The sequence below is a fragment of the Flavobacterium sp. 38 genome, from assembly GCF_057799715.1.
In genome coordinates this window covers 1-115343 of the sequence record NZ_JBYNWZ010000005.1, presented here as the reverse complement: position 1 = coordinate 115343, position 115343 = coordinate 1, and the positions used below count along the sequence as shown (strand labels likewise).

Here is a 115343-nt window from a genome sequence, read left to right as displayed (position 1 = left end):
GTATTTAATTGCGCAATTAGATTGCTTGTGTTCGTTTACTCAAATGGCTGTTGAAAACCAATATGTATGTCCTGAAATCGACGATACTTTCGAATTGGATATCAAAAACGGAAGACACCCTGTAATCGAAAAACAATTGCCTGTTGGAACGCCTTATATTGCCAACGATGTCTTTTTAGATCGCGAAACACAGCAGATTATTATGATTACTGGACCTAATATGTCGGGTAAGTCTGCAATTTTAAGACAAACCGCTTTAATTGTGCTTTTGGCTCAAATGGGAAGTTTTGTCCCTGCTGATAGTGTTAGAATGGGAATTGTAGATAAGATATTTACTAGAGTTGGGGCTTCAGACAACATCTCGATGGGTGAATCTACATTTATGGTTGAAATGAACGAAACGGCTTCTATTTTGAATAATATTTCAGATAGGAGTTTGGTATTGCTTGATGAGATCGGAAGAGGAACAAGTACCTACGACGGAATCTCGATTGCTTGGGCGATTGCTGAATTCTTGCACGAACATCCGGGAAGAGCAAAAACGCTTTTTGCAACGCATTATCATGAGCTGAATGAAATGACAGAATCGATGCCGAGAATCCAAAATTTCAATGTGGCGGTAAAAGAGCTAAAAGATACCGTTCTGTTTGTTAGAAAACTGGTAAAAGGAGGAAGTGCGCACAGTTTCGGAATTCACGTGGCTAAAATGGCGGGAATGCCACAATTGGTTATTTCGAAAGCGCAAAAGCTGTTGAAGAAATTAGAAAAGAATCATTCGAGCGATGCTCTAAACGGAATAAAATCGGCAAACGAAGAAATGCAGATGAGTTTCTTTAATTTGGATGATCCATTGTTGGAAGAGATAAAAGAAGAAATTCTGAATCTCGATATTAATGCAATTACACCTGTAGAAGCGTTAATGAAACTGAATGAGATTAAAAGAATGCTGGTTAAAAAATAATTTTAAATAATTTTCAAATTTAAAGTTTAGGTTATCAGAAAGTTATAAAATAAGTCGATTTTTTTTTGAAAAAACGCTTGTGTAATTGAATAAATGTCCTAAATTTGCACTCGCAATACGAAACAAATCAAGTGTTGCAGTTCTTAGTAAAATTTGAAAAATGCGAAAATAGCTCAGTTGGTAGAGCGCGACCTTGCCAAGGTCGAGGTCGCGGGTTCGAGCCCCGTTTTTCGCTCAAAAACCATACAATGCTCGGATGGTGAAATTGGTAGACACGCTGGACTTAAAATCCAGTGAACAGCAATGTTCGTGCGGGTTCAAGTCCCGCTCTGAGTACTAAAGCCTCTTCTTTTGAAGAGGCTTTTTTGTTTCTAGGCTGTGCTGAGGGTTCTGAGGTGCTAAGATTCTGAGGTTCTGAGAATTTTTGGTGCTAGGTAGAGGCTTAGTGGCTTAGTGGCTCAGTATCTTAAAAAAAAATCAACAATCTAAAATTTATAAATGGGTGCTTTTGTAATTAGCAAGCGATTTAATGATGAATATAAATTTACGTTTACTTCGAGAAGAGGGAAAGTAATTTTTACGAGCCTGAGTTATGAGTTGAGGTTTGAATGTGAGGAAGATATTGAAAAGTTTAAGGCGAATGTCGATCAGGCTAAGTTTTTAAAATTTAAAGGTTCTGGAGGAAAGTATTTTTTCAAATTGATGTTGGGAGAGGTGCACTTTGCTACGAGCCGTAAATATAGTACGGAATTGCTTTTGCAGAAAGGAATAAAAGAAATTGTAACCTATTCTTCTAGGTCGGAAATTTTAGATTTCTCTTCAAGTGAATCAATTTTTGGAGATGAAGAGTCTGAAGAAGAAGAGGAAGAGGCTGCTGAATAATAATAAAAAAAAGCGTCTGCAAATTGCGGACGCTTTTTTTTGTGTTTAATAGTGATTATCGAAAAATTAATCACAAAAAAAAACCATCTAAAAAGATGGTTTTAAAATCGTTAGAACTTAGGTTCTAATTATTTTTTTACTTCTTCTACTTTAGCAGCAGCAGAATCAACTTTAGCAGCAGCAGAATCAACAGTTGCAGCAGCAGAATCAACAACAGCAGCAGCTGAATCAACAGCAACAGCAGTAGAATCTACAGCAGGAGCTTCAGCAGCAGCGTCAGCTTTTTTACAAGATACAACAGTTAATACAGCAACAACAGCTAAACTTAAAAATACTTTTTTCATCTTACTTTATTATAAAAGGTTAATTATTAATTCGTGGCAAAGATATAAATTTTTTAATATGTAAAATATTTTTTCACTTTTTTTTTAAAATATTTTCCTTACTCACGATTATCTTATTTATCAAAGAATATGCCAAAATTATAAAAATTTCTTAAATTATTTAATTTATCGCGTAAATAATTTTTTATTAAATATTCTTTATAAAAACAGGTGGTTTTATTTTCTGGCTTATGGTTTGTTTTGTTTTTTAAGAGTATTTATTCAAGTGCGCTTGCTTAAAAATAGCGCTGTTTTTACTCTTTTTCTGAAATAAATGGCTCTTATAAGTCTCCAAGGCTACGAAACGAGCTTTATAATCGTATCGGTTGCTCCTTTATTATCTTGAATAAATGATCTGCAGATTTCACTTTTTTCTTTTAGAAAGCTTGGGTCGTTTAATAATAGGTCCAGAATTTCTTTTAATTCTGTGCTTGTTGTTATTGGTGTGCAGCCGCCAATTTCAACTAAAGCAATTGCTTCTGCAAAATTGGAATAGTTAGGGCCAATTACAATCGGAATTCCAAATGTGGCCGGTTCCAGAATATTGTGTATTCCAGGATTTCCAAATCCGCCGCCTACATAAGCGATCGTTCCATAACTATAAATCTTAGTCAAGATTCCGACAATATCAATTATAAAGACATTATAAACAGATAAATCTTTGTTTTCTTTCTCTGAAAATAAAACGGTCGATTTGGTAATTTTTGATTGAAGATCTGAAATCTGATCTGGTTTAATGTTGTGCGGAGCAATAATGAACTTAACATTTTCAGGCGCCTGATTGATGTATTCTGCGATTAAAACTTCGTCTTTTGGCCATGAGCTTCCGATAACAATTGTAGGCTGATTGTTTTTGAAATTTTCAATATAATCCAAACGGTTGTTTCTTTCTAAAATGGCGTCTACACGATCAAAACGGGTATCGCCCGAAACAATTACATTTTTAAAGCCAAGGCTTTCTACTTTCTGTTTCGATTTTTCATTCTGAACAAAGAAATAAGTGAAAGCATTTAAAGCTTTTCTATAAAATCCGCCGTACCATTTAAAGAACATTTGGTTGTCTCTAAAAATTCCAGAAATTAAATAAGTTGGAGTCTTATGGTTTTCAAGTTCTTTTAAATAATTCAACCAAAATTCATATTTGATGAAAAAAGCTTTTTCAGGATGAACTATTTTAATGAATTTTTTTGCATTGTTTTTAGTATCCAAAGGAAGGTAAACAGTGGCGTCTGCGACTGTGTTATTTTTACGCACTTCGTATCCAGAAGGTGAAAAAAAGGTAACAACAATTTTGTGAGCCGGATATTTTTCTTTGATTTTTTCTATAACAGGAAGTCCTTGCTCGTATTCGCCCAACGATGCAGAATGAAACCAAATGGTCTTATCTTCAGGTTTTATTTTTTCTTGTAGTGTATCAAAAACATTTTTTCGCCCCTCTACAAAAAGCTTAATTTTCGGACTAAACAAGGCTATGATTCTTAAGAAAAATCCTGCGAGGTGGATGGCTAAATTGTATAAAAAAAGCATGTAATTTTTTTTGCAGCTAAATTACATTTCTTTCGACTATTTTCATTGGTTTGAAGCTATTAATAACTATTTTTGTTCCTCCTTTTAGAGATTTCTGTCTAAAAACAGTGTCTTTAATTTTTTAAATACATTCAAAATGAAAAAAATACAAATGGTTGACTTGAAGAGTCAATACGAAAAAATAAAATCTACTGTCGATGCTTCAATTCAGGAAGTTTTAGATACAAATACTTATATTAACGGTCCTTTAGTTCATCAGTTTCAAAAGAATCTTGAAGATTATTTAGGAGCAAAACACGTTATTCCATGCGCAAACGGAACAGATGCTTTGCAGATTGCCATGATGGGATTAGGTCTTCAGCCAGGAGACGAAGTGATTACTGCCGATTTTACTTTTGCGGCAACTGTTGAGGTTATTGCTTTGTTGCAATTAACTCCAGTTTTGGTAGATGTTGATATGGTAAATATGAATATTGATATCGATGCGCTTAAAAAAGCAATTACGCCAAAAACAAAAGCAATTGTTCCAGTTCATTTATTTGGACGCGCTGCCAATATGGATGCGATTATGGAAATTGCAACTCAGTATAATTTATATGTAATCGAAGACAATGCTCAAGCAATTGGAGCAGACTATGTTTCTAAATCGGGTTCTAAAGCTAAGGTTGGAACAATCGGTCAAGTTGCAGCGACTTCTTTCTTTCCATCTAAAAACTTAGGATGTTACGGAGATGGAGGAGCAATTTTTACAAACGATGATAAATTAGCACACATCATCCGTGGAATCGTAAATCACGGAATGTACGAGCGTTACCATCACGATGTTGTGGGAGTAAATTCTCGTTTAGACAGTATTCAGGCAGGAGTTTTAAATGCAAAATTGCCTCTTTTAGATGAGTACAACAAAGCGCGCCGTTTAGCAGCGACAAAATACAATGCGGCTTTTGCTGGAAATGCAAAAATTATAACTCCAGAATTTGATGCAAACGAAAATGATCACGTTTTTCATCAGTATGTTTTAAGAATTATCGATGCAGATCGTAATGCTTTAATGCAACATTTATTAGATAAAGGAATTCCATGTGCAATTTATTATCCAATTCCGCTTCACTCTCAAAAAGCATATTTAGATCCTCGTTATAAAGAAGAGCAGTTTCCTGTAACAAATCAGTTGGTTCAGGAAGTAATTGCGCTTCCAATGCATACAGAATTAGATGACGAGCAGATTAAATTTATTACAGACAGCGTAATTGAGTTTTTAAAATAATACAGCTTAAATATTAGCCAAATATAACCACAAACAACCACAAAATGAAAGTATTAGTAACGGGAGGATTAGGATTTATCGGATCGCATACTGTAGTCGAATTGCAAAATGAAGGCTTTGAAGTCGTGATTATTGATAATCTTTCCAATTCTTCAGAAGATGTTTTAAAAGGAATTACAGCCATTACAGGTAAAACGCCTTTATTCGAAAAATTAGATTTAAGAGAAAAAAGTGCTGTTCGGGATTTCTTTAAAAAACACGATGATGTTACAGGTGTAATTCATTTTGCAGCTTCAAAAGCAGTTGGAGAAAGTGTTGAGCAGCCATTGTTGTACTATGAAAACAACATTAGCAGTTTAATTTATCTTTTACAGGAATTACAGCAAAAACCAGAGGCAAGTTTTATTTTCAGCTCTTCTTGTACGGTTTACGGTCAAGCCGAAAAAATGCCAATTACAGAAGATGCTCCAGTCCAAACAGCAATGTCTCCTTACGGAAACACCAAACAAATTGGAGAAGAAATCATTACCGATACTGCAAAGGTTACCAATATCAGCGCTATTTTATTGCGTTATTTTAATCCAATTGGGGCGCATGAATCAGTAGAAATTGGAGAATTGCCATTAGGAGTTCCTCAGAATTTGGTTCCATTTATTACACAGACTGGAGTAGGTTTACGTCAGGAATTATCGGTTTTCGGAAACGATTATCCAACACCAGACGGAACTGCAGTTCGCGATTATATTCACGTTGTTGATTTAGCAAAAGCGCACGTAATTGCATTACAGCGTTTGTTGAATAAAAAGAATTTAGCAAAAGTGGAAACTTTCAATTTAGGAACAGGAAAAGGAAGCTCTGTTTTGGAAGTCATTCATAGTTTTGAAAAAGTCAGCGATAAAAAGCTGCCTTACAAAATGATGCCTCGCCGTGAAGGAGATATTACTGAAGCGTATGCAAATACAGATAAGGCGAATAATGTGCTAGGATGGAAGGCTGAATTGAGTTTAGACGAAGCTATGGCAAGCGCTTGGAAATGGGAACAAAAAGTGAGGAATAAATAAATTTCTTATCAATTAAAATTATAAAATTTTAAGATCCCAAATTATAGCAGTATAATTTGGGATTTTTTTTAGCTGACTGATTATCATGAAACAAAGTTTAGATTATAAATTAATATTTGCCTTAATGGCCGTTGGAATTATCTGGGGAACTACTTTCTTAGGAATCAGGGTTGCGGTCGAAACTATTCCGCCATGGTTTGTAACATCAATTCGTCAAGGATTGGCAGGAATAATTATGATGGTTATTTTGCTGTTTAAAAAAGAATTAAAATGGATTGGTTGGGAAAATTTAAAACATCAGCTTGTTGCATCGGTTTGCATGCTTGTTATTGCGAATGGTTTTACCACAATTGCAGAACAGACTTTGCCAAGCGGATTAGCTTCTGTTATTAGTGCTTTGGCTCCGATACTTATTTTTCTAGGAAGTATTTTGTTCGGATTGCAAAAAATGAGTTTCAAAGGATTTATGGGAGTAGTTATCGGTTTCTCTGGGGTTGTTTTAATATTCAAAGACGGACTCGGCTCTTTTTTGGATGAAGATTATAGAACCGGAATGATATTCATGGGATTTGCAATCACAGCGTGGGCAGCAGGAACCATTTATACCAAAATTCACGGAAGTAAATCCAAGAATATTATCTTGAATTTATTTTACCAATTTTCAATGGCTTCTTGCATTCAATTGGTTTTGGCTTCTATTTTTTCTCCAAATCCAGATATCAGTTCGTGGAGTCTGACCAGTATAGGTGCAGCTTTGTACTTGTCAATTTTCGGATCGGTAATTGCTTTTTTTAGTTATAATTATGCCTTGAAACATGTTACGCCGGTACAGGTTTCTATTCTGGCCTATATCAACACCATTATTGCAGTGTTTTTAGGCTGGCTTCTTTTGAATGAAAAGATAACTGTTGAGTTTATAATTGCAACAATTTTGATTATTTTAGGAGTTTTTATTATTAATTATAAAAAGAAAGAAAAATCTCTCAATTAAATTTTTGACTCAATCTTTTATTGTAAATTTGACAAATTAAAAGTGATTATGGATGCAAAGAAAGAAAACGAGAAAAACAATAAGGTTGGAGAGACTGCTGTTGGATATCAGCCGATAAGACCAAAATTTAAAGGAATAGATCACGAGACTTTTGATTTTGATGCTGAGTTTGCAAACGGATTGACTTTAGAAGAGGCTAAAGCAGAATCAATTAAAAGAATAAGAAAGTGGTGGGGACAAAGAGAGCACAAAGGAATTGATCACGAAACTTTCGATTTTGATACTGAGTTTGCAAGAGGATTGACTTCTGAAGAATTTAAAGCTGAAATGCATAAAAGGATACAAGCCTATCCTTGGAAAAATAAACATTAAGTATTCGTAGAGATGCACCGCAGTGCATCTAACATAAAGTAAAAAATCCCGAATTCAAAATTTAATGAATTCGGGATTTTAAATTTATATTTTAACTGATCACTAAAAAAAAAACTGACCACTGATCACTTTAAAAATTAAGCATTAGCAGTAGCAGCTTCTTTATCAATTTTGTTAATTAATCCAGCTAAAACTTTTCCAGGACCAACTTCAGTAAATAAAGTTGCGCCGTCAGCGATCATTTGTTGTACAGATTGTGTCCATTTTACAGGAGCTGTTAATTGAATGATTAAGTTCTTTTTAATTTCGTTTGCATCAGAAACTGCATTTGCAGTAACATTTTGATACACTGGACAAATTGGAGTAGAGAAAGTAGTAGCTTCAATTGCAGCAGCCAATTCTTCTCTTGCAGGTTCCATCATTGGCGAGTGGAAAGCGCCTCCAACAGGCAAAATCAAAGCACGTTTTGCTCCAGCAGCTTTCATCGCTTCACAAGCTTTTTCAACAGCAGTAGTTTCTCCAGAAATTACCAATTGACCAGGGCAGTTATAGTTTGCAGCAACCACAACACCATCAATAGAAGCGCAAACTTCTTCAACAACATTATCAGCTAAACCTAAAACCGCGGCCATTGTAGACGGAGTGATTTCGCAAGCTTTCTGCATTGCTTGAGCGCGCTGAGAAACTAATTTAAGACCGTCTTCAAAAGACAAAGTTCCGTTTGCTACTAAAGCTGAAAATTCTCCTAAAGAATGCCCCGCAACCATTTCCGGTTTAAAATCTTCCAAAGTTTTAGCTAAAATAACAGAGTGTAAAAATACAGCTGGTTGTGTAACTTTAGTTTCTTTTAGTTCTTCGGCAGTACCTTCGAACATGATATCTGTAATTCTGAAACCTAGAATTTCATTTGCTTTTTCGAATAATTCTTTGGCTAAAGCCGAATTTTCATAAAGGTCTTTACCCATTCCTGTGAACTGTGCACCTTGACCCGGAAATACGTATGCTTTCATTTGTCTAATTTAATTTTTTATTTTTTTTTAAAATTGAAAATTAGTTTCAATTGGAAGGCAAAAGTACTATTTTTTTAACTTGTATAACCCTTAAACATGTAAATCCATGCTAATCTTGAAAATCGGAGATTGAAAGGAGTGAGCAAAGTAATGACAACAGCAATGATTGGAAGGATTCTCAAATCGAAGTTGGTTTCAAAAAAATACTGCGCAATACAATACGTCGCAATTCCTTGAGCCACCGTTAATCCATAATTTACGTACATCGCGCCAAAGAAATAACCAGGCTCTTTTTGGAATTTATAATGGCAATGACTGCAATATTCGTTCATTTTTGGAAAACTGAAGTTCAGAAAAATATTCTTGTCTGTAAAAACTTTTCCTTTGTGACAAACAGGACATTCGTTTTTTAAAATATGAGTTAATGCGCTTGACATGATTTTATTGATTTTTGTTTATACAAAGGTAATTTGTAATGACTTAAAAGTCTTTTTTATATCTTCGCTTATTATAGCACAAAAAAGACATTTTTAACTAAATTTTCAAAATCTAAATTCCAAATTCCAAATCGATCAATAGTATTCTGTAATCAGAAATCAATAAAAATTTTTTGTGTATGAAAAGATATCCTATTTACAGCGTTCAGAATTTCAGCTGTAACGACATTCACCGTGATTTTTATGTCAATACTTTTAAAGAACATTTAAAAAGCCACAGTTTTGTCGAAGAACCGCATCGTCATGATTCCTATTTAATGGTTTTTTTTACGAAAGGTTCAGGATTGCATGAAGTGGATTTTGATCAGTTTGAAATCAAAAGAGGGAGTCTTTTTGTTTTACAGCCTGGACAAATGCATCATTGGAATTTGTCTGAAGACATAGAAGGTTTCGTAATCATCTTTTCTCAGGAATTGTACAATTTGTATTTTGGACAAAAAAAAATCAACGATTATAATTTTTATCATTCCATTCATAACAGACCAGAAATGGTTTTTGAAGAAAATGAAATTCCTAAAATCCTGCCTTATTTCAATTTATTGATTCAGGAAAACACTCAAAACAACAAATATCAATTAGATAAATTACTGAATTTATTAGATTGCATTCATATCGAAGTGTCTAGAAAATATAGCGAAACCTATTCGCATCAAACGCATTCGTACAATATCAAAATCAATACTTTCGAATCTCTTTTAGAAGAATATTTCAGAACCGAAAAACTGCCTTCTTTCTATGCAGAAAAATTAAATATTACTTTAAAACATCTAAACCGAATCTGCAACGAAATCCTTCAAAAAACAGCAACAGAAGTTATTACAGATCGGGTAATCCTAGAAATCAAAAGAATGCTGATCGATAAACAATTAGCCGTAAACGAAGTCGCTTTTAAAGTTGGCTACGAAGATTACTCGTATTTTTCCCGCTTCTTCAAAAAACGAACCGGAATGTCCCCAACAGAATTTAGAAATACAGTGCGATAGTTTTTTCCGCCACGAATTCACGAATTATTTTTTGCCACAGATTAAAAGAATTATTTGGATTTTTTAATCTGTGAAAATCTTTTTAATCTGTGGCAAAAAAACTTAGTGCCTTAGTGTCTTCGTGGCAAACAAAAAAGCCCTGCACTTCATAGCACAGAGCTTTTAACCAACCAATTTTAATCTAAAACCAAAAGATTAAGCTTGTTTTACAAATTGTAATTCGATATTTAATTTTACTTCTTCACCAACTAAAACCCCTCCAGTTTCAAGAGCAGAGTTCCAGTTTAAGCCCCAATCTTTACGATTGATTTTTCCTTCTATGCTTAAACCAACTTTAGTATTTCCCCAAGGATCAGTCAGGATTCCGCTGTATTCAACTGGAAATGTTACTGATTTTGAAACACCTTTAATGTTTAAATCTCCAGTAATTTCGTAGCTTCCTTCATTGATTTTTTTGAAAGCAGAAGATTTGAAAGTTAATTTTGGATGATTCTCAGCGTCAAAGAAATCACCGCTTCTTAAATGCCCGTCACGATCTGCATTTGCAGTGTCAACAGAAGCGATATCAGCAGAAAAGCTGAAATCTGCATTGTCAAAACTTTCACCTTCTGTAATTGCAGAAGCATCATAAGTTCCAAATTTTCCTGAAACATTAGTAAACATCATGTGTTTAACTTTAAAACCAATTTCTGAGTGAGTTGGGTCAATTGACCATTTTGTAGTTGCCATAATTTTATTTTTTAAATAATTAATTTGTTTCATTTTGATAGGACAAAGTTACGGTGACAGTTGTCCTGAAGCACTTAACCTAGATTAAGAAATGAAAAATGTGATTTATTTTAGTTAAGCTACAGATTTTTTGTTTGCCACGAATTACACGAATCCTCACGAATTTTATTTGTTTTTAATTTGTGTAATTAGTGAAATTCGTGGCTTAAACTTTAGTAAATTACAAAAAAAAGAAACGGCAACAATCTGATTTGTAGATTTATTGCCGTTTCCAAGTACAGGTATTTAATTGTTTTTGTTTGAATTAATAATTCATCGGAACATCCATTAATAAAAATTCAGCATCTGTGTTGGCTTGAATCTTAAGAGTGTTAGTTCCTGAAATTCCAACGGCATCACGGCTGTTCAATTCCTGACCGTTGATGGTTACATTTCCTTTCAAAACGAAAGCGTAAACTCCGTTTCCTTCTTTTTTGATTTTATATTCCGCAGAAACTCCAGAATCGAAATTCCCCATATTGAACCAAGCGTCTTGGTGAATCCAAACCCCTTCATCGTCTGCATTTGGAGATAAAACCTGAGACAATTTATTATGTCTGTCGGCAACATCTAAAGTAATTTGTTGGTAACGAGGCGTTACATTTCTTTTGTTTGGAAACAACCAAATCTGCAATAATTTAGTCTGCTGATCTGCATTTGGGTTAAACTCGCTGTGCTGAATTCCAGTTCCCGCACTCATCACCTGAATGTCTCCGTTTTTGATCACTTCAGTGTTTCCCATACTGTCTTTGTGAGCCAAATCTCCTTCAAGCGGAATTGTGATAATTTCCATATTATCATGCGGATGCGTTCCAAAACCCATTCCGGCAGCAATCGTATCATCGTTTAAAACTCTCAAAGCTCCAAACTGAATTTTATCTGGGTTGTACCAGCTCGCAAAACTGAAACTGTGATAAGCATTTAACCAACCATGATTTGCATTTCCTCTTGATTCTGCTTTATGTAATACTATATTTTCCATGACTTTGTCGTTTTGTTATTTTTATAGTACAAAGATACCACCATGGTAAAGGAAAAGCACTTAATCTAGGTTAAGAAAGATTCTGAGTTATTCTTTCTGTAGTTTTAAAGATTTAGTAAAATTATCTAATTGACACATTTCCAAATTATCTAATTGATTTTTTGAAGCAGAAATTTTATTTTTCAAAAGAAGTCTAGTCCCGCTATCCGTTTCAATCTTTTGTGTCGAACCCCGTCACAAAAGGATTTCCACTTCTATCGGGGCTAATTTAGAAGTTTTTGTTTTCAAAAGTAGAAACGTAAAGAAACCACAATCTTGTCATTTCGACGAAGGAGAAATCTTCGTTAGAAACTCGACAAAGATTAATGATATTGTATGATTTTGTTAGTTGGTAACTAATTTGCCATCAGGATATTTGTAGAACTCAAGGTCTAATTTGTACAAGCTTTTGTTTATTTCTTCATTATCAAGTTCTTCAACTTCTCGATTTCGTAGTTTTGATATAAGATCTTTCTCTGATAATTTTTTAGGATTTATTAAAGCAATTGCTTTCTCAAGAATTTTTGCGGTTTTATCTTTGCCATTTCTCTTTAATATTTTTAATGTTTCAAAACAATTTTGACCACTATTAAAAAAGTATTGATTAAAACCACCATTATTAACTTCCATTTCTAATTCTTGAATGTTAGCCATTGGCTTGGAATTTTTGTCAAATGAATTTTGACTAAAACTGATATGGAATGTCATCAGAAGAAAAAATAGAATAAATAGCTTTGCTTTCATTTAATTTAGTTTGCTTAATGCTTTATAGATTTGTGGGATTGTAAATAAAACTATTTTATCTTAATCAATCTCCCTTTTCCAGTCACTTCTTCAAGATAATTCGTAGCAGAACTATTCTTATCATGCATATAAAATTCAATAGTATCTTTTTCGATTTGATCTTTTGGAATAGTAATAACTAAGCTAGTATTTATGAAGTTTTCCAACAATATTGCATTGCCATAAGAAACCTTTCCTTTTGGCATGTATTTATTATCAAAAACGAACACACTATCCTTAAAAGTAATTTTATCTTTTTGGATATAGGAATTATCGTCTTCAATTAAATAATTATAACGACCAATAAGTTTGTCTGTTTTCTGGTTTAAGTTGATGAAAAACAGTGCAATTAGTAATGTAAAATATTTCATTAAATTCTAGCTGTATTGATTAATAAATTGCTGCACAACCGAATCCGTATTCTCATGACGTTTCTTTTTCTCCAAAACAATTGGAGGCGCAGCTCTTTCTAGGCAATCTTGTACCGCGCAAGTTTCGCAAGTTACTCCTACAATTCGTTTTACCAAAGGTTTTCCATCTATGAATTTGAATTTCTTTTTCATGGTCGGATTAATTAAAATCCCAACTGATATACTTCTAATATAATTTTCTGCAAAAGGATCTTTTGTAGCCGATGAAAAAACCAAATATTCATTTCCGCTATTGGCATAACTCGAAATCTGTGCATCAAAAAAATGAGGTTTATTTTGACGAATTGCTTCATCAATAGTTTTAACCGAAACCCATCTTCTGCAATAATGCTCGTTGGTTTCGTTGGCGTGCGGTTCCTGCTGGTGCGTAATGTGTAATTCTTTGTTGATCTGATAAAAATCAGAATCTATCCTATGTGATAATCTCAGAAAGAAAAGGTTCTTCAGTTGAAAATCTTTTGGCAACAAATTTGTCAATCGCTGATAAAATGATTCGGGTGAAACCTGAAAACTTTCAATTAGAGAAACAAATTCTTCTGGTTTTGGATTTTCATTTTCCAGAAAAAGATTGATTTTATCTACAATCAGTTTTCTCGGCAAAAGCAAAGCACCGGCAAAATAAGAAGCGTAGAAATTATTCAGAACCTGATCAAAATTTTCAAACTTAATCCAGCTGAACGTCAATAAACGATCAGATATTTTGAGATAATTATAAGCAATTTCTTTGGCTAAAATAAAAGCTTTTTGTGGATCATCCAATTCGGTTGAAAGCAATAATGTTCTGCTCTTCGGAACATAAATCGAACGCAAATCGCCCAAAGCTTCCTGATCGGTAAAAGCGATTTCTTCAATTTTATACTCGTATTCTTCTTTGAGAATCGCTTCCAATTCTTCAACACTAATTTTAGAATCTAAATTAATCTGAAAAGACTTCGAAAAAGCAATTACTTTTTCTTCCAGATCTTCAAAATAATTGCTATGCGCTTCCTGATACGAGCGTAAAGCAGCAAGAAAAAAACTTTCGCGGCTCAAATTATAATGCTGTGCAATTTCGATAATCGTACTAATAAACGCATTGACTTTTGCTGGAGCATTTGCAATAATATCAATTAAATCCGCTTCTTGAATTCCAAAAAGTTCCAGTGGAATCTCTTTTAAAATTCCAGATTTAAGGATTTCGCCAATCGGAGCGAGGTTATTATCGAGTTTTAAAGACACCATTTGGTCATAAGGCACGTCCAAATGTTCGCATAAAAGCAAAATTTTATCTGTTTTGGGATATTTTTTTCCCTTTTCAATCTCGTTTAAATACGATTTTGAAAGATTGGTCAGTTTGGCCAAACCAAAAAGGGAGAGATTCTTTTGTGTGCGAACCTGCTTCATTTTTAGCCCAAAAATCAGCTTTATATAGTCTTTTTCGATATCCATAAATCAAATGTAAACAATCTAAAAATAATCGCCAAAAAAATATTTTTTAAATTTAGCGAACGTTCGCTTGTTTTGTAAAAAACTTTTTTATAACATTGTATCGTTGAAACTTGTTAATTATGAATTAGTTATGATTTAGTGATTTTCGGCAAAACCAAAATATTGAAGAGACAATCTCTTTAATGACTTAAAATTAAAATCTGCAGCTATGAAAAACCAATTAGAGATTACTGAAATGGCTTTAGAAATTCTGGCCGACAAAAAGCTTGCTTATCCAAAAATCTGGACAGAAGAAGCAACTGCTTTTATTATCGAATTACACAAAAGATTCGATTCGCAGCGAAAATTGTTATTGTTACAGCGTGAGCAAAAACAAACTGCTTTTGATAATGGAGTCATGCCGACTTTTATTCCAGAAACAAAAAGCGTCAGAGAAGGCAATTGGACAGCTGGAGAAACTCCGAAAGATTTATTGGATCGCCGAGTTGAAATTACGGGGCCAGTTGACCGCAAAATGATTATCAATGCGTTGAATTCAGGAGCGAAAACTTTTATGGCCGATTTTGAAGACAGCACTTCACCGACTTGGCAAAATTTGATGGACGGTCAAATAAATTTAATCGATGCGGTAAACAAAACCATTACCTACACCGATTTGGTGAAACAGAAATCGTATCATTTAAAAGAGAAAACGGCTGTTTTGATTGTTCGTCCTAGAGGTCTGCATCTTCCAGAAAAACATATTCTGATCGAAGGAAATGAAGCTTCGGGATCTTTGATCGATTTTGGTTTGTACGTTTTTCACAATCATAAAAGGCTTTTAGAAAATCATTCGGGACCATATTTCTACATTCCTAAATTAGAACATTACTTAGAAGCACGCTGGTGGAATTCGGTAATTGATTTTACAGAAGATTATCTAAAACTGAAAAGAGGGACGATAAAAGTGACGGTTTTAATTGAAACTATTACGGCAAGTTTTCAGCTCGACGAAATTATTTATGAATTGAAAGAACATATCGTTGGCTTAAACTGCGGGCGTTGGGATTATATTTTCTCTTACATTAAAAAGTTCAGAAAAAATCCAAAATTCATTGTTCCAGATCGCGATCAGGTAACTATGACTTCGCCTTTTATGAATGCGTATTCTAATTTGGTTATTCAGAGATGTCACAAACGGGGCATTCATGCGATTGGCGGAATGGCAGCGCAGATTCCGATTAGAAATAATGAAGAAGCTAATGCCATCGCTTTCGCGAAAGTGAGAGCCGATAAAGAGCGTGAAGTTCGAAATGGGCACGATGGAACCTGGGTAGCTCATCCGGATTTGGTTTCGATTGCCAAAGAAATTTTTGATAAAGGAATGCCAAGTCCAAACCAGATTAATATTAAAAGAGAAAATCGAAGAATTACAGAAGAAGATTTAATCGAACCGCCAATTGGATTAATTACGGAAAACGGTGTTCGAAAAAACATCAACGTTGGAGTTTTGTATCTGGCTTCGTGGTTAAATGGACAAGGGGCAGCGGCGCTTCATAATTTGATGGAAGATGCTGCAACCGCAGAAATCTCAAGATCGCAATTGTGGCAATGGCTTCAAAACAAAGTGATTTTGGATAATGGCCGAAAATTAGATTTGGCGTATTATCACGAATTGGCTTTAGATGAATTCCAAAAAATCAAAACCGAATTGGGAGAAGAAAAACACGAAGAACAGCAATTTCCGTTAGCTGAAAAAGTTTTGGAACGCTTAGTTGTAAATCCAGATTTTGTGGATTTCCTAACGATTCCGTGTTACAAATATTTATAATTTTTTTAATATAATAATTTTAAAAAAAAATCTCCTTAATCTGCTAAATCTGCGGGAGAATAATTTTTTTCACGCAGATTTAGCAGATCAAGCAGATTAAAATGAGAATAAATAGATTTTCGCAGATTTTCTCTCAGTTTAAAACTGAACACTCAAAAACTGAGAACTGAACACTATATACTAACCACTCTTAACTATAACATTTATGAAAACAACAGAAGACAGAATTCAGGAATTGATTAACGATTGGATTACGAACCCGAGATGGAAAGGCGTTGAGCGTCCTTATACCGCAGCAGAAGTAGTGACGCTACAAGGGTCGTATCAAATTGAGCATTCTATTGCCAAAATAGGAGCGCAGAAATTATGGAGAAAGTTAAAAAGTCAGGATTATGTTGCCGGGTTGGGCGCTTTAACTGGAAATCAGGCGATTCAGGAAGTCGATGCTGGTTTAGAAGCGATTTATTTGAGTGGATGGCAGGTAGCAGCCGACGCGAATCTGGCGGGCGAAATGTATCCGGACCAATCACTATATCCTGTAAACAGCGTTCCGATGGTAGTTAAAAAAATTAATAATGCCTTATTGCGCGCTGATCAGATTCAGACCGTGAATAATATTGAAGATAAAAAAGATTATTTGGTTCCGATTGTAGCTGATGCCGAAGCTGGTTTTGGAGGAAATTTAAATGCTTTCGAATTAATGAAATCGATGATTGAAGCTGGAGCTTCTGGAGTTCATTTTGAGGATCAATTAAGTTCAGCTAAAAAATGCGGACACTTAGGCGGGAAAGTTTTGGTGCCGACACAAGAAGCAATTAATAAACTGATTGCAGCGCGTTTAGCATCTGACGTTATGGGAGTTCCTACTTTAATCGTTGCGAGAACCGATGCTGATGCAGCTAATTTATTAACCAGCGATGCAGATCCACGAGACCGAAAATTTATTACAGGCGAAAAAACCAGCGAAGGTTTCTTCTACGTAAACAACGGAATCGAGCAGGGAATTGCCCGCGGATTAAGCTACGCACCATACGCTGATTTGATTTGGATGGAAACCAGTAATCCTGATTTAGATTATGCAAGAAAGTTTGCAAAAGCCATGAAAAAGGAATTCCCAGATAAAATGTTGGCGTATAATTGTTCGCCTTCTTTCAACTGGGCTGCGAAATTATCGGTTGCCGAAATGGAAACGTTCAGAGAAGATTTGGCTGCGATGGGTTATGCTTTTCAATTCATCACTTTGGCAGGTTTCCATGCTTTGAATACGAGTATGTTTGAATTGTCAAAAGCGTATAAAGAACGTGGAATGGCAGGTTATTCTGAATTGCAGGAAAGAGAATTCGCTTTACAAAAAAACGGCTTCAGAGCTGTAAAACATCAAGCTTTTGTGGGAACTTCTTATTTTGATGCTGTTCAAAATACGGTTATGCTTGGGAAATCAACTATAACAGCAATGGAACATTCTACAGAGGTGGAGCAATTTTAATTGCTTTTTTACCATTAAGATATTAAGAAAATTAAGTTTCGATGCTTAATGAACCTTAATATCTTAATGGTTTATTTTTACTTTTTCAAAAGACGTGCTTTCATTTTGCTAAAGAATTCTGGTGTTACGCCAATAAAAGAAGCGATTTGTTTTTGAGGAACTTTATGAACCAGCGTTCCATATTTTTTAGTGAATTTTTCAAAACGTTCTTCAGCAGGTAAACTTAAGTTGTCCATTAATCTTTGCTGATTCGCAACTAATGAATTTTCAATCAAAATCCTGAAAAAGCGTTCCAATTTTGGAATCTCTAAATATAGTTGTTCCTGATTTTCTTTGGATAACGAAACCACTTCAGCTTCTTCTAAAACTTCAATAAAAAGCTGTCCGGGTTTTTGCGAAAAATAACTGTACATATCGCTCATCCACCAGCCTTCACACGCAAAAGAAAGAACGTGCTCTACAATATTATCGTTGATATTAAAGCTTCTTAAAATTCCGGAATTCACAAAATACGAATGTTTACAAACTTCGCCAGCATTCAATAAAAGCGTTTTGGCTTTGTAAGTGTTTGTTTCTAATTTAGATAAAAAAAGTGCCTGTTCTTCTGGAGTCAGCGAAACGTGTTTGGCAATGTTTTCAAGAATTAATGCCATTATTTTTTATCGTCTATTAAAGTGAATGAAGTCGCTTTAAAACGATTTCCTTTTATTTCTCCTGTTACTAAAGCTTTGCTGATGGCATTGCAAAATCCTTTTTCAGAATGTGCATCACCATGATCGTGAATGGTTGTTCCGTCAACAAAATAGCTTTTTCCGTCAATGCGAACGGCTAAATCACAGCTATTGCCTTTCATTCCAAATTGGCATTCTCCGCATGAAGCTTCTACGATTGTTGGTTTGTCAAATTTCTTTTTGTCTTGTGCGTTTACAGCAATTCCGATAAATAAAAATGCTGCTAAGATTATATTTTTCATAATTAAGAATTTACAGTTATTAATTTTGCCGTTGCTTTGGCGCGTTCCGTTACTTCTTCAATAGGAGCTGCTAAAGAATCAGAACTCAAAACAACGCCCATTCTGCGGTACGGTCTAGAAGTTGGTTTTCCAAAAATCCTGAAATCGGTTTTGGGTAAGGCTGCCACTTTTTCGATTCCGGTAAAAGTTGGATTGGTTGAATCTTCAGATGCTAAAATTACAGCACTTGCTCCCGCTTTTTCTAAAGTAATTTCGAAAATTGGAAGACTTAAAATGGCTCTTAAATGCAATTCGAATTCGTTGAAATTCTGCGTTCCCGCCAAAGTAACCATTCCAGTATCGTGCGGGCGAGGCGAAAGTTCAGAGAAATAAACGCCTTCATTTGTCAGGAAAAATTCAACACCAAAAAGCCCGGCACCACCAAGAGCTTCAGTAATTTTTTCGGCCATATCCTGCGCCTCGTATAAATCTTTATCACAAACCAAAGCCGGCTGCCAGCTTTCCTGATAATCGCCTCGTTCTTGTCGGTGGCCAATTGGTGCGCAAAACAACGTTGGATTATTATTTTGAGTAATCGTTAAAAGTGTGATTTCTGAATTGAAAGCAACAAAAGCTTCTACAATCACTTCGATAACATCGCCACGCGAGCCTGCAACAGCATATTCCCAAGCTTTTAAAATATCACTTTCGGTTTTAATTGTCGATTGTCCTTTTCCGGAAGAAGACATTAAAGGTTTTACCACACACGGAATTCCAACTTCTGTAACGGCTTTTTGCAATTCTTCTGCCGATGTTGCGTATTGATATTTGGCAGTTTTTAAGCCTAATTCTTTTGCTGCTAAATCACGAATAGCTTTACGATTCATAGTAAAGTTTGCCGCTTTCGCTGAAGGAACAACGGTAATACCTTGTTTTTCGTAATCGTAAAAGCGTTCGGTGCGAATGGCTTCTATTTCGGGAACAATAAAGTCTGGTTTATGTTTAGCTACGATTTGGTCAAGTGCTTCGCCGTCAAGCATATTGATAACTTCAAAGCCGTGTGCGACTTGCATGGCGGGAGCATTTTCGTAACTGTCAACTGCTATTATGGTTTGTCCGATTCGTTGTGCGGCGATAGTGAATTCTTTGCCTAATTCGCCTGAACCTAGGAGTAGTATTTTCATTTTGGAGTGTTGTAATGTTGGAGTAGTAAAAGTAACGAAAAATGTTTTTAACCGCAAAGTTCGCAAAGAATTACGCTAAGAACGCGAAGTTTTTGTTTTTAATTAGTATGTAGAAGTGTTTCACGCAGATTTTGCAGATAGAGCAGATTTTGTTTGATTTACACATCAAGTAACCGCATTTTTTGTCATTTCGACGAAGGAGAAATCTCCACGAGTAGCTCGACAAAGATTGGTTTATCGGAGCGGAGTTACTTGCGGAGATTTCTCCTTCGTCGAAATGACAAGATTGTGGAAAGACCAGAATAAAAAAAGGTTCGCAAAGCTTAAAAAAAACTTTGCGAACCTTTGCGTAATTCCTTGCGCTCTTTGCGGTTAAATAACTACAGCGGTTAAGTGATAATTAATGATATTGATCTTCTTCAATCTCAAATTCAGCATCTTTTTCCCAGATTTCCATTTCGCAGGGTTTGCAGTTGAATTTCAGTTTGTATTCTAATTCGCCCTGTTTTAAAACTAATGGTTCTTTTACTTTAACACCTACAATATCTTTTTGGTGAATTGGGCATTTTTTTAATTCGTATTTGATGCAATATTTTGTCGTCATTACACGAGATTTTCCTGGATCCCATTGTAATTCGAATGCTTTTTCGATTTCGGTAACACCGTGGCGTTCATAGAATTTACGAGCGGTTTTGTTCGAAACGTTGTACATGAAATCCAATTTTGTTTCCGGATAAGGATGCGACGTTTTTACCAATTGATGTTCTTCACGTTTGTAATTTGCCAAACGAATTTCAGACAACTGATCGAAAACATTTCTTCTCATTTCGTTGATTTTTGAAATAGGAAGGAACCAGTTTTGCGAAAATACAACATCAATTTCATCAGCGCTGTAAGGTGTAAAACCTGTTTTTGCCAATTGTGTTTTAATATTTTCTGCAATAGATTCACCGGTTTTTGTTTGCTCTTTAGCATGTTCTAAAGTTACTGTACTTATGTTTCCGTCTTCGTCGGTTGCGATTAATTCGAAACCTTTTTCGTTTTCAGTAAACAATAGAGTAGTTCCGATTTTACGGATGGCACTATCTTCTCTTTCAACAATTTTGATGAAAGCAATATCATTATTACGGTAAATAAAAGTTCCGTCTTTTATTTCTTTTAAAACGTTTGGATATACTTTTCCGTTTTCGGCTTTGTTTACATAAATTCCGTCGGCTTCATTGTTTTCGTTGATAAAACAAAGTCCATCGCCGTTATTTAGCAATTCACCGTTTTCAATTTCATAAGCGTCTCCGATAGTTCGGATTAATTTACCAATATATTGTCCTTTTGATTTTGGACTTTCCCAAGAACCAATGCTTTTATCTCTGTCGTTAACGAAATAATCGGTATAACCGCGATTGAAAGTTCTGCTTAAAGAAGAATCAAAAGTATAAGTGCATTTTCCAGAAGAAGCTTTAACGTATTTATCGCTTCCTTCTAAATAACTGTCTAATTTCTGACGAAGATAAGATACGTTATTTTTAACGTAAGCCACATCTTTAAGACGGCCTTCGATTTTAAAAGAAACAATTCCAGCTTCGATCAAATTCGGAATCTGGTCTGAAACATCTAAATCTTTTATAGAAAGCAAGTGACTGTTTTTGATTAAAGTATCTCCGTTTCCGTCGATTAAGTTATACGGTAAACGACAGTTTTGCGCACAAGAACCACGGTTGGCGCTTCTTTCTCCGTTTGCCACACTCATATAACAGTTTCCGCTGAAAGAAACACAAAGTGCTCCCGTTACGAAGAATTCTAATTCTACATCGGCATGGTCGTAGATTGTTTTAATTTGATGCAAGTTCAATTCACGCGCTAAAACCACACGTTTGATTCCGGCATCTTTTAAGAATTTGATTTTATCAGCGTCACGATTGTTGGCTTGTGTACTGGCGTGAAGAACGATAGGAGGCAAGTCCATTTCCATAATCGCCATGTCCTGAATAATCAAGGCATCAACACCAATGCCGTATAGTTCCCAAATCATAGCACGACACGTATCTAATTCGTTGTCGTACAAAATGGTATTCATTACTACAAAAACCTGAGCGTTAAATAAGTGTGCATATTTTACCAATGCCGCAACATCTTCAATAGAATTGTTGGCATTTGAACGTGCTCCAAATTGTGGCGCACCAATATATACAGCATCGGCACCGCTGTTTATGGCAGCCATTCCGCCAATTAAATCTCTAGCTGGAGCTAATATTTCAATTTTCTTCTTCATTTCTAAAACTTTAGCCTTTTGTGGTATTCACGGAAAAAAGTGTGCAAAGGTCTAATAAATTATTTGAGTTTGCTAGAGATGAGACGATTTTTTTGAAATTGTTAACTTAAAATGGAATGATGCTAGTAAAAAATTTTAGTTTAAATTAATCTAAAGGGAAAGAATAACCGAGAGCAAATACTGCGGTGGATTGTTTTGCAGCTGGATGAAAATAGCCTGAAATGCCTATTTCTAGATTGTTTTTTCTTCCAATTGCCAATCCAAGACTAAATGGAATATGCAATAAAACATCACTCTTATCAAAATTAACACCAGGTGTAATGGTTTCGAATTTACCTATAGAAGTTCCGATTCCGCCTTCTATAAATGGAGCAACCCACGGAATTGGTGCACAAAGACGAACTTTTCCACCCATTAAAAAAGCATTTGTTGTTACTTTATATTGTGGTTGATTCTGAATATTTTGGTTTTTATCAACAGATTCAAAAATGGCACCAGCGTAAGGCCTTATACTAAACCATGATTTTATTCCAATAATATATTCACCTTGAAGATAAAGCCCGCCGCCCATAACATCAACTTCTTCTTGCATTCCATAATCTTCAATATAATAAGAAGCGCTTGAACCATAACCTATAGAGCCTTTGATAAATCTTCCTGTCTGTTGCGCATTTGCAAATGATGAAAATAGTATAGTAAACACTAAAGCAATAAAAGAGCGTAAATTTAATTTCATTATGAGTTTGTTTTATTGTAAGAATTAATCGCGGACGAATGTAGGAATTTTGTTTAATTAAAACAAAAAAACCACCCGATCCGAAGACCGAGCAGTTTCAAAAAAAAGCATGAATCGATCGATTAATTTGCTCTCATTTTAATTTGTGATAAAGTATTTTGAATACTATTCAATTGTTTTGAAACGATGTAAATCTGATCGTGTTCCAAATGGTTTTCTTCGAGTGCCATTTTGTATTTTTCAATTGCGGCCTCTTCACCGCTAATACAAGCGTTTATAATAGCTTCGGTGTCGCCTCCTGTGAAAGCTGATTTGATATCAATCCAAGTTCTGTGCAAAGCTCCAAGCGGTCCTCCGCCTGAGTTGTCTGTCGATTTTCCTAGTTTATTGATTTGATTTTGAAGTTCTACAATAAATAAGGCTCTTTCGCGGGCATATTCAAGAAAATCACTTTTCATTGCAGCGTTTTCTACGTGTTCTGCCGCATTTGTATATCCTAGTTTTCCATCTTCAAGAATAGAAATTAATCCTTCTAATGTTTTAATTGTTTCTGTTGTGGTTTCATCTGCATGTATCATAACATATAATTTTTTGAAATTAATATGTTACAAAGTTTACAATTATAAAACGCTTTGTTTTACAGGATTACACTTGAAATTTTACAATATTGTAGAATGGGAATTTTGAAAGATGGTTGCTTAGCCACGACTCGAGCGATAGCGAACTGGCGAAGCAAATTCACGAATTATGCAAATTATTGGATTGAGAGTTTAAAAAGCAAATTGCACTAATTTAGATGCTTATAGTTTTTTGAAAATGATACTTCTAATCTACCGTTTTGCGTGAGGGATAGGAGCGATATCCTTTTATGGCGGGGTTCGCCATAAAAGATATAGCGGATAGCCCGGCCCTTGGGACACGCCCATAAAAAAACAGCTTAAAGTATAAAAGTGATGAAACTTTTGAACCTTAAGCCGTTTTAGTAAAACTTAGAATATTGTTATGCAGTCAAAGCTTCTTTGATTCTGCGTAATGCTTCTTTTAAAATATCGTTGCTTGTTGCGTAAGAGAAACGAATACAGTTTGGATTTCCAAAAGCGTCTCCTGTTACAGTTGCTACGTTTGCTTCTGCTAAAAGATACATCGAAACGTCGTTTGCATCTTTAATTTCGTGTCCTTTTAATGTTTTTCCGAAGAAAGAAGAAACGTCTGGGAATACGTAGAAAGCTCCTTCTGGAACGTTGATTTTTACGCCTGGAATTTCTTTTAATAGTCCAACAACTAAATCTCTACGTCCGTGGAAAGCTTGAACCATTTCGTTTAATACGCTTGGATCTGCATCTACAGCTGTAATAGTAGCTCTTTGTGCAACTGAGTTTGCTCCAGATGTTACTTGTCCTTGAATTTTTGTACACGCTTTAGCGATAAATTCTGGAGCTCCGATATAACCGATTCTGTATCCTGTCATAGCAAATGCTTTTGCCACTCCGTTTACAGTGATTGTTTTTTCTAACATTCCTGGGATAGAACCAATACTGCAGAAAGTTCCAGAGAAATTAATGTGCTCATAGATTTCGTCTGCAACTACGTAAATGTTTGGGTGTTTTTCTAACACTTTAGCCAAAGCTGTTAATTCTTCTCTGCTGTAAACAGATCCAGATGGATTGCATGGAGAAGAGAACCACATCATTTTTGTTTTTGGCGTGATTGCCGCTTCTAATTGCTCTGGAGTAATTTTAAAATCTGTTTCTACAGAAGTCGGAACTTCAACAGGAACTCCGCCTGAAAGTTTTACGATTTCGAAATAAGAAACCCAGTATGGTGCTGGTAAAATAACCTCGTCACCATCGTTTAACATTACTTGCGCAATGTTGTATAAAGATTGTTTTGCTCCTGTAGAAACTACGATTTGAGATGGTTTGTACTCTAAATCATTGTCTCTTTTGAATTTTCTGCAGATAGCCTCTTTTAAATCTTGGTATCCGTCAACAGGAGAATATGTACTGTAGTTATCGTCGATTGCTTTTTTTGCCGCTTCTTTGATAAAGTCTGGTGTATTGAAATCTGGCTCACCTAAACTTAAGCTGATAATGTCTTTTCCTTGTGCTTTCAATTCGCGTGCTAAAGCCGCCATTGCTAATGTTTGCGAAGTCGCTAAGTTGTTGATTCTGTCCGAAAGAATATGATTCATTATAAAATTTTTGAATGTCCTTAAATTGCTGTGTTGTTTTAAGGAAGGTTAATTATTAATAGATTTTCTTTTAGTTTTTAGACTGATAATTCTGGTTTCATGCCCAAATCACGTAAATGCTTAAAGTGAGCAATAACAGCACTTCGCATTGTTTTGTATTCGTAGTAAGGCAAATTGCATTCTTTTGCAGTTTCTTTTACAATTTTTGCAATTTTACCATAATGAATGTGACTGATATTTGGGAAAATATGATGCTCGATCTGATGGTTTAATCCGCCTGTGTACCAGTTTACGATTGCATTTTTTGGTGCAAAATTAGTTGTTGTATACAATTGGTGAATAGCCCATGTATTGTCCATTTCTCCTAATTCATTTGGAGTTGGATTTGTAGTATGATCTACAACGTGTGCTAATTGAAATACTACACTTAAGATTAATCCTGCAGTATAATGCATTACAAAAAATCCTAAAAGTACTTTCCACCATGTAATTCCAATCGCCATTGGTAAAACAATCCAAATCGAAAGATAAATGATTTTTGTAATTACTAAAGTTGTCCAAAGAATTTTCGGGCTTTTTGGTTCTCCGTAAGATAATTTTCTTTTCAGGTAATTACGCATCTGTTTAAAATCGGTAGTAATAGCCCAGTTGAAAGTTAATAAACCGTATAAGAAAACAGAGTAGTAATGCTGAAAACGGTGAAAACGGTGCCATTCAGCATGTTCTGTAAAACGAATAATTCTTCCTGCATCAAGATCTTCGTCGTGACCAGGAATATTGGTATAAGTATGGTGCAAAACATTATGCTGTACTTGCCAGTTGTAAACATTTCCTGCTAGAACGTAAATTGTTCCGCCCATGAATTTGTTGATCCAGTTTTTAGTTGAATAGGATCCGTGATTTCCGTCGTGCATCACATTCATTCCTACACCCGCCATTCCAATTCCGATTACGATTGATAAAAGGAGCATTACCCAAAACGGCATCTCAAGCGTAAGGATTAAAAAGTATGGAGTTAAAAAAACAGCAAAAAGAATAACAGCTTTTAAATGCAACTGCCAATTTCCGGTTTTCTTTATATTATTTTCTTTAAAGTAATTGTTAACGCGAGAGTTAAGCGTTCTAAAAAACTTTAAATTGTCTTGCCTTGCAAAAGTTGGAGCAGTGTTATTCATAATTAATTTAAATAGTTTTCAAAGGTAATTATTATAAATTTTCAATTTGCAAAATTGAGTTAAATATTTCAATCGTAAAGTAGTACTTTTGTTAAAAAATTAGAGCAATGGATGAGATATTGAAATATTTTCCAAATTTGACCGATCTTCAAATAGAACAATTTCAAAAATTAGACTTTTTATACCACGATTGGAATGAAAAAATCAATGTTATTTCGCGTAAAGACATCGATTCATTATATACAAAACACATTTTGCATTCATTAGGAATTGCTAAGGTTATGAAATTCGAACCTGGAACAACAGTTTTAGATGTTGGAACAGGGGGAGGTTTTCCTGGAATTCCGTTAGCGATTCTTTTTCCCGAAACTCGTTTTTATTTGATTGATGTTATTGCAAAAAAAATAAAAGTAGTTCAAGGTGTTGTTGATGCATTGGAATTAAAGAACGTAAAAGCAGAGCAAAAGCGTGCCGAATTGGTAAAAGGCGATTTCGATTTTATTGTAAGCCGTGCTGTAACAAATATGCCAGATTTTGTTTCTTGGATAAAAGATAAAATTAAGAAACAGCACAAGCACAAACTTAAAAATGGAATTCTATATTTAAAAGGCGGTGATTTGGCGGAAGAATTAAAAGATTTTCCAAATGCCACACTATATGATCTAGCTGATTTTTTTGAGGATGAATTTTTTGAAACAAAAAAAGTGGTTCATCTTCCTTTAAAATTTAAGCCTTAAATCAAATAACCCGATTAGATTTTTAATCGGGTTATTTTTTTGAACTAAAAACCAACCGTTAAATTAGGAAGCCTTTTTTGTGAAATCTAAAAAGCTATTCGCTTTAAGGTTTAAATTGTCAATGAAACCATGAATTGCATCTTCTGCAGCTTCGACTGAATATTCGAAATTCTCATCAAAGAAAAATTCTCTGCAAATTAAAGGTTCGTGTGATGAATCGTAAACAGCCTCATCGCTTTCGTCTAAGTTGTCATTTCTGTACGGGTTAGGGTGAGAATGAGTTAAATTGACAACAGTCTGTGCAAACCAATTGTCGAATTTTTTCTTTTTTGGTGTGATGTGACGCGCTAACAATACCAATCCGATAAGGTCATTTTGTAAAAAATAAGAACCTTTTCGATATCTTACATCTATCATTCTAACGTTCATTAGTGCAATCCATAATGCACCGTTTACGCAGCCAGCAGCAGGCACTTCAAAATCGGTATCAAATAATAGCGGATTAGTCTGTTCGCGATTATTTATAGAACACCAAAGAGCCTCAATGCGTTTTTGTGTGTCATTTACGACTTGGCTGTAACCTGTAAAACGCCAGTAAATCCATTCTAATAAGGCAGCGGTCAAACCAATTGAGCCTTTATGATTGATCTGCATTAAGGTATATTCAAGATCTTCGTTTCCTTCAATAGGATCCAAAAGGTTATTGATTTTCTTTTTCGTCCATTTATAATCAATAGCATGGCCGATACTCTTGCATTCCATTATGATTTTAGGAACATTATTTAAATTTCTCATACGTATGTAGTTAGTTTTTATTAAATCTTTTAATGTTGTTTAATATTGAAACAAATTTATACGGATGAGTTTTTTTTGAAAGCAACAAGAAGTTTTTAAAATATCAGAATAAGGTATTTGCGGCTTTTAAAGTATTGATTCTCAAAAGAATAAGAAAAGTATTACAAATAGTATATTTGAAATATTCTTGTAAGATTATATATTTTTATGCAATTAAAAATTTTTCTTATTTAAGAATCTTATTTATAGTGTTTTAGGTTTTTAAATGTTATTCTATTACTTATTAATTTTTCATTCAATAAAAAGGTCTTACCATTATTTTAAAAAACAAAAAAGCAAAAGCCGAAATCTTCAATAGAAGTTCCGGCTTTTTTATATAATTTAAAATCTGAATTCTAAAATCTAAAATCAGAATATTAACCTAAGAAAGGGTATCTGTAATCTTCTGGAGTTACAAAAGTTTCTTTAATAGTTCTTGGAGAAGCCCAACGCAATAAGTTCAATGCAGAGCCCGCTTTATCGTTAGTTCCAGAAGCTCTTGCTCCACCAAATGGTTGCATTCCTACAACCGCTCCAGTTGGTTTGTCATTAATATAGAAGTTACCAGCTGAATTTTGCAATTTAGTAGTCGCTACTTCAATAGCATAACGGTCTTGGCTAAACACAGCTCCTGTTAAAGCGTACTCAGAAGTAGTATCAACTAGTTCAAGAGTTTCTTCCCATTTTGCATCTTCATAAACATAAATAGTGATAACTGGTCCGAACAACTCAGTTTCCATTGTAGTATATTTTGGGTTTGTAGTTACAATAACGGTTGGCTCAATAAAGTAACCTACAGATTTATCGTAATTTCCTCCAATGATGATTTCAGCATCAGCATCTTTTTTAGCTTGGTCGATATAACTTGCTAATTTGTCAAAAGAACCTTCGTGAATAACTGCTGTAATAAAGTTTCCAAAATCTTCTGGAGAACCCATTTTCATAGATTTTACATCAGCAATTAATTGCTCTTTTACAGCTGGCCATAAACTTTGAGGAATATAAGCTCTAGAAGCTGCAGAACATTTTTGTCCTTGGAATTCAAATGCTCCACGAGTGATTCCTGTAACCACTTGTTTTACGTTTGCGCTTGAGTGAGCAATGATAAAATCTTTACCTCCAGTTTCACCAACGATTCTTGGGTACGTTTTATAATTGTGAATGTTTGCTCCAATTTTAGCCCAAATATCTTTAAATACATGAGTTGATCCAGTAAAGTGAACACCAGCAAAATCACGGCTAGCTAAAACAGTATCTGTAATCATTAAAGCATCTCCGAAAACTACGTTGATAACTCCGTCTGGAACTCCAGCTTCTTTGAAAACGTCAAGAATAATTTTTGTTGAAAACACTTGGCTATCACTTGGTTTCCAGATTACAACGTTACCCATCATAGCAGCACTGGCAGGAAGATTTGCAGCGATAGCAGTAAAGTTGAATGGAGTAATTGCGTAAACAAAACCTTCTAAAGGTCTGTATTCAACACGGTTCCAAACTGTAGAATCTGATTTTGGCTGATCGTTGTAGATTTGAGTCATAAACTCAACATTGTAACGTAAAAAGTCGATTAACTCGCAAGAAGCATCGATTTCTGCCTGGTGGATATTTTTAGACTGACCAATCATAGTAGCTGCATTAATACGAGCTCTGTATGGTCCTGCGATAAGTTCAGCAGCTTTTAAGAAAATAGCAGCACGCTGTTCCCATGCCATGTTTGCCCATGCTTTTCTTGATTCAAGTGCATTAGCAATTGCTTTTTCAATATGTTGTTTTTCAGCTAAATGATATTTTCCAACAACGTGTTGGTGATCATGAGGAGCTGTAATGTTTCTTGTGTTTCCAGTTCTAATTTCTTCGCTTCCAATATGTAAAGGAACGTCAATTTGAGAATTCCACATTGTGGTATAAGCAGCCTGAACAGCAGCTTTTTCTGGTGAGTTTGGTGCGTAGCTTTTTACAGGCTCGTTTACCGCTTTTGGTACATGAAAAAATCCTTTAAACATGTTATTTAAAATTTGTGAATTAGACAATTTAAAGTCAGACGATTTGTTTTGTTACGAATAATCTAACGTTGCACAAAAGTACAAAGGATAAATTAATAAATTGACAAATTTATGATTAAGATAACGATAAAAGCTATAGATGTAAACTATATCTTAATTTAATGCAAAAGGAGCGCACATTCTAAAAGTAGGAACAATAACTTTGAATGTTTTTGTTGTAGTAAAATTGATCATATTAAAATGACCTTTCATGGCTCCGTAAGGAGATGATAATAAGCAGCCAGAACTGTAAGTGTGGTTTTCTCCAGGTTTTAAAACTGGTTTTTTACCAATTACGCCTTCACCATCTACAACTTCTAAATCATTTAAAGAATCAAAAATTTCCCAGTGGCGAGAAGTCAACTGAACAGAATCTTTACTGTGATTTTCGATGGTAACTACGTAGCTAAAAGCAAAATGAATCTTGTAGTTTTTGAAGTATGTACCTTCAAAACTAGTCAAAACAGATATTTTTATGCCTCGTGTAATTTGAGAAACCATACTAACGCCGTATATATGTGAGTGTTATAGTGGCAAAGCTACAAAAAAAAATCGTTTAAACTAAAACCTTAACATTGTTTTAATTGACTATATTGATAGAGTTTGCATTTCCTTTTCCAATTACACGCTGATAACGGTCGGTTGCTTCTTTATAATAAACCAAGATGGTGTACTCGTTTTCAGTTTGATAAAAGTTTCCGTCAATAGCATTTTCAAAATCAATAGCTCCTTTTTTGTCTGCAACCGTGTATTGGAAATTGGTAAAACCTTGCTTGATCATAATGGCTTTTTCAAAAACACCTTTATCATTGTTATAGTCCATTTTATATTCTGGCGAAAGACTGTAATTATTAAACATTCCAGTAATATAAATGTCTTTATTTATTCTAAAAGCAGGAGCAGAAAGACTAAAGTAAACCCAAGCATAATCGGCTTCGATATCATTATTAGAACCGTTAATATTTTTCACAACAAAGTTTCCGTTTACATCTTCATACAACGTATAAATCTGGTTTCCTCTTGCTGCATTAGTATATAAAAAGGCATTATAAATATCATTGTTAGATCCTATTTTGGCAACATTATTACTCGCAGCCCGAATGTCTTTGTTTTCAAAATACAAAAACTCGTTTCCGCCCCAAAACTGTGTTTCTTTATCATATTTATAAATCAGCTGATTGCCGATTGTATATTGAGGAACAATATTTTTTATTTCGGTATGAAAGTTTCCGTTTTGAAGCAAAAGCACTTTTACATTCTGCAATGGAGTTTGAAAAGCAATATCATTAGACAAAATTGTAAAATCAAGATTCTGTTTGTAATCGATGTTGCTAAGGTTTCGGCTTCTTTTTACCTGTGCGCCAACAGTACAATGATTTTCAAACAAAATAAATTTTCTCGAAAAAACAACTTCTCTGTCTTCGTTCAGAATTTTAAGCATGTAATTTCCTGAAAGACGTAATTGCTGCGTAAACTGATTAGGAAAAGAAAGTCGGTAATGCGTATAGACCTGCAAGGTGTTAAATGAATTAGAAAAATCAGTAATTCTCTGATTGTCCATACCTAATACATAATCTGTTTTTGGAATCTCTGTCGGAATCCAGTTGTAATCGCAATGAACAATTTCGAAATAATAATTGGCTTCGTTACCAAACAAATCATCAAATTGAAATGTAAATGAAGAACCTACTTCGAAAATTGGAGTAACATTGCTGCCATTCTGAATAAAAGAAACGGTCTTAATATTATATGGAGGATCGATTTCTTTTTCTTGAGCTTTCGCTAAAGTGAAAATAAAAAGGAAAATAAAGCTTGTATATAAAAATTTTGGCATCGCATTTCGTTGTAAGATTTGTAAATATAACAATTTTATACAACGAAAAAGATGCCAATCTATTGGGTTTAACAATTAAGAGCCCAAAATATACTCTAGGTTTCCTTCTATTTCATCATTAATATAACTTTCTTCTAAAAGAGAATCAGAAAGCAGTTTTTTGTTTTCCTGCAATTTGATGATTTTTTCCTCAACAGTATTTTTAGAAATAAATCGGATTACGTTTACTTTGTTCATTTGCCCAATTCTATGCGCACGCCCAACACCTTGTTTTTCTGCGAAAGGATTCCACCAAGGGTCCAAGAATAAAACGTAGGAAGCTTTTGTAATATTCAGTCCAACACCACCCGCTTTTAAAGAAATGAAAAATAACAACGGATTTTCTTTCTGTTGAAATACTTTTACCTGCTGTTCTCTTTTGTCTGAAGGTGTTTCACCAGTGATTTCGCAAAAATCTATTTTATTTTCCTTGCACCAATCGGTATAGAAATTCAAATTGGTCACAAACGAACTGAAAATGATTACTTTTTGTTTTGCTTTTACTAGATTTTCCAAATAATTAGTAACCGCGATAAATTTTCCAGAATCAATTTCAGATTCCTGATCGACCATTTTCGGGTGATTACTCAATTGGCGCAACTTCATCAAAGTGTTGATAATGCTGATTTTATCTGGAGATCCATCGGTTTTAAGCAAGAAATTACGAGCTTTAGATTTTTCTTTCTCATACAATTTTTCCTGTTCCGGATCCATATCGCAATAATAAATCTGCTCTGTCAATTCTGGCAAATCTTTAAGAACCTGTTCTTTGGTTCGTCGCAAAATATAAGGCTGGATGAGGTTTTTTAATTCGGCTAAAACTTCTTCGTTTTGCTTTTTCTCAATCGGATTTTTGAAATTTTCCATAAAGAAAGCATAACTACCCAAAATATCTGGATTGATAAACTGCATCTGCGACCATAAATCGTCAAGCGAATTTTCGATCGGTGTTCCACTCAAAGCAATTTTATGCCCAGTGCTGATTTTGTTTATGGCTTTAAAAATCTTAGAGTTTTTGTTTTTGATGTATTGGCTTTCGTCCAAAATCAAATAACGGAAATCGTATTTCTCTAAAATTGAAATATCGCGATGAATGATGCTGTAGCTCGTAAAAATCAAATCGGTCGAATTGATTCTGCTTGCCAATGATTTTCTATCGTTGCCCACATATTGCATTTTAGAAAAATGTGGCGTAAACTTTCCAGCTTCATTAAACCAGTTAAAAACCAGCGAAGAAGGCAAAACGATTAAAGCTTTTAATGGTTCTCTTTCAATAGTGGTTTCGTTGGCAAACAAATCAAAATTGGTTGTTTTGGTGGTAAAACCCAATTGTTCCTGAACCGATACTAAAACCGATAAAGTCTGCAAGGTTTTTCCAAGTCCCATATCGTCGGCAAGACACGCGCCCATATTGGAGTTAAAATGCCCTAAAAGCCATTTTACGCCATCAATTTGGTACGGTCTTAGAGTTGCTTTTATCAAATCTGAAGCAGTAAATTCAGCTTGATGGATTTGATCTAAATCATTATCGATTTCTGAAATTCCGTCTAAAGCGGTAAAGTTGCTTTTTCGCAAAAGCAAAAAACCATTTTCTGTTTTGGCCAGTTTTGCCAAAGAACCATATTTGCTAAACCATTCTAACGGAATCAAAAAGTAATTTCCGTCTGGTAAAGGAAAAAGTCTTTCTTTACTTTTTATGTTTGGAATAATTTCGCTGAAATTGATTTTATAATTACCAATCGTAATAATTATTTTGATATCAAACCAGTCTCCAGTTGTTTCTTTTGAGGCAGAAATAGTGTGGTTTCCGGTGATGATTTCTTTGCTTTCCAGTTTTAGATTTTCAATTGTAAAACCTAAGTCTTTCAGCTTTTCTTTATTATCAATAAGCAATTGAATATTGATGTAAGGATCTGAATTTTCAGTTTCAGAATTCAATCCAAACAATTCATTTTTGATTTTTTCTAAACCAATTTCGGATAGTTTTTCGATATATAGATTTTCGTCAGCGCTTCGTTTAAACTGAATAATTCGAGGTTCATTGGCAACGCTGAAATCTACAAAAGAATGTGTTTTTTTTGTTTTGCTTCCGTCAAAAACATAGCCATTATAATCAAAATAAAGATTGAGATAATAACAGTTTTTAAAGAAATCAAATATTGGCTGAATCGTGCAGGAATGGATTTGATCGCGAAGCTCTATTTCAAAACCATTCGCTTCAATGTCAATTTTTTTAGCAATTTCGGGAATGAAATTTTTAAAATAATCATCAACCAATTTAGAAGGAATTTCGATTGATTTTTTCTTTAAAAAAGGAGTTAGTTTTTTGCCGTTCAACTCTTTTAATTGTCCTAGTTTTTTATTGACAATCAGCCAGCCTGGCTCATCAGAAAGAATATCAACTTTATTGTCCATTGGCAAAAATGTAATTTCATTTTCTTTTAATGAAAGGGTATAGGTGATGCCTTCTGAATGTTTATCAAATTGAATTTGCGGTTCAAAATCCAGTGGATCGATGCTGACTCTCGAACGATAAAAATCTTTTTCTGGCCCTAGGTCTATGGACAACGGATATTGCTCTTTTACAATCAAATCGTAAAAAGGACTTAAATTGATTTTTAAATGCTGGCGAATAGCAAAATCAATTTTAGAATCTTTCTGTAAATCGGCAATTGTTTTGGCTGATTTTACTTTTGCGCTGAATTTTTTAAATACAAATTCAGGTTTCAAGGATTCGCAGATTGTAAGAATCTTTTTTGAATTGTGATCTAAATTTTCATAATCGATACCAAAACTTTCCAGCACACCTTTGGTTGCTTTTTTGTCCAGATATTTGATTTCGCTGGTGTTTTCAACAATATATGCTGTAGGAATATAGGCATTCAGATTTTTTTCAAAACTGATGTCAAAACAGAACTGAAATGGTTTTGTAGGTTCCAAAGATTTAGGTTTTTGGTTAGGCTTATAGTTTGGGATTGGGCAAAAAAAGAAAGAGTTTTCAAAATATCAATAATTTGAAAACTCTTTTTAATGAACTTATATCACTTATCTGTGAAAAATTAGTTTTCCTGTTTAAAGCAAAGCGGAATAATTTCGCCTTTTGCCAAACAGTATTTTTCTACCAATTCTGGTGCAATTTTGTTTGTATAATCTTCTTCGATAACAATAAAACCAATGCTTCTTAATTTATCGAAATAATCGCGTCCGTAAATGCGAACGTGATCGTACTGGCCAAATATTCTCGCACGCTCTTTTTGATCTGTAATAGAGTCGTCTGCAAAAGTAACGTCGCGGTTCAAATCTTGCGGTATTTGCAGAACAGCCATTCCACCTGGTTTTAAAACACGATACAATTCCTGCATCGCTTTTGTGTCGTCTGGAATGTGCTCTAAAACGTGATTACATAAAATAACGTCATATTCGTTGTCTTTAAAAGGCAAATTACAGATATCTGCTTTTACATCGGCCAAAGGCGAAAGTAAATCGGTTGTGGTGTAATCAAGGTTTTTTTGCTTGCGGAATCTTTTATAAAAAGCTTGTTCCGGAGCAAAATGCAATACTTTTTTAGGCGCTGTAAAAAAATCAGTCTGATCGTTTAAATACAGCCAAAGCAAACGGTGTCTTTCTAACGAAAGTGTACTTGGCGAAAGCACATTGTTACGCTGTTTTCCGTATCCGTAAGGCAGAAACGATTTAAAACTTTTGCCATCAATAGGATCTGTAAATTTATCTCCTCTTAAAGAGAATGCTAAAATAGGACGAGCCACATAACTCAAACGAATTAATAATGGTCTTGGGATTGTATTTAAAACTAATTTGAAAAGTTTCTTCATGGGGTTGTTTCGCAGAGCTGCACAAAGTGAGCACAGAGTTTCGCTAAGTGTTTATAAATCTTTTTATATTGTTTTTTAAAATTTTTGAATGAAAATTAATAAGCAAACCCAAAGGGTATTCACCAAGTTTTAGATAAGTTAATATCTGTGCAAAATGTACATCTGTAAAAGCTTCTACAGTTTTTAGTTCGATTACAATTTTGTTTTCAATTAACAGATCAATTCTATAGCCATGATCCAGTTTAACATCCTTGTAAATTATAGGCAAAACTTTCTGTCTTTCTACAGCTAATCCGGCATTTACAATTTCATAATATAAACATTCTTGGTACGCAGATTCTAGTAACCCAGGTCCTAGTTGTTTATGAACTTCAATTGCTAAACCTATAATTTTATATGAGATAGTATTTAATTCGTCTTGCGATACTTCATTTTCCAAATACATTTTTCAAAAGGCGTATAAAATAAATTTTGTGTATCTCGGCGTATATCTTTGTGAATCTCTGTGGAATACTCTTAAAGAACTAAAGGCACTTTTCTGAATTCATCTTCTTCATTGCTTTCGATTCCTAGAGCTTTGTAGATATATTGGAAAGTAGATAATAATTCTGGTTTTCCATCAATCAAAGCCACGTCGTGTTCGAAATGCGCACTAGGTTTTCCGTCTGCCGTTAATATTGTCCAGCCGTCTTTAAGTTGTTTAATGTTTCTAGTTCCCATGTTGATCATAGGTTCGATTGCTACAACCATTCCTTCAACAAAAAGCTTTCCACGTCCGCGTTTTCCGTAGTTTGGCATTTCTGGTTCTTCGTGCATTTTTTGTCCAACACCATGTCCGACCAATTCACGAACAACTCCGTAACCGTGAGCTTCAGTATATTTTTGAATCGCATTTCCAACATCTTCTACGCGATTTCCAGCTTTAAATTCTCTAATTCCAACGTAAAGAGATTCTTTAGTAACTCTCAAAAGTTTTTTCACTTCTGGCGCAACTTCACCAATTTCGAAACTGTATGCGTGATCTCCATGATAGCCATTTTTGAAAGCGCCACAGTCAACCGAAATTACGTCACCACTTTTAAGAGGCACATTGTTAGGAATACCGTGAACAACCTGAGCATTTGGACTCATGCAAAGCGAATTCGGGAAATCGTACAATCCAAGAAAACTTGGAACCGCACCGTGATCACGAATAAATTCTTCGGCTAATCTGTCAAGATATAATGTTGTTACTCCTTCTTTAATTTCAGAAGCAATCATTCCTAATGTTTTTGATACGATTAAAGCACTTTCGCGCATTAATTCGATTTCCTCTCTAGTTTTTTGGATGATCATATTTTTTCCATTTTTCAGTTCGCAAAAGTACAACTTTTCATGTGATTTTCATGCGATTTTTTTTGCCACGAATTACACTAATTTACACTAATTAATATTTTAGAATTTAAAAAGAAAAAATTTGTGCAATTCGTGTAATTCGTGGCGACTCATTTTTTTAACTTAATTTCCAGCAAAAAGCCTTAAATTAGTAGTAGAAACGCTTATAATTATGGAAACTATTACAGATCGAGATATAGAAAAGGTAAAGGCTCTTAAAAGAATGAAGAATAACGCTTTGGGACTTTTGGGTATTGCTGTACTGTTATTTTTAATCGCCATTTATTTTAAAATCCCAATACTTCAAGCTTTTAGCGAAGCAGCTATGGTTGGTGGAATCGCTGATTGGTTTGCCGTTGTGGCTTTGTTCCGCCATCCGATGGGGATTCCGATTTGGCATACGGCTATTATTCCGACCAAGAAAAATGAGATCGGAGAAAATCTAGGAAATTTTGTTTCAGAGGAATTTCTGGATCGCGAAAAAATGGAGGTTAAGTTGGATGAATTTAATTTTGCTGTTAAAGCTTCAGAGTGGATTTCTGACGAAGAAAACGCTAATAAAATTGCTGATGTTGTCGCTGTAAATATTATTCCTGGAATTTTACGAACTATTAAAGATGAAGATGTCAAAAGATTTATTCAGGTTCAGTTTAGGGAAAAAATAGAAGGAATTAATTTTGGAGATTGGGTGGCTGTGGCATTAGAACCGCTTCAAAAAGGAGATTTAAAAAATCAGATGCTGACGAATCTTCTTGAAGTTATGAGTAGCGAATTGACTAATAATAAAGATTTAATCAGGCAGAAAGTAAAAGCTTCGACTCCGCTTCTAAGTTTCGGATTGGCAGATAAAAGCATTACAGAAGGCGTATTTAATGGTTTGCAGGATTTTTTAAACGAAGCTAAAAAACCGGAAAGCGCCGTTCGTTTAAAAATTGACGAATATATTTTCAACTTCTTGGAAAAAGTAAAAAACTCCGAAGAAATGCGAATTAAAATCAATGATATGATTTTAGGTTTCGTTGGAAAAAAAGAAGTGCAGGATTATATTAATGGAATTTGGGACGAAATAAAATTATCCATAACAAACGATTTAGATAAAGGTGATGATTCTTCTATTAAAAATAGTATTGCTGGTTTGATCCAGACTTTTGGAAACGGAATTAAAGAAGATCGGATCATGATTGATAAAATCAACAATTTCATTAAAAATGATCTACTTTCCGTTCTTTTAAATAACAAAAAAGTAATCGGAGATTTAATTTCGTCAACCGTAAAAAGTTGGGACGGAAAAGAGGTTTCAGAAAAATTAGAATTAGAAATTGGAAAAGATCTTCAATACATAAGAATCAACGGAACATTGGTCGGCGGTTTTATTGGACTTGTGATTTACGGTGTGGAACAGCTGTATCATTTTGTGTTTTAAACCATATAAGTTATATAAGTAAATGTAAAAAGCTTTGTCTATAATGAAGGTCATTTAAGTAGAATATTTAATTATTTTAAAATGAAGTTGCATCACTTGTATGGTTTAAAACAAAAAAAAGAATCTCGCAAAGTCACAAAGACGCAAAGTTTAAAATTCTTAGCGACTTCGCGTCTTTGCGAGATTTTATTTAAATGAACTTATATGTTCTTTATTTTAGATACAGCTTTTAATTTTCTTATATCACTTATATGGTAAAAAAAACTACAACAACGAATGACAAGTCATTGCGTTTGGCTGTTGAACGCCCATCAATTCTAAAATAGTAGGAGCAATATCACCTAAAACACCATCTTGAATGCTTTTTAGCTCTTTGTCAACTAAAATAATCGGCACTGGGTTTGTTGTGTGAGCCGTATTTGGACTTCCATCAGGATTAATCATCGTTTCGCAGTTTCCGTGATCGGCAATTACGATTGTCGTGTAATCGTTAGCAAGAGCAGCTTCGATAACTTGTTTCGCACAAGCATCAACAGCCTCACAAGCTTTAATTGCAGCTTCCATAATTCCCGTGTGACCAACCATGTCTCCGTTTGCGAAGTTTAAACAAACGAAATCAACTTCACCTTTGTTCAATTCAGGAACAAGAGCATCTGTCAATTCATAAGCACTCATTTCTGGTTTTAAATCGTAAGTTGCTACTTTTGGAGAATTTCTCAAGATTCTTGTTTCTCCTTCAAAAGGAACTTCTCTACCACCAGAGAAGAAGAAAGTAACGTGCGGATATTTCTCCGTTTCAGCAATTCTAATCTGTTTTTTGCCCGCTTTTTCTAAAACTTCACCAAGAGTTTCTGTAATATTATCTTTATTGTAAACCACTTTTACGTTTTGGTACGTTTCGTCGTAGTTAGTCAATGTTACATAATAAAGGTTTAGTTTGTGCATGTTTTGTTCGTGGAAATCTTGCTGAGAAAGCGCTTCAGTAAGTTCACGTCCTCTATCTGTTCTAAAGTTAAAGAAGATCACAACATCACCTTCTACAATTGTAGCAAGCGGTTTTGCATTTTCATCCACAATAACAACAGGCTCGATAAACTCATCAGTAACGTCTTTTGCATAGCTGTCTAAAACACTTGCAACAGCATTTGTAGATGGAGTTCCAACTCCGTTCACTACAAGATCGTAAGCTAATTTTACACGCTCCCAACGTTTGTCACGGTCCATTGCGTAGTAACGCCCAATGATAGAAGCAATTTTTACTGGAGTATCTTTAATATAATCTTCTAAATCGTGAATGTATTTTCCACCAGATTTAGGATCAACGTCACGTCCGTCTGTAAAAGCGTGAACATAAACCTGATCTAAACCGTATTCTTGAGAAGCATCGATTAATCCGCGAAGGTGTGAAGTATGTGAGTGAACACCACCATCTGAAACTAATCCTAAAAAGTGTACTTTTTTATTGTTGTTTTTAGCATAAGTAAAAGCGTCAATTAAAACCTGCTCTTTTGCTAAAGTTTTGTGTTCTACAGCTAAATTTATTTTGGCTAAATCTTGATATACAATTCTTCCTGCACCAAGATTCATGTGTCCAACTTCGCTATTTCCCATTTGGCCTTCAGGCAAACCAACATTTAATCCGTCAGTTCTAAGTTGTGCGCTTGGGTAATTTTGGTATAGACTGTTTATAAAAGGAACATTTGCATTGTCTATTGCAGATACTTTAGGGTCAGGAGATTTTCCCCAACCATCTAAAATCATAAGGATAACTTTTTTGTTCATTACTTTTTGTTTTCTACAAAGATAAGTCATTTCTAAAATTAGCAAGAAAGCTTTGTTGCATTTTATATTTAATAAAAAGAAGGCAGACAAAAAATATTAATTTAATTACAGAAGCCTTTATTTTTTAAAATTAATTCACGCTAAGCTCTCTTTCTGACTTTATTTTTGACTGCATTATAGTCAATAAAATATTTCACACTGATAGAAAAGATGTGGTTTAATGCGTCATTGTTTAGTAATTCTGTAACATTGTGCTTGAAATCTTTATGGATAATGCGTTCAAAATTAGAAGCATTATTTCGGTATAAAGCAGAAAGTTGGCTTCCAGGAGCAAACCACCAAGAATAAGACAAATCGGCATTCCAAGAATAAAAACTCGAATTTTTGTTCTCCGTATATTGCGGATATGGATCTAAAGTCCCATCTGAATCAAGTTTAAGAATGTCTTTGTTTTCTGCCGAAGACCAATATTGGCGTATAGCTAAATTTAAAGTCATAGCACTATTGATTGCATATTTCCCGCTAATAGTGTTTGCGTAAGTAATAACATCGCGATTAGCAAATACAATAGTTTCAGCTGTGTTTTCATTGTCGTCGTCGTCAAAACTATCTATAAAACCTTTGTTATTGTTTCTTTTGAGAAAGCTAAAAGTATAAGTCAGCAGTAATTTATCGCTAAATCGGTATCGAGGCCCAATGTCTACGCCGTATGCCGCGCGGCCGCGTTCGTCTGCAATTGATACGGACGGATTCAAGTCTAAAGCAAACTTATGATTGTAATTGGTAGAAATACTTCCCCAAAAATCTATTTTGCGTGGTATAATTACATAACGGTTTGCTGCTCTTGGTTCATAATAATCGTGAGATTCTAATGGAGAAGCAGTAAAACCAGCTCCATAATAATTATTTCTGACGGTACTAAGATTTACTTCAGCTGCAATTTTATTGTCCTGTACTTTTCCCGATTCGTTATTAAACTCAGCATACATTTCATAGTCAATTCTAAAGCTATTGAAACGCTTAGTCGGATTTAAGATGCGGTAATTTGCGTTCCCGTAAATATTATAGTAATTCGTATAAAAATTAATTCCCAAATCATTTGGATCAAAATCTTTAGACACAAAATCGGTGCCTACGCTGTATCTATAGTTTCCACTTGTTTCTGCCAAACTTACTGTCGAAAAAACACCATTTTTGTCTTTACTGTCATTTATCGAACTGTATTTTACGTTTCCAAATAAACTATACGTATTGGCTTTTGTGTTTAAATCCCAAGCCAGACCCGTTACGTTTGCATCTCTAAAATGCCCGTTGCGAGTAACGTTGGTATTAATAAAAGTAACCGACGAATTTTTTCTGAAACGCTGATCTAAAACCAACACATTATAATTTGTCAAAGGTTCAACAACAGTGCGCCTAGTTCCTCCAGAGATTGTATCTTTTATGGTAGCAAAAGTTTTTTCTGTAACGGCATTTAAAATACCAATTCCGAGTCCGTCTTTTGTTCTTCCTGATAATTTTAAAGCATTAACAAGATTTACGGCAGCGGGCAGTTCTGTAATTTCTTCATTTTCATTTAAAGAAGGATCGACTGATGGCGCGCCACCAATTCTTCGCGAATAAAATATATTTCCTTTACTGAACAAATCCGTTCCTTCTGTAAAAAAAGCTCTATTTTCGTTAAATTGCTGTTCGAAAGGCCCAAGATTTAAAATCTGATCGTCATATTTGGTCTGTCCAAAGTCTGGTACTAAAATGGCATCAATCGTAAAAGCATCCGTTATGCCATATTTAATATCCATTCCGCCTTTGATAGTTCCGTATGTTTTTTGTCCGTCTGAGGCATTTAAATAATACGAGGCATAAGGCATGAAAAACAATCGAGTAGGAGGTTTTATGTTTTCAATTCCTTCTAGAGTTCCTGCCTGTTGCGTAAAAGTACCGATCTTTCTGTCAACAAAATTCCAAGTATATTTAAAGCGTTCGCGTTTAATTTCTCTAAAGAAATTGATTCCCCATGTTTGTTTGTTTTCTGCGGAAAATCGCAAAGCAGAATATGGAATTTTCATCTCAACAATCCATCCATTTTCTGCCAAAGACGCTTTGCTAATCCAAACGGCATCCCAAGAATAATCTTCGCCATTGGCATCGGTCATAATACAATCGCCCTGCACATCGGCAGCAGAAACATAAAACATAAAATCCTGTTGTCCGTCATTAAAACCATTTATAAAAACACCAAAAAGATCTGCGGTTCCAAAATTATCACGCTGCGAAATTTCCTTTAAAATTTTAGAAGGCTCATTATCGTACATCATTGCGCCAATATAAATCGCATCATTATTATATACGACTTTAACTTCAGTGCGTTTTTCGTGTGGAATAGCTTTACCGTTGTCTGGTTCCAGCATAATGAAGTCTGTTGCAATTGGTACATTTTCCCACGCAGTTTCATCGAGTTTTCCATCAATAGTAATAGCAAGTGGAGTTACTTGCGCCTGAATAGATTTTTTCTGATTCTGGCCGTAACTGCTTAAAACGGATAAAAGAAAGCCGAAAAAAAAGATTTTTTTCATTGAATTTTTGTGGGAATTGATAAGCAAAAGTACTTTAATATAGGGATAATAGACTTCATTTTGTTTCACTTGTTACAGTTTAAGTTTCAAAATTTTCATTTTGTTCGCATTTTTTTAAGAAAATAGAGCAAAATGTTAGGATTTTTAGCGTAAGATAAAATCTTACAGAAATAGCATTTTTATGTTAATAATGTTAAAGTTTAAGCAAAAAAAGCCTGAAAATCAGGCTCGTATTTTGCAAGGAGTGATTTTTTTATACTTTTGCCATACCCAAATTTTTTGTTTAACCTAAAGAAATTCAATGATTTACAAAATTTATCCGTTATTTGTGTTTTTGCTATTGTCTTTTGGAAAAGATTCAAAGAACACAGCCGATCTTAAAAAAATTGCCACTGTAAAGACGATTGCTAAAGTCGAAAAAGTTACAGTAGATTCTAAAATCGAGAGCGTTTATAACTCGTTAAATTCCAACAATTTTAAAATGCCTGAACTTAAAACTTTTTCGGAAGCTTTAAAGGGATTTTATTTGCTGAAAGAAAAAGGAGTGATCAAGAAAAATATTCTAACACTAATTGATTTTAGTTTGTCATCAAACACTAAACGTTTGTGGGTTATTGATTTAACTAGCAATACAATCTTGTTTAACTCGCTTGTTGCTCACGGAAGAAATACTGGAGAAGAATTTGCTTCAGCATTTTCAAATCTTAATTCGTCATTTAAAAGCAGTTTAGGATTTTATGCAACCGGTGAAATTTATCAAGGAAAACACGGCGCTTCTTTACGTTTAGACGGTTTAGAAAATGGTGTAAATGACAATGCCCGCGAAAGAGGTGTTGTAATGCACGGCGCAGATTACGTTTCGGAATCTTTCATTAGAAATCATAAAAGATTAGGCAGAAGCCAAGGCTGTCCTGCAGTTCCAGTTGAAATGACTAATGATATTATTCAATTAATAAAAGACAAATCGTGTTTATATATCTATCATCCATCAAGAAGCTTTGAGATGGAAGAGAGGCTAATTTCTTAATTGCGCATATAAATCCGAATCTAAATCATAAATATCAGCTCTGAATAGGAGCTGATTTTTTTTGCTCCAAGCCGTCCAATACCATTGGTATAAAGCATACTTTTTGGTAATCTTAAAGCTCATTGTTATTTTACGTGCAATAATAGTATCGATTCTGTCTTGAGGCCAGTTTCCGTCGACATCTAATATATGTTGAGCCAATTCTAACGGATTTTCAACACGCACGCATCCAGAACTCATGGAGCGGTTATTTCGTCCAAAAACATTACGGTGATTTGTATCGTGCAGGTATACGCTGTGATGGTTTGGGAACAAGATCTTCATTAATCCTAATGAATTATCAGAGCCAGGACTTTGTACGTAACGATAGTTGTTCGGTTTGTTTTCATTCCATGCGACAGGAGACACAACATTTCCAGAAGTGTCATAAATCGTGATGTTTTTCTTGGTCAGATAATTTCGGTTTCTTTTCATAGCAGGAACCACATCTTCTTTTAAAATAGTAGGAGGAACAGTCCACGTCGGATTAAAAACAACCGTTTTTAAATACGAAGTAATAATAGGTGTTCTTCTTTTGCTGGTTCCGACAACAACATTCCTAACTAAAGTAGTGTCCTGATTTTCGACAACATTTAAGCTGTAATCAGGAATATTAATAATAAAGTAATTTTCTGCCAATTCTGACGGATACCATCTCCAACGCTCCAAATTGGCGATTATCTGTTTTTTTCTGCTTTCTTTAGAATAATTTAAAGCACGAATAGTTCCAACTCCGATAACTCCATCTGCAGCTAAGCCGTGTCTCTCTTGAAATTTCTTAACCGATTCGAAAGTCTTTTTATCGTAAATTTTAGTAAGACTGTCTTTTCCAGTCATATCGTTCCAGTACAAAAGCTTTTTTTTGATGTTAATTAAAGCAGGATTGGTGTCGTTCAAAACAATTTTATCGGCAGATTCAATCGTGCTTATATTCTCATCTGGAAATGTATTGATGATTTCAAGTGCTTTTAGAAGCTCTTTGTAGGTTTGTGTTTTAGGCTGAATGTTTTCAACTATGCTATCTAGTTTGTTGTTGTTGAAACCTTTAACAAGAACAGAATTTACATCAAATGTTTTTTCGTTGAGGTCCCAATTCGTGTATAGTTTTTTAGGATCCAATTTTCCTTTATAAAGATGATTAAGGTATTTTTCAAAATTATAAGTCAATAAAATATCATACGTAGCCAAGTCACGATCGTTTAACGAACCGATTTTGCTTTCAAATTTTTTCAGTTGCGATATTTTATAATCTTCTGGTTCTAAGCCTAATTCGTCTGATTTTTCTAATTGCGATAAAACAAAAGTTCTTTTCTTAAGATTTCCCCATACCGTTTGGTTTTCAGATGCAATGTAAAATTGTTTTAAGGTTTCACTTTTAAAAGTGCCTATTATTGCGGTGTCAATTTCAACTTTTCTTTCGTCAGTAAGTATAATGGCTGGTACCTTTTTTTTGACAATAGGTGTAGGTTTTGGATCTTCTTTTTTACAGCCAATAAAAATGCATATTACTATTAGAGAGTAAAGTTTTTTCATATTATAATTTTTTAAACATCAAATAATGTTCGCCAACATCTTTAATATCAAATGATTCACCTAGGGGTTGGTAATTCAGTTTTTGATAAAAGCCAACGGCAGCTGTTCGGGCATTAAACCAAATCAAATCAACTTTGTTTTTATTGCAGTAGGTTTCACAATGTTTAACTAAAGCTTCGCCAAATCCTTTCTTTTGATGGGTTTCTAAAACAGCCATCCCTCGAATTTGCGCTTGATTTTGTGCCGCAAATATAGTGTTGATTTTATTAAATAAGGAAATAATTCCTATTAAATTTTCATCATCAAATAATCCAAAATGATGTGTAGACTCTAAATCGTCGCCTTCAAACACACAGCTTTCTATAGGTTTTCCTTTTCTTAAAACAGGTTGGCGAACAGCATAAGTCTCTTGTGACGAAATTTCTTTGATTGTAATCATGATTTTTTTTAAAAATATTGCATTTATAACTTTTTAATTTTAAATAAGTTATAAATAATTGTTGTTTTTTATTAAATTTTTTTGCCAAAAAGCTTGTTTTTAACTGAACTTTCTTTCTATCTTTGCCGAACCAATGCGAAAGTAGCTCAGTTGGTAGAGCTCCAGCCTTCCAAGCTGGTTGTCGCGAGTTCGAGCCTCGTCTTTCGCTCTAGAAAACAAACTTTTTAGTTTTGTTTTTGTGAAAATAAAATTTTTAATTTTTATTTGTTTTTAAAATTAAACTTTTTAAATTTGCACCCGGTTAATGCGAAAGTAGCTCAGTTGGTAGAGCTCCAGCCTTCCAAGCTGGTTGTCGCGAGTTCGAGCCTCGTCTTTCGCTCTTCAAAAGCCTCAAACATTGTTTGAGGCTTTTTTGTTTTTGTTTGTTTTTTAAACCATATAAGTAATATAAGAAATTTAAGTTTAGCTTTTAAAATTAAACTTATATAACTTATATGGTTTAAAAATTAAAAATTATTTCAGGTGGCTCAAGTCGCTTTCTGTTTCTAATTCTGTCGGATCTTGATTTTGTCTGAACAAGCGAGCTTTCAAGTCTCCTTTCAAGGTGATTTTTTCTCCTTTTACTTCTAACCAGCTTCCTTCTCTTAAACCTAAAACTGGAATTGCGTTGAATGCGTGAAATTCTTTGATTCTTGTTTCACGAGTTTCTCCCATGTGTTTCGATTGTAAATCGGCATCCAAATAATGCGGATTCAGGTTGAATGGAATTAATCCTAAAGTTTGAAAACTCGGAGGATAAACAATAGGCATGTCGTTTGTAGTCTGCATTGATAAACCGCAGATATTGCTTCCTGCGCTTGACCCAAGATATGGCGTTCCATTTTTTACAGTTTCAGAAAGTAACTGCATAACGTTGTTTTTGTAAAGCTGTGTAACTAGCAAAAAAGTATTTCCTCCGCCAGTGAAAATTCCTTCCGCATTTTTTACCGCGTCCTGCGGATTTTCAAATTCGTGAATTCCTTTGACAGCAATGTTGATTGTAGCAAATGCTTCAGCGGCTTTTTTGGTGTACTCCTCGTGCGAAATTCCACCAGGGCGCGCATAAGGAATAAATAATATCGTTTGACAGTTTTTGAAATGTGTTTTTAAAGTAGGTAAAATATATTCTAAGTAGTTGCCTCCGTGCAAGGTAGAAGTACTTGCAATAATAATGCTTTTCATGATTTTTAAACTCAAATTTTTGTTTGTTAAAGGTATTAAAAACTCTGATTTTGTTTAAGTTTTTAAGATTTTAATTAACATATTTTTACCAACTCATTAGTATTAAATTTGGAACTACTTGAGATATTTTTACCGTTTTAAGAATATTTTTAATTTATTTCATTTTGCTGCATAAAATTGCTTGTTTTTTAATTGTTATGGCGGGACAGGTTGGCTGGTCTCAGAGTCAGGATCGTTCTGTTTTTAATGGTTCGGTAGTTTCCAATGCATCAGATTTGGAAGGTATTTATGTAATTAATGCGCAAACCGAAGAAACTGTAACTACAAATGCCTCTGGATCTTTTTCGATTTTGGCAAAAGCAGACGATGTTCTGGTTTTTTCTTCGATAAGTTTTAAAGAAAAAAGGGTTTTACTAAAACAAGAAGATTTCTCCAGTCTCAATTTTACTGTCAATCTTACTATGATTATGTATCAGTTGCAAGAAGTTGTGGTAAAGCGATATGATAATATTAACGCCGAAAGTTTGGGCGTAATTCCGTCAGGGCAAAAAAAATACACTGCAGCAGAACGCAAACTGCAAACAGCGACAGCACTGAATGCAACAGCAAACGGAGGAACAATGGCAGGAGGTTCTGTTTCTGCAGATCCATTGTTTAATTTTTTCTCAGGACGAACAGCGATGCTTAAAAAAGAAGTTGCCGTTGAGAAAAAGGAATTTTTTATGAGGCTTCTGGAAAATATGTTTAGTCTGGATCATTTTATTGACCGATTAAAAATTCCGGCAGATTATGTAAAAGGTTTTGAATATTATGCAATAGAAAATGATAAGTTTACTGCAATTTTGAATTCTAAAAATAAAACTTCTACAGAATTTCTTTTAGGAGAATTAGCTGTAAAATATAAAGAAATGATTGCTGGTGAAAAAAAATAAAATCATATCAATTTTTGTTTTTTTGTTTTTCGTTCAAATTAGTTTTGGGCAAAAAAACGATGCCAAACAATTAGTCGGAAAAGTGTTGGAACATTCTACTCCAATTGAAGGAGTGAATATCATTAATAATAATACTCAAGTAGCGACAGTTTCAGATTCTGAGGGTAATTTTTTAATCACGGCCAAAGAAGGAGATGTTTTGGTTTTTTCTGCTGTCAATTTGGAGCCTTTAAAAAGGAGAGTCGTGCCTGAAGATTTGTATCCGAATACTTTAGTGGTGAAAATGACCGCAAAAGAAGTAGAATTGAAAGAGGTTATTGTAAATGAAAACGCGAATATAACGGCTGAAAATTTAGGAATTATTCCGTACGGACAGAAAAAATACACACCCGCAGAACGAAAAGTTTATACGGCTACTTCAACATCAATTGATAAGCTTTTAAATGGTATTTCGGGGCGAACTGCGATGCTGAAAAAAGAAGTGAATGTAGAGAAAAAGGAAGCTCTTTTTAGAAAGCTGGAATATCTTTTTGAGGAGAATTATTATACTGAAAGATTGAAAATACCTGTAGATTATATAAAAGGATTTCAATTATTTTGTGTGGATGATGCTGAATTTGCTGTATCTTTGAATACAAAGAACAAAACAATGAGTATGTTTTTGATCACAGATTTAGCAAGGAAATATCTAACAATTCTCGAAAATGAAAAATAAATTAGGAGTACTCGTTGTATGCTTATTTTGTCAATTTGTATTAGGGCAAAACGGTTTTAGGAAACCATTACACGGTCAGGTTATAAATGATTTTTTAGCCATAGAAAGTGGTTATGTAATGAATATTAATGCCAATGTCAGAACATTTATTGGTTCTGGCGGTTTATTTGATATCATGGCACAGCCAAAAGATACTTTACTTTTTTCTGGCCTTACATTTCAATCAAAAAAAATAGTTTTAACTGAAAAAGACTGTGCTGAGGTTTTGTTAAAAGTAAAGCTGGATTTGGTAAATAATCAGCTTAAAGAAGTTGTGGTTAAGAAAGATTTGAAGGTTAAATCGCTGGAGGGCGGTTCTCAGAAATTTGTAGACATGCAATTTGAAGATGATAATCAGTCTACAGCAAAAAATACTGCAATGCTCTCAGATCAAACTATAAAATATGGAACCGATTTTGTTCGAATCTTTAAAGATGTCAAAAAGCTTTTAAGTAAAAAAGAAGACGTAAAAGAGGAAGAAGTTACCGATATCGCTTTTGTAGAATATGCTAAAGATAATTTTACGAAAGATTTTTACACCAAGACACTGAATCTTAAGCCCGATGAAATAGAGCTTTTCTTGATGTACTGCTCTAACGATCCGCATTCTAAGCAAATGGTAGATCCAGATCAGAAGTTTCAGCTGATGGATTTCATGATTAATAAGAATAAAGAATTTAAGAAAGCTTCTGCTGTTCAAAAATGAAAAAAAAGTTAGTTTATCCTTTGTTGGGTATTTTATTTGTATTGTCTTCAGCATTTGCTTTTCATAAATTTTATGTTGGTGTTTTTCAGGTAAATTATGCGGCAGAAAAGAAAATGTTGCAGATTACTTCCCGCATTTTTATTGATGATTTGAATAATGCAATGGAGAAGAAGTATCACAAAAAAACATTTGTGGGCACAAGCAAAGAAACTCCAGCAGATGTTGAATTGCTAAAAAAATACCTTTCTGAACATTTTTTAATCAAAGTAAATGGACAGTCAAAAGCAATAACTTTTTTATCTAAAGAAGTTGAAGCTGATGATGTTCTAGTCTGTTATTCGAGAATTAAGGATGTGGATAAATTTAAAACTCTTGAAATTTCTAATACTATTTTGGTAGATTGGAACTCTGAACAACAAAACATTACACATATTTCAGCATTTGATACAAAAAGAAGTATCCTTTTTACAGAATCTTCAAGGAAAGAATTGTTAAAATATTAATGTATTGGTAATATTAATGTTATAATTACTATTTTCACAGCCTAAAGAAATTACCATTAAATTTTTATGAAAAACCTTTCATTATTATTACTTTTTCCTGCAATGTTAATGGCGCAGGATAAAGCAACAACCGCACCTGCTAGGCAACAAGGAAAGTACGATACGAATAAGTTTAGCCAAATGTATGATCTTCTGGCAACACCAAATATGTTTCGTACAGCTTCTGGAGCTCCAGGGCCAGCTTATTACCAGCAGCAGGCAGATTACAAAATTGATGTTGAATTGGATGATAAAAATTCAAGATTAAGCGGATCTGAAACTATTACCTACACTAATAATTCGCCAGATGTTTTGGAATATTTATGGGTACAGTTAGATCAGAATCAGGCAAAAGCAAATACGCAGACTTCATTAGCTGAAAGTGATAAAATTAGTCAGGTTTTGCCGCTTGATGGTTTTTCTTCTAAATATTTGAAAAAAGATTTAGAGCGCGGTTTTAATATCGAACAAGTTAAAGATGCTAAAGGAAGCGCAATGTCATATACCATCAACGAAACTATGATGCGTATTAATTTGACTTCGCCTTTAAAACCAGGAGAAAAAATTTCCTTCTCAATCAAATGGTGGTACAATATCAATAATTATAGAAAAGAAGGCGGTCGTTCTGGATATGAATTATTCGAAAAAGACGGCAATAAATTGTATGTAATTGCTCAGTTCTATCCAAGAATGGCAGTTTACAACGATGTTGAAGGATGGCAAAACATGCAGTTCTGGGGGAGCGGAGAGTTTGCTCTTCCTTTCGGAAATTTTGATGTAAACATTACAGTTCCTGCAGATCACGTGATTGATGCAACTGGGGAATTAATAAATAGAAGCGAAGTCTTTACAGCAGAACAAGTAAAAAGATACGAACAGGCTCAAAAATCATTTGATAAACCTGTAGTTATTGTGACGCAAGCGGAAGCTGAAGCGGCTGAAAAAGGTTTCTCTGAAAAGAAAAAAACGTGGAAATTCAGCGCTAAAAATGTGCGTGATTTCGGAATTGCTTCTTCAAGAAAATTCATTTACGATGCAATGGCTGTTAAGATGGGTAACAGAACTGTTATGGCAGAATCTGTGTATCCAAAAGAAGCAAATCCGCTTTGGGGAGAAACTTCTACAATGGTTGTAGCACATACTTTAAAAAGCTATTCTTCTCATACATTCGAATATCCATATCCAAAAGCAGTTTCAGTTTCTGCAGAAGATCAAGGAATGGAATATCCTATGATTTGCTGGAATTACGGTCGTCCAGATGAAAATGGAGTGACTAGCAAAGAAGTTAAAAACGGAATGATTGGTGTAATTATTCACGAAGTTGGACATACTTTCTTTCCAATGATCGTAAATTCAGATGAACGCCAATGGACTTGGATGGATGAAGGTTTGAATTCATTTTTAGAATATTTAGCTGAGCAGGAATTAGATCCAAATTTCCCTTCAAGAAGAGGACCTGCAAAAAATATTGTTCCGTACATGAGCGGTGACCAAAAGTTCTTAGAGCCAATTATGTCGAATTCAGAAACGATTCACCAGTTTGGAAATAACGCTTACGGAAAACCAGCTACAGGTCTTAATATTTTGAGAGAAGTAGTTATGGGAAGAGAATTATTCGATCATGCTTTCAGAACTTATGCAAACAGATGGAAGTTTAAGCATCCAACTCCAGAAGATTTCTTTAGAACTATGGAAGATGCTTCTGCAGTAGATTTGGATTGGTTCTGGAGAGGATGGTTCTACTCAACAGATTTTGTTGATATCGGAATTAACGATGTAAAACAATATTATGTTTCAGATACTCCAACGACTGATCTTAAGAATGTTAAAGTTAGAAAAGGGCGTTTTGGATTTGAAAAAGGACCTTTTGTTTACTTGGTTTCTGGAGATAACGCAGAAGTAAGCGATTCTAAGAAAAAAGCTTTAAAAGTTGAAGATTTCAAGCCTTTGGCAGATTATGTAGATCAGACATTTACGGCTGAAGAAAAAGCAAGCATTAAATCTCCTAAATATTTCTACGAAGTAGAATTTAATAAGCCAGGCGGAATGATCATGCCTATTTTAGTTGAGATCACTTACGAGGACGGTTCTAAAGACAATTACAAATATCCAGCACAAATCTGGAGAAAAAGTAATGAAACTGCTAGAAAAGTTTACGCTACAACAAAAGCAATTAAGAGTATTCAGATTGATCCGCAATTGCTGACAGCAGATATTGATGTGACCAATAACTCTTGGCCAAAAGTAGAAACAAAGTCAAAATTTGACTAAATAAATAAAATTTAGGATAAAAAGTTCATCAGGTTGAAAAGCTTGATGGACTTTTTTCTTTTTTGAAATGTATTTTAAAGGACTTTTTAAGTTAATTTTAAAACACTAAGCGTTCAAAATTTAATATCTTTGCGACAACAAAAATAAAAGTTATGTTTGGTATAGGAGGAGGAGAATTAGTTTTCATACTGTTTATCGTGTTAATGCTTTTTGGTTCAGACAAAGTGCCGGAAATTGCGCGTACAATGGGGAAAGCAATGGCTCAATTAAAAAATGCAACTAATGATATTAAAAGTGAAATCCAGAAAGGAGCAGAGGCTAATGGTCTTGATTCAAAATCCTTAAGTGATATTACAGGAAATATCAATGCAGAAATTAATAGTGCAAAATCTAATTTACTTGGAGATACAGGAAATCTTTTAGGAGATACTGCTAATGAAATCGAAAAAGTAAAAGAAGATATTGATGCTGTTTCTGGACCTATAAAACGCCAAAGATAATGCTTGAAAAAATACAGGAATTAGATAAAGATCTTTTAATCTACCTAAACGGATTAGGTTCTGAAACATACGATAACTTATGGCTTATTATTACCAGCCAATTAAACTGGACGCCATTTTTCTTATTATTGTTCTATCTTATTTATAAAAAAATAGGAGGAAAGCAAACCCTGTATATTTTACTTTTTATAGCAATTCTGCTTGCTTTTACAGATCAAACTTGCAATTTATTCAAACATACTTTTCAGCGCTTACGACCATGTAATGATCCTGAAGTGAACTCAATCATCAGAGTGGTTCAGGTTAGAAAATCGTTTAGCTTTTTCTCTGGACATGCAGCCAATACAATGGCAGTTGCAACTTTCTTATTTTGGGTTTTAAGACGTTATTTTAAATACATAGGATTCTTATTTTTATGGCCTTTAATATTCGCTTATAGCCGAATTTATTTAGGTTTGCATTTCCCAGGAGATATCCTAGCAGGCTATTTCTTCGGAGCGCTTTTCGGATCACTTTTATATTTGGTTTATAGAAAGCTGAAACCGCAATATTTTCCGGGATAGGTTTTTTTTAAAGCTTCTAAGGGGTTGAGGTGCTGAGCTTCTAAGTTTACCTAAAAAAATAAACGTATTTTTTTAAAAATTTATCAATAGCCTTCAGCTTTAGCTGAAGGTTTTTTTGTGCTCAAAAAGAAAAGGCTTTAGCCAAACATTTAATGTTTTGGCTAAAGCCTTTCTCTTTATTTTTAGCCCACCAGCTAAAGCTGGAGGCAATTCATGTTTTTTTAATCTTAGAGACTTAGCACCTTTAAAAAAACTAATTCAAAACCATTTTCTCACTCCATTCCAATCCGCTTGGAAGTTGTTGTTTGCTAAATTCAATATGAATAACTCTTCTGCGTTCGTTGTTTGTGGTTTTATTTGAGGCATGAAACAATAAAGGTTTCATAATCATGATTCCACCTTTTTCGACTTCGCAAATTGTTTCCTTTTCTTTTTCGAAATCAAGGTTTTCAATTCTCAAAATTCCTTTCGAATGCGAGTTATTTATCACTTTTAAAGCGCCATTGTCTTTAGTGGTTTTATCAATATGAATTCTGATTGTGAAATTGTTTTCTAATATTTCTGCTGGAGGCTGTACAGCAAATTGATTTTGTTTTACAGTCCAGTTTTCAAAATTTTCAACCTCAATTTTTTGATCAACCGAAATTGTTAAATCTTGATGATAAGCCACAAACCAATTCGATTTTTCTGGTTTGTCAAAATAAATGGACTTCGTTATAAAAAAGCCTTCGCCAAAAGTGTCTTCTATAATTTCCTGAAGTTTTTTATTAAAAATAACAGGAAGAGTTTCTGGAACTTCTTTGTGAAATTGTCTGATCGCAAATAAATCTTGTGACTTTCTAAAAGTAGCACTTTCTTGATTATCTGTAGTTTTGTTTTCAATCAAAGAAATTATATTTTCAATTTCATTTTCTGAAAAAACATTATTTATTATTAAAAAGCCTTCGCTATTTACCTGATTGGAGTAAGTCATTGGATTGTTTTTAAAAATAGAAGAAAACCTTAGAGTCTTAGCGGCTTAGTGGCTCAGCAACTCAGCAACTCAGAATTTTAAAGAACTCTCGATACCGTCAATCCATCACGAATTGGCAATAAAACCGTTTCTACTCTTGGATCGTCTTTTAAAAGCTGATTGTATTCTAAAAGTACTTTTGTGCTTACGTCATTTGGGTGAACAGGATCCAGAATTTTTCCGCTCCATAAAACATTATCAGACAAAATGATGCCGCCTTTATTCATTTTTGGGACAATCATTTCCCAGTAATTCAGATAGTTTTCTTTATCAGCATCAATAAAAACCAAATCAAATTTTAGATCTAAATCAGGAATGATGTTTACAGCTTCACCTAAATGCTGAAAAATTTGGTTTCCCCAAGGTGACATATCAAAGTATTTTCGCTGAAAATCGACCAATTCTTCTTTAATATCTATAGTGTGCAATTGTCCATTTTCCTGCATTCCTTCACATAAACACAAAGCCGCATAACCAGTATAAGTTCCAATTTCTAGAATATTAACAGGTCGAATCAGTTTAGAAAGCATGCTTAAAACACGACCTTGAAAATGACCGCTCAGCATTCTTGGCAAAAGTATTTTCTGGTAGGTTTCTTTATTGAGTTTCGCCAACAATTCTGGTTCTTTTTCAGAATGCTGTTCGATATAATCTTCTAATTCTTGAGAGATAAAATGCATGTTGTAGTATCTTGTAATTTAGCGACAAAAATACAAAATTATACACTTAGTATCGGGCATAAAAAAACCATTCGTTTTGCGAATGGTTTCTGTTTAGGATTTAGATGAATTTTATTTTTTCAAAGCTTCATTTACATCTTTAGCTGTTTTTACAGTTCCGTCTTTAGCAGCTTTAGCGGCATTTTCCACTTTTTCAGCGCCTTTTTTAGTAGCGTCTTTTACATCATTTGCTGTTTTCTTAGCTGCATTTTCAACGTCATTTGCTGCTTTTTTAGTAGCGTCTTTAACATCGTTTGCTGCATTTTCAGTAGCATCTTTAGCTTTTGCAGCAGCATTTTCGGCTTTGATTACAGCACTGTCTTTTACTTCTTCGATATCTGTTGTAAGAGAATCAACTTTGTTTCCAAGAGTTAATTCATCTTCTGCAGTTTTTTCTTTTTTCTCGCATGATTGAACAGCGAAAGCTAATAAAGCAATTACAGCTAAACTCAAAATTTGTTTTTTCATAATTTAATTTTTTTTTAGGTTGATAAAACTTAAAGGTTAAATGGCTGAAAAATAAAAGTACAAATTTTAAAATGATTGAGCTCTTTGTAAGATTATTTTTCTTTTAAGAGCAAAACAATTCTTGTGCCAAATTTTGGATTTTTTTGTAATAGCGTTTTAAATTTTAATGCGAAAAAATTATTTTTTGTATAAGCTGAAATTAATCACAATGTCATCTTTGACTTTAATCAATCCGGCCATCTTTACGGGGGCTTCCAATTCAATATCAGAGAATTTTAAATTAAGAGTTCCTTGAATTTTATCGTCGGTATTGTATAAGATAAAATCTTTGTATTTCAATGTTTTATCGGTAATGAAAAAGTTTAATCTGCATTTATAATTTTTTCCGACAGGTTTTATGTCGCTAATGGAAACAGTGCTGTTCGGAAATTTTTTAGCCTTTACAGTTCCTTGTAAATCTTTGGTCATTATCTTATTGCCACAATCAAATTCTGACATTTTGATCTCCGTATTAAAAGTGTTCTTTTTAACTGAATTTACAAAAACAGTATCTTTTATAGTAAAGGTGTTAGAGCAATTGTATTTACCAACAGTTGATAATCCTGTGATTTCTATTTTAATTTTATTTATTACCACAGCAGTATCTTCTGGGAAAAAAGTGGGTTTAGCACTTCCTAAGAAAAAGAAAGCTACTAAACCCATAATTAAGATTAAAAATCTTGTTTTCATTTTTTTTTTTAGAATGAAATTGTAGCTTCGAATACTAAACCATCAAATTTACCTCCGTAAAAGTTGTTTAAATTTCCAGTAGCTGGATCTCCTGTAAATTGAGCGTAATTTTTATAGTTTTGATTAACGTAGTTTAATTTAGCCAAAATGTTTTTAGTCATAAACCAACCTGCACTTGCTTCAAATTTATCTACAGTAACCTTTTGAGCATCAGCATTAGATAATTTTCCAGATACAGTATTGTATTTTCCTCCTATATAGAATTGTTCTGTTTTTCCAAATCTGTAAATAAGCTCTGATGCATATTGATTAGCCGTACGTTTGTCGTCAGTTCCTGCTTTGTCTCCTCCAGAAGCCAATTCGATTGTTCCAAAGAATTCAAGTCCTTTATATTTTACAAAAGGGTTAATCATGTAAGTAGTAGCCCAATTTTTGAAATTTGGGTTGAACGTTGCCTCTGGAGTAGATGTTTTACTGAAACTTGTAGGAACATCGGTAGTGGTTGTAGAAATAACAGTACCATTTGCATCTGTTTTAGTAATGGTATTTTTATAAGCGTTATTATTCAATATACCCCAATAACCAAATCCTGATCTATTAGCAGAATATATGTTTGCGTTACCCAAATTTGCATTGTGGTAATATGAACCCGTTAATCTTACTCTTAAATCTTTATTAAGCTGTTTATCATAACCAAATTTAGCTAAGATTGAAGGACTATGTGTCGTGTTAGCGTTCGGACCAGCGGGATAAAACACTTCTTCATTACTTTGATTTAAATTACCATTTGTAACACCTAACATGCTTACCAATCCGTTTCTGTTGTAGTAAACCTCCATACCCATTTCTGTAGTAAAAGAATACATGATGTTGTTGCCAACAAATGCATTTCTGATGGTGTTACCATTATCTGAACCTCTGAAATGAGCATCACCAAAATTATTTTCCATTTGTCCAATTTTAATGGTAGCATATTTCATTACATCAGCCAAGAAATCTTTTTTGATAAAGTCTAATTTGTCAATTTGCAAGTATCCGCCTTTTACATAAGAATCATTGTGGTGTCTTGAAGCCAAATAAATATCTAAATTTACTCGTACTCCGTCAAACAATTGAGCACCAAGATACATATCGGCTCCAGGAAGCGTAAAATTGTTTTCGGTATTCATTAAGCGGTATCCGGTAATTGTTCTAACAGTGGTCCCGGTAGCTGTAGTAGTCGTAGTTGTAACAGTGTTAGGTTGATCGTTGAATGAATTTGTAGCTTGAAAATCCATGTTGAAAGCACCGCCAAGATCAATACTGAGGCCTTTAAATTCTCGATCGTCTTTTTGAACGTCAAAAACGTTTATACCGTTCTTATCTCTAGAAATTTGGTTTTGCATGTTTCCAAAACTAACTTGTGCATTTACAGCAAGCGTACTTATTAATGTAATAAATAGTATATAAATCTTCTTCATGACGCTTATAAATTAAAGGTTAAATTAAATTTTAGGGTTAAGTCTTGTCCTGTTTTTATGGTTCCAAGCATTGCCGTTGGAGATTTCATACCGAATTCTGTGAAAGTGATTTTATTAGATCCCTGAAGGTTTAAACCATCTTTTGTAACCGCTGTTTTTACAGATGTTTTGTAAACTTTACTAACTCCAGCAATGGTGTAAGTTCCTGTTAGTTCCCAAGTATTCTCATTAACTTTTTCAGCAGATTTCAGAACATATTTTATGGTTTTGTTTTTATCTGTTTTTAAAGTTTCGTATGCTACTTTGTCCATGCTTTTTTTCTCGCTTTTAATACTTTCGGCTAAAAGAGTAACTGTCAAAGCTTCTATATCCGTTAATTTTCCATTAGCAATATTTAAAGAGGCTGTTCCAGTTCCAGAAGCTGATTTCATTTCCCAGTCGTGAAGTGTAGAGGTTCCCGCAACAGAAAAAGTAGATTTGTTATCCAAAGTGTAAGATTTCTGCGCTGTTGCGAATGATGTCATTCCGAAGAATGTAATTACAAGTGCAATTAATTTTATTGAATTGGTTTTCATCTTGTCATGTTTATTAAGTTGATAATTAATTTTTTTTAGTACTAAAATAAGGGTGCGATTTACCTCAAACACTCGGCAAAAAGCCTGTTTGTTAAGTAATAAATCAGAATAAAAATTGTTGTGAATCCCTAATTGATCACCAGGGTATTATCGTTTTTTGCGTAGTCGGTTAGCGTGATATTAAAAAGAATAGTCAAGTCCTTTCCAGCTTTAACAACACCAAGAGCCGCTTTTGGAGGAGCCATTTCAAAATCGGCAAAAGTGACTTGATTTGCACCCTGTAAAATAAAATTTCCGTTGCTGGCTATTATATTTACTTGTGTTTTGTATTCTTTACTCACACCAGCGATAGTATACGATCCAGTAAATTCCCAAGAAGTTTCGCTTAGTTTTTGTGCCGATTTTAAAAGGTATTCGATAGTTTTATTATTCTTGGTGTCCAAAGCTTCATAAGCAACGTTGTCCATGCTAGTTTTGCTGCTTTTTAGGCTTTCTGCTGGCAGTATAACAGTAAGACTGTTTATTGCATTGAGCTTGTTGTCTTTTATGTTAAAAACAGCAGTGCCATTTCCTTCAGTAGATCTCATAACCCAATCATGAACTGTAGAAGTTCCTGCTACTTCAAAAGTTGATTTTGAGTCTACGCTATATTTTTTTTGTGCATTTAGTTGTAAAGTGAAAAAAGTAACTGCAACGATCAGAAAAATTGATTTGAGAGTTTTCATGAGAATGTAGTATTTTGGGTTATTCATTTTAGTCTCGAAGTTCTTTACTAAAGAAACTAACCGACTAGTATATTTTTCTTGTATCAAATGTATTATGTATGCATAGAATCGCACATGATAAAAATCATTGTTAAAATTTTATTAAAAACCTATAATAAAAAGAGCGCTGATTTTTAGGATAGTAAAACAGTTCTGTTTTGAAAAACGAAATAGGTTTAAATAGTTGTAAATCAGAAGTTTGTTTTGGTTTTGATTGGGAAAAATCAAAAGAGAGCCACTCCTGTATTTGATCAAAAAAATGGCGTAAAATATTATTTTAGTACAAAAAAACAGAAAGTGAGTGTTTACAGCCTTTAAGCTTTAATAAAACGTTTGAAATTTTGAAGAAATTTTTTTCCAGTTTTTTGAATTTTAAATAAGAATGACATCAAAAAACAAAAAAAAATAACAAAAGTGCTTAACTTTGCAGCATGCAAATGGAGAAAAAAGACATACGAGCCTTATCAAAAGAACAGCTTCGCGATTTTTTTGTTGAAAATGGAGACAAAGCTTTTCGCGGAAATCAGGTTTACGAATGGTTGTGGAGTAAAGGAGCACATAGTTTTGATGACATGACAAACGTGGCAAAAGCTACGAGATCAATGCTTGAAAACAGCTTTGTAATCAACCACATCAAAGTTGATACGATGCAGAAAAGCAGTGACGGAACAGTAAAAAATGCCGTACGCCTTCATGACGGTCTTGTCGTAGAATCTGTTTTAATTCCGACTGATACTAGAACTACAGCTTGTGTTTCTAGTCAGGTAGGTTGCAGTTTAGATTGTAATTTTTGTGCTACAGCAAGATTAAAAAGAATGCGTAATCTAGAACCTGGCGAAATTTACGATCAGGTTCTGGCTATTGATAAAGAAAGCCGTCTGTATTACAATCATCCGCTTTCGAATATCGTTTTCATGGGAATGGGCGAACCTTTAATGAATTATAACAATGTCATTAAAGCCATCGATATGATTACTTCAGAAGAAGGATTAGGAATGTCTCCAAAAAGAATCATGGTTTCGACTTCGGGAATTCCGAAAATGATCAAAAAAATGGCAGACGATGATGTAAAGTTTAAGCTGGCAGTTTCTCTGCATTCAGCAATAGACGAAACTCGCGCGCGCATTATGCCATTCAGCAAAAACTTTCCTTTAAAAGATTTAAGAGAAGCTTTAGAATATTGGTACAGAAAAACAAAAAGCAAAGTTTCTTACGAATATGTAGTTTGGAAAGGAATCAACGATGACAAAGCTTCGGTTGATGCTTTAGTAAAATTCTGTAAATATGTGCCTTGCAAAGTCAATTTAATTGAATATAATCCAATTGATGATGGCGAATTCCAGCAAGCTTCAGAAGAATCGATTATGGCATACATAAAAGCGTTAGAGAATATCGGCGTAGTGGTAAAGGTGAGACGCAGTAGAGGAAAAGACATCGACGCCGCGTGTGGACAGTTAGCCAATAAAGAAGCAGAAGCATAATCCGCAAGGATTATCCGCTCACTAAAAAAATAAGCTATTCCAAAATATAATCCGCTAGGATTATTTCATCGGTATTAAAAAGAGCATTAAAAACGAGAAATTTCCCGTTCTTAATGCTTCTTTTTTTGGACAAAAAGGATGCTTTATTTTTTCAAATCTACTTCTTCTGTAACTCCGTCTTTTGTTACTGTTGCAAGTGTATCGCATTCTCCGTTTCCATAATCTATAGTTGCTGTAGCGCCATTTTTAGTTATAGAAACAATTCCTTTAACTGCAAAAGATTTTCGGCAGCTTGCATTAAACTCTAAAGGAGTAGTAATTTCTGCCGAAAAAGTATCTCCGTTAGGAAAAGTTGTAGAACCACTTCCGGTAACTACAAATACATTATCCTCCCAATCAAACCAGGTGTCATAACCAGAAGTCATTTCTTTTATCAATGTTCCTTTTCTAGTATACACTTTTCCATCATCAAAAGTAATAGTCAAATCTATAGAAGCTGTAGAAACTGGGTGTGGTGTTACCAATAGGCTGGTTTCTTTAATCGTTCTTACAATGCTTTTGCTTCCCTGAAGTTTTTTGCCATTATGATAAAACCCTTCAAAAGTGTAGCTGATCGTTTGTGTAGAAGAAGTAAAATCGTTAGAAAAAGAAACAACCATTTTTCCTTTAACTGTATTTCCATTGTTAAGAGTACAGCCTTCAGCGCCAAAATCTACTGTTTTTGTCCAAGTATTATTGGTTAAAACGGTCGTAATTGTGGCGCAGCTCGGAAGATAATTTTTTATTGGTCCGCTTGGTTTTGCATTCACATTAAGCTGAGAACTAAATTGGTCTTCAGCAATATTAGTAACATCCTCAACAGAGGCATCGATTTTAGAATTAGTTATAATTTCTTCGTTGGTAATCGCTGCGGCTGTTCCGTCATTTGTTTTTTCATCAGAATTACAGCTGATAAAAAAAGACATTGTAATACAAGTGCTAATTAATAAAAATTTTGTTTTCATAAATAAATAGTTTTTTGTTCTTCTTTTAGTTAATGAATTCAAATCAGTATTAGTTAGATCTATTTTTGGTGTTTTTTTTCAGGTTAGTGCATAAATTATTTAAATCCTAACCTAAAATACACAACGTATTTTTATTTAAAATAGTATATTTGGAGTCTAAATGAATATCACGTCTCAAATAAAGCAGCCTATTTTTAACGAGATGGAACTTTTCGAAAAAAAGTTTCATGAGTCGATGTCCTCTAAGGTTGCCTTACTAAACAGAATCACTTATTATATTGTAAACCGTAAGGGGAAACAAATGCGTCCGATGTTTGTTTTTCTTACTGCAAAAATGGTTTCTGGCGGTACGGTAAATGAAAGAACGTACCGTGGAGCTTCGGTTATCGAATTAATTCATACCGCAACTTTAGTACACGACGATGTGGTTGACGACAGTAATCGTCGCCGCGGATTTTTCTCTATCAATGCGCTTTGGAAAAATAAAATTGCCGTTCTGGTGGGAGATTATTTATTGTCTAAAGGTTTATTGCTTTCAATTGACAATGGCGATTTCGATTTATTGAGAATTATTTCCGTTGCCGTTCGCGAAATGAGCGAAGGAGAATTGCTTCAAATCGAAAAAGCAAGAAGATTGGATATTACCGAGGATGTGTATTACGAAATCATTCGTAAAAAAACCGCAACGCTTATTGCTGCTTGTTGTGCGCTTGGCGCGAAAGCCGTAATCGAAGACGATATTCAGGTAGAAAACATGCGTAAATTCGGCGAACTGATCGGAATGGCTTTTCAAATCAAAGACGATTTATTCGACTACAGCGAAGAAGCAATCGGAAAACCAACCGGAATCGATATTAAAGAGCAAAAAATGACTTTGCCTTTAATTCATGTTTTAAATACTTGTACTCCGCAAGAAAAAAAGTGGCTGATAAACTCCATCAAAAACCACAACAAAGACAAAAAACGCGTAAAAGAAGTGATTGCCTTTGTAAAAAACAATAATGGTTTGGCTTACGCCGAAAATAAAATGGTCGAATTCCAGCAAGAAGCACTTGCATTACTTCAAAACTTCGAAGATTCAGAATACAAAGATGCTTTGACTTTGATGGTGAACTACGTTATTGAAAGAAAAAAATAGTCTCTTTAAATTAGATAATTAGAAAATTTGTCAATTAGATAATTGTTTTACTTTATTGTAAATCAGTTGTCTATTTTTGTTTTATTGGGATTTGGAATTTTTTTATTGAAATTTTTAATACTTCATGCAACCATTTCAAATCGACAATCGTCTATGCTAATAGAAGTCTGTTTCTAAAACCAAAACCGAACCGCTTATTAATGAAAATTATAGCATTACATCAAGAAGAAGCTAAAATCATAAAGCTCGCTGTCGAAAACAATCGTCAGGCGCAACAGCAGATTTATAGTAAGTTTTCTTCAAAAATGTTAAGCGTATGCCGACAATATATAAAAGACATTCAGCTGGCTGAAGATGTAATGATTACGGCTTTCATGAAAGTGTTTACGAATTTAAAAAACTTCGAGCACAAAGGCAGTTTTGAAGGTTGGATTCGCCGAATTATGGTTAACGAATGCATTTCGTATTTACGAGTTCAGAAAAAAGTAAAATTTGCCGAAGATGAATTTTTTGTAGAAGAAAGCTTTAACGAAATCGACAGCCAGTTTACTGTAGAACAGATTCAGTATTTAATTGATGCTTTGCCTGATGGGTATAAAATGGTTTTCAATTTATATGCTATAGAAGGGTACAAACACAATGAAATTGCCAAGATGTTAGGAATAAATGAAGGAACGTCAAAATCGCAATTATCGCACGCTAGAAAAATGCTCCAAACACAAATTACTATTTTAAAAAAACAAGATAATGGAACCGAATAATTTTGAAAAGGATTTCCGTGACAAACTAAACCAACGCAAGATTGAACCAAGCAATAAAGCCTGGGATCGATTGGATGCGATGCTGACTGTGGCAGAAGAAAAAGAGCCAATTAAACTTCATTCGAAAAAATCAAAAAGAAAATGGCTGTATATCGCGGCCAGCTTCATCGGGTTTTTATTGGTTGGGACACTGTTTTTCAATCATAATAAAAATACAGTTAAAACACCAGAAACGGTAGTTGTGGAAAAAGAAAAGGAAACTGAAACTCAAAAAGAATCAGTAACAGAGCCTATTTTAAATACTATTGATTCAGCGAAAACAGAAACTGCAATTGCTGAAAAAACTTCGGAAGAAAGAGCAAACAAAAATGAAAAAAACAATTCCGAAGCTTCCGGACAAATTTCAAATAAAAACATTCAAAAGGAATCAAATCAAATAGCGGAGTCTTCAATCATCAATCAAATCAATCAAGAAAAACAATCAACAACCAATCAAGCTTTAGTAGCAGAAACTTCAAAAAAAGAAAACATTGATCAATTATTAGAAACGGCAGAAAATAAAATTCTGGCAGAAAATGCGCCTAAATCAAAATCTAAAGTAAAAATCAATTCTAACGATCTATTGGATCAGGTAGATGGGGAATTGGAGCTTTCTTTTAGAGAAAAACTGATTACCAAAATAAATAGAAGTTATCACACGGTTAAAGTTGCGGTAGAAAATCGAAACGTTAAAAAATAAGTATAATCATCAATCAATTAATCATATCAATCAAAAAAGTAATCATGAAAAATTTTACCATTTATTTATTTCTCTTAGTTTTCCTATTTGTTACTAAAATGGTCGGACAAGAAACTTTTGAGAACAAAGCAAAAGAGATCGCAATTTCAATCGAGAAAATTACAAAAGAAGAAAAAGCAGAACTTAAAAAAGAAGTTGACGATGTGAACACACAATTAGTCGAAGGAACAATTTCTAAGGAAGAAGCAGACAAAAGAAAAAAGGAATTTGCAGAAAAGAGAGCGCGTAATATCGAAAACAGAGTTGCCGTTGAACAAGAGAAATTACAGGAACTTGTTCAGGAAAAAGTGGACGGAAAGTTAAATTATGAGAAAGCGAAAGGCGGAACAATATTAGTAATTGGCGGAAACAATGACTCCATCAGAGCGAATCAAACAGAAATAAAAATTCCTGCAATGAAAGTATACGACGGTAAGGATGATAAAATTAAAAGGGAATCTAAAAGAACAACTTCTCAGTTTGTATTTGCAATGGGGTTGAATAATACTATGGTGGATGGTAAACTTCAAGATTCTAATTACGACTTTATTGGGTCACATTTTTACGAATGGGGTTTGACATTTAATTCTAGAATTCTAAACGACAATAATTTATTGCATGCCAAATACGGACTTTCATTGATGTACAATAATCTTCGTCCGACAGACAATCGCAGTTTTGTAGTAAATGGCCAGCAAACAGACTTAGTTACCAATCCGATACATTTAAAAGAATCTCGTTTTAGAAATGTGTATTTAGTGGCTCCAGTTCATTTGGAATTTGATTTTTCGAAAGATGGAAATCATGACGGGAAAACCTATTTTAGAACACACAAAGGATTCAGGATGGGATTTGGAGGATATGCTGGAATCAATGTAAAATCGAAACAGATTTTAAAATTTGAAGACAATGACTATAAAACAACGCAAAAAACAAAAGGCGATTATAATGTCAATAATTTCATCTATGGGTTGAGTTCTTACATTGGCTACAAAGAAATAAGCTTGTATTTGAAATATGATTTAAATCCAATATTTAAAAATAATACTGTTGATGAGAATAATATTTCTTTGGGTATTCGCTTCGATTTCAATTAAGAAAATTAAGTTTAGTTAGTAAAGAGCATCTCTATTTGGAGGTGCTTTTTTTGTTTGAAAATCATTTAAAATTCCACTAAGATTTACGTATTTTTGCTAGCTATCCACTTAAAAAAATAATTTAGATTTTGATTTCACAAAGCACCATAGATTCTGTTTTTGAAACTGCTCGAGTAGAGGAGGTTATCGGCGATTTTGTGAATTTGAAACGCGCAGGAAGTAACTTTAAAGGATTGAGTCCGTTCTCAGATGAGCGTTCGCCTTCGTTCATGGTATCGCCCGCAAAAGGAATCTGGAAAGACTTTAGTACTGGAAAAGGCGGAAATTCTGTTAAGTTTTTAATGGAACATTCGCAGTTTACCTATCCCGAAGCTATTCGATATTTAGCAAAAAAATATAATATCGAAATCGAAGAAACCGAACAAACGGAAGCGGAAAAAGCAAATACAGATCTTCGCGAAAGTATGTATCTGGTTTCGGAGTTTGCTTCTAAATATTTTCATGATGTCTTATTGAATTCTGAAGAAGGAAAAGCCATTGGTTTATCGTATTTTAAAGAAAGAGGTTTTACTAACGAAACCATTAAAAAATTTAATTTAGGATATTCTCCAGAAACTTGGGATGCTTTGACAAAAGAAGCCTTAGGGAAAGGGTATAAGTTAGAATTTCTAGAAAGTACGGGTTTAACAATTCCAAGAGAAGATCGTCCATTTGACCGATTTAAAGGACGCGTAATGTTCCCGATTCAAAGTATGTCGGGACGTGTTTTAGGTTTTGGAGGACGTATTTTAACCAATGATAAAAAAGCAGCAAAATACCTGAATTCGCCAGAAAGTGATATTTACCATAAAAGTAAAGTTCTTTACGGAATTTATCACGCCAAACAATCCATCGCCAAACAAAACAATTGTTATTTGGTAGAAGGATATACCGATGTAATTCAGTTTAATCAGGCCGGAATAGAAAATGTTGTGGCTTCTTCTGGAACCGCTTTAACGCCAGATCAGATTCGTTTAATCAATCGTCTGACGCGAAATATCACCGTTCTTTTTGATGGTGACGCGGCAGGTCTGCGAGCAGCAATTCGAGGAATCGATTTGATTCTGGAAGAAGGAATGAATGTTCGTGTTTGTTCTTTTCCACAGGGAGAAGATCCAGACAGTTTTGCCCGCGCCAATTCACACGACGAGTTAGTTGCTTATCTAGAAAACAACAGTAAAGATTTTATACAGTTTAAAGCTTCGATCTTAATGGATGAAGCCAAAAACGATCCGATAAAAAAAGCCGATCTGATTCGCGATATGGTTACGAGTATTTCTAAAATTCCAGATCGTATTCAGCGTGAGGTATACATTCAGGAATGTGCTCGAATTATGGATATTTCGGAGCAGGTTCTAACGAGTACTTTGGCGCAGCTGATTCAGAAAGATATCGCTGACGCGAATAAAAAGCAGAAACAGGAACAAAAACCTTTTGAAGTAGTTAGAAATCAGCCTCCACAAGGGGGCACATTTTCAGGAGGAGATCCAGAAGATCCAAGAACAGGACCGCCAGATGATTATCCAGGCGATCCAGGATATTATACGCAAGAACAGGCTCAAAAAGTAGATATTTTATACAATTTTGAAAAGAAAGTCATTGAAATTTTACTATTGTACGGAAGTGTGGTAGAAAGTTTTGAAGATGTTTACTTGAAAGCCGATGAAGAAGGAAATGTCAAAGAAGTTTCGGAAAGGAGAGAATATAAAGTATTTCAAAAAATATATTTAAGTCTGCAGGAAGATGAAATAGAATTGTCAAATACCTTGTTTCAAAATATTTACAATAACATTATTGATTTCTATAATCAGAATGAAACTTTTAGTCTCGATAAATATTTAATGCATCTAGAGCCCGATTTTGCTCAGGAAGTAACCAATATTTTAATGGAAGACGAAAGATTAACCATTCACAATTGGGAAGGGCAGAATATTTTTCCAAAACAGAAAAGCGAAACTATTGAGCAGAATGTTTCGGAGACCATATTTGCTATGAGATGGTATTTGGTGTCTGGAATTATCGCAGAATTAAAGAATTCGCTTTTAACCAATCCGCAGGAAGACAATTCAGAAGTTTTGGGTATGGTGATCGATTATTCTAAATTACTGAATAACTTTTCAAAAAAATTAGGACGAGTAGTTGTTCCTTATCATAGTTAAAAAGAAAAAACTCTATCTATTTTGATTTATCAAAATAGATAGAGTTTTATAATTTTTTTCGATTCTCTTAAAAGGTTAAGATTTTCGACTTGTGATTAAATAATTTCTAAAGTCTTAGCTTTGTTTACTAAGTCAACTAAATTAGTAACATTCAATTTAGTCAATAATCTTAGTTTGTAAGTACTGATCGTTTTTTCGTTCAGATTTAAGATTTTAGAGATTTCGTTGTTTTTCTTACCATCACTTAAATAACGTAAAACCTCGATCTCACGGTTAGAAAGTTTTCTGTACAGACGCTCACTTTTACTTTGTTTAGCAATAAGTGCCATGTTTTTACGTACTGTTTCGTTGATGATAATTTTTCCTTCGTGTACTTTAATAATAGAATGACCTAATGTTTCAAGTTTTTCTGTTTTGTGCACATACCCAGAAACTCCTGCCTTAATTGCATTTGGAGCGTACATTTGCTCAGCAAGATCACTGAAAATAACAATTTTTGTTTTTGGGAAATTTTTCAAGATAGATTTAATCTCAAAGATACTTGAAAGTCCTTCTAACTCTAAATCTAAGATTAGAATATCGATTTCCTTCGTTTGAAGGATATCTCTAACCATTGAAAAATTGCCTACGTTGGCAACAATTGAAATTTGATCGTGGTCTTTGAAATAAGACTTAACGCCAAAGTGCGTCACAGGATGATTGTCTGCTAGACATACTTTAATCATAATTTTTACCTTTTTTAGAATTGTTCATGTTTTTGGAACGGTAAAATTAATAAATAAATTCTGTAATAACTCGCAGAGAATGTTAAAATGTATTATTTTAACGTTTTTGGGATCAAACAAACCGGAATTGGATCCATTTTATGCTTGTTGCTGGTGTTTAATCGTTTATAAATTTCAAAGACAGATTTTTCTCTCCCTTCGAAGTCAGATGCCGTCTTTCCTGACTCCGCGGCCAACATCGCCCATTCTAGTTCGTCATAACTTGCCCCTAATTGGTCTTCATCGGTACGATTGTCTCCAAATAATCCATCTGTAGGAGCGGCTGTTAAAATTGACTGCGGAATCTGTAAAAATTCTCCTAAAGCATATACATCAGATTTCATTAAATCAGCAATTGGACTTAAATCGACTCCGCCGTCTCCATATTTAGTGTAAAAACCTACACCAAAATCTTCTACTTTGTTTCCAGTTCCGGCAACAAGCAGACCATGGATTCCTGCTAAATAATATAAAGAAGTCATTCTGATGCGGGCACGGGTGTTAGCCAAAGCTAAATTTACTTTCGCTGCATCTTCAGTTGAAGGTACGGCACTTTTAAAAGATTCAAAAGTTTCTGTCAGATCAGTCTTAACATCAGAAACATTTGGGAAACGTTTTTTAAGCTGGTCAATATGTTCTCTTCCTCTAGAAACTTGGCTTTCTGCCTGATGAATTGGCATTTCTACACATAAAACTTTCAGTCCTGTCTGTGCGCATAAAGTTGAAGTTACTGCAGAATCTACACCTCCTGAGATTCCAATTACAAAACCGTTTACTTTTGCATTAGTAGCGTAATTTTTTAACCACTCTACAATGTGCGTATTTACTTTTTCTGTCTGAATTGTGCTTTTTTTAGCCATAATAGTTTAAGTTTTAAGATGCAGGGATGTATATTTGCAGAATTATTTTGAGTATGCAACTGCTTAAAATTCTGATAACACAAATCTAATTAAAATAAAATGAAAATTTATCGCTTTGCAGTGGTTCTATGCCTGTTTTTTTTGTCTTGCAACCAAAAGAGTAAGGTTGAAAAAGAAGTAGAAGAAATCCCTGTTGATATTAAAGTAGAACGATTTGATAAAGTGTTTTTTGAAACTAAACCGCAAGATCTGGCAAAAGTAAAAAAACAATATCCTTTTTTCTTTCCTGGTAACGACGATAATGTCTGGATTCAGAAAATGAATGATCCGATCTGGAGAGAAGTTTATGAAGAAGTTCAGAAAAAATACAGTAATTTCGAGCCTGTTCGCAAAGAGTTTAATGAACTTTTTCAGCATATAAAGTATTATTTTCCTAAAACTAAAATCCCGAAGGTAATTACGGTTATTGGAGAAATGGACTATAATGCAAAATCAATTTATGCTGATAGTCTTGTTGTAGTTGCTTTAGAATTGTATTTAGGAAAAGAGCATAAGTTTTATGAATTTCCAAACTATTTAAAAGAGAATTTTGAAGAAAGACAAATTATGCCAGACGTGGTTTCTAGTTTTTCTTATCGAAATATTCAGAATTCTATAGACAAGAGTTTAGTGTCTCAAATGGTTTTTGAAGGAAAACAGCTTTATGCAAAAGATTTACTGCTTCCTGAATATACAGATGCTGAAAAAATGGGATATACGCCTGAGCAGATAAAATGGTGTCAAGAAAACGAAGCTTATATGTGGCGTTATTTTATAGAAAATGAAATGCTCTACAGTGATGATCCGAAATTGAATGCACGATTTATAGCTCCGGCACCTTTTTCTAAATTCTTTTTAGAAATAGATAACGATTCTCCAGGGCGAGTGGGAGCTTGGATTGGCTGGCAGATGGTACGTTCTTACATGAAAAATAATAGTGATGTTTCTTTGGCCGAATTATTTAAGTTACAGCCAAAAGAAATCTTCGAAAAATCAAAATATAAACCTAAGAAATAATGGCAAATATAAACTCAGAGATTAGATTTAATATAGAATTGGACGAAAACCGCGTTCCAGAAAAATTGACATGGAGTGCGCAAGACGGTGGTGTTCAAGCCGAAGAAGCAAAAGCAATAATGCTGTCAATTTGGGACAGTAAAGCAAAAGAAACGATGCGTATTGATTTGTGGACCAAAGATATGCCGGTAGACGAAATGAAGATTTTCTTCCACCAGACTTTAGTAGCAATGTCAGATACTTTCAAACGTGCAACAGACGACGAAAAGATGTCTGATACCATGAAAGATTTTTGTGATTACTTCGCAGAAAAACTAGAACTTACGAAATAAACTTAGGTTTAAATTTCAATACAAAAATTCCAAATTCCAATTAATATTGGGTTTGGGATTTTTTATTTTGTAAATTGTCTGAGCAAATCCAATTATATGCTGTTTCCTTTTCTAGTAAGTCTTATCGGATTGTTTTTTTTACTGGTAAACAGTATTTTATTTTGCAAGACGCGAAAAAACAAAAATGCACATTATTATATACTAATAGTATATTTGATTGGTTTGTTTGTCAATGAATTGCTTTGTAACATTATTGGGTTTTATGCTCCAGGCTCTAATTTTTTTCTTTCGCATTATTACTTCATTTTTCAATTTATTATTTTAAGCATCTTTTTTCGAGGCTTATTTTCAAATGCTGTTTTAAAGAAAGCAATTCTTATTTTACTGGTATTGGTTTTGATTCTGTTAGCAATTCAGTATTCTAGAACGCCGGAGCTTTATTGGCAATTTAACTTATTTGAAATTGGCGTAACTTCGGCTTTATTGGTTTTATATGCTTTAATTTACTTGACACAAAATTTTGAGAACGTTAAATCCAATTACATGTATTTCTCTAACGGATTGATTATATATTTAGTCAGCAGTTCGACTATTTTTTTGAGTGGCAATTCCGATTCGGTTATTTTTACAGAACCATTTTTACTGGACTTTTGGTTTTTTAACTCTTTATTTTATATCCTATATCAGTTTTTGATATTTAGAGAATGGAAAATTTTAAATAAGAAGTTTCGATAAAATAAAAATTCCAAACTCCATTTGATATTGGAATTTGGAATTGAATTTTGAATTATTTTAATTCACAGATCTTTTCTCTAGATCTTTAAGAATACGTTTCAAAGCACCAATCATTAAAGCGTTCGAATTTTTGTACAATGTTACATTATCTAAAAGTTTATCCGATTTTTCGGTTTCCCACATTGACTGTTTATTTGCTTTGTTGGTAATGCCGACAACATTTTGTGAATAAATGATCTGCTGTAAATTCAAATCATAAATCTCTAAAATGACCGAGGCTTCATTTTTTCCTGAAGAATAATCATCTTCATAAAGTTCGATAGAGCCTAAATCACTTTTGCTTTTATGTGTTGAGATATTAATGAAAAAGTCAAAACCAGTTCCTTCTTTTAGTTCTTTTAATTTTACGCTGTTCGGATTTAAATTGATTTTTCTTGGAACAAGTAATCCATTAACATCCTGTATGTAAAATACTCGATCGCCTAAATTTTTTCTAAAGAACTTTAAAGTCTCGTCGGTTAATTTTTGTTTGGAGTTTTTTGGGAAATCTAATTCATTTAAGAGCCATCTTCCAGAAGAGAAATCAACTCCGGTGCGTTGTCCAGTCATTAGCATATAATGGGAAGACTGACAAGAGAAGAAAAGGAACAGAAAGGAAATGTAAAGAATAAAACGAATGGATTTAAAATTGTTCATTGATTGTTTTTGGTTTGCGCCAAATATAACATAAAAACATATTCCTTAAGATTTTTCTGTAAAATAAAAAATTCTAATCGGTATGATTGGAGTTTTTATATTGTAGAAAAAAGATTTAAGGTTTTAATTCGACCCCATCGGGGTCGTACTGCATCAGGAAATATTTTTGCTATAAACATTTGAATCCTTCGGATTCTGATTTTATCAATTGTTAAAGCATAAAAAATCCCAAACTCCATTTTAAAATTGGAATTTGGGATTTTCAATATTGTATATTTTAATTTTAAAATTCAGAATTGTTTTTAAAAACTTCCTGATTCACTTCGTCAATATAAGAAAGCAATTCTTCTTTTCCAATTGATTCTGTAGATGAGGTTACAAAATACTGTGGCATTTCGACCCAATTGTTGGCAAACATTTGTTTTTTGTAAGCCGCGATATGCGAATCTATTTTTCCTTTACTAATTTTATCTGCTTTTGTAAAAATTATGCAGAACGGAATTTCGCTTTCGCCCATATAAGACATAAACTCGATGTCTATATTTTGCGCTTCGTGGCGAATATCAATTAAAACAAAAGCACAAACCAATTGCTCTCTCGTTTCAAAATAATCGGTAATAAATTGCTGAAAAACAGATTTTGTTTTCTTTGAAACTTTAGCATAACCATAACCAGGTAAATCGACCAAAAACCAATTGTTGTTAATCTTAAAATGATTAATTAACTGTGTTTTTCCCGGTTTTCCAGAAGTTTTGGCTAAGTTTTTATTATTGGTAAGCATGTTAATCAACGATGACTTACCTACGTTTGATCTTCCAATAAAAGCATATTCTGGCAAAAAGTCTTTCGGACATTTTGATGCGTCAGAATTGCTGACAATAAATTCGGCGGTATTAATTTTCATATTCCTTCGCGTTTTAAAACCTCCTAAAAAAATAATTTTCTGATGGCTATAATTTCTTTTCAGTAAGCCATTTTTCAAGAACTTCGTTAAATTCCTGAGGGTGTTCCATCATTGCTGCGTGTCCGCATTTGTCAATCCAGTACAAATCAGAATTCGGCAATAATTTATGAAATTCTTCTGCCACATTTGGAGGTGTTACAGAGTCATTTTTACCCCAAATAATACAAGTTTCAACAGTCATTTTTGGCAAATCTTTAGCCATATTATGACGAATTGCGCTCTTTGCAATAGTTAGAGTTTTAATTAATTTGATGCGGTCGTTAGCAGTAGCGTACACTTCATCAATCAATTCTGGGGTTGCAATTTTTGGGTCATAAAATACATCTTCAGCTTTCTTTTTAATGTATTCATAATCTCCTCTTCTTGGGTAACTGTCTCCCATTGCGCTTTCGTAAAGACCAGAACTTCCAGTAATTACAAGGCCTGCAACTTTTTCAGGATACAGTTTTGTGTGATATAAAGCAATATGTCCTCCTAGAGAATTTCCTAGAAGAATAACTTTGTCAAACCCTTTAAAAGTGATAAAATCTTTTACGTATTTCGCAAAACTTTTTACGTTCGTTTTTAAAATGCTTTGGGTGTATATTGGCAAATCTGGGATAACAACTTTATATCCTTTTGTTGGGAAATATTGTGCTACACCATCAAAGTTACTTAGACCTCCCATTAAACCATGCAGAATAACGATCGGAGTTCCTTCTCCAGCTTCAAAATAGCTGTATTTGCCTTCTTTTTTATAGTGTTTGTCCATCTAATCTAATGCCAATTTCAATTTCGACAAATATAGGGTTAATTACACAAAAATGAATTTTTGACGCCATTTTTTAACTAGATAATTTGAGTAGAATATGTAAAACATTAAAAATCAGTAATTAAACCTGTTTTTGCTAAAATCTTCAAATGTTAAGAAAAGTGCATAATAATCAATTTTTTAAGAAAATTAGTCCATTATTTTTTCGAATGAATAACAGAATTAAAAATCTGTTAATTAATAGTTAAGGTATTGATTGAATGAGAATTATAGAAAGTGGTAGCAAAGTGGTTAAACTTATTAACAAAGTGGTATAAAGTGGTAAAATGTGGTAAAATTTTTTATATTTTTGCTGTATAACATGTTAACTATTTTTTTTTGAACACAATTGTTGGAACATATGAATGTAAAGTCGATGCTAAAGGAAGGCTAATGATGCCTGCACCTTTAAAAAAGCAATTGACTGCTTCTCTTCAAGACGGATTCGTTTTGAAGCGTTCTGTTTTTCAGCCGTGTTTAGAGTTGTATCCGATGGTAGAGTGGGATGCGATGATGAAAAAAATCAACAAGCTTAATCGCTTTGTAAAAAAGAACAACGATTTCATTAGAAGGTTTACTGCTGGTGTTAAAGTGGTTGAGGTTGATGCATTGGGGAGATTGCTTGTTCCAAAAGATTTGGTAACGTTTGCAAGTATTTCTAAAGATGTGGTTTTTTCATCTGCGGTTAATATTGTGGAGATTTGGGATAAAGATTTATACGAAAAATCAATAAGCGGCGAAGATATGGATTTTGCAGATTTAGCCGAAGAAGTAATGGGAAATATTAATGACGACGAAGATGGAATATCATAATCCGGTTTTGCTTCATCCAACAGTTGATGGTTTAGATATTAAACCAGACGGAGTGTATGTAGATGTTACGTTTGGAGGCGGTGGTCATTCAAAAGAGATTTTAAGAAGATTAGGGCCAAACGGAAAGCTGTTTGCATTTGACCAAGACGAAGATGCGCTTGCCAACGCACTGCCAGACGAAAGGTTTACCTTGATTAATGAAAACTTTAGATTCATAAAAAGGTTTCTACGTTTTCACGGAGTAAAACAAGTTGACGGGATTTTAGCCGACTTAGGAGTTTCATCACATCAGTTTGATGTTCCAGAAAGAGGTTTCTCAACAAGATTTGATGCCGAGTTAGATATGCGGATGAGTCAAAAAAATGATTTAAATGCTTATCGGGTGGTTAACGAATATGAAGAACAGGATTTACGTCGTGTTTTTTTTGATTATGGGGAGTTGAAAAACGCACCAGTTTTGGCAAGAACAATTGTGGAAGCGAGAAAAGATTATCCGATCAAAACTACAGACGAATTAAAAGAGGTTCTGAAAAAGTATTTGCCAGAGAAAGTTCGAAACAAAATTCTGGCTCAGATTTATCAAGCGATAAGAATCGAGGTAAATCAGGAAATGGATGTTTTAAAAGAATTTATTGAGCAGTCATTGGAGATTTTAAAACCAGGCGGAAGATTTTCAGTAATCTCATATCATTCCTTAGAAGATCGATTGGTCAAAAGATTCATCAAAAATGGAATGTTTGAAGGAGAGCCAGAAAGAGATTTTTACGGAAACTTTTCAGTCCCGTTTAAAACTATCGGAAAACTGATTGTTCCAGACGACGAAGAAATTAAAATTAATAATAGAGCTAGAAGTGCCAAATTAAGAATTGCTGAAAAGATATAATATATATAGGTAGAAAATGAAAGGTGGAGTATTTAGCATATTAAAAGCAAGATTTCTGATTCATGAAGATGCAGTAAAAAACTGGAGATTCATTGTTTTCATAATTCTGCTGGCTATTTTGATGATTGCCAATACACAGCGATACGAGCAGAAGGTTTTTGAAATTGCAAAATTAAATAATGAAGTAAAAGAATTGAGATCGGAATTTGTAGATCGACGTTCAGAATTGATGAAATTAAAAATGGAGTCAACTATTTCGGATAAAATGTTAGAAAAACAAATTTTTCCGTCGACAGTTCCTCCAGTAAAAATAGAAGTTAAAAAAGAAGAAGAAAAAAGTTTCTTTAAAAGAATATGGCAGTAGACGATAAACATATATCCTACAGAATTTACCTCGTAGCAGTTTTCATCTTTGTGATGGCAATTGCTATTGTCGTTAAATTAACCAATATTCAGTGGGTTGATGGAGATTATTACAGAAAACTGGCTAAACAGCGTACAGTAAGAAACTTTGTAATTCCTGCCAACAAAGGAAATATTTATTCTGCTGACGGAAGTTTATTGGCAACATCGATCCCGAATTATGAAATTCGTTTTGATGCAAAAGCGCCAAAAACAGAAACGTTTGAGAAATATGTAAAACAATTGTCAGATTCTCTTGATACTGTTTTAGATAAACCAAGCGGTTATTTTCAGAAAGAATTGCGAAAAGCACGTGAGAATAAAAATCGTTATTATTTGATTGCCCGTAATTTAAGTTATACCGAATATGTGAAAATTAAAGGTTTTCCATTATTCAATTTAGGCGCTTTCAAAGGCGGAATTATTGTAGAACAGGAAACGGTTAGAAAACATCCAATCGGAAAAATTGCAGAAAGAACAATTGGTTACGACCGTATTGATCCTGCAACTGGAATTGAAGTAGGAAAAGGAATTGAATGGGCTTTTAAAAGTTACTTGAACGGAAAAGACGGTAAAATTTTAAAACAAAAAATTGCAAAAGGCCAATGGAAACCTATTCGTGATGTTAACGAAGTAGATCCAATTGACGGTTACGATGTGATTTCCACTATAGATGTTTTCATTCAAGATATCGCTCATCATGCTTTATTGAAGCAGCTAGAAGATTATGAGGCAGATCACGGTTGTGTGGTAGTAATGGAAACAGAAACGGGGCATGTAAAAGCAATTTCAAATTTAGGAAGAGCAGAAGACGGATCGTATTATGAGACAACCAATTACGCAATTGCAGAATCTCACGAGCCAGGATCAACTTTTAAATTGGTCGATTTAATGGCGATTCTAGAAGATAAAGTAGCCGATACGAGTACAGTTTATGACAGTCATAAGGGAGTGGTAAAATATTACGGGCGCTCTGTTCGTGATTCGCACAATGGAGGTTATGGAAAAGTGTCTTTGGCCCGTGGATTTGAGCTTTCATCAAACACAGTAATGGTTCAGGCAGTTTATGATAATTACAAAAGTAATCCGTCAAAATTTGTAAATCATATCAAAATTTGGGGATTAGATAAGACTTTAGGCTTGCATTTTAAAGGAGAGGGAAGACCTTATATTCCGCAGCCCGGAGATAAACATTGGTCAGGAACTACGCTTCCGTGGATGGCTTTCGGCTATAATGTTTCGATAACACCAATGCAAACACTTGCGTTTTACAATTCAGTTGCGAATAATGGTGTGATGGTAAAACCACAGTTTGTATCAGAAATTAAAGAATGGAATAAAACGATTAAAAAGTTTGATGTTGAAGTTCTTAATCCGAAGGTTTGTTCTCCTGAAACGCTAAAAAAAATAAGAGCAGTTTTATTGAATGTGGTTAAAAAAGGTACAGGTTCTAAATTGTATTCGAAAGATTTTTCGATGGCAGGAAAAACGGGAACCGCTCAGATGAATTATGGAGGAAAAGAAGGAAAGTCAGCTTTGTATTATGCTTCCTCTTTTGTGGGATATTTTCCAGCAGATCACCCCAAATATTCTTGTATTGTAGTGGTTCATAAACCGAATACATCTAAGAATAATTATTACGGAGCAGACGTTGCAGGACCAGTTTTTAAAAGAATTGCGCAAAAGATTTTTACAGATGCACCTTCGACAAATAAAATAAAAAAATTAGATACTAGAATTCCTAAACAGGATGCTAGTTATGATAAATACACTGCAGAAGCAAATAAAAAAATCAATCAGATTCCGAATTTAAAAGGAATGCCTGGGATGGACGCAATTGCTTTACTCGAAAATTTAGGTTTGAAAGTAAAAGTAAATGGAATGGGGAAAGTCAAAAATCAATCGATTCAGGCTGGAACCAGTATTAGCAGAAACACAACAATTGTATTAGAATTATCGTGAAAGTATTAAAAGACATATTATATAAAGTAGCCATTGAATCTGTAAAAGGTTCGACAGATGTTGCTATTCAGAAAATTGAATTTGATTCACGTAAAGTAGAAGCAAATGATGTTTTTGTAGCAATTCGCGGTTCGCTTTCAGACGGGCATGATTATATCGAAAAAGCAGTTCAGCTTGGAGCAAAAGCGATAATTTGTGATACGCTTCCGGCAAATACTGCAGCTGATGTAACGTATATTCAGGTAAAAGACACCAATACGGCTTTAGCTTTTATGGCAGCTAATTATTTTGAAGATCCGTCTTCAAAACTAAAATTAGTTGGTGTAACAGGTACAAATGGTAAAACTACAATTGCTTCCTTATTGTTTCAGCTTTTTCAAAAAGCAGGTTTTAAAGTTGGATTGTTATCAACAGTAAAAATCGTAGTTGACGAAACTGAATATCCTGCAACGCATACAACACCAGATTCTTTGACAATTAATCATTATTTAAATGAAATGGTCGAAGCTGGAGTTACACATTGTTTTATGGAAGTGAGTTCTCATGGTATTCACCAGAAACGTACAGAAGCTTTGCATTTTGTAGGTGGAATTTTTACCAATCTTTCTCACGATCATTTAGATTACCATCCAACATTTGCGGAATACAGAGATGTGAAAAAATCATTTTTTGATTCACTTCCAAAATCAGCTTTTGTTTTAACAAATATTGATGATAAGAATGGAGCTGTTATGCTTCAAAATACAGTTGCAAAAAAACTGACTTACGCTTTAAAATCTTATGCAGATTATAGAGCGCAGATTTTAGAAAGTCAATTGTCTGGTTTATTGTTGAAAGTAAATGACAATGAAGTTTGGGTAAAGCTGATTGGTACTTTCAACGCATACAATGTTTTAGCGATTTACGGAACGGCAGTAGAGCTCGGAATTGATAGTCTTGAAGCGTTGCGTTTACTGTCTGATTTAGAAAGTGTTTCGGGTCGTTTTCAATATATTGTGTCCAACGAAAAGATTACCGCAGTAGTAGATTATGCACACACGCCAGATGCATTGGAAAATGTTTTGAAAACGATAAATGACATTCGCACCAAAAATGAACAGTTAATTACTGTTGTGGGCTGTGGAGGAAATCGCGATAAAACAAAACGTCCGATAATGGCAAAGATAGCTTCAGATTTAAGTGATAAAGCAGTTTTGACTTCAGATAATCCAAGAAACGAAGATCCAGAAGTTATTTTGGACGAAATGGAGCAAGGAGTTGGGCCTCAGAATTATAAAAAAATGTTGCGAATTACAGATAGAAAACAGGCAATTAAAACAGCTTGTCAGCTGGCTCAGCCTAACGATATCATCCTAATTGCAGGAAAAGGACACGAAACGTATCAGGAAGTAAATGGTGTTCGCCATCATTTTGATGATATGGAAACCGTAAAAGAGATTTTAGAGCAACTGAATAAATAATAAAAAGGAAATTCCAAAATTTAAAATCCAACTCACATTGGAATTTGGAATTTAAAATTTGGAATTTAAAAAAAAACAGAAAAATATGCTGTACTACTTATTCGAATATTTTGATAAAACATTGGACATTCCTGGAACAGGAGTTTTCCAGTACATCACATTTAGGTCAGCTTTGGCATTTATGCTTTCGTTGCTTTTGTCTACTATCTATGGTAAAAGAGTAATTAACTTTTTACGCCGTCAGCAAGTTGGAGAAACAGTGCGTGAGCTAGGTCTTGCGGGTCAGAACGAGAAAGCGGGTACGCCAACAATGGGTGGGCTTATCATCATTTTTGCGACTCTTTTGCCTGTTTTATTATTTGCTAGACTGCACAACATCTACATTGTTTTGCTGATTGTAACGACCTTATGGATGGGAACAATTGGTTTTGTTGACGATTATATCAAAATATTCAAAAAAGATAAGCAAGGTTTAAAAGGAATTTTTAAAGTTATTGGTCAAGTTGGTCTTGGAATCATCGTTGGTGCAGTGCTTTATTTTAATCCTGCAGTTACAGTAAGAACTGATACTGGTCGTGCAGATATTTTTAAGACCGCTACAAATTCAACAGTGATTATGCCCGCAGGTGTTGAAGAAAAATCTACGGCAACAACAATTCCTTTCGTAAAAAACAACGAATTTGATTATGCTGAAGTATTGTCTTTTATGGGCGATGGATATGAGAAATGGGCGTGGTTAATATTTATTCCAGTTGTAATTTTCATTATTACAGCAGTGTCAAATGGAGCGAATCTAACAGACGGAATTGATGGTCTCGCAGCCGGAACCTCTGCGATATCCGTCCTCGCGCTCGGAATATTTACGTTCGTTTCTGGTAATATCATTTTTTCGAACTATCTGAATATTATGTATATCCCAAATTCGGGAGAAATGACGGTCTTTATTTCTGCTTTTGTTGGAGCGCTTATCGGATTTCTTTGGTACAATTCTTATCCCGCATCGGTTTTTATGGGAGATACTGGAAGTTTGACTATTGGTGGAATTATCGCAGTATTGGCAATTGCAGTTCGTAAAGAAATATTAATTGTTTTGTTCTGCGGAATTTTCTTAGCAGAAAGTGCTTCAGTAATTATTCAGGTGACTTATTTTAAATATACGAAAAAGCGTTTTGGCGAAGGTCGAAGGATTTTCCTGATGTCGCCTTTGCATCATCATTATCAGAAAAAGGGATATCACGAAAGTAAAATCGTAACCCGTTTCTGGATTGTTGCCGTAATGTTAGCGATTTTATCAATCATAACCTTAAAATTAAGATAGAGCTCAATTAAAAATTAGAAATTAAAAATTAAAAATTAGAAATTAAAAATTAAAAATTTTTAAGAATGAAGGAGAATGTTATTCAGGATAAATCATTTCAATTTGCAGTTAGAATTGTGAATTTATACAAATATTTATCTGAGAATAAAAAGGAGTTTGTGTTGAGTAAACAGGTTTTGAGATCTGGAACTTCAATTGGAGCAAATATCGAAGAATCAATTGGAGGGCGATCAGATAAAGAGTTCTTATTTAAGCTTGAGATTTCTTATAAAGAAGCAAGAGAAACTATTTATTGGTTGAAATTATTAAAAGCTACAGATTATATTTCTGTAAGTGAATTTGAAAGTATACATATTGAAGCAGAAGAAATCTGTAAAATATTGGCGAAAATTATAATAACCTTAAAAGGGAAAGTCAATTAAGGTCTAATGTTAGATTTTTAATTTTTAATTCTCAATTTTTAATTGTGTAAAGTATGAGGTTAGTAGTTTTAGGTGGAGGAGAAAGCGGAGTAGGAACCGCGATCCTCGGTAAGAAACAAGGATATGAAGTTTTTGTTTCTGATTTCGGAAAAATAAAAGAGAGTTACAAAGAAGTTCTTATCATTAATAAAATTGCTTGGGAAGAAGAACAGCATACAGAAGATTTGATTCTGAATGCGGATGTGGTAATGAAGAGCCCAGGAATTCCAGAAAAGTCTCCGATAGTAAAAAAGTTGATTGCGGCGGGAGTAAAAGTGATTTCGGAAATTGAATTTGCGATTCCTTATACAGATGCAATGACGATTGGGATTACGGGAAGCAACGGTAAAACTACTACCACAATGCTGACACATCATTTGCTGAAATATGCAGGGTTGAATGTCGGATTGGGAGGGAATATCGGAAAGAGTTTCGCCTGGCAGGTAGCAGAAAATAAATATGATGCTTACGTTTTGGAATTGAGCAGTTTTCAATTGGACGGAATTATAGATTACAGGCCAGATATTGCAATTATAACCAATATAAGTCCGGATCACTTAGATCGATATGAATATAAATATGAAAATTATATTAATTCGAAGTTCCGAATAACAATGAACCAGACTGAAAATGACTATCTCATTTACGATGCAGATGATGAAGCAAGTACAGAATGGTTAAAAAAGAACAAAACAAAAGCGAAATTAATTCCTTTTTCATTGACGAAAAAATTTGATGAAGGGGCTTCTATAAATAACAACAAAATGGAAATAAAGATCAACCAAGAAGAGTTTACAATGGATACAGAACACATTGCGTTAGAAGGAAAACATAATATGAAAAATGCAATGGCAGCAAGCTCTGTGGCGAAATTGATGCAAATTAGAAATGCAACAATCCGCGAAAGTTTATCTAATTTCCAAGGTGTTGAGCACCGTTTAGAAAAAGTATTAAAAATACAAAACGTTCAATATATCAATGATTCAAAAGCTACAAATGTAAATGCGACTTTCTTTGCTTTAGACAGTATGAATGTTCCAACCGTTTGGATTGTAGGAGGTGTAGACAAAGGAAATGATTACAACGAATTGATGTCATTAGTTCGCGAAAAAGTAAAAGCAATTATTTGTCTTGGTGTAGATAATCGTAAAATTATCGATGCTTTCGGAAACGTTGTGGATATCATGGTTGAAGTAAATAATATGAACGATGCAGTAAAAACTGCTCAAAGATTAACAGAAAAAGGTGATGCCGTTTTATTGTCTCCAGCTTGCGCAAGTTTCGATTTATTCGAAAACTACGAAGATCGTGGAAAACAATTTAAACAAGCGGTGCATAATTTATAATTTTAGATTTCTGATTTTAGATTTTAGATTGATTGCTAGACTTTAAGATCACAAACAAGTTCTTTTGGGTATGACGACGAATGAAATGAAGATGAGAACTAAGAAGTTTTCTTTGATAATAATTGATTTAGCTGAAAAGCTTCCGAATACAAATGTAATCAGATCAATTACAAGTCAAATAGTAAGAAGCGGAACATCAGTCGGAGCAAATTATCGGGCAGTATGCAGAGCGAGAAGTGATAAAGAATTTGTTGCTAAAATGAATATAGTTTTGGAAGAAGCTGACGAAACTTTATTCTGGATTGAAATTATAAAAGAAAAAATGTGGCTTGCCAAAGAAGAATTGGAAATCGCTTTGAAAGAAGCAAACGAATTAACAGCAATTTTTGTAAGCAGTCTAAAGACAGTAAACAACAGAATCAATAAATAAAAAAATCAAAACCGAAGGTTTTAAAATAATCTAAAATCTAAAATCAGAAATCTAAAATATGAAAGAACTAGTAAACAAATTAAAAGGAGATAGAGTAATATGGTCATTCGTGGCTTTATTGGCTTTGTTTTCGTTTATGCCTGTTTTTAGTGCGAGTAGTAATTTGGCTTATATCGGGCATGGAACTGGGAATACATTAGGATATTTGGTAAAGCACCTGGCACATATCTGTATTGGTTTTCTAATCATTTATTGGGTGCACCGAGTGCCATATCATTATTTTAGAGCGATTTCAAAAATTGCGCTTCCAGTGGTTTGGATTTTATTGGTCTATACACTTTTAAAAGGAACCGTCATTGCAGGAGCAAATGCGAGCCGTTGGATTCAGGTTCCTTTTATCGGAATCACATTCCAGACTTCGACATTGGCATCTATCGTTTTGTTTATTTATGTGGCACGTTATTTATCCAAAACTAAAGAAGAAAATGAGCCTTTTCAGACTTCATTGATTCAGCTTTGGGTTCCCGTATTTATAACATTGGCGTTGATATTGCCAGCGAACTTTTCGACCACAGCGTTGATTTTTTCAATGGTTTTGATGCTGACATTTATTGGAAAATATCCATTAAAATATCTTGCTTTTATTGTGGGTTCAGGAATTGCGATGTTGGCATTTTTCCTTTTGGTGGCAAAAGCTTTTCCAGATTCAAGATTTTTCAGCAGGGTTTCAACTTGGGAAAGTCGTATTATGAACTTTACTACAGACAAACCAGATGAAGATGATTATCAGATTGAAAAAGCAAAAATTGCCATTGCCTCTGGAAAATTAGGAGGATTGGGACCAGGAAAAAGTGTACAGAAGAATTTTTTACCGCAATCTTCTTCCGATTTTATTTATGCCATTATTGTAGAAGAATATGGTTTGGTTGGTGGTGTAGCGATAGTGGTTTTGTATTTGTTGCTTTTATTCCGATTTGTAGTTGCTTCTCATAAAGCGCCTACTTTATTCGGGAAATTAGTCGTCGTCGGGGTCGGGTTTCCGATGATATTCCAAGCAATGATTAATATGGCGGTTGCAGTAGAGTTATTGCCCGTTACAGGACAAACGCTTCCATTGATAAGTAGTGGAGGAAGTTCCATCTGGATGACTTGCCTTGGACTTGGAATTATCATTAGCGTGACTAAAAAAGAGGATGAAATCGCTGAAGAAAAATTAGAAAAAGAAAAGCGAAAAGAAGCTTTACAGCGATTGATTGATAAAGAATTGGCAGAAGATGATGTGATTCCTCAAGAGATATATGATGAAGAACCAGCTTATTCGATAGAAGATAATTCAAGAAACCCAATGAATGCGGTTTTAAACAAATAATTAAAAAGAGAATAAATTTTAAAACGTTGTAATTTTTGAAAGAGATGACAAAGTATAAATTCATACTTAGCGGAGGAGGAACAGGAGGGCATATCTATCCTGCGATTGCAATTGCAAACGAATTAAAATTACAATTTCCTGATGCGGAATTTCTTTTTGTAGGCGCCAAAGATAAAATGGAAATGCAGAAAGTGCCACAAGCAGGTTATGAAATAAAAGGTCTTTGGATTGCAGGTTTACAGCGAAAACTGACTTTACAGAATATGATGTTTCCTCTTAAACTGGCAAGCAGTTTATTGGAATCAAAAAGAATAATTAAAAAGTTTAAGCCAAATGTAGTAATCGGAACGGGAGGTTTTGCTAGCGGACCTTTGTTGCAAGCGGCTGGTTCTGCAGGAATTCCCACAGTGGTTCAAGAGCAGAATTCTTATCCAGGAATTACAAACAAATTGTTGAGCAAAAAAGCAAATGCAATTTGTGTGGCGTATCAAAATTTAGAGCGCTTTTTTCCAAAAGAGAAAATCGTTTTGACGGGAAATCCAGTGCGTCAGGATTTAATTGACATTGAAAGCAAACGTGAAGAAGCGATTGCATTCTACGGTTTAGATCCGAATAAGAAAACGCTATTGGTTCTTGGAGGAAGTTTAGGAGCGAGAAGAATCAATCAGCTAATAGAAAAAGAACTGCAAAATTTTCTTTCTCAAGACGTACAGGTAATCTGGCAATGTGGGAAACTATATTTTGAAGATTATAAAAAGCACAATCAGCCAAATGTAAAAGTGGTCGATTTTATTGAAAGAATGGATTTTGTTTACGCAGCGGCAGATGTCATAATTTCACGCGCAGGAGCTTCTTCAGTGTCAGAATTGTGCATTGTTGGAAAACCAGTGATTTTTATTCCGTCGCCTAATGTAGCTGAGGATCACCAGACTAAAAATGCGCAAGCAATTGTTGATGAAAAAGGCGCGATTTTGTTGAAAGAATCTGAGCTTGATAGTCAGTTTAGCATTGTTTTTGAAGCGTTGCTGAAAGATTTTGGAAAACAGAAACAATTAAGCGATAATATAAAAAAACTAGCTCGTCCAGATGCTACAAAGCAAATTGTAGAGCAGATAAAAAAGTTGTTATAATATAATTTTTAAGGAAAATTATACAACATCAAAAATAAATTTGAACGCTATTTTAGGCAATTTAGGTCTTTTGGTAGCGAAAAAACATAAAGGTTTAATAGCTAGTTTTTTACTAAAACAAAGAATTGGTAAAGATCTGAAAAACAGTAATTAAAAATGAATTTAAATCAAATACAAAACGTTTATTTTATTGGTATCGGAGGAATCGGAATGAGTGCTCTGGCTCGTTATTTCAAGTTTATTGGAAAACAAGTTTCAGGCTACGATAAAACACCTTCGATGCTGACTAATGAATTGATTGAAAGTGGTATAGATATTCATTTTGAAGATAATATCAATTTAATTCCAACTGATTATTATGTGGAGAATACATTGGTGATTTACACGCCAGCGGTTCCGAAAACACATTCAGAGTGGAATTATTTTATTGAAAGACATTACGAGGTTAAAAAACGTGCAGAAGTTCTTGGAATTATAAGTAAAGATACTTTCTGTTTTGCAGTTGCAGGAACGCACGGAAAAACGACAACATCAAGTATTTTGGGACATATTCTGTTCCAAAGTGGTGCAGATGTTACGGCTTTTATTGGCGGAATTGTAGAAAATTACAATTCAAATCTTATCGGAAGCGGTAAAACGGTAACGGTTGTAGAAGCAGATGAATTTGACAGATCGTTTCTGCATTTGCGTCCAGATATTGCTTGTGTAACTTCTATGGATGCCGATCATTTGGATATCTACGGAACTAGCGATGCAATTCAAGATTCATTTAGAGAATTTGCTTCTAAAGTTGAAGATAAAAATAATCTTTTTATAACCAAAGAATTGCCTTTAGATGGAGTTCAATGTGCTATAAATGAAGATGCTGTATATAAGGCGTATAATGTTCGAATAGAAGATGGGGCTTATGTTTTTGATGTTCAAACGCCATCAGAAATTATAAAAGATCTGCGTTTTGGATTGCCCGGCAAACACAATTTAATGAATGGATTGATGGCTATTGCAATGGCTAAAACCTATGGCACCCCAACCGATTCTATTGCAAAAGCCATTGCTTCATTCAGCGGGATCAGAAGACGTTTTTCGTATCAGATTAAGACTGAAAAATTAGTATATATTGATGATTATGCACATCATCCAACAGAAATAAATGCTGTTCATCAAGCAGTTAGAGAGTTATATCGAGGGCGTAAAGTTTTGGCGATTTTCCAACCGCATTTGTTTAGCAGAACGAGAGATTTTGTGGACGGGTTTGCTGAAAGCTTATCGCAGTTTGATGAAGTGTTTTTGATGGATATTTACCCTGCAAGAGAGCTTCCGATGGAAGGTGTTACTTCTGAATGGCTTTTGGGTAAAATGACCAATACGAACAAAAAAATTGTTGCAAAAGAAGATTTATTAGGTGCAATTAAAGCCAGTGATGCACCTATTATTGTAACAATTGGAGCTGGTGATCTGGGAGAGATGGTTCCGTCAATTAAAAAGATTTTAAATGAAAGTATTTAATTGGGCAAATATTAGATTAGTACTTATTTTCGGACTGGTTTTGTTTCTATATTCTTTCGCTCAACATCGAAATGGAGATCGAAAACTGAAAAAATCTATGGTCGTTTTTGTAGGAGAAAATACGCTTTTTGTGAAGCCAGAAACGGTTAATAAATTGTTGATAGAAAATAAAAGAGACGCTTCCAGTATTAGAAAAGATGAACTAGATTTGAATAAGATAGAGAAAACCCTTGATACGCAAGACATGATTGAGAAGTCAAATGTTTTTGTAAGTATCGATGGAGTTCTAAAAGCAGTAGTAAAACAGAAGACGCCCATAGCAAGAGTTTATGACGGCGGCGCTTCTTTTTATATTGACTATGAGGGTGATAAAATGCCTTTGTCAGACAATTTCACTGCACGAGTTCCTCTTGTTTCAGGGGCAATAAATGAAAAAAATAACGAAGATTTAGCAGCTTTATTTCGCACAATTTATGACGATGCGTTTTTGAAAAAAAACATCATTGCTATAGAGATTATGCCGAATGGAAGCTTAAAAATGTTTAATCGTAACTATGATTACTTCATAGATTTTGGAAGAACGATGAATGTTGATAAGAAATTTAGAAACTATAAAGCGTTTTTTCAAAAAGCAGTTTTAGATAGTTCGTTATACAAATACAAAAAAATTGACCTTAGGTTTACGGAACAAGTAGTTTGCACTAAATAATAGAAAATGGAAAAAGATAACATTGCAGTAGGTCTAGATATTGGAACAACCAAAATCGTTGCCATGATCGGCAAAAAAAATGAATATGGTAAGTTGGAGATTTTGGGCATTGGTAAATCCAAAAGTTTGGGTGTTGCCAGAGGAGTAGTAAACAACATTACGCAGACGATTCAGTCTATACAGCAGGCTATAATCGAAGCAGAAAATAATTCTGGATATAAAATTAAAGATGTGGTTGTGGGTATTGCCGGACAGCACATCAGAAGTATTCAGCATACAGATTACATCAGCAGAAATAATCCGGAAGAAGTAATCGGCGAAAAAGATATTCAGCTTTTAATCGATCAGGTTAATAAACTGGCTATGCTTCCAGGAGAAGAAATTATTCACGTTTTACCGCAAGAATTTAAAATTGACGGACAATCTGAAATCAAAGAACCAATTGGTATGTATGGTGGAAGATTGGAGTCTAGTTTTCACGTGGTAGTTGGACAAGCTTCTTCAATAAGAAATGTGGGAAGATGTATTCAGAGTTCAGGAATTGAATTGTCTGGATTAACGTTAGAACCATTAGCTTCTGCAGATGCTGTTTTAAGTCAGGAAGAAAAAGAAGCTGGTGTTGCGCTTATTGATATTGGAGGCGGAACAACAGATTTGGCTATTTTCAAAGATGGTATTATTCGCCATACTGCCGTAATTCCGTTTGGAGGAAATGTAATTACAGACGATATTAAGGAAGGCTGTTCGATTATCGAAAAACAGGCAGAGCTTTTAAAAGTAAAATTCGGATCGGCTTGGCCAGGAGAAAATAAAGATAACGAGATTGTTTCGATTCCAGGTTTAAGAGGAAGAGAACCAAAAGAAATTTCGCTTAAAAACTTATCTAAAATTATCCATGCGAGAGTAGTGGAAATTGTAGAACAGGTTTTTGCAGAAATCAAAGCATACGGACACGAAGATCCTCGTAAAAAACTAATCGCAGGAATTGTTTTAACAGGTGGTGGCGCACAGCTGCAGCACATTAAACAATTGGTCGAATATATTACAGGAATGGATACTAGAATTGGTTATCCAAACGAGCATTTGGCAGGTAACTCTAGTGAAGAAATCTCTAGTCCGTTATTTGCAACTGCAGTAGGATTAGTAATGAACAGTATCGAAAATAGTTCGCAAAGTGCCGTTAGAATGGAATTGGTTCAAGAACAGCCAAAAGTGGTTTATAGAACGGCTCCGCCAGTGCAGCGATACGAAGTTGAAGAAAACTACGTTGAGAAAGTAGAAACTATTGAAGATACTAGAGAAGCGGTAAGCCAAAAGGTATCTAACGAATCTACAGAAACAAAAATAAGAAGATCATTTTTTGATCGATATGTCGACAAAATCAAAGAATTTTTAGACAACGCAGAATAAATTAGAATAAAAAGAGAAGGATTACTTTCTGGCCCCAAGTCATGAAGTAAAAAATGTACTTAATAAGAATTTCAAAAAACCAAAAAGATGATGAGCAACTCAGAATTTGGAAGTATTTCATTTGATTTACCAAAAAATCAATCAAATGTAATCAAAGTAATAGGTGTAGGTGGAGGCGGAAGTAACGCAATTAACCACATGTTCAAACAAGGTATTAAAGGCGTAGATTTTATCGTTTGTAATACCGATTCGCAAGCGCTTCAAAATAGTTCAGTACCTAATAAGATTCAGTTAGGAGTTAATTTAACAGAAGGACTAGGAGCGGGAGCAAACCCAGACGTAGGACAGCAGTCAGCTATCGAAAGTATTTCAGATATTGAAAAAATGTTGGATAGAAATACTAAGATGGTATTTATTACAGCTGGTATGGGTGGAGGAACTGGAACTGGTGCAGCTCCGGTAATTGCTCAATTGGCTAAAGAAAGAGAAATATTAACAGTTGGTATCGTGACCATTCCGTTTCAATTTGAAGGGAAAGTGCGTCAGGAGCAGGCAATTCTTGGAATCGAAAAATTGCGTAAGCAAGTCGATTCTTTAATTGTAATCAACAACAATAAATTAAGAGAAGTATACGGAAATCTTGGTTTTAAAGCAGGATTCTCTAAAGCGGATGAAGTTTTGGCAACAGCCTCTAGAGGTATTGCCGAAGTAATTACGCACCACTATACTCAAAATATCGATTTACGTGATGCAAAAACTGTTTTGTCAAACAGTGGAACTGCGATCATGGGATCTTCTGTAGCAGAAGGTGAAAACAGAGCAAAAGAAGCGATTGTTTCGGCTTTAGATTCTCCGTTGCTAAACGACAATAAAATTACGGGTGCCAAAAACGTATTGTTGCTTATCGTTTCTGGAGCTCACGAGATTACTCTTGACGAAATTGGAGAAATCAACGATCACATTCAAGCAGAAGCAGGTTACAATGCCAATATCATCATGGGGGTTGGTGAAGACGAAACTTTAGGTGAAGCTATTGCTGTAACTATTATTGCTACAGGTTTTGATGTAGAACAGCAAAACGAAATTGTAAATACAGAACCAAAGAAAATCATTCATACGTTAGAGGATGAGCAGAGAAGTGTTCATAATTTAACAAACAGACCACTTACATCTTTTGATTTAACAACGGATACTCCTACGGCAAAAGTAGAAGATAAAGTTGTTTTCGAATTGGTAGATGAAGATGAAACATTTACACCGACTCCAACTCCTGTACAGGCTGTTGCTCCAGCTATCAATCAGGAAGAGTTAGTGGTAATGTCTGAGTTTATCAAAAACTTAGATGTAACTTTCGAAATTGTTTCGCCAATTACAGATATTGATTTTACAATTTCAGCTCCTGAAACACCAATTCAGCAAATACAGCAGCCGCCAGTTCAGCAGCAAAGAGTTTTTGAAAGAGAAGAACAAACAACTTTCTCTTTTGATCTTCCTTTGTTCAAACAAGAGCCTGTAAAAAGAGAGCCAGTTGTTGAAGATAATAGAGTGTTGTTTGAATTGACAAATGAAACTCGCGAAATTAAAGTAAACGATCCAGTACAATTTGTGCCAGTAACTGAAGTTTCTGACAACGGCATAATCAAATATTCTCTAGAAGAATATATGGAAGTTGAAAATGATTTATTGGCTTCTAAACCAGTTGAAAAAGTAGTTGAAGATACTATTCCAGAGGAATTAAACATCACATTGAAGCCAAGAGTTGATTTTGCTAGCCAGCCAGATTTCTCTACAACTTCTGAAGTTTCTCCTTTAGAATTGACTATCGAAGAAACATTGCGTTTAAGAGCTGAAGAAAGAAGAAAGAAACTAAAAGAATTTAACTATAAATTCCATAATAATGTTTCTAGAATTGACGAGTTAGAAAAAGAACCTGCTTACAAAAGATTAGGAATAGATTTGTCTAATTCGCAATCTAACAATACAAATTCTAGAATTTCTGTTGGAACAGACAGTAACAACGATTTGCAATTACGTTCAAACAATTCATTTTTGCACGACAACGTAGATTAATTTTAGAATCATAATATTGGGTAACCCGAAAATTGGATTTAATTTTCGGGTTATTTTTTTTATCTTCGCACAGAATTTCAAAATTTGACTTATTTACTAAACTTTTTAAGTTAATTCTTTTGTCAGTTCGAGCCCTTCGGCTTCGCTCAGGATAAACAAGTCGAGAACAAATTTCAAATTAACATATCAATTAATGGGCTTTGGCTTATTTTAAATAAAACATAAACATGAGTTTACAAACACAAATCATGGACGAAATTAAAAACGCCATGAAAGCAAAAGATACTGTAGCTTTAGAAGCATTAAGAGCTGTGAAATCAGAATTATTATTGGCTTCGACTGCTTCAGGATCTAAAGAAGATTTATCTGAAGAAGACGAAATTAAATTACTTCAGAGATTGGTTAAAACTCGTAAAGAGAGCGCAAGAATCTTTACAGAGCAAAACCGTCCAGATTTAGCTGAACCAGAATTGGCTCAAGTTGCTGTAATCGAGAAGTTTTTACCGGCTCAATTAAGCGAAGAAGAAGTAGAAGCTGTAATCGCAAAAATCATTGCTGAAACAGGAGCTTCTGGAATTGCTTCAATGGGTAAAGTAATGGGATTAGCATCTGCTCAATTAGGTGGAACTGCTGAAGGAAAAACCATTTCGACAATTGTGAAAAAACTGTTGTCTTAAAAATTCCAATAAATAAATTCCAAATTCCAAATTTGGATCACTCAATATAAAACTCCAAATTCCAAGCTTAAAATTGGAATTTGGAATTTAAAAAATTGAAGATTTAAAAATCTTGACCTCGTAGTTCAACTGGATAGAATATCAGATTTCGGCTCTGAGGGTTGGGGGTTCGAACCCCTCCGGGGTCACTATAAAAAATTAAAGCCTGAGAATGTAAATTCTCAGGCTTTTTTTTAGCTGTTATGAGTAGGTAGTTTTTATTCTAGATTTTTCCAACCTGAAACATTTTTAGATCTTAATTGAAGTAAAGCATATAAAAGTATTACTCCTGCTAATCCAAAAAGAGATGTAATTATTTCTACCCCAACATATAAATTAAGCAGAAAGGTTAAAATACTAATTGTGAAAGTTCCCCAAAAAGCCCATTTTTTCCATTTAAAAAGGAAAAATGTAAACAACAAATCTAGTATTGTAAAGATGATATAAAAATAATTTAATTTTTCGCTAAGATCGATTAAATCATTATTCGGGTTTGAATCTAAAATTGTTTTCAAAGTATAGAAATCGGCTATTAGAAATATTGAGAGTAAAATGGTAAGTATTATATTTCTTGTTTTAGAATTTTCTATATCGTTTTGATTTATAGTAATCATTTATTTCTGTTTTCTGTTTGATTATTCCTCAAAGTATAAGTTACTAGATTTTTTATATTCTCATGCTTATTATTATACTTTTCATTCTCCAATTCAAAGTTCAATTTTTTCAATATTGATACAGAATTAATATTGTCAGAAGACGGAAAAGCAGTTATCATTTTGGCTTTTATTTGTTCAAAGGTATATTCTATAATTTTTTTGATTGCTTCGGTCATTATGCCTTTACCTTGAAATTCGCTCAACATTTCATATCCTATTTCTACAATTTCATTTTCAATATCAAAATTCCATAAACAGATTGAACCAATTAGATCGTTATTTCCTTTCTCTGTTATAACCCAATAAATGCATTCATTTTTAGCTACTAAATTTTGTATTTTAATGATGTATTCTTCTGCTTTTTTTAAGTTTGATGAATTCTCTCTTCCAACAAAAGCATTTACCATTGCATCAGAATGTAATTTATGAATTAAAACAACATCAGTGTTTTCAATATTTCTTAGTAGCAATCTTTCAGTAATTAGTTTAGGAAAATCTTTAAAATTCAATTCCATTCTATAATTTTTTTGGATTATTTTTTATGATAAATTTTGGCTTTTGCCTTAGATTAATTGGTGTAAATCTTTGAGAGCATGAGAATAGTAACGTCAAGTGTGGTATATATGTCTGACGTCAAAGTTTTTATTTTCAACAATAGAATTTTATTTCATAAATCACCAAACAGACTTAAATCAAACAATAGCATTTCCAGTTTTCACTTCTCCATCTCGTTTGTAATTGGCTAAAATTACTCCGGTTGAAGTAATGGTACTATCTGTCAAAATAAAAGATGACGGATTTGCATTATCATCAAAAAGCTTTTTTCCTTTTCCTAGCAATAAAGGATGAATTTTTAGTCGAAGTTCGTCAACCAAATCATTTTTTAATAAAAGATGAATAAGTTGGCTGCTGCCCCAAACGTGAATGTCCTTGCCTTCAGAATTTTTAAGCTTCTTTATTTCATCGAGGCTTTCGATAAAAATAGAATTTTCCCAATCTGATTTTTCTCGGGTTTTAGAAAGAACATATTTGTTTCCATCATTAATACTCGGCCAAAATTCGGCATGGTCAGGCCAGTAATTTTCCCAAATTTCAAATGTTTTTCTTCCCAAAAGATAATCTGCGGGCTGCAATTCTTTTTGTACAGCTTTATCATAGATTTCATCGCCATAAGGCACAGTCCATCCTCCAAATTTGAAACCTTGAGATTGGTCTTCTTCAGGTCCTCCAGGAGCTTGCATAACTCCATCTAATGACAACATCGATAAAACAATTATTTTTCTCATATCATAAAGGATTTAGTAGTTGTTTTTATAACTTCAATGTGACGAAATTCGAATCTTATTCGATCTACTTTTTAGAATTTCTAATGATGTAATAAACTGAAAATACAAACACCACAATATAGATAACTGCCAATGCAGGATTTTCAAATTTTAAACTTTGAAAATCAAATTGCTTAAATAAGACTACGCCCAAAATGATTGCGATAATCCAAAAAACAAATGTAATCGGTTTTTTATTTTCCATGATTTTAGTATTAATAGTTAATTAAAAATTTCGATTTAGTTATTTAAACTTTATCCTGTTCTGCTCTTAAAACATCAATAATATTCTCGTTCTTAAAGTTTTCCATAAACAAATGAACCAAAGGAGCAGTAGCACTTTTGGGATGTTTTTTTAGAAAACGGTTAAACTCCTGAATGTTCTCTGGATAAATGTAGCTTTCTTCTGTTGCTCGTTCTCTAGTTGGTGTATTATCCTGACCTATTAGATAATCCATTTGATAATTTTTGTATTCTTCTTTTACAGCTGGAATTAATTTCGAGTTCGGATATTTAGCCATAAAATTTTCCCAAGAAATGATTCTATCGCCCAAATCTTTAAAAGAGATAGCAAGCCCTGCATCTGCAGAATAAAGTGTTTTGTTTTCTTCACTCTTTAGTTGCAAATAGTCCTTATAATCGTCTGTCACATAATCTTTAAAAATCTTGTAATAGAAATCGGGTAGAGGCTCAATTTCAACATATCCTTCTCCAATTTCCCAATAACGCAATTGATGTTTCGAAAGGTTTTTGCCTAGAAGCTCTACTGCTTTTTTGTCGGCTTCGTCTTCATTGTAGAATTTATCTAATATTCCAGTTTCTTTTCCAGCTATTTGCTGTAATAAATTGCCGTTTTCTTCAAAATATTTTTCATATAATGCGTTTGCAGCTTCTTTATTAGGCAATGATTTTAATTGGAGCACAACTTCATTTTTCCTTTTGGTAAATAATTGAAGCAAGTCAGAATCTGATGGTGCTGTTTGTACAGAATTTTGAATTTTAGTACTGTCTTTCTTTACTTCTGTTTTGTCGGCAGCACTTTTATTCTCCGTTTGTTTGCAAGAAGAAAGTAAAATTAGAGCCGTAATTGTAATAATGGATTTTCTCATTTATAGATTAAATTTATAAGCTGCTTCAAAATGTTTTTTAAAATAATAAAGGACAAAAAAGATAAAAATCTTCGTTTGTCCTTTATTTTATACTACTGACTTTAAAGAAAGTTAAAACGAAGTTCGTTTAAATTCTTTCATTCCTTCAAATTCTTTATATTCTTGATATAGATCAATTCCAAGAATGCTCCATCTTTTAGTTCCTCCAACATGATACTGAAAAACACCTTTCTTTTCTGTTTTATTGATATCGATGTATAATGTCGACCATTCTGTTCCACTTAGAAAACCAGTTCTTCTAATTAATGCTGAGCGCACATTTTCGCCATCAGTAATTGCATTCAATTTAAATTTGCTGCACACATCATCTTCAAGAATAATGTCTGAAATAAACGTGTCACGATTTGAAGACTGCGTTTTTGTCTCTCTGTTTTCAAATTCAAATTTTTTATCTTTTTCTTCATTGTTCGGTCTCGTAACAAAAGATAAAGCAAAAAAAGAAAAAAGAATTGCAACAGGTAAGCCCACTTTTTGACGAATTTCTGCTGCTTTTTTTGCAGAAAAAACAAAGAGCCCTAAAAACAATGTAACGTTTAGTATTCCCCAGATTAACTGTATCATAAATTTAGTTTTGGTAAATCAAAAATACATTTTTATTTTAAAAAATAAGAGAATCCTTATTTTAATTGTTCGTCAATAATTACTGCGATATCTGTATTCGAATAATCAGACACTAAAAATCTTCCAGTTTTATCGACAATAATCTTTGTCGGTATTCTAACTGTTTTACAAAAAAATGCCCAATCTCAATAAAGACTGGGCAAAATGTTTTTGGAATGAATCGATTTATTTCTTCGAAAACAAATTCTCAACAACCCAAGCTGGGCCAATTAATAAAAACTGAAGATCTTTTAAGAAAGAAGGTTTTTTACCTTCAATATTATGACCGTAAAATTGTCCGATCCAAGCCAACGCAAAAACGCCAAGTGAGAAAATCCATAACGGAACAAATTGCGAGATGTAATAATTGACAATGAGACAGAGAATAGAAAAAATAGCAATTTTAATAGCCATCGAAATGGATAAACGTATGTAGAAAATAAGAACAAAAAGCAAAACGAGAAAAGCCCAGTTTTCAATTATAGGAGCGTTTAATTGAAGTGTATTAGAAATTATCGCACTCGGAATACTCATAAGTAAACCAACGATTGAAAAGTAAATTGCAGGTACACAAATATAATGTATCGCTTTGTTTTTAGGGTTCTGATGACTTACGGCATATTCTGCAAACCATTGGTCTAATGTTCTCATTTTTTGTGGTTTTAAGGTTAGTTGCGTAAATCTAATAAAATTTCTTTTAGGTTTTACCGTGCTGTATTTTCATTATTTCATCAACAATAGAAATCGCTTTTTCTAACGTAATTCCGTTTTCCTGATCTATTGTCAGCGGGTGATTTTCTTCAATCATTTTTATTTCAGGAATTAAGTCTAAGCCTTGTTCAATTGCCATTGATTTTAATGACAAAGTTTCGCCATAAGTGGGTACATTGGTCTGCATCCAGCCAAAATAAGGTTCCTGATTTACTCGGTTTGGATCTTCCCATAAATCCATTCGAAGACAGAAATTATCTTCGCTTATGGTAGTCCATACATTAAAAACCAAATCTTCGTGGTAATCTATAATCGGAATAGTTAATCTGCCACGATGAAAAAAATGTTCCTCATCGATATAACACCAACTTCCGCCGTATTCAATTCTTTGTTCTCTTTCTTCTGGGGGAATGGTAAAATAATAAGCAGGAAATTCACTGCCAAAGCACAATGGCATTTGGTCAAAAACTTCTCCGCAGCAAGAACATATATAAGTATACATTATTTAATATTTTAAAGAATTGGCTTTCTGACTGTACTGAAAAACATTATCCCATAATTCATCAATGGCAACAAGCGCGTCATCTAGCGGAATCACATTCCATTTTCCATCAGTTTCTGTTCCCAAACCGATGCTTTTTAGTTTTAATAAAGCATCGTTTACATCAAAATCCAAATCGGCATTTAATTTTGTTTTAAACCAAGATTCTATTTGATGGTCTAGTTCGTCGGCGGTTAAAGATTTTTCACTTTCGTGTAAAAAAGTATAAGCCAGAATGGTTTCTTTTAAAGCTTCTTCTTCAGAAGAATTTAGAAGAGAATAAAACGCACCGCTGTTGTTGCCGACATTCTTAAAATACAAACTGTCTGAAAGCGTTTTAGAATAGCGAATTTTTTTGTTTATGAAATTATTGTATTGGCGAAAGCAGTACGCTCCTAAGATTCCCAACGCAATTAAACCTTGATTTAAGGAAGTTTTACTGTTTAATAAATCGATGGTTTCGCCAGTTTGATACGCTTCATACATATTAATCAAAGCCGGAACCACTTTGGCACTTAATAATGAAAGTCCACCAAAAACACCGGGAACCCAAAGTAATAATTTATCCTTTAAAGACATTTTCGGAATGGCATTTGGAAAAACCGTTTCGAGATCGTTTTTAGGAACGCGCTTAAAAATTTTCAAAGCGATAGAACCTGGATCGATTGGCATTTTCCCTAATTTGACTTTCTTCTGCTTAAAGTAATCTGCTTCGCTGTAATTCAGGTAAATCAGAACTCGGTCGTAATATTCAATCTCGACTTCTTTAGTCCAGAAAAAGTACTTTTTGACTTTTTCTTTTGCTTTATGATGCCCGCGCGCGTAAAGTTCGTAATCTTTAAAAGCATTGAAATCGATAGAAAGATGCAGTCCGACCAAATCAGATTCATGGAAGGCTTCGTTTAATGCTTCTTGGTTGATTCTGTAATAATTGCCACGTTCCAAAACTTTCAGCAAAGTTTCCTTAAAAACAGGAAAATCGCTTTTATTGATAAACTGCTCGCGTTCTTTTTCGCTTAAATCTGGATCGTAGAGCGCGTAATGCTGTTTTAGATTTCGATTAAGATTAAAAGATTCGTAATGATAATAGTGTTCGATAATTTCGAACAGCTTCTTAAAATCAGTAACCTTTTTAGGATTTTCAGCAAAAGCAGCAATTTGCTGTTCCAGTAAAAATTCTTTGTTAAACGGAATATAATGCTCTCTAGTCATTTGGACTTTTATTTCGTGGCTTTTATGAGAAGCAAAAATACTCTTTGAAATTGATTATCGAAAAGTTTTTTTAACCGCTAAGCACGCAAAGAATTACGAAAAGTGCGCTAAGAATTTTTTATGCGAGGCTTACAAACTGCAAAAGTTCGCAAAGCTTTGTGGTAAAATAGTTTCCCGCAGATTTTGCAGATTAAGCAGATAAAAATAAAATCTGTTAGATCTGCTAAATCTGCGAGAGGAAAAACTTAGTGTTCTTTGCGGTTAGAAAAAATGTAAAAGTTCATTATCGACAAAGCTTTGCGAACTTAATATTTAGATATCGCTCACGCTCCAAAGAGAAAGACCTTAGCGTGCTTTGCGTTAAAAAAACTTTGCGAACTTTGCGTAAAACTTTGCGTCTTTGCGGTTAAATAAAAAACAAAAAAAAGTGAAATTTCCAATCGGTACCAGCGACTTGAAATTCCACTTTCTGTTCCAAAAAAAAAGTGACAAAAAATTAAGAAGTTCTCAACAAGAAAACTTTTTAGAAACAAAAATTATTCACTACAATATTACCACTAAATAAAATGGTGGCTATAGGTGTTTTTACCTGTTTTTGTAGATGATCAAAGAATTTTAGTAGTTGATTTGCAAATGCTATTGTACTACCGTTTTCTTTAGTTCGATTACGCCTTGAATGTATTTTATTAATTCTTGTCTAGTTACAGCAAAAGAAGCTTTTTCGGCTTCGGACTCTAAGTACAAATTGGCAATACTTTCTGCATCTAGATTTTGAGTGAAGTGATGATGTTCAGCGTATTGTATAAGATGATCGACAAAAAGTTCGCGTTGTTTTCCTTTTTCAACAGTTTCGTGATCGCCTTCTTTTATTTTTTCGATTACAGATTCTGGCAAATCGATAGTGAGGTACATACAGTCTACAGCGACTTTAGAAAGCAATTCTTTGGGGACTCTTCCCGTTGCGTCGCAATAGGCGCATGGTGCAGGAACCCATTTTAATTGTCGGTTTAAACGGCGAATATCATCCCAATCAACAAATCTTTTTCCAAGACATCTGGGGCATTTTATATTAGATCTTCTAAAGAAATTAAAAAGGGTCATTGGGTTTAATGGCTTAGTGGTTTGGTTAAGCGGCGAATTTAAATAATTAAGTAGGAAAAATTGCTTAGTTCGTCGTTTTTTTTAAGAAAAGAATTAACAAAATCGTGAATTTGGATAGTTTGAAAGAGGGATAGAAGTAGAAAAAATGGTTTGTGATCAACAGAATCACTGATGACTAAAATGAAATATTTTTTTGTTTAAACTAAAATTTGATATGGATATTAAATAAGAACGTTCTTGAAAATATACAAAAAATCTCACTTTATTTCCTGTAAATTTGATAGAAAAATTATTTAGAAAAATTTAATCTTTACATATGGAATATATAAAAACTTCAAAGCTTCAAAATTTTATTCGAATATTTTTGGGATTGTTTATGATAACAGCTGCCATCGGACATTTTACTTTTCAAAGAATAGATTTTCAAGCGCAGGTTCCCAATTGGGTTCCTTTAGACAAAGATTTGGTCGTGATACTTTCTGGAATTGTTGAAATTATTTTAGGCTTGGCAATGGTATTTTTAACCGAATATAAAGTGAAAGTAGGAATGGCGCTGGCACTATTTTACGTTCTAGTTTTTCCAGGAAATATAGCACAATACCTTAACGGAACTTCTGCTTTCGGACTAGACACTGATCAGGCGCGTTTGATACGATTGTTTTTTCAGCCTGTTTTGATTTTTCTGGCTTTATGGTCTACTGGGGCACTTGCTGTGTTGTTTAGAAGTAAAAAATGATGAGGATATTTTGATTTTTTGAAACTAAAAACTTTAAAGAATTTTAAATATCTTTGAATTATGAGCACAGCAACAAAACCAAAACACATTGGCAGAAATATTAGCCGAATTAGAGAGCTTAGAGGTATGAAACAAGAAGCACTAGCTATTGCCATTGGTGTTAGCCAGCAATCTGTTTCTAATATTGAAGGAAGCGAAACCATAGACGACGAAAAACTAAATGTAATCGCAGAAGTTTTAGGCGTTTCTGCAGAAGCGATTAAGAATTTTTCTGAGGAAGCTGTGTTCAACATAATTGGAAATACAGTTAACAATCATGATTATGCTTCTTTTTTCCAATATCAACCAACTTTTAATCCAATCGAAAAGTTGATTGAATCTTATGATGAAAATAAAAAGCTTTATGAGCGATTGTTAGAATCCGAAAAAGAGAAGATTTCTTATTTGGAAAAGTTGCTTAATGGGAAATAACGTTTTTACGATATCATAAAAATGGAAAAAAGAGACTTTTATGAAGTCTCTTTTTTTTGTATCCTGTTTTTAGCTTATGCGCGTCATTTTACAACTCCATAGAAAACAAAAAGCCTAATCAAAAAAGTTGAGCTTTTCAAAAATTATCTAATTGACCAATTATCTAATTATCAAATTATTTAATAAAATCTGATATTTCCTTCCCACAGGAATCATTTCGTTATTGCACATCGTTAATGTTTTTGAAGTGACACTCGCAATTTTTTCTGTATTTACAATATACGAACGATGTACTTGTACGAAATTAGCAGAATCAATTTCTGAGGCAATACTTGAGAGCGAACCGTAAATAATATGCGGTAAATTGAGTTTGGTGCTATACAGTTTCATGTAGTTGCCAAGGCTTTCGATATAAAGAATATCACAAAGAGGCATATCAATGTTTTGTCCGTTTAAGCGGTACGAAAAGATTTTAGCGTTGGTTGGAGCTTCTTTTTTCAGACTGTTTCCAGAAAAATAGGTTTTAGCTTTTTCAATCGCTTTGGCGAATTTATCAGGCGAAATCGGTTTTAAAAGATAGTCGATCGCATCGTTTTGATAGGCTGAAAGCGCATAGTCAGAATAAGCGGTTGTGACAATCGTGAGCGGTCGGTTGGGCTGGAGTTCCATTAATTCGACACCCGAAATTACGGGCATATTAATGTCTAGAAAAATAATGTCGTATTGGTTTTCGTTGAGCAATTTTATGGCTTCCATACCATTAAAAGCACTGCCAGAATGTTCTAGTTCGTCAAATTTAGAGATGTGCGAAATCAAGGCTTTATGCGCCGGCGATTCGTCATCAATTATCAGACAGCGGTAGGTAAGTGCCATATACTTAATTTTACGATAAACATGTTTTTCTCTTTTTTACAGCTTAAACTGTGTCTTAAACCGTACACTTCCAAACGTCTTTTTAAGTTTTCAATTCCGATTCCTGTGCTCGAAAGTCTTGATTCCGTATCGAGACAATTATTCTTTAAAGTAAAGCACAGACTTCGGCAACTTACTTTCAAATCCAGATTAATAAAAGGCTCTGAAGTTTCAGCAGAAAACTTTACCGCATTTTCTACCAAAGGCAAAAAGAACAAAGGCGGAATCTCGATTTGATCATGAACGCCTTCAATATTTTGTGTTACATTCAGTCTTTCGTTTCTAAACGTGTAATATTCAATATATTTTTTGATAAACGCAATTTCTTCCTGCATTAAAACATAATCTTTTTTAGAAGCTTCGATCTGATAACGCAGCATATCCGAAAGATTCAAAATTCGATCGGGAACTTTTTCGGGTTCTGCCAAAGCTTCTCCGTAAAGGTTGTTCATAGCATTTAATAAAAAATGGGGATTCAGCTGCTGTTTTAAAAATGAAAGTTCAGACTTGAAATTCATAATATCTTTATCAACCTGACTCATTTTTTTGGTGATAACGATATGCAGAAAATAAAAGAAACAGCCGTTTATGATAAGTGATACAATCTGTAGGGTTTTTAAATTTCCTAATCCGACAAGCGGGAAAAACCAATTCATAAAAAAGTAAAAACCAGTCCAATAGATTGCCAAAAGCGTGAAAAAGATTTTAAACTTTTTATGAAATAAAAACGGATTGATAATGCAGATGTTGAAAACCGTAATCCAGACAATACAAGGAAAATAGCCAACTGCAATTTTGCTGAGAATATAAGACCAGCTGTGTCCCTCGAGTTTTATTTCGTCATAAATACAGGCCAAAATGACCAAATAAACTAGTGCATTTACAATTAAGTTTCGTAGAAAAAAATTCTGGTAGATTTTTGCAATTGTCATAGCGGCAAAAATAATATAATCGCATAGTTTGTAAGCATTTATCAAGAATAATTTATACCAACGCCATTCGTATAAATCATACGCCATTGGTATAAAAGTACTGTTACAATAGGAGTTTGTGGTTTATTTTTGAACTAGCTTTTTAATAAAATAATAAAAATGTACCAGTTTAAAGAATTACAAGAAGCAGAGAGGATTGTGGAAATTTTTAAAACAAATATCCAGAAAGAATCGGATCGAGATTATGTTATAGCGGTTATGCAAAATCAGTTTCCTGAGTATCAAATTAATTTTGATCTGGAAGACTGCGATAAAATATTAAGAGTTGAAGGTGTTGATTTGCAATATGATACTGTTATGAATAAGGTCTGCGGTTTAGGTTATACTTGCGAACGCTTGGAATAATTTTATGCCTTTTGGTTTAAATCAGGTGTAAATACGCTACCGTATTTGTATTATTTGTAAGTATTTTGTGTAATATTGTAACTTCAAAACTAAAAACAGAAATGATAGATTTCATTCTTTCCATTATTCTTCTTCTTCTCGAACAGTTAAGCTAAACAGCTGTTTATTCCTTTAGAGGTTTCTTCCGCTTTTTATCATATAAAAGGTTTGTTCTTTTTTGCGTATTATTTTTCTAATTTTGCGCCATGAAAAAAAAGTTCCAACTCTTCGATTTTAGCCAAAAAGTCAATTATAAAAACGAAATTTTAGCAGGTTTAACTGTGGCAATGACCATGATTCCAGAATCGCTGTCGTTTGCTATTTTAGCAGGATTCCCGCCTTTGGTTGGATTGTATGCCGCTTTTATCGCCGGATTGGTTACCGCTATTTTTGGAGGAAGACCTGGAATGATTTCGGGCGGGGCAGGAGCAACCGTGATTGTTTTAATCGCCCTGATGAAGTCGCACGGAATAGAATATGTTTTTGCTGCCGTCGCATTAGGCGGTGTCGTACAAATTTGTATCGGACTTTTTAAACTCGGAAAATTTATTAGACTTGTTCCGCAGCCCGTTATGTTTGGGTTTGTAAACGGTTTGGCAGTTGTGATTTTTATGTCGCAATTGGAGCAGTTTAAAACGGTTGTAAATGGTCAGGTTTCTTGGCTTCAGGGAACTCCGTTATACATTATGCTGGGATTGGTGGCGCTGACAATTGCGATTGTTTTAGTTTTTCCTAAAATTACAAAAGCCGTTCCTGCTTCTTTGGTTGCCATTATGGTGGTTTTTGCTTTGGTAATTGTTTTTAATATCGAAACCAAAACGGTAGAAGATATCGCTTCGGTTCAAGGCGGATTTCCTCCATTTCATATTCCAAATATTCCATTTTCTTTCGAAACTTTTAAAATCATATTTCCGTATTCGGTAATTGTTGCAGCGGCTGGTTTGACTGAAGGTTTGCTTACGCTAAATTTAGTCGACGAAATCACTGGAACACGCGGAAACAGTAACAGAGAATGTATAGCGCAAGGAAGTTCGAATATTCTAAATGGCTTTTTCTACGGAATGGGTGGATGTCCGATGATTGCACAGACTTTAGTTAATCTTGGTGCGGGTTCGAGAGCAAGACTTTCGGGAATTATCGGTGCTTTGACTATTTTATTAATCATACTTTTTGGAGCGCCTGTTATTGGAAAATTGCCAATGGCGGCTTTAGTTGGTGTAATGATGATGGTAGCCATTACAACTTTTGAATGGGCAAGTTTCAGGATTATTAATAAAATGCCGCGACATGATATTTTTGTTGGAATTCTAGTCGCTCTTATTACCATTGTACTGCACAATCTTGCTTTGGCGGTTCTGATTGGGGTAATTATCTCCGCTTTGGTTTTTGCTTGGGAAAGTGCCAAAAGAATTCGCGCAAGACATTACATTGACGAAAATGGAATAAAGCATTACGAAATTTATGGTCCACTATTCTTTGGTTCAACGACTACTTTTATGGAGAAATTTGATATTCAGAATGATCCGAATCATATTATAATCGATTTTAAAGAAAGTAGAGTTTCTGATATGTCGGCCATAGAAGCTTTAAATAATCTGACGAAAAAATACAATGAGCTTAATAAAAAAGTGGAGATAAAACATTTAAGCGAAGACTGCAGACAATTGCTCAAAAATGCTGATGCTGTTATTAAAGTAAATGTAATTGAAGATCCGACTTATAAAGTGGTTTCTTGAATTAATTAGATAATTAGAAAATTTGTCAATTAGATAATACACCATGTATATCTGTAGAGACGCACCGTAGTGCGTCTAACGCAACGTAACCCCAATATTGATATACACAACGTGTACGCATAAATAAACCCGACAGGTTTTTAAAACCTGTCGGGTTTATTGTTTTATATTTTTTGTCAGGCTGAGCGGAGTCGAAGCCCATGTGCCAATTGGAGCGCCCTTCGACTTCGCTCAGGGTGACATAGCATTTCGTTTCTTCTGTGCGGTTACGTTGCGTAGACGCACTGCAGTGCGTCTCTACAGATATGCTTTATGAAAATTATCTAATTATCAAATTGCCACATTATCTAATTAGCAAGCATTGCCTCAACATCACTCAATTTACCATCGATCTCACCAATTTGCAAACCTAAAATATGTGCTATTAAAGGATAAACTGAAACATTCTGAAATGTTTTTACTCTTTTATTGACTTTAAAGGCTGGGCCTTTTGCATAGAAAATAGCGTGCATATCTTTTTCGTCATTATCGTATCCGTGAGTTCCACCTTTTATATGAGTGCTTTCTTTGGTGACTAAACTCCATCCTTTTTCTGCTTCAATAACAAAATCATGTACACGCGGATTCGTTCCGTAATGCAATCTTTTCGGAATTTCTGTAGATTTCCAGAATTTGATATGCGGTACTTTTTTCAAAGCATTAGCAATCGAATCCTGATAACCTGGTTTTGCCTGAAGACTCATAATTGGATTAATAACATCTTTATACCCTAGCCATTCAGGTTTTAAATAGTCTAAAACAGCTACTTTTTTATCATTGCTGATATTTGCCATTCCGTGATCTGAAACGATGATTAAATTGATTTGTTTTCCGATAGGCAATTGATCTAATCTTTTAGAAATTGCACCCATTATCGAATCCATTTTGATTACCGTTTTTTTAGTTTCTGGCGAAAGCGGACCAAAATTATGTCCTGTATGATCGGGTTCGTCAAAATACAATGTGACTAAGTGAGGTCTTTGTTTTTCTGGAAGCTGTAGCCATTTCATAACTGTATCAATTCGCGCTCCGTACGGAATTTTACCATCGTAATTTTTGAAATAACTCGGATTTCGTTTGTCAATATCAGAGCCTGGCCAAAAGAAAGAAGCTGTTTTTACGCCTTGTTCTTCAGCTAAATTCCAAATCGGATTTCCTCCATAAAATCTGGAATCGTTTTTTGCTTTGCTTGATAATGAGAAAGATTCGTTTAAAGAAGCATCATAAAAAACATTATTGATGATTCCGTGATGATCTGGATAAAGTCCCGTTACAATCGAATAATGATTTGGAAAAGTTTTACTAGGGTAAGACGGCTTCATAGATTTGGCATGAACGCCTTCTTTTTCAATCTGCTTTAAATTCGGAAGGTCGAATTGCTTTCCGTAATCCCAACGAAAGCCATCCATTGAAATTAAAACAACATAATTGTCTTTATTTTGAGCTTGTAAAATGAAAGAAAATGTGAAGAAAATTAAGGAAAGGAGTGGAGTGAAATGTTTTTTCATTTTAATAAATTATTATGACGACAAAGGTATAGATAACAGATTTTTTAAAGAAAAAGGGAATGTTAAATAAAAAAAATAGCCACGAATTGCTTCGCCTATTCGCTGTCGCTCGAGTCACGAATTATTTTTTCAAATCTTTGTGTTTAAAAATAGTTGTCATTAATTGCACAAATGCTTTAAGTGAAAAAATTTGCCACAGATAAAAGAGATTCTCACAGATTAGAAAAAATAATTTGCGCAAATTTGTGTAATTTGTGGTAAAAAAATCCTTTTAATCTGTGTAATCTATTGCAAATAAAAATATACGTATAGATTAGAAAAAATAATTCGTGAATTACTTCGTCTGTTCCCTTCGGTCGAGTCGTGGCTAAAAAAAAGCGCCAGATAAAAATCCAGCGCTTTTAAGTTTTAAGAAGAGAACGAATTACATCATTCCTGGCATTCCGCCGCCCATTGGCATTCCGCCTCCGGCATTTTCTTCTTTAATATCAATTAATGCACATTCTGTAGTTAAGATCATTCCAGAAACAGATGCAGCATTTTCAAGCGCCACACGAGTTACTTTCTTAGGATCGATAATTCCAGCAGTAAGCATATCTACATATTCGTCAGTTTTTGCGTTGTATCCAAAATCACCTGAACCTTCAGAAACTTTAGCCACAACCACAGAACCTTCAAGACCTGCATTTTCAACGATAGTTCTTAACGGAGATTCAACAGCACGAGAAACGATTTGGATTCCTGTAGCCTCGTCAGCGTTATCTGCTTTTAAGTCAGCTAAAGCAAGTTTAGCTCTTAATAGCGCCACACCACCACCAGCAACGATTCCTTCTTCTACAGCAGCACGAGTTGCGTGAAGAGCATCATCTACTCTGTCTTTTTTCTCTTTCATTTCAACTTCAGAAGCCGCACCAACGTAAAGAACTGCAACACCTCCAGCTAATTTAGCCAAACGCTCTTGTAATTTTTCTTTATCGTAATCAGATGTAGTAGTTTCCATCTGACCTTTAATTTGGTTCACACGGTTTTTGATGATATCTGCTTCACCAGCACCACTTACAATAGTAGTGTTGTCTTTATCGATAGAAACTCTTTTTGCATTTCCTAACATTTCGATAGTTGTATTTTCTAAAGTATAACCTCTTTCTTCAGAAATTACAGTTCCGCCAGTTAAGATTGCGATATCTTCTAACATAGCTTTTCTTCTGTCTCCGAAACCTGGAGCTTTTACAGCAGCAATTTTAAGAGCACCTCTTAATTTGTTTACTACCAATGTGGAAAGAGCTTCTCCGTCAACATCTTCAGCGATAATCAATAATGGTTTTCCTGATTGAGCAACTGGCTCTAAAACTGGAAGTAATTCTTTAAGAGAAGATACTTTTTTGTCGTATAATAAGATGTATGGAGAGTCTAATTCAACTTCCATTTTCTCTGGATTTGTTACGAAATAAGGAGAAAGATATCCTCTGTCAAACTGCATACCTTCAACAACATCAACGAAAGTGTCAGTTCCTTTAGCTTCTTCAACAGTGATAACACCTTCTTTTCCAACTTTAGCGAAAGCTGTAGCGATTAATTCACCAATAACTTCGTCATTGTTAGCAGAGATAGAAGCAATTTGTTTGATTTTGTCTGAATCGCTTCCAACCACTTTAGCTTGTTTAGCTAAGTCAGCCACGATAGTTTCAACAGCTTTGTCGATACCACGTTTCAAGTCCATCGGATTTGCTCCAGCAGCAACGTTTTTCAAACCTTCTTTTACGATAGCTTGAGCTAAAACTGTAGCCGTTGTAGTACCGTCTCCAGCTAAATCATTGGTTTTAGAAGCAACTTCTTTCACCATTTGCGCACCCATATTTTCTAATGCGTCTTTTAATTCGATTTCTTTTGCAACAGAAACACCATCTTTAGTAACCGTTGGTCCACCAAATGATTTTCCGATAATTACGTTACGACCTTTTGGTCCAAGAGTTACTTTTACAGCATTTGCTAATGCATCAACACCACGTTTTAAACCGTCACGTGCTTCAATATCAAATTTTATATCTTTTGCCATTTTTATATTGCTTTAGGCAGTAGGCTTTAAGCTTTAGGCTTTCTACTGCTTGATTAGTAATTGTTTTTTGCTTTAAGCTATTTTTTGAAAAGCTTATTGCTTACGGCTTAAAGCTATTGCTGCGTAAGCAATTTTTTTAATTTGTAGATTTTGCTCTTTATGCTATTGATTTTTTCTAGTTGATTTTCGGCAATTTCATTATTTAGATATTGCAAATCTTTAGCTAAAATCAATAGATATTCTGTTTCATTAGCAGAACCCAAAGCGATGTTGAGAAATTGATTAAATTCTTTGTCGCTATTTCTTCCACATCCTTCGCTTATATTTGTTGGAATCGAAGAAGATGACCTTCTGATCTGACTTGTTAATCCGTACAATTCTTCTTTTGGAAATAAAGAAGTCAATTTGTAGATTTCTAAAGTTAGAGAATGGCTTAGCTGCCAAATATCATATTTCTTAAAATCTCTCATTTTTTTTAGAAGCTTTATGCTTTATGCAATAGGCTTTAAGCTTTTTGTAGAAGCCTATAGCTTACAGCTTATAGCGTAAAGCATTTAGATAATCGCTAAAATATCATCCTCGCGCATGATTAAATAATCAGTGCCTTCCAGTTTTAATTCTGTTCCTGCGTATTTGCCATAAAGAACAGTATCTCCAACTTTTACAGTCATTGTATGATCTTTAGTTCCGTTTCCTACTGCAACAACAGTTCCTTTTTGTGGTTTCTCTTTGGCAGTATCAGGAATAAAAATACCTGAGGCAGTTTTAGTTTCAGCTGCAACAGGCTCAATAAGTACGCGGTCTGAAAGCGGTTTAATGTTTAAAGCCATGATTTTATATTATTATAAGTTATACGTTTTTTTCTTGTTCTATAAACTTTCAGAAACTATGCCATGCTACAAAAACTGACATTATTTCTTAAAAAAAATGCCAGCTTTGACAGGCTGGCATTAGATTTTTATATCGAGCTAAAATTATTTAGTCGCTGGTGCTGCTGGAGCAGGAGTAGTTCCTTGTGCTGGAGCTGCAGGTGCATTTACAGGAGCTTCAGTTTTGTCAATGATTTTAGATTCAGTATCGCTTAAAGATCCAGAGAAGCTTAAGCTTGAAAGTAAAATTAGCACAATTAAAACAGTAGCCAAAGTCCAAGTACTTTTATCTAAAAAGTCAGTTGTTTTTTGTACTCCACCTAACATCTGCGTTCCGCTGATAGTAGAAGACAATCCGCCTCCTTTAGGGTTTTGTACCATGATAACTACGATCAATAGAAAACAAACTATTGTAATTAAAACTAAAAAAATTGAAAATGTGCTCATTACTTAATTATTGTTATTGTTATTTTGTTGTAAAATCTTTATATCCGATATGCGGTCTGCAAAGAAAGTAATTTTTTCTGGATATTTCAAAATTAATATTTCATATGCCTGAATTGCTTTTGTATATTTCTTTTGTTCCAGATAAACTCTAGCCAAAGTCTCTGTCATTAGGTATGAATTGTCTTCAGAATTGCTTTCAATTTGTACCGCTGGAGCATTGCTGTTAGGTTTTATTGGAGAAATTTTCGGGTTGTTTTCGATAAATTTATCGATAATTTCGGCCTTCTTTTGTCTTTCTTCTTCCTGTTTTGCTTTTTCAGCAGCTTCTTTTTCTGCTCTTTCCTCTGGCGAAAGATCATTTGAACGGTCAATAGGTTCTGTTCTAGATAATTGCAACCATTCTTGGAATGAATGTTTTTCATTTAAAGAAAAATCCAAAGGTTTTCCAATTTCTAAATGTTCTGCAGCTGTTCTAGCAGGTTCATTTTCTTCTTCCTCGATTAGTTCTTCAATCGGTTCTTCATTTTCCTCTTGAATTTCTTCTTCTTCATCCTCAGTTTCAACTGCAGCTTCTTCAATCGCTACTTTTGGTTCTTCAGGAGCTTTTGTTTCAGATTCTCTAATAGAAGAAAGAATAGATCGTTCAACCGTATTCATTTTGAATTCAGGAATAATCATTTCTTCAATAACGCTGTCATCTTCCTGTTCTTCAGCCGAATTTAAAACAGGTTCTTCTATAATAGGATCCGCTTTTGCTTCTCCTGTTTTTTCAGATTGTTCAGCAGTTGCAGCTTCAGCTTCTTTAATAGAACTTAAGATAGAGTTTTCAATACGCTCATTTTTAGGTTCTTCAGTTTTTATAGTTTCTGGTTCAGAAGGCGTTTCAGAAACTTTGATAGAACTTAAAATAGAATTTTCTATACGATCAATTTTAGGTTCTTCAATTGGTGTAGAATCTGTTAACGGAGCTGTTTCTGTTTCCTCGACTTCCTCTACAATATTGTGTTCAATAGAATCCGTTTTCTGTCCTACTTCTTCTATTACGGGTTTTTCAAAAGTTACCGATTGTGCTTCTTTTATGGCTTTAAAAATAGATAAATCTATTTCTGGAAGCGGTTTAAGCTCTTCTTCTTTTATTGCAGGTTTCTCAAAAGTTATTGTCTGAGCCTCTTTTATTGCCAAGAATATAGACGGGTCTATTTCTGGCATTTTTCTAGGCTCTTCGGCAATTACGGGTTCTTCCGTTTTTATTGATTCTTCAACTTTTACCGATTCATCAACCTTTGCAATCTCTTCAACTTTTATAGATTCTTCAGTTTTTACAGATTCTGCAATTGAAGGTTTTTCAACAGAAGATATTTGAACTTCTTTTATTGGCTCTGAAACAGGCTGTTCTTCAATGTCAGCTTTTATTTCAATAGCTTTCTGAATTTGTTCTGGCGAAATTATTTCGCTGTCAAAAACAGTAATCTCCAAAAGATCTCTCAGTTTTTGCTCGTAGAAATCATTCTGAATAGAAGTAAAAGCCTCAGAAGTTATAAAATCAAATAAAACAGAACGGTCAGAAGTATACGCAGCCGTAACTTTCAAAGCATAATTATACTTAAAACTGTTTTGATTATAAAGTCCCTTTAGTCGCAATGCGCGTGCACTTTGAAAATACGGAAATTCATTCAAAACACTGCCTAATGCATCCGCTTGCTTTTCTGTAATAGCATCGGGTTTGTTCATTAAGTAGGTATAATCGCTAACGTTCATTTTTTGGTTTTAATCGTTTAATTATTTATTAATAGTATTTTGTTTTACTTGCTTATTTAAGCAAGCAAACTTACCATTTAGCCAATGATTCATTAAAGATATCTTGGGTAATTCTTTCAAAAATAACCCTTATAGCTTCGCTCAAAACTGATCCAGTAGGTAATTCTTGTCCTGGAAAGTCATAATAAAACTCAAATGATTTTTCAAAATCATCGGTTTCTTTCTTTTTATTTGCGAATCTTACCTGAACACGAATTGACAAACGGTTTTGTGCCGCTCCCGCAGTTCCGTCTGTTGATACAGCTGTTGCAGTCATTGGAGTAATGCGGTAGTCTGTAATTTCACCTTCGTAAGTTAATTCGCCTCCAGTGCTTACCAAGTTTAAATTGGTCTGGTTCATGATCAGATCCTGTAAAGTCAGCGTGAAAGTTCTGTCGATTCCAGGCTCAACTAGATCTGCATTATTCTGAAAGAAGTTAACTTGAAATGTTTTAGCATCGATTGGTTTTGCTCCTGTAAAGTTGTAGACTCCACAGCCACTCAACATAAAAAGGCTTAATAAGGCGAAAAGAGAATATATTTTTTTCATAATTTTTTTAGTCAAATTCCAATATTTTGAAATTCCAAATTCCAATGTTCACCATTATAGTGAAATATCAAATTCCAAATTTCGCCAAATATACTAATTTGGACTCGAGCGATAGCGAACAGGCGAAGCAATTTGGAATTTATTTTTGGAGTTTATTATATTTTGAAGATCCAATCTTGGAATTTGGAATTTAAAAGATTGGAATTTGTTTTTTATAAATCGAATTGTTTGATTTTACGGTATAAAGTTCTTTCAGAAATTCCTAATTCGTCTGCAGCTGCTTTACGTTTTCCTTTGTTTTTTTCTAATGATTTTTTTATCATTTCGATTTCTTTTTGTTCCAAACGTAAAATTTCTTCTTCTTCAATCGTTTCTGCATCAAGATAATTGTTGTCATCTTGTATGCGATAACTTTCTTCACGAACAGCAGGCGTTGTCATAACAGCAGTTCTTGGTTCTTCTTCAAAATCTATTTCGCTGTCATTTTGCTGATTTCCGTATATTTTCTGAATTAGATTCGGATTAATATCCTGTACTTTTGAACTTCCGTTTTTCATTAATTCCAAAGTCAGTTTTTTCAAATCGTTCAGATCGCTTCTCATATCAAAAAGCACTTTATACAAAATATCTCTTTCCGTACTAAAATCGCTTTCTTTTTTGCTGTCGCTAATAACTGAAGGCAGATTACTTCCTTCGGCTGGCAAATACGATTGTAAAGTAGCAAGGGTGATATCTCGATTGGTTTCTAAAACAGAAATTTGTTCGGCCACATTTCGAAGCTGGCGAATGTTTCCGCTCCATCTAAATTTCTGTAAAAGCTGCACCGCATCGTCATCCAGTCTTAAAGGCGGCATTTTGTATTTATGAGCAAAATCGGCAACGAATTTTCTAAACAATAAATGAATATCGTCGTTTCTTTCGCGCAAAGGTGGTAGCGTGATTTCGACCGTACTTAAACGATAGTACAAATCTTCACGGAATTTCCCTTTTTCAATTGCATTAAATAAATTCACATTGGTTGCAGCAACAATACGAACATTTGTTTTTTGAACCTGAGACGAACCTACTTTAATAAATTCGCCGTTTTCCAAAACACGAAGTAATCTTACTTGAGTAGTTAAGGGTAATTCACCAACTTCATCAAGAAAAATTGTTCCGCCGTCGGCTACTTCAAAATAACCTTCACGCGTGCTTGTTGCACCTGTAAAAGCACCTTTTTCGTGACCAAAAAGTTCACTGTCAATTGTTCCCTCAGGAATTGCACCGCAGTTTACGGCAATATATTTACCATGCTTTCTGTGCGAAAGCGAATGTATAATTCTAGGAATATTTTCTTTACCAACACCACTTTCCCCAGTCACCATAACCGAAATATCAGTAGGAGCAACCTGAATGGCTTTTTCGATGGCACGATTTAATTTCGGATCATTTCCGATAATCTCAAATCGCTGTTTTATTGCTTGAACTGTTTCCATATGTTTTGTTTCAAGTTTTGTTTGTTTAGGTTTTTCTATGCCTAAAACTTTGGCTTATATTTTTTTTCTTTAGCCACGAATTTCTCGAATTTCACTAATTTTTGAAATGGGTTGCTAAATTATCTTTATGCTGTAAAATTTTTTAGCCACGAATTTGTCGAATTTTACTAATTTTTGAAATGGGTTGCTAAATTATCTTTATGCTGTAAAATTTCTTTAGCCACGAATTTCTCGAATTTCGCTAATTTTTGAAATGGGTTGCTGAATTATTTTTATGCTGTAAATTTCTTTTAGCCACTAATTTCTCGAATTTCTGAAATGCGGTTAATGAATGACTCTTTTATGCTGTAATGTTTTTTTATTAAAATTAACGATAATTCCTAAATCGCTATCAGCTAATCTTAAATAATTTATTGTTTGGGCTGTATGTTCGTCAACAATATCTTTTGATGCTTTTACTTCCAAAATGATTTCATCATAAACCACAAAATCTGCGTAAAATTTATGTGCTAAAACAATTTCTTTATACTGAATATTGAATTCTTTTTCGCGTTCAAAAGGAATATTATGTTTCTTAAATTCATATTCTAACGCATCTTTATAAACAATTTCCAAAAGTCCGCCCCCAAGTATCCTATGAACTTCCATGCAAATCCCAACTATCCTATAATATTCCTCTTTTCTATATAATTCCATATTTTGTTTTTAAACAAAACTAAAAAATATAATAAAGAAAAATACTACTTTTTAATTTAAGGTTTACAATTTCAAATTTACCGTAGCAATTAGAAAATTAGTGAAATTCGAGAAATTCGTGGCTAAAAAAAAATCAATTCATGCTACTCAACCCCACAGCTTCACCTTTTAAAGTTCCACTAGTACAGCTTGTAATTTTTACGTTTACGAAATCTCCAATTTTATAATTCTCTTTTGGGAAAACTACTGTAATGCTTTGAGAGTTTCTTCCAGAGAATTCGTCTTTTGATTTTTTAGAAACCTTCTCCACTAAAACTTCAACCGTTTTTCCAACAAATTCCTCACTTCTAAACCACGCGTGTTTTTGCTGTAAATCCACAATTTCTTGCAATCTTCTCGCTTTAGTTTCTTCCTCCACATCATCTTCCATTTTTCTTCCAGCCAAAGTCCCAGGACGTTCAGAATACGAATACATATAACCGAAATTATATTTTACATATTCCATCAAACTCATAGTATCTTGGTGATCTTCTTCAGTTTCTGTAGGGAAACCAGCAATCATATCTTGCGAAATCGAAGCATCTGGAACAATCGCTCTAATTTTATCAATCAAAGCCATATACTCTTCACGAGAATGCAGACGATTCATTTCTTTCAAAATTCGGTTACTTCCAGACTGAACCGGTAAGTGAATATGTTTACAAATATTTGGATATTTCGCAATAACATGCAAAATACTCTCGTGCATATCCTGCGGATTTGAAGTCGAAAAACGAATACGCATTTTCGGGAAACCAGCAGCAACCATTTCAAGTAATTGATCAAAATCAACTGCTGTTGCTTTTTGCATTTCAGAAGCGTTTACAAAATCCTTTTTCAAACCGCCTCCGTACCAAAGATAACTGTCAACATTCTGACCTAAAAGCGTCACTTCTTTATAACCTTTACTCCACAAATCCTGAATTTCAGCCATAATACTTTGTGGTTCACGGCTGCGCTCGCGTCCGCGTGTAAAAGGCACAACACAGAACGTACACATATTATCGCATCCGCGGGTAATCGAAACTAAAGCAGTGATTCCGTTACTCATCAAACGAACCGGCGAAATATCTCCGTAAGTTTCCTCTTTCGATAAAATGACATTGATCGCGTCACGTCCTTCTTCAACTTCAGCCAATAAATTCGGAAGATCTTTATAGGCATCTGGACCAACAACAAGGTCAACGATTTTTTCTTCTTCCAAAAACTGACTTTTCAAACGTTCCGCCATACAGCCCAAAACGCCCACTTTCATTTTCGGATTCGTACGTTTTACCGCATTGTATTTTTCCAGACGTTTACGAATCGTTTGCTCTGCTTTGTCACGAATTGAGCAAGTATTTACCAAAACCAAATCGGCTTCCTCTAAAACCGAAGTTGTATTGTAGCCACCGTCAGATAAAATCGAAGCTACGACTTCACTGTCCGAAAAATTCATCGCACAGCCATAACTTTCTATAAAGAGTTTTTTAGTATTCTCAGGTTTATTTTCCAAAACAAGACTTTCGCCCTGTTTGCTTTCTTCAATAATCTTTTCCATTATAAAAATTCAAAGTGCAAAGATAGGTTAATTGCACTTAATATGACAAGATGGCAGAAAAGAATTTTAGATTTCTGATTTTAGATTTTAGAATAGAAATTCCAATTTTTGAAATCCCAAATTCCAAAAAAAGAGCGCAGCGATTTTTTTTAGAAAATCTAAAATCTAAAATCTAAAATCTAAAATCTAAAATCTAAAATCTAAAATCTAAAATCTAAAATCTAAAATCTAAAATCTAAAATCTAA

112 protein-coding genes and 5 tRNA genes (1 of these 117 running past the window's edge) are annotated in these 115343 nt (G+C 34.0%); 52 read left to right on the top strand and 65 right to left on the bottom strand.

All coding sequences use genetic code 11. From position 1 onward, the window contains the following. From mutS to AC3E9W_RS14175, 4 genes are all read left to right on the top strand, one after another. Positions 1–961, top strand: the 3' end of a protein-coding gene (mutS, locus tag AC3E9W_RS14190; protein WP_488768843.1) for a DNA mismatch repair protein MutS. It extends 1646 nt beyond the left edge of the window; 961 of the gene's 2607 nt are visible here — the last part of the coding sequence; the start codon falls outside the window, past its left edge; the stop codon is at positions 959–961. Between the two features lie 162 nt (positions 962–1123). Next, a tRNA-Gly gene (locus tag AC3E9W_RS14185) sits at positions 1124–1196 on the top strand. Between the two features lie 15 nt (positions 1197–1211). Continuing rightward, positions 1212–1297: transfer RNA gene (locus tag AC3E9W_RS14180), tRNA-Leu, on the top strand. Positions 1298–1459: 162 nt separating this feature from the next. Next, complete coding sequence (locus AC3E9W_RS14175) at positions 1460–1843, top strand: DUF1508 domain-containing protein (protein WP_456893835.1); 384 nt, start codon at positions 1460–1462, stop codon at positions 1841–1843. A 128-nt stretch (positions 1844–1971) separates the two neighbouring features. Here the strand turns inward: AC3E9W_RS14175 and AC3E9W_RS14170 are convergent, their stop codons facing one another. Then, a complete protein-coding gene (locus AC3E9W_RS14170) occupies positions 1972–2187 on the bottom strand; it encodes a PG1828 family lipoprotein (protein ID WP_008467260.1) in 216 nt (71 codons plus the stop codon). 336 nt (positions 2188–2523) lie between these two features. Beyond that, positions 2524–3753 (bottom strand): 3-deoxy-D-manno-octulosonic acid transferase, encoded by a 1230-nt coding sequence (locus AC3E9W_RS14165; RefSeq protein ID WP_488768842.1) that lies wholly within the window; start codon positions 3751–3753, stop codon positions 2524–2526. 136 nt (positions 3754–3889) lie between these two features. On the opposite strand from AC3E9W_RS14165, the gene AC3E9W_RS14160 reads away from it, so the two are divergent. From AC3E9W_RS14160 to AC3E9W_RS14145, 4 genes are all read left to right on the top strand, one after another. Next, positions 3890–5020: a DegT/DnrJ/EryC1/StrS family aminotransferase gene (locus AC3E9W_RS14160; RefSeq protein WP_488768841.1), complete on the top strand. Its 1131-nt coding sequence runs from the start codon at positions 3890–3892 to the stop codon at positions 5018–5020. Between the two features lie 44 nt (positions 5021–5064). Continuing rightward, positions 5065–6081 (top strand): UDP-glucose 4-epimerase GalE, encoded by a 1017-nt coding sequence (gene galE, locus AC3E9W_RS14155; RefSeq protein WP_488768840.1) that lies wholly within the window; start codon positions 5065–5067, stop codon positions 6079–6081. An 85-nt stretch (positions 6082–6166) separates the two neighbouring features. Continuing rightward, positions 6167–7072, top strand: a complete 906-nt coding sequence (locus AC3E9W_RS14150) for a DMT family transporter (RefSeq protein ID WP_488768839.1) — start codon at positions 6167–6169, stop codon at positions 7070–7072. 48 nt (positions 7073–7120) lie between these two features. Then, a complete protein-coding gene (locus tag AC3E9W_RS14145) occupies positions 7121–7444 on the top strand; it encodes a hypothetical protein (protein WP_488768838.1) in 324 nt (107 codons plus the stop codon). Between the two features lie 137 nt (positions 7445–7581). Here AC3E9W_RS14145 and fabD read toward each other — a convergent pair whose 3' ends face one another. Both fabD and AC3E9W_RS14135 read right to left on the bottom strand, forming a co-directional pair. Next, positions 7582–8454, bottom strand: a complete 873-nt coding sequence (gene fabD / locus AC3E9W_RS14140; protein WP_456893842.1) for an ACP S-malonyltransferase — start codon at positions 8452–8454, stop codon at positions 7582–7584. Between the two features lie 74 nt (positions 8455–8528). Then, on the bottom strand, positions 8529–8891 hold the full coding sequence (locus AC3E9W_RS14135) for a DUF983 domain-containing protein (protein ID WP_091492477.1): 363 nt from the start codon (positions 8889–8891) through the stop codon (positions 8529–8531). Positions 8892–9070: 179 nt separating this feature from the next. On the opposite strand from AC3E9W_RS14135, the gene AC3E9W_RS14130 reads away from it, so the two are divergent. Beyond that, a complete protein-coding gene (locus AC3E9W_RS14130) occupies positions 9071–9934 on the top strand; it encodes a helix-turn-helix domain-containing protein (RefSeq protein ID WP_488768837.1) in 864 nt (287 codons plus the stop codon). A gap of 195 nt (positions 9935–10129) precedes the next feature. Here the strand turns inward: AC3E9W_RS14130 and AC3E9W_RS14125 are convergent, their stop codons facing one another. The 5 genes from AC3E9W_RS14125 to AC3E9W_RS14105 form a co-directional block, all read right to left on the bottom strand. Then, complete coding sequence (locus tag AC3E9W_RS14125; RefSeq protein WP_488768836.1) at positions 10130–10663, bottom strand: YceI family protein; 534 nt, start codon at positions 10661–10663, stop codon at positions 10130–10132. A gap of 304 nt (positions 10664–10967) precedes the next feature. Then, a complete protein-coding gene (locus tag AC3E9W_RS14120; RefSeq protein ID WP_488768835.1) occupies positions 10968–11684 on the bottom strand; it encodes a pirin family protein in 717 nt (238 codons plus the stop codon). 384 nt (positions 11685–12068) lie between these two features. Then, on the bottom strand, positions 12069–12377 hold the full coding sequence (locus AC3E9W_RS14115) for a DMP19 family protein (protein ID WP_488768834.1): 309 nt from the start codon (positions 12375–12377) through the stop codon (positions 12069–12071). A 140-nt stretch (positions 12378–12517) separates the two neighbouring features. Beyond that, positions 12518–12877, bottom strand: coding sequence for a hypothetical protein (locus AC3E9W_RS14110; RefSeq protein WP_488768833.1), 360 nt, complete (start codon positions 12875–12877; stop codon positions 12518–12520). A gap of 6 nt (positions 12878–12883) precedes the next feature. Further along, positions 12884–14365, bottom strand: a complete 1482-nt coding sequence (locus AC3E9W_RS14105) for a helix-turn-helix domain-containing protein (RefSeq protein WP_488768832.1) — start codon at positions 14363–14365, stop codon at positions 12884–12886. A 208-nt stretch (positions 14366–14573) separates the two neighbouring features. Between AC3E9W_RS14105 and aceB the strand changes: the two genes are divergently transcribed. Then, positions 14574–16175: a malate synthase A gene (gene aceB / locus AC3E9W_RS14100; protein ID WP_488768831.1), complete on the top strand. Its 1602-nt coding sequence runs from the start codon at positions 14574–14576 to the stop codon at positions 16173–16175. A 205-nt stretch (positions 16176–16380) separates the two neighbouring features. Further along, complete coding sequence (gene aceA, locus AC3E9W_RS14095; protein WP_488768830.1) at positions 16381–17661, top strand: isocitrate lyase; 1281 nt, start codon at positions 16381–16383, stop codon at positions 17659–17661. A 77-nt stretch (positions 17662–17738) separates the two neighbouring features. Here aceA and AC3E9W_RS14090 read toward each other — a convergent pair whose 3' ends face one another. From AC3E9W_RS14090 to AC3E9W_RS14055, 8 genes are all read right to left on the bottom strand, one after another. Further along, positions 17739–18314, bottom strand: coding sequence for a Crp/Fnr family transcriptional regulator (locus AC3E9W_RS14090; RefSeq protein ID WP_066032734.1), 576 nt, complete (start codon positions 18312–18314; stop codon positions 17739–17741). Further along, positions 18314–18634: a DUF6370 family protein gene (locus AC3E9W_RS14085; RefSeq protein ID WP_488768829.1), complete on the bottom strand. Its 321-nt coding sequence runs from the start codon at positions 18632–18634 to the stop codon at positions 18314–18316. The genes AC3E9W_RS14090 and AC3E9W_RS14085 overlap by 1 nt, the downstream gene beginning before the upstream one ends. A 2-nt stretch (positions 18635–18636) precedes the next feature. Continuing rightward, positions 18637–19797 (bottom strand): formate-dependent phosphoribosylglycinamide formyltransferase, encoded by a 1161-nt coding sequence (gene purT / locus AC3E9W_RS14080; protein ID WP_488768828.1) that lies wholly within the window; start codon positions 19795–19797, stop codon positions 18637–18639. A 400-nt stretch (positions 19798–20197) separates the two neighbouring features. Further along, a complete protein-coding gene (locus AC3E9W_RS14075; RefSeq protein WP_306161460.1) occupies positions 20198–22066 on the bottom strand; it encodes a peptidase U32 family protein in 1869 nt (622 codons plus the stop codon). A gap of 145 nt (positions 22067–22211) precedes the next feature. Continuing rightward, a complete protein-coding gene (locus AC3E9W_RS14070; RefSeq protein WP_488768827.1) occupies positions 22212–22802 on the bottom strand; it encodes a hypothetical protein in 591 nt (196 codons plus the stop codon). A 122-nt stretch (positions 22803–22924) separates the two neighbouring features. Next, a complete protein-coding gene (locus AC3E9W_RS14065; protein ID WP_488768826.1) occupies positions 22925–23380 on the bottom strand; it encodes a ferritin-like domain-containing protein in 456 nt (151 codons plus the stop codon). A gap of 422 nt (positions 23381–23802) precedes the next feature. Further along, positions 23803–24993, bottom strand: coding sequence for a pyridoxal phosphate-dependent aminotransferase (locus AC3E9W_RS14060; protein WP_012023823.1), 1191 nt, complete (start codon positions 24991–24993; stop codon positions 23803–23805). Between the two features lie 77 nt (positions 24994–25070). Continuing rightward, positions 25071–26168 carry a fatty acid desaturase family protein gene (locus tag AC3E9W_RS14055; RefSeq protein WP_125722780.1) on the bottom strand — a complete coding sequence of 366 codons (1098 nt, stop codon included), beginning with the start codon at positions 26166–26168 and terminating at the stop codon, positions 25071–25073. A 107-nt stretch (positions 26169–26275) separates the two neighbouring features. Here AC3E9W_RS14055 and rsmG point away from each other — a divergent pair, with 107 nt between their 5' ends. Further along, a complete protein-coding gene (gene rsmG / locus AC3E9W_RS14050; protein ID WP_456893854.1) occupies positions 26276–26905 on the top strand; it encodes a 16S rRNA (guanine(527)-N(7))-methyltransferase RsmG in 630 nt (209 codons plus the stop codon). 63 nt (positions 26906–26968) lie between these two features. On the opposite strand, the gene AC3E9W_RS14045 is transcribed toward rsmG, so the two are convergent. The 8 genes from AC3E9W_RS14045 to map all read right to left on the bottom strand — a co-directional run bounded on the left by AC3E9W_RS14045 (position 26969) and on the right by map (position 36822). After that, a complete protein-coding gene (locus tag AC3E9W_RS14045) occupies positions 26969–27700 on the bottom strand; it encodes a hypothetical protein (RefSeq protein WP_488768825.1) in 732 nt (243 codons plus the stop codon). A 416-nt stretch (positions 27701–28116) separates the two neighbouring features. Continuing rightward, positions 28117–29742, bottom strand: coding sequence for an L-glutamate gamma-semialdehyde dehydrogenase (gene pruA, locus AC3E9W_RS14040; RefSeq protein ID WP_488768824.1), 1626 nt, complete (start codon positions 29740–29742; stop codon positions 28117–28119). A gap of 153 nt (positions 29743–29895) precedes the next feature. After that, positions 29896–30282 carry a Co2+/Mg2+ efflux protein ApaG gene (gene apaG / locus AC3E9W_RS14035; RefSeq protein WP_008467225.1) on the bottom strand — a complete coding sequence of 129 codons (387 nt, stop codon included), beginning with the start codon at positions 30280–30282 and terminating at the stop codon, positions 29896–29898. A 79-nt stretch (positions 30283–30361) separates the two neighbouring features. Then, positions 30362–31615, bottom strand: a complete 1254-nt coding sequence (locus AC3E9W_RS14030; RefSeq protein ID WP_488768823.1) for a type IX secretion system plug protein — start codon at positions 31613–31615, stop codon at positions 30362–30364. A 75-nt stretch (positions 31616–31690) separates the two neighbouring features. Then, entirely contained in the window at positions 31691–34594 is a 2904-nt protein-coding gene (locus tag AC3E9W_RS14025) for a DEAD/DEAH box helicase (RefSeq protein ID WP_488768822.1), read from the bottom strand. A 119-nt stretch (positions 34595–34713) separates the two neighbouring features. Next, positions 34714–35487, bottom strand: coding sequence for a class I SAM-dependent methyltransferase (locus AC3E9W_RS14020; protein ID WP_306161432.1), 774 nt, complete (start codon positions 35485–35487; stop codon positions 34714–34716). Positions 35488–35530: 43 nt separating this feature from the next. After that, on the bottom strand, positions 35531–35926 hold the full coding sequence (locus AC3E9W_RS14015; RefSeq protein ID WP_488768821.1) for a GxxExxY protein: 396 nt from the start codon (positions 35924–35926) through the stop codon (positions 35531–35533). A 77-nt stretch (positions 35927–36003) separates the two neighbouring features. Further along, entirely contained in the window at positions 36004–36822 is an 819-nt protein-coding gene (map, locus tag AC3E9W_RS14010; protein ID WP_488768820.1) for a type I methionyl aminopeptidase, read from the bottom strand. Positions 36823–37033: 211 nt separating this feature from the next. Here map and AC3E9W_RS14005 point away from each other — a divergent pair, with 211 nt between their 5' ends. After that, complete coding sequence (locus AC3E9W_RS14005; protein ID WP_488768819.1) at positions 37034–38284, top strand: DUF445 domain-containing protein; 1251 nt, start codon at positions 37034–37036, stop codon at positions 38282–38284. Between the two features lie 264 nt (positions 38285–38548). On the opposite strand, the gene gpmI is transcribed toward AC3E9W_RS14005, so the two are convergent. Together gpmI and AC3E9W_RS13995 are read right to left on the bottom strand one after the other, a co-directional pair. Next, positions 38549–40066: a 2,3-bisphosphoglycerate-independent phosphoglycerate mutase gene (gene gpmI, locus AC3E9W_RS14000; RefSeq protein WP_306161427.1), complete on the bottom strand. Its 1518-nt coding sequence runs from the start codon at positions 40064–40066 to the stop codon at positions 38549–38551. A 140-nt stretch (positions 40067–40206) separates the two neighbouring features. Beyond that, a complete protein-coding gene (locus AC3E9W_RS13995; RefSeq protein WP_488768818.1) occupies positions 40207–42642 on the bottom strand; it encodes a DUF5916 domain-containing protein in 2436 nt (811 codons plus the stop codon). A 301-nt stretch (positions 42643–42943) separates the two neighbouring features. Here AC3E9W_RS13995 and AC3E9W_RS13990 point away from each other — a divergent pair, with 301 nt between their 5' ends. After that, positions 42944–43669, top strand: a complete 726-nt coding sequence (locus AC3E9W_RS13990) for a murein L,D-transpeptidase catalytic domain family protein (protein WP_488768817.1) — start codon at positions 42944–42946, stop codon at positions 43667–43669. Here AC3E9W_RS13990 and AC3E9W_RS13985 read toward each other — a convergent pair. Together AC3E9W_RS13985 and AC3E9W_RS13980 are read right to left on the bottom strand one after the other, a co-directional pair. Further along, on the bottom strand, positions 43658–45241 hold the full coding sequence (locus tag AC3E9W_RS13985; protein ID WP_488768816.1) for a L,D-transpeptidase family protein: 1584 nt from the start codon (positions 45239–45241) through the stop codon (positions 43658–43660). The two genes, AC3E9W_RS13990 and AC3E9W_RS13985, sit on opposite strands and share 12 nt — an antisense overlap. A 1-nt stretch (position 45242) precedes the next feature. Further along, on the bottom strand, positions 45243–45680 hold the full coding sequence (locus AC3E9W_RS13980) for a GNAT family N-acetyltransferase (protein WP_488768815.1): 438 nt from the start codon (positions 45678–45680) through the stop codon (positions 45243–45245). A 135-nt stretch (positions 45681–45815) separates the two neighbouring features. Here AC3E9W_RS13980 and AC3E9W_RS13975 point away from each other — a divergent pair. Further along, positions 45816–45888 (top strand) — tRNA-Gly (locus AC3E9W_RS13975). Positions 45889–45986: 98 nt separating this feature from the next. Then, positions 45987–46059 (top strand) — tRNA-Gly (locus tag AC3E9W_RS13970). 134 nt (positions 46060–46193) lie between these two features. Here the strand turns inward: AC3E9W_RS13970 and pepE are convergent. Further along, complete coding sequence (pepE, locus tag AC3E9W_RS13965; RefSeq protein WP_488768814.1) at positions 46194–46901, bottom strand: dipeptidase PepE; 708 nt, start codon at positions 46899–46901, stop codon at positions 46194–46196. Between the two features lie 164 nt (positions 46902–47065). On the opposite strand from pepE, the gene AC3E9W_RS13960 reads away from it, so the two are divergent. The 7 genes from AC3E9W_RS13960 (at position 47066) to AC3E9W_RS13930 (ending at position 53169) form a co-directional block, all read left to right on the top strand. Next, a complete protein-coding gene (locus tag AC3E9W_RS13960; RefSeq protein WP_488768813.1) occupies positions 47066–47833 on the top strand; it encodes a carboxypeptidase-like regulatory domain-containing protein in 768 nt (255 codons plus the stop codon). 22 nt (positions 47834–47855) lie between these two features. Then, positions 47856–48548, top strand: a complete 693-nt coding sequence (locus AC3E9W_RS13955; RefSeq protein ID WP_456893869.1) for a carboxypeptidase-like regulatory domain-containing protein — start codon at positions 47856–47858, stop codon at positions 48546–48548. Further along, entirely contained in the window at positions 48538–49293 is a 756-nt protein-coding gene (gene bamP, locus AC3E9W_RS13950) for a BamP family beta-barrel-assembly machinery protein (protein ID WP_306160915.1), read from the top strand. Before AC3E9W_RS13955 ends, bamP begins: the two co-directional genes overlap by 11 nt. Next, entirely contained in the window at positions 49290–49796 is a 507-nt protein-coding gene (locus tag AC3E9W_RS13945; protein WP_488768812.1) for a DUF6702 family protein, read from the top strand. Before bamP ends, AC3E9W_RS13945 begins: the two co-directional genes overlap by 4 nt. A gap of 66 nt (positions 49797–49862) precedes the next feature. Further along, positions 49863–52106 (top strand): M1 family metallopeptidase, encoded by a 2244-nt coding sequence (locus AC3E9W_RS13940; protein ID WP_488768811.1) that lies wholly within the window; start codon positions 49863–49865, stop codon positions 52104–52106. 152 nt (positions 52107–52258) lie between these two features. After that, positions 52259–52606 carry a Sec-independent protein translocase subunit TatA/TatB gene (locus AC3E9W_RS13935; protein ID WP_456893872.1) on the top strand — a complete coding sequence of 116 codons (348 nt, stop codon included), beginning with the start codon at positions 52259–52261 and terminating at the stop codon, positions 52604–52606. Next, the gene (locus tag AC3E9W_RS13930; protein ID WP_306160908.1) at positions 52606–53169 is read left to right on the top strand and encodes a phosphatase PAP2 family protein; all 564 of its coding nucleotides are present in this window, start codon (positions 52606–52608) and stop codon (positions 53167–53169) included. Before AC3E9W_RS13935 ends, AC3E9W_RS13930 begins: the two co-directional genes overlap by 1 nt. 253 nt (positions 53170–53422) lie before the next feature. Here the strand turns inward: AC3E9W_RS13930 and AC3E9W_RS13925 are convergent, their stop codons facing one another. The 7 genes from AC3E9W_RS13925 to AC3E9W_RS13895 form a co-directional block, all read right to left on the bottom strand. Then, the gene (locus AC3E9W_RS13925) at positions 53423–54142 is read right to left on the bottom strand and encodes a phytanoyl-CoA dioxygenase family protein (RefSeq protein ID WP_488768810.1); all 720 of its coding nucleotides are present in this window, start codon (positions 54140–54142) and stop codon (positions 53423–53425) included. Positions 54143–54219: 77 nt separating this feature from the next. After that, positions 54220–54861 carry an O-methyltransferase gene (locus tag AC3E9W_RS13920; protein WP_306160905.1) on the bottom strand — a complete coding sequence of 214 codons (642 nt, stop codon included), beginning with the start codon at positions 54859–54861 and terminating at the stop codon, positions 54220–54222. A 111-nt stretch (positions 54862–54972) separates the two neighbouring features. Then, the gene (locus tag AC3E9W_RS13915) at positions 54973–55368 is read right to left on the bottom strand and encodes a hypothetical protein (RefSeq protein WP_306160903.1); all 396 of its coding nucleotides are present in this window, start codon (positions 55366–55368) and stop codon (positions 54973–54975) included. A gap of 177 nt (positions 55369–55545) precedes the next feature. Continuing rightward, positions 55546–56097, bottom strand: a complete 552-nt coding sequence (locus tag AC3E9W_RS13910) for a hypothetical protein (RefSeq protein ID WP_306160901.1) — start codon at positions 56095–56097, stop codon at positions 55546–55548. Positions 56098–56105: 8 nt separating this feature from the next. Then, the gene (locus tag AC3E9W_RS13905; protein ID WP_306160898.1) at positions 56106–57557 is read right to left on the bottom strand and encodes a hypothetical protein; all 1452 of its coding nucleotides are present in this window, start codon (positions 57555–57557) and stop codon (positions 56106–56108) included. A gap of 5 nt (positions 57558–57562) precedes the next feature. After that, positions 57563–58132, bottom strand: coding sequence for a YceI family protein (locus AC3E9W_RS13900; RefSeq protein ID WP_488768808.1), 570 nt, complete (start codon positions 58130–58132; stop codon positions 57563–57565). Between the two features lie 128 nt (positions 58133–58260). Beyond that, the gene (locus AC3E9W_RS13895; protein WP_488768807.1) at positions 58261–58857 is read right to left on the bottom strand and encodes a YceI family protein; all 597 of its coding nucleotides are present in this window, start codon (positions 58855–58857) and stop codon (positions 58261–58263) included. Positions 58858–59327: 470 nt separating this feature from the next. Here AC3E9W_RS13895 and rlmN point away from each other — a divergent pair, with 470 nt between their 5' ends. Continuing rightward, the gene (rlmN, locus tag AC3E9W_RS13890; protein WP_488768806.1) at positions 59328–60377 is read left to right on the top strand and encodes a dual-specificity RNA methyltransferase RlmN; all 1050 of its coding nucleotides are present in this window, start codon (positions 59328–59330) and stop codon (positions 60375–60377) included. A gap of 143 nt (positions 60378–60520) precedes the next feature. Here rlmN and AC3E9W_RS13885 read toward each other — a convergent pair whose 3' ends face one another. Then, on the bottom strand, positions 60521–61381 hold the full coding sequence (locus AC3E9W_RS13885) for a hypothetical protein (RefSeq protein ID WP_488768805.1): 861 nt from the start codon (positions 61379–61381) through the stop codon (positions 60521–60523). A 160-nt stretch (positions 61382–61541) separates the two neighbouring features. Here AC3E9W_RS13885 and AC3E9W_RS13880 point away from each other — a divergent pair, with 160 nt between their 5' ends. The 5 genes from AC3E9W_RS13880 (at position 61542) to dnaG (ending at position 67353) form a co-directional block, all read left to right on the top strand. Then, a complete protein-coding gene (locus AC3E9W_RS13880) occupies positions 61542–62519 on the top strand; it encodes a polyprenyl synthetase family protein (protein ID WP_488768804.1) in 978 nt (325 codons plus the stop codon). A gap of 200 nt (positions 62520–62719) precedes the next feature. Beyond that, a complete protein-coding gene (locus AC3E9W_RS13875) occupies positions 62720–63280 on the top strand; it encodes an RNA polymerase sigma factor (protein ID WP_488768803.1) in 561 nt (186 codons plus the stop codon). Then, the gene (locus AC3E9W_RS13870) at positions 63267–64019 is read left to right on the top strand and encodes a hypothetical protein (protein ID WP_488768802.1); all 753 of its coding nucleotides are present in this window, start codon (positions 63267–63269) and stop codon (positions 64017–64019) included. Before AC3E9W_RS13875 ends, AC3E9W_RS13870 begins: the two co-directional genes overlap by 14 nt. A 44-nt stretch (positions 64020–64063) precedes the next feature. Then, positions 64064–65155, top strand: a complete 1092-nt coding sequence (locus AC3E9W_RS13865) for a hypothetical protein (RefSeq protein WP_488768801.1) — start codon at positions 64064–64066, stop codon at positions 65153–65155. A 128-nt stretch (positions 65156–65283) separates the two neighbouring features. Further along, complete coding sequence (gene dnaG, locus AC3E9W_RS13860) at positions 65284–67353, top strand: DNA primase (RefSeq protein ID WP_488768800.1); 2070 nt, start codon at positions 65284–65286, stop codon at positions 67351–67353. A gap of 95 nt (positions 67354–67448) precedes the next feature. Here dnaG and AC3E9W_RS13855 read toward each other — a convergent pair whose 3' ends face one another. Both AC3E9W_RS13855 and nadE read right to left on the bottom strand, forming a co-directional pair. Next, positions 67449–68078 (bottom strand): response regulator transcription factor, encoded by a 630-nt coding sequence (locus AC3E9W_RS13855; RefSeq protein ID WP_008467169.1) that lies wholly within the window; start codon positions 68076–68078, stop codon positions 67449–67451. Positions 68079–68170: 92 nt separating this feature from the next. After that, on the bottom strand, positions 68171–68977 hold the full coding sequence (nadE, locus tag AC3E9W_RS13850; RefSeq protein ID WP_488768799.1) for an NAD(+) synthase: 807 nt from the start codon (positions 68975–68977) through the stop codon (positions 68171–68173). 99 nt (positions 68978–69076) lie between these two features. Between nadE and gldB the strand changes: the two genes are divergently transcribed. Both gldB and gldC read left to right on the top strand, forming a co-directional pair. Then, a complete protein-coding gene (gene gldB, locus AC3E9W_RS13845) occupies positions 69077–70033 on the top strand; it encodes a gliding motility lipoprotein GldB (protein ID WP_488768798.1) in 957 nt (318 codons plus the stop codon). Beyond that, on the top strand, positions 70033–70365 hold the full coding sequence (gene gldC / locus AC3E9W_RS13840) for a gliding motility protein GldC (RefSeq protein ID WP_164515351.1): 333 nt from the start codon (positions 70033–70035) through the stop codon (positions 70363–70365). Before gldB ends, gldC begins: the two co-directional genes overlap by 1 nt. 792 nt (positions 70366–71157) lie before the next feature. Here the strand turns inward: gldC and AC3E9W_RS13835 are convergent. From AC3E9W_RS13835 to AC3E9W_RS13825, 3 genes are all read right to left on the bottom strand, one after another. Next, positions 71158–71796: a hypothetical protein gene (locus AC3E9W_RS13835; RefSeq protein WP_488768797.1), complete on the bottom strand. Its 639-nt coding sequence runs from the start codon at positions 71794–71796 to the stop codon at positions 71158–71160. Positions 71797–72079: 283 nt separating this feature from the next. Beyond that, positions 72080–72700, bottom strand: coding sequence for a ribosome biogenesis GTP-binding protein YihA/YsxC (gene yihA / locus AC3E9W_RS13830; RefSeq protein ID WP_488768796.1), 621 nt, complete (start codon positions 72698–72700; stop codon positions 72080–72082). Between the two features lie 46 nt (positions 72701–72746). Next, a complete protein-coding gene (locus tag AC3E9W_RS13825; protein ID WP_456893887.1) occupies positions 72747–73511 on the bottom strand; it encodes an alpha/beta fold hydrolase in 765 nt (254 codons plus the stop codon). A 378-nt stretch (positions 73512–73889) separates the two neighbouring features. On the opposite strand from AC3E9W_RS13825, the gene AC3E9W_RS13820 reads away from it, so the two are divergent. The 17 genes from AC3E9W_RS13820 (at position 73890) to AC3E9W_RS13740 (ending at position 91684) form a co-directional block, all read left to right on the top strand. Continuing rightward, the gene (locus AC3E9W_RS13820; protein ID WP_035691746.1) at positions 73890–74363 is read left to right on the top strand and encodes a division/cell wall cluster transcriptional repressor MraZ; all 474 of its coding nucleotides are present in this window, start codon (positions 73890–73892) and stop codon (positions 74361–74363) included. Beyond that, positions 74338–75246, top strand: a complete 909-nt coding sequence (gene rsmH / locus AC3E9W_RS13815) for a 16S rRNA (cytosine(1402)-N(4))-methyltransferase RsmH (RefSeq protein WP_488768795.1) — start codon at positions 74338–74340, stop codon at positions 75244–75246. The genes AC3E9W_RS13820 and rsmH overlap by 26 nt, the downstream gene beginning before the upstream one ends. 16 nt (positions 75247–75262) lie before the next feature. After that, complete coding sequence (locus tag AC3E9W_RS13810; protein WP_306160865.1) at positions 75263–75610, top strand: FtsL-like putative cell division protein; 348 nt, start codon at positions 75263–75265, stop codon at positions 75608–75610. Further along, positions 75601–77610, top strand: coding sequence for a penicillin-binding protein (locus AC3E9W_RS13805; protein WP_488768794.1), 2010 nt, complete (start codon positions 75601–75603; stop codon positions 77608–77610). Before AC3E9W_RS13810 ends, AC3E9W_RS13805 begins: the two co-directional genes overlap by 10 nt. Further along, positions 77607–79070, top strand: coding sequence for a UDP-N-acetylmuramoyl-L-alanyl-D-glutamate--2,6-diaminopimelate ligase (locus tag AC3E9W_RS13800; protein ID WP_488768793.1), 1464 nt, complete (start codon positions 77607–77609; stop codon positions 79068–79070). Before AC3E9W_RS13805 ends, AC3E9W_RS13800 begins: the two co-directional genes overlap by 4 nt. Before the next feature lie 85 nt (positions 79071–79155). Continuing rightward, entirely contained in the window at positions 79156–80388 is a 1233-nt protein-coding gene (gene mraY / locus AC3E9W_RS13795) for a phospho-N-acetylmuramoyl-pentapeptide-transferase (protein WP_306160859.1), read from the top strand. A gap of 65 nt (positions 80389–80453) precedes the next feature. Further along, the gene (locus AC3E9W_RS13790) at positions 80454–80810 is read left to right on the top strand and encodes a four helix bundle protein (RefSeq protein WP_456893891.1); all 357 of its coding nucleotides are present in this window, start codon (positions 80454–80456) and stop codon (positions 80808–80810) included. Between the two features lie 53 nt (positions 80811–80863). Continuing rightward, the gene (gene murD / locus AC3E9W_RS13785) at positions 80864–82195 is read left to right on the top strand and encodes a UDP-N-acetylmuramoyl-L-alanine--D-glutamate ligase (protein WP_488768792.1); all 1332 of its coding nucleotides are present in this window, start codon (positions 80864–80866) and stop codon (positions 82193–82195) included. A 70-nt stretch (positions 82196–82265) separates the two neighbouring features. Further along, positions 82266–82625, top strand: coding sequence for a four helix bundle protein (locus AC3E9W_RS13780; RefSeq protein ID WP_488768791.1), 360 nt, complete (start codon positions 82266–82268; stop codon positions 82623–82625). A gap of 58 nt (positions 82626–82683) precedes the next feature. Continuing rightward, a complete protein-coding gene (locus AC3E9W_RS13775) occupies positions 82684–83994 on the top strand; it encodes an FtsW/RodA/SpoVE family cell cycle protein (protein ID WP_306160853.1) in 1311 nt (436 codons plus the stop codon). Positions 83995–84038: 44 nt separating this feature from the next. After that, positions 84039–85124 (top strand): undecaprenyldiphospho-muramoylpentapeptide beta-N-acetylglucosaminyltransferase, encoded by a 1086-nt coding sequence (gene murG, locus AC3E9W_RS13770; RefSeq protein ID WP_488768790.1) that lies wholly within the window; start codon positions 84039–84041, stop codon positions 85122–85124. A 156-nt stretch (positions 85125–85280) separates the two neighbouring features. After that, positions 85281–86630, top strand: a complete 1350-nt coding sequence (gene murC / locus AC3E9W_RS13765) for a UDP-N-acetylmuramate--L-alanine ligase (protein WP_488768789.1) — start codon at positions 85281–85283, stop codon at positions 86628–86630. Then, positions 86617–87339: a cell division protein FtsQ/DivIB gene (locus AC3E9W_RS13760; RefSeq protein WP_306160847.1), complete on the top strand. Its 723-nt coding sequence runs from the start codon at positions 86617–86619 to the stop codon at positions 87337–87339. The genes murC and AC3E9W_RS13760 overlap by 14 nt, the downstream gene beginning before the upstream one ends. A 6-nt stretch (positions 87340–87345) precedes the next feature. Then, positions 87346–88749: a cell division protein FtsA gene (ftsA, locus tag AC3E9W_RS13755; RefSeq protein WP_306160846.1), complete on the top strand. Its 1404-nt coding sequence runs from the start codon at positions 87346–87348 to the stop codon at positions 88747–88749. A gap of 87 nt (positions 88750–88836) precedes the next feature. Beyond that, the gene (ftsZ, locus tag AC3E9W_RS13750) at positions 88837–90819 is read left to right on the top strand and encodes a cell division protein FtsZ (RefSeq protein ID WP_488768788.1); all 1983 of its coding nucleotides are present in this window, start codon (positions 88837–88839) and stop codon (positions 90817–90819) included. A gap of 227 nt (positions 90820–91046) precedes the next feature. Continuing rightward, on the top strand, positions 91047–91496 hold the full coding sequence (locus AC3E9W_RS13745) for a GatB/YqeY domain-containing protein (protein WP_223709795.1): 450 nt from the start codon (positions 91047–91049) through the stop codon (positions 91494–91496). Between the two features lie 114 nt (positions 91497–91610). Continuing rightward, a tRNA-Arg gene (locus tag AC3E9W_RS13740) sits at positions 91611–91684 on the top strand. 69 nt (positions 91685–91753) lie between these two features. Here AC3E9W_RS13740 and AC3E9W_RS13735 read toward each other — a convergent pair. The 10 genes from AC3E9W_RS13735 to AC3E9W_RS13690 all read right to left on the bottom strand — a co-directional run bounded on the left by AC3E9W_RS13735 (position 91754) and on the right by AC3E9W_RS13690 (position 98850). Then, positions 91754–92149 (bottom strand): hypothetical protein, encoded by a 396-nt coding sequence (locus AC3E9W_RS13735; protein ID WP_488768787.1) that lies wholly within the window; start codon positions 92147–92149, stop codon positions 91754–91756. Beyond that, a complete protein-coding gene (locus tag AC3E9W_RS13730) occupies positions 92146–92706 on the bottom strand; it encodes a GNAT family N-acetyltransferase (RefSeq protein ID WP_488768786.1) in 561 nt (186 codons plus the stop codon). Before AC3E9W_RS13730 ends, AC3E9W_RS13735 begins: the two co-directional genes overlap by 4 nt. A 177-nt stretch (positions 92707–92883) precedes the next feature. Further along, the gene (locus AC3E9W_RS13725; RefSeq protein ID WP_488768784.1) at positions 92884–93477 is read right to left on the bottom strand and encodes a dihydrofolate reductase family protein; all 594 of its coding nucleotides are present in this window, start codon (positions 93475–93477) and stop codon (positions 92884–92886) included. 64 nt (positions 93478–93541) lie between these two features. Next, entirely contained in the window at positions 93542–93721 is a 180-nt protein-coding gene (locus tag AC3E9W_RS13720) for a hypothetical protein (protein ID WP_306160833.1), read from the bottom strand. A gap of 43 nt (positions 93722–93764) precedes the next feature. Continuing rightward, positions 93765–94625 (bottom strand): hypothetical protein, encoded by an 861-nt coding sequence (locus AC3E9W_RS13715; protein ID WP_488768783.1) that lies wholly within the window; start codon positions 94623–94625, stop codon positions 93765–93767. A gap of 111 nt (positions 94626–94736) precedes the next feature. After that, complete coding sequence (locus tag AC3E9W_RS13710; RefSeq protein WP_306160829.1) at positions 94737–95246, bottom strand: hypothetical protein; 510 nt, start codon at positions 95244–95246, stop codon at positions 94737–94739. 225 nt (positions 95247–95471) lie between these two features. Continuing rightward, positions 95472–95936 carry an Mpo1 family 2-hydroxy fatty acid dioxygenase gene (locus AC3E9W_RS13705; protein ID WP_488768782.1) on the bottom strand — a complete coding sequence of 155 codons (465 nt, stop codon included), beginning with the start codon at positions 95934–95936 and terminating at the stop codon, positions 95472–95474. A gap of 46 nt (positions 95937–95982) precedes the next feature. Continuing rightward, complete coding sequence (locus AC3E9W_RS13700; RefSeq protein WP_488768780.1) at positions 95983–96498, bottom strand: DUF2199 domain-containing protein; 516 nt, start codon at positions 96496–96498, stop codon at positions 95983–95985. Positions 96499–96501: 3 nt separating this feature from the next. Then, positions 96502–97749 (bottom strand): TMEM143 family protein, encoded by a 1248-nt coding sequence (locus tag AC3E9W_RS13695; RefSeq protein ID WP_488768779.1) that lies wholly within the window; start codon positions 97747–97749, stop codon positions 96502–96504. Between the two features lie 636 nt (positions 97750–98385). Then, positions 98386–98850 carry a hypothetical protein gene (locus tag AC3E9W_RS13690; RefSeq protein ID WP_456893906.1) on the bottom strand — a complete coding sequence of 155 codons (465 nt, stop codon included), beginning with the start codon at positions 98848–98850 and terminating at the stop codon, positions 98386–98388. A gap of 316 nt (positions 98851–99166) precedes the next feature. Between AC3E9W_RS13690 and AC3E9W_RS13685 the strand changes: the two genes are divergently transcribed. Next, the gene (locus tag AC3E9W_RS13685) at positions 99167–99586 is read left to right on the top strand and encodes a DoxX family protein (RefSeq protein ID WP_488768778.1); all 420 of its coding nucleotides are present in this window, start codon (positions 99167–99169) and stop codon (positions 99584–99586) included. Between the two features lie 60 nt (positions 99587–99646). Then, positions 99647–100057 (top strand): helix-turn-helix domain-containing protein, encoded by a 411-nt coding sequence (locus tag AC3E9W_RS13680; RefSeq protein ID WP_488768777.1) that lies wholly within the window; start codon positions 99647–99649, stop codon positions 100055–100057. Positions 100058–100216: 159 nt separating this feature from the next. On the opposite strand, the gene AC3E9W_RS13675 is transcribed toward AC3E9W_RS13680, so the two are convergent. Together AC3E9W_RS13675 and AC3E9W_RS13670 are read right to left on the bottom strand one after the other, a co-directional pair. After that, positions 100217–100930, bottom strand: coding sequence for a LytR/AlgR family response regulator transcription factor (locus AC3E9W_RS13675; protein WP_488768776.1), 714 nt, complete (start codon positions 100928–100930; stop codon positions 100217–100219). Beyond that, on the bottom strand, positions 100906–101988 hold the full coding sequence (locus AC3E9W_RS13670; protein ID WP_488768775.1) for a sensor histidine kinase: 1083 nt from the start codon (positions 101986–101988) through the stop codon (positions 100906–100908). Before AC3E9W_RS13670 ends, AC3E9W_RS13675 begins: the two co-directional genes overlap by 25 nt. A 72-nt stretch (positions 101989–102060) precedes the next feature. Here AC3E9W_RS13670 and AC3E9W_RS13665 point away from each other — a divergent pair, with 72 nt between their 5' ends. Further along, on the top strand, positions 102061–102306 hold the full coding sequence (locus AC3E9W_RS13665) for a hypothetical protein (protein ID WP_306160810.1): 246 nt from the start codon (positions 102061–102063) through the stop codon (positions 102304–102306). Positions 102307–102551: 245 nt separating this feature from the next. Beyond that, positions 102552–104081 carry a SulP family inorganic anion transporter gene (locus tag AC3E9W_RS13660; RefSeq protein WP_488768774.1) on the top strand — a complete coding sequence of 510 codons (1530 nt, stop codon included), beginning with the start codon at positions 102552–102554 and terminating at the stop codon, positions 104079–104081. Positions 104082–104428: 347 nt separating this feature from the next. On the opposite strand, the gene AC3E9W_RS13655 is transcribed toward AC3E9W_RS13660, so the two are convergent. The 10 genes from AC3E9W_RS13655 to miaB form a co-directional block, all read right to left on the bottom strand. Beyond that, positions 104429–105628, bottom strand: coding sequence for an alkaline phosphatase family protein (locus AC3E9W_RS13655; RefSeq protein ID WP_488768773.1), 1200 nt, complete (start codon positions 105626–105628; stop codon positions 104429–104431). Between the two features lie 424 nt (positions 105629–106052). Next, positions 106053–107684, bottom strand: a complete 1632-nt coding sequence (groL, locus tag AC3E9W_RS13650) for a chaperonin GroEL (RefSeq protein WP_177210785.1) — start codon at positions 107682–107684, stop codon at positions 106053–106055. A gap of 113 nt (positions 107685–107797) precedes the next feature. After that, positions 107798–108154: a four helix bundle protein gene (locus AC3E9W_RS13645; protein ID WP_488768772.1), complete on the bottom strand. Its 357-nt coding sequence runs from the start codon at positions 108152–108154 to the stop codon at positions 107798–107800. Between the two features lie 84 nt (positions 108155–108238). Next, positions 108239–108514, bottom strand: a complete 276-nt coding sequence (locus AC3E9W_RS13640; protein ID WP_008467105.1) for a co-chaperone GroES — start codon at positions 108512–108514, stop codon at positions 108239–108241. Between the two features lie 144 nt (positions 108515–108658). Next, complete coding sequence (gene secG, locus AC3E9W_RS13635) at positions 108659–109000, bottom strand: preprotein translocase subunit SecG (RefSeq protein ID WP_306160804.1); 342 nt, start codon at positions 108998–109000, stop codon at positions 108659–108661. A gap of 3 nt (positions 109001–109003) precedes the next feature. Next, entirely contained in the window at positions 109004–110758 is a 1755-nt protein-coding gene (locus AC3E9W_RS13630) for a tetratricopeptide repeat protein (RefSeq protein ID WP_488768771.1), read from the bottom strand. A gap of 70 nt (positions 110759–110828) precedes the next feature. Continuing rightward, on the bottom strand, positions 110829–111347 hold the full coding sequence (locus tag AC3E9W_RS13625) for an LptE family protein (protein ID WP_306160800.1): 519 nt from the start codon (positions 111345–111347) through the stop codon (positions 110829–110831). A gap of 212 nt (positions 111348–111559) precedes the next feature. Next, entirely contained in the window at positions 111560–112822 is a 1263-nt protein-coding gene (locus tag AC3E9W_RS13620; protein ID WP_456893916.1) for a sigma-54 interaction domain-containing protein, read from the bottom strand. A gap of 324 nt (positions 112823–113146) precedes the next feature. After that, positions 113147–113518, bottom strand: coding sequence for a GxxExxY protein (locus tag AC3E9W_RS13615; RefSeq protein WP_456893917.1), 372 nt, complete (start codon positions 113516–113518; stop codon positions 113147–113149). Positions 113519–113651: 133 nt separating this feature from the next. Next, positions 113652–115097, bottom strand: coding sequence for a tRNA (N6-isopentenyl adenosine(37)-C2)-methylthiotransferase MiaB (gene miaB, locus AC3E9W_RS13610; protein ID WP_456893918.1), 1446 nt, complete (start codon positions 115095–115097; stop codon positions 113652–113654). Between the last annotated feature and the right edge of the window lie 246 nt (positions 115098–115343).

Coding starts and splice junctions, on each gene's coding strand:
- AC3E9W_RS14060 (WP_012023823.1), bottom strand. CDS start 24,993: ATGAATCATATTCTTTCGGACAGAATCAACAACTTAGCGACTTCGCAA.
- AC3E9W_RS14160 (WP_488768841.1), top strand. CDS start 3,890: ATGAAAAAAATACAAATGGTTGACTTGAAGAGTCAATACGAAAAAATA.
- galE (WP_488768840.1), top strand. CDS start 5,065: ATGAAAGTATTAGTAACGGGAGGATTAGGATTTATCGGATCGCATACT.
- apaG (WP_008467225.1), bottom strand. CDS start 30,282: ATGGTTTCTCAAATTACACGAGGCATAAAAATATCTGTTTTGACTAGT.
- AC3E9W_RS13735 (WP_488768787.1), bottom strand. CDS start 92,149: ATGATTACTATAAATCAAAACGATATAGAAAATTCTAAAACAAGAAAT.
- murC (WP_488768789.1), top strand. CDS start 85,281: ATGAATTTAAATCAAATACAAAACGTTTATTTTATTGGTATCGGAGGA.
- AC3E9W_RS13670 (WP_488768775.1), bottom strand. CDS start 101,988: ATGGCGTATGATTTATACGAATGGCGTTGGTATAAATTATTCTTGATA.
- AC3E9W_RS14170 (WP_008467260.1), bottom strand. CDS start 2,187: ATGAAAAAAGTATTTTTAAGTTTAGCTGTTGTTGCTGTATTAACTGTT.
- AC3E9W_RS13900 (WP_488768808.1), bottom strand. CDS start 58,132: ATGAAAACCAATTCAATAAAATTAATTGCACTTGTAATTACATTCTTC.
- AC3E9W_RS13945 (WP_488768812.1), top strand. CDS start 49,290: ATGAAAAAAAAGTTAGTTTATCCTTTGTTGGGTATTTTATTTGTATTG.
- AC3E9W_RS14030 (WP_488768823.1), bottom strand. CDS start 31,615: ATGCCAAAATTTTTATATACAAGCTTTATTTTCCTTTTTATTTTCACT.
- ftsZ (WP_488768788.1), top strand. CDS start 88,837: ATGATGAGCAACTCAGAATTTGGAAGTATTTCATTTGATTTACCAAAA.
- AC3E9W_RS13990 (WP_488768817.1), top strand. CDS start 42,944: ATGATTTACAAAATTTATCCGTTATTTGTGTTTTTGCTATTGTCTTTT.
- rsmG (WP_456893854.1), top strand. CDS start 26,276: ATGGATGAGATATTGAAATATTTTCCAAATTTGACCGATCTTCAAATA.
- AC3E9W_RS14135 (WP_091492477.1), bottom strand. CDS start 8,891: ATGTCAAGCGCATTAACTCATATTTTAAAAAACGAATGTCCTGTTTGT.
- ftsA (WP_306160846.1), top strand. CDS start 87,346: ATGGAAAAAGATAACATTGCAGTAGGTCTAGATATTGGAACAACCAAA.
- AC3E9W_RS13810 (WP_306160865.1), top strand. CDS start 75,263: ATGAAAGGTGGAGTATTTAGCATATTAAAAGCAAGATTTCTGATTCAT.
- gldB (WP_488768798.1), top strand. CDS start 69,077: ATGAAAATTTATCGCTTTGCAGTGGTTCTATGCCTGTTTTTTTTGTCT.
- AC3E9W_RS13875 (WP_488768803.1), top strand. CDS start 62,720: ATGAAAATTATAGCATTACATCAAGAAGAAGCTAAAATCATAAAGCTC.
- pepE (WP_488768814.1), bottom strand. CDS start 46,901: ATGAAAAGCATTATTATTGCAAGTACTTCTACCTTGCACGGAGGCAAC.
- AC3E9W_RS14145 (WP_488768838.1), top strand. CDS start 7,121: ATGGATGCAAAGAAAGAAAACGAGAAAAACAATAAGGTTGGAGAGACT.
- AC3E9W_RS14005 (WP_488768819.1), top strand. CDS start 37,034: ATGGAAACTATTACAGATCGAGATATAGAAAAGGTAAAGGCTCTTAAA.
- AC3E9W_RS13665 (WP_306160810.1), top strand. CDS start 102,061: ATGTACCAGTTTAAAGAATTACAAGAAGCAGAGAGGATTGTGGAAATT.
- AC3E9W_RS13775 (WP_306160853.1), top strand. CDS start 82,684: ATGAAAGAACTAGTAAACAAATTAAAAGGAGATAGAGTAATATGGTCA.
- AC3E9W_RS14085 (WP_488768829.1), bottom strand. CDS start 18,634: ATGAAAAATATAATCTTAGCAGCATTTTTATTTATCGGAATTGCTGTA.
- AC3E9W_RS14175 (WP_456893835.1), top strand. CDS start 1,460: ATGGGTGCTTTTGTAATTAGCAAGCGATTTAATGATGAATATAAATTT.
- AC3E9W_RS13880 (WP_488768804.1), top strand. CDS start 61,542: ATGAATATCACGTCTCAAATAAAGCAGCCTATTTTTAACGAGATGGAA.
- AC3E9W_RS14130 (WP_488768837.1), top strand. CDS start 9,071: ATGAAAAGATATCCTATTTACAGCGTTCAGAATTTCAGCTGTAACGAC.
- groL (WP_177210785.1), bottom strand. CDS start 107,684: ATGGCAAAAGATATAAAATTTGATATTGAAGCACGTGACGGTTTAAAA.
- AC3E9W_RS13690 (WP_456893906.1), bottom strand. CDS start 98,850: ATGACCCTTTTTAATTTCTTTAGAAGATCTAATATAAAATGCCCCAGA.
- AC3E9W_RS13615 (WP_456893917.1), bottom strand. CDS start 113,518: ATGGAATTATATAGAAAAGAGGAATATTATAGGATAGTTGGGATTTGC.
- AC3E9W_RS14105 (WP_488768832.1), bottom strand. CDS start 14,365: ATGGATATCGAAAAAGACTATATAAAGCTGATTTTTGGGCTAAAAATG.
- AC3E9W_RS14055 (WP_125722780.1), bottom strand. CDS start 26,168: ATGAATAACACTGCTCCAACTTTTGCAAGGCAAGACAATTTAAAGTTT.
- AC3E9W_RS14045 (WP_488768825.1), bottom strand. CDS start 27,700: ATGAGAAATTTAAATAATGTTCCTAAAATCATAATGGAATGCAAGAGT.
- AC3E9W_RS14110 (WP_488768833.1), bottom strand. CDS start 12,877: ATGAAATATTTTACATTACTAATTGCACTGTTTTTCATCAACTTAAAC.
- AC3E9W_RS13925 (WP_488768810.1), bottom strand. CDS start 54,142: ATGACTTACTCCAATCAGGTAAATAGCGAAGGCTTTTTAATAATAAAT.
- secG (WP_306160804.1), bottom strand. CDS start 109,000: ATGAGCACATTTTCAATTTTTTTAGTTTTAATTACAATAGTTTGTTTT.
- AC3E9W_RS13625 (WP_306160800.1), bottom strand. CDS start 111,347: ATGAAAAAAATATATTCTCTTTTCGCCTTATTAAGCCTTTTTATGTTG.
- AC3E9W_RS13915 (WP_306160903.1), bottom strand. CDS start 55,368: ATGAAAAAACAAATTTTGAGTTTAGCTGTAATTGCTTTATTAGCTTTC.
- AC3E9W_RS13790 (WP_456893891.1), top strand. CDS start 80,454: ATGAAGGAGAATGTTATTCAGGATAAATCATTTCAATTTGCAGTTAGA.
- AC3E9W_RS13780 (WP_488768791.1), top strand. CDS start 82,266: ATGACGACGAATGAAATGAAGATGAGAACTAAGAAGTTTTCTTTGATA.
- AC3E9W_RS13940 (WP_488768811.1), top strand. CDS start 49,863: ATGAAAAACCTTTCATTATTATTACTTTTTCCTGCAATGTTAATGGCG.
- rsmH (WP_488768795.1), top strand. CDS start 74,338: ATGACGACGAAGATGGAATATCATAATCCGGTTTTGCTTCATCCAACA.
- AC3E9W_RS14125 (WP_488768836.1), bottom strand. CDS start 10,663: ATGGCAACTACAAAATGGTCAATTGACCCAACTCACTCAGAAATTGGT.
- AC3E9W_RS13715 (WP_488768783.1), bottom strand. CDS start 94,625: ATGAGAAAATCCATTATTACAATTACGGCTCTAATTTTACTTTCTTCT.
- AC3E9W_RS13870 (WP_488768802.1), top strand. CDS start 63,267: ATGGAACCGAATAATTTTGAAAAGGATTTCCGTGACAAACTAAACCAA.
- AC3E9W_RS13805 (WP_488768794.1), top strand. CDS start 75,601: ATGGCAGTAGACGATAAACATATATCCTACAGAATTTACCTCGTAGCA.
- AC3E9W_RS14020 (WP_306161432.1), bottom strand. CDS start 35,487: ATGAAGAAACTTTTCAAATTAGTTTTAAATACAATCCCAAGACCATTA.
- AC3E9W_RS13655 (WP_488768773.1), bottom strand. CDS start 105,628: ATGAAAAAACATTTCACTCCACTCCTTTCCTTAATTTTCTTCACATTT.
- AC3E9W_RS13630 (WP_488768771.1), bottom strand. CDS start 110,758: ATGAACGTTAGCGATTATACCTACTTAATGAACAAACCCGATGCTATT.
- AC3E9W_RS13995 (WP_488768818.1), bottom strand. CDS start 42,642: ATGAAAAAAATCTTTTTTTTCGGCTTTCTTTTATCCGTTTTAAGCAGT.
- AC3E9W_RS14150 (WP_488768839.1), top strand. CDS start 6,167: ATGAAACAAAGTTTAGATTATAAATTAATATTTGCCTTAATGGCCGTT.
- map (WP_488768820.1), bottom strand. CDS start 36,822: ATGATCATCCAAAAAACTAGAGAGGAAATCGAATTAATGCGCGAAAGT.
- pruA (WP_488768824.1), bottom strand. CDS start 29,742: ATGTTTAAAGGATTTTTTCATGTACCAAAAGCGGTAAACGAGCCTGTA.
- AC3E9W_RS14065 (WP_488768826.1), bottom strand. CDS start 23,380: ATGATACATGCAGATGAAACCACAACAGAAACAATTAAAACATTAGAA.
- AC3E9W_RS13855 (WP_008467169.1), bottom strand. CDS start 68,078: ATGATTAAAGTATGTCTAGCAGACAATCATCCTGTGACGCACTTTGGC.
- AC3E9W_RS13835 (WP_488768797.1), bottom strand. CDS start 71,796: ATGAACAATTTTAAATCCATTCGTTTTATTCTTTACATTTCCTTTCTG.
- AC3E9W_RS13760 (WP_306160847.1), top strand. CDS start 86,617: ATGAAAGTATTTAATTGGGCAAATATTAGATTAGTACTTATTTTCGGA.
- aceB (WP_488768831.1), top strand. CDS start 14,574: ATGAAAAACCAATTAGAGATTACTGAAATGGCTTTAGAAATTCTGGCC.
- purT (WP_488768828.1), bottom strand. CDS start 19,797: ATGAAAATACTACTCCTAGGTTCAGGCGAATTAGGCAAAGAATTCACT.
- AC3E9W_RS14165 (WP_488768842.1), bottom strand. CDS start 3,753: ATGCTTTTTTTATACAATTTAGCCATCCACCTCGCAGGATTTTTCTTA.
- AC3E9W_RS13930 (WP_306160908.1), top strand. CDS start 52,606: ATGCTTGAAAAAATACAGGAATTAGATAAAGATCTTTTAATCTACCTA.
- AC3E9W_RS14120 (WP_488768835.1), bottom strand. CDS start 11,684: ATGGAAAATATAGTATTACATAAAGCAGAATCAAGAGGAAATGCAAAT.
- fabD (WP_456893842.1), bottom strand. CDS start 8,454: ATGAAAGCATACGTATTTCCGGGTCAAGGTGCACAGTTCACAGGAATG.
- AC3E9W_RS13745 (WP_223709795.1), top strand. CDS start 91,047: ATGAGTTTACAAACACAAATCATGGACGAAATTAAAAACGCCATGAAA.
- mraY (WP_306160859.1), top strand. CDS start 79,156: ATGCTGTACTACTTATTCGAATATTTTGATAAAACATTGGACATTCCT.
- AC3E9W_RS13920 (WP_306160905.1), bottom strand. CDS start 54,861: ATGCATTTTATCTCTCAAGAATTAGAAGATTATATCGAACAGCATTCT.
- gpmI (WP_306161427.1), bottom strand. CDS start 40,066: ATGAACAAAAAAGTTATCCTTATGATTTTAGATGGTTGGGGAAAATCT.
- AC3E9W_RS13705 (WP_488768782.1), bottom strand. CDS start 95,936: ATGAGAACATTAGACCAATGGTTTGCAGAATATGCCGTAAGTCATCAG.
- AC3E9W_RS13620 (WP_456893916.1), bottom strand. CDS start 112,822: ATGGAAACAGTTCAAGCAATAAAACAGCGATTTGAGATTATCGGAAAT.
- AC3E9W_RS13825 (WP_456893887.1), bottom strand. CDS start 73,511: ATGGACAAACACTATAAAAAAGAAGGCAAATACAGCTATTTTGAAGCT.
- AC3E9W_RS13935 (WP_456893872.1), top strand. CDS start 52,259: ATGTTTGGTATAGGAGGAGGAGAATTAGTTTTCATACTGTTTATCGTG.
- AC3E9W_RS13700 (WP_488768780.1), bottom strand. CDS start 96,498: ATGTATACTTATATATGTTCTTGCTGCGGAGAAGTTTTTGACCAAATG.
- AC3E9W_RS13685 (WP_488768778.1), top strand. CDS start 99,167: ATGGAATATATAAAAACTTCAAAGCTTCAAAATTTTATTCGAATATTT.
- AC3E9W_RS13980 (WP_488768815.1), bottom strand. CDS start 45,680: ATGATTACAATCAAAGAAATTTCGTCACAAGAGACTTATGCTGTTCGC.
- AC3E9W_RS13985 (WP_488768816.1), bottom strand. CDS start 45,241: ATGAAAAAACTTTACTCTCTAATAGTAATATGCATTTTTATTGGCTGT.
- AC3E9W_RS13680 (WP_488768777.1), top strand. CDS start 99,647: ATGAGCACAGCAACAAAACCAAAACACATTGGCAGAAATATTAGCCGA.
- murD (WP_488768792.1), top strand. CDS start 80,864: ATGAGGTTAGTAGTTTTAGGTGGAGGAGAAAGCGGAGTAGGAACCGCG.
- AC3E9W_RS13640 (WP_008467105.1), bottom strand. CDS start 108,514: ATGGCTTTAAACATTAAACCGCTTTCAGACCGCGTACTTATTGAGCCT.
- AC3E9W_RS13865 (WP_488768801.1), top strand. CDS start 64,064: ATGAAAAATTTTACCATTTATTTATTTCTCTTAGTTTTCCTATTTGTT.
- AC3E9W_RS14070 (WP_488768827.1), bottom strand. CDS start 22,802: ATGAAATTAAATTTACGCTCTTTTATTGCTTTAGTGTTTACTATACTA.
- rlmN (WP_488768806.1), top strand. CDS start 59,328: ATGCAAATGGAGAAAAAAGACATACGAGCCTTATCAAAAGAACAGCTT.
- AC3E9W_RS14075 (WP_306161460.1), bottom strand. CDS start 22,066: ATGAAGAAGAAAATTGAAATATTAGCTCCAGCTAGAGATTTAATTGGC.
- murG (WP_488768790.1), top strand. CDS start 84,039: ATGACAAAGTATAAATTCATACTTAGCGGAGGAGGAACAGGAGGGCAT.
- AC3E9W_RS13710 (WP_306160829.1), bottom strand. CDS start 95,246: ATGATACAGTTAATCTGGGGAATACTAAACGTTACATTGTTTTTAGGG.
- gldC (WP_164515351.1), top strand. CDS start 70,033: ATGGCAAATATAAACTCAGAGATTAGATTTAATATAGAATTGGACGAA.
- AC3E9W_RS13910 (WP_306160901.1), bottom strand. CDS start 56,097: ATGAAAACAAGATTTTTAATCTTAATTATGGGTTTAGTAGCTTTCTTT.
- AC3E9W_RS13720 (WP_306160833.1), bottom strand. CDS start 93,721: ATGGAAAATAAAAAACCGATTACATTTGTTTTTTGGATTATCGCAATC.
- miaB (WP_456893918.1), bottom strand. CDS start 115,097: ATGGAAAAGATTATTGAAGAAAGCAAACAGGGCGAAAGTCTTGTTTTG.
- AC3E9W_RS13885 (WP_488768805.1), bottom strand. CDS start 61,381: ATGAAAACAAAATTTTTATTAATTAGCACTTGTATTACAATGTCTTTT.
- AC3E9W_RS13675 (WP_488768776.1), bottom strand. CDS start 100,930: ATGGCACTTACCTACCGCTGTCTGATAATTGATGACGAATCGCCGGCG.
- aceA (WP_488768830.1), top strand. CDS start 16,381: ATGAAAACAACAGAAGACAGAATTCAGGAATTGATTAACGATTGGATT.
- AC3E9W_RS14090 (WP_066032734.1), bottom strand. CDS start 18,314: ATGGCATTAATTCTTGAAAACATTGCCAAACACGTTTCGCTGACTCCA.
- AC3E9W_RS13725 (WP_488768784.1), bottom strand. CDS start 93,477: ATGAGAAAAATAATTGTTTTATCGATGTTGTCATTAGATGGAGTTATG.
- AC3E9W_RS13660 (WP_488768774.1), top strand. CDS start 102,552: ATGAAAAAAAAGTTCCAACTCTTCGATTTTAGCCAAAAAGTCAATTAT.
- yihA (WP_488768796.1), bottom strand. CDS start 72,700: ATGAAAATTAATACCGCCGAATTTATTGTCAGCAATTCTGACGCATCA.
- AC3E9W_RS13730 (WP_488768786.1), bottom strand. CDS start 92,706: ATGGAATTGAATTTTAAAGATTTTCCTAAACTAATTACTGAAAGATTG.
- bamP (WP_306160915.1), top strand. CDS start 48,538: ATGAAAAATAAATTAGGAGTACTCGTTGTATGCTTATTTTGTCAATTT.
- AC3E9W_RS14115 (WP_488768834.1), bottom strand. CDS start 12,377: ATGGCTAACATTCAAGAATTAGAAATGGAAGTTAATAATGGTGGTTTT.
- AC3E9W_RS13695 (WP_488768779.1), bottom strand. CDS start 97,749: ATGACTAGAGAGCATTATATTCCGTTTAACAAAGAATTTTTACTGGAA.
- AC3E9W_RS13895 (WP_488768807.1), bottom strand. CDS start 58,857: ATGAAAACTCTCAAATCAATTTTTCTGATCGTTGCAGTTACTTTTTTC.
- AC3E9W_RS13905 (WP_306160898.1), bottom strand. CDS start 57,557: ATGAAGAAGATTTATATACTATTTATTACATTAATAAGTACGCTTGCT.
- nadE (WP_488768799.1), bottom strand. CDS start 68,977: ATGGCTAAAAAAAGCACAATTCAGACAGAAAAAGTAAATACGCACATT.
- AC3E9W_RS13645 (WP_488768772.1), bottom strand. CDS start 108,154: ATGAGAGATTTTAAGAAATATGATATTTGGCAGCTAAGCCATTCTCTA.